At 39.1% G+C, this 115,343-nt stretch carries 96 protein-coding genes and 1 pseudogene; 82 read left to right on the top strand and 15 right to left on the bottom strand.

What is annotated here, in order from left to right; genetic code table 11:
* Positions 1–431 precede the first annotated feature (431 nt).
* Entirely contained in the window at positions 432–1,148 is a 717-nt protein-coding gene (locus HNP81_RS15475) for an RsfA family transcriptional regulator (protein WP_182503206.1), read from the bottom strand.
* Positions 1,149–1,778: 630 nt separating this feature from the next.
* On the opposite strand from HNP81_RS15475, the gene HNP81_RS15470 reads away from it, so the two are divergent.
* A complete protein-coding gene (locus tag HNP81_RS15470) occupies positions 1,779–3,083 on the top strand; it encodes an HD domain-containing protein (RefSeq protein ID WP_182503205.1) in 1,305 nt (434 codons plus the stop codon).
* A gap of 260 nt (positions 3,084–3,343) precedes the next feature.
* Positions 3,344–3,853, top strand: a complete 510-nt coding sequence (locus tag HNP81_RS15465; RefSeq protein WP_028393397.1) for a YwgA family protein — start codon at positions 3,344–3,346, stop codon at positions 3,851–3,853.
* A gap of 255 nt (positions 3,854–4,108) precedes the next feature.
* Here the strand turns inward: HNP81_RS15465 and thmT are convergent, their stop codons facing one another.
* Positions 4,109–4,294 carry a 2-hydroxymuconate tautomerase gene (thmT, locus tag HNP81_RS15460; RefSeq protein ID WP_028393398.1) on the bottom strand — a complete coding sequence of 62 codons (186 nt, stop codon included), beginning with the start codon at positions 4,292–4,294 and terminating at the stop codon, positions 4,109–4,111.
* 183 nt (positions 4,295–4,477) lie between these two features.
* Here thmT and HNP81_RS15455 point away from each other — a divergent pair, with 183 nt between their 5' ends.
* Both HNP81_RS15455 and HNP81_RS15450 read left to right on the top strand, forming a co-directional pair.
* The gene (locus HNP81_RS15455) at positions 4,478–5,134 is read left to right on the top strand and encodes a site-2 protease family protein (RefSeq protein ID WP_028393399.1); all 657 of its coding nucleotides are present in this window, start codon (positions 4,478–4,480) and stop codon (positions 5,132–5,134) included.
* A gap of 34 nt (positions 5,135–5,168) precedes the next feature.
* Positions 5,169–5,687, top strand: coding sequence for a YwhD family protein (locus tag HNP81_RS15450; RefSeq protein WP_182503204.1), 519 nt, complete (start codon positions 5,169–5,171; stop codon positions 5,685–5,687).
* A 255-nt stretch (positions 5,688–5,942) separates the two neighbouring features.
* Here HNP81_RS15450 and HNP81_RS15445 read toward each other — a convergent pair whose 3' ends face one another.
* The gene (locus HNP81_RS15445; protein ID WP_182503203.1) at positions 5,943–8,012 is read right to left on the bottom strand and encodes a transglycosylase domain-containing protein; all 2,070 of its coding nucleotides are present in this window, start codon (positions 8,010–8,012) and stop codon (positions 5,943–5,945) included.
* Positions 8,013–8,083: 71 nt separating this feature from the next.
* The gene (locus HNP81_RS24355; RefSeq protein WP_281384513.1) at positions 8,084–8,209 is read right to left on the bottom strand and encodes a hypothetical protein; all 126 of its coding nucleotides are present in this window, start codon (positions 8,207–8,209) and stop codon (positions 8,084–8,086) included.
* Between the two features lie 556 nt (positions 8,210–8,765).
* Here HNP81_RS24355 and speE point away from each other — a divergent pair.
* The 4 genes from speE (at position 8,766) to argS (ending at position 13,188) form a co-directional block, all read left to right on the top strand.
* The gene (speE, locus tag HNP81_RS15440; protein WP_028393402.1) at positions 8,766–9,593 is read left to right on the top strand and encodes a spermidine synthase; all 828 of its coding nucleotides are present in this window, start codon (positions 8,766–8,768) and stop codon (positions 9,591–9,593) included.
* Positions 9,594–9,779: 186 nt separating this feature from the next.
* Positions 9,780–10,652, top strand: coding sequence for an agmatinase (gene speB, locus HNP81_RS15435; RefSeq protein WP_182503202.1), 873 nt, complete (start codon positions 9,780–9,782; stop codon positions 10,650–10,652).
* A 421-nt stretch (positions 10,653–11,073) separates the two neighbouring features.
* A complete protein-coding gene (locus HNP81_RS15430) occupies positions 11,074–11,514 on the top strand; it encodes a YwiB family protein (RefSeq protein ID WP_182503201.1) in 441 nt (146 codons plus the stop codon).
* A gap of 3 nt (positions 11,515–11,517) precedes the next feature.
* Entirely contained in the window at positions 11,518–13,188 is a 1,671-nt protein-coding gene (argS, locus tag HNP81_RS15425; RefSeq protein ID WP_028393405.1) for an arginine--tRNA ligase, read from the top strand.
* A gap of 298 nt (positions 13,189–13,486) precedes the next feature.
* Here the strand turns inward: argS and uvsE are convergent, their stop codons facing one another.
* On the bottom strand, positions 13,487–14,443 hold the full coding sequence (gene uvsE / locus HNP81_RS15420; RefSeq protein WP_182503200.1) for a UV DNA damage repair endonuclease UvsE: 957 nt from the start codon (positions 14,441–14,443) through the stop codon (positions 13,487–13,489).
* A 26-nt stretch (positions 14,444–14,469) separates the two neighbouring features.
* On the bottom strand, positions 14,470–15,672 hold the full coding sequence (cls, locus tag HNP81_RS15415; RefSeq protein ID WP_028393407.1) for a cardiolipin synthase: 1,203 nt from the start codon (positions 15,670–15,672) through the stop codon (positions 14,470–14,472).
* 271 nt (positions 15,673–15,943) lie between these two features.
* Here cls and HNP81_RS15410 point away from each other — a divergent pair, with 271 nt between their 5' ends.
* From HNP81_RS15410 to pyrG, 9 genes are all read left to right on the top strand, one after another.
* A complete protein-coding gene (locus HNP81_RS15410) occupies positions 15,944–18,073 on the top strand; it encodes a heterodisulfide reductase-related iron-sulfur binding cluster (RefSeq protein ID WP_182503233.1) in 2,130 nt (709 codons plus the stop codon).
* A gap of 325 nt (positions 18,074–18,398) precedes the next feature.
* The gene (mmgA, locus tag HNP81_RS15405; RefSeq protein WP_182503199.1) at positions 18,399–19,583 is read left to right on the top strand and encodes an acetyl-CoA C-acetyltransferase; all 1,185 of its coding nucleotides are present in this window, start codon (positions 18,399–18,401) and stop codon (positions 19,581–19,583) included.
* A gap of 39 nt (positions 19,584–19,622) precedes the next feature.
* Positions 19,623–20,474 (top strand): 3-hydroxybutyryl-CoA dehydrogenase, encoded by an 852-nt coding sequence (locus HNP81_RS15400; protein WP_182503198.1) that lies wholly within the window; start codon positions 19,623–19,625, stop codon positions 20,472–20,474.
* A 32-nt stretch (positions 20,475–20,506) separates the two neighbouring features.
* Positions 20,507–21,637 (top strand): acyl-CoA dehydrogenase, encoded by a 1,131-nt coding sequence (locus HNP81_RS15395; protein WP_028393411.1) that lies wholly within the window; start codon positions 20,507–20,509, stop codon positions 21,635–21,637.
* Positions 21,638–21,648: 11 nt separating this feature from the next.
* Positions 21,649–22,788 carry an acyl-CoA dehydrogenase gene (locus HNP81_RS15390; protein WP_028393412.1) on the top strand — a complete coding sequence of 380 codons (1,140 nt, stop codon included), beginning with the start codon at positions 21,649–21,651 and terminating at the stop codon, positions 22,786–22,788.
* Between the two features lie 113 nt (positions 22,789–22,901).
* Positions 22,902–23,552: a TetR/AcrR family transcriptional regulator gene (locus HNP81_RS15385; RefSeq protein ID WP_182503197.1), complete on the top strand. Its 651-nt coding sequence runs from the start codon at positions 22,902–22,904 to the stop codon at positions 23,550–23,552.
* Between the two features lie 133 nt (positions 23,553–23,685).
* Positions 23,686–26,952 carry a fused isobutyryl-CoA mutase/GTPase IcmF gene (gene icmF, locus HNP81_RS15380; RefSeq protein WP_182503196.1) on the top strand — a complete coding sequence of 1,089 codons (3,267 nt, stop codon included), beginning with the start codon at positions 23,686–23,688 and terminating at the stop codon, positions 26,950–26,952.
* Between the two features lie 229 nt (positions 26,953–27,181).
* Entirely contained in the window at positions 27,182–27,760 is a 579-nt protein-coding gene (rpoE, locus tag HNP81_RS15375) for a DNA-directed RNA polymerase subunit delta (RefSeq protein WP_312859691.1), read from the top strand.
* Between the two features lie 400 nt (positions 27,761–28,160).
* Positions 28,161–29,762 (top strand): CTP synthase, encoded by a 1,602-nt coding sequence (gene pyrG / locus HNP81_RS15370; protein ID WP_028393416.1) that lies wholly within the window; start codon positions 28,161–28,163, stop codon positions 29,760–29,762.
* 478 nt (positions 29,763–30,240) lie between these two features.
* Here the strand turns inward: pyrG and HNP81_RS15365 are convergent, their stop codons facing one another.
* Complete coding sequence (locus HNP81_RS15365) at positions 30,241–30,768, bottom strand: DUF2529 domain-containing protein (RefSeq protein WP_182503194.1); 528 nt, start codon at positions 30,766–30,768, stop codon at positions 30,241–30,243.
* 559 nt (positions 30,769–31,327) lie between these two features.
* Here HNP81_RS15365 and HNP81_RS15360 point away from each other — a divergent pair.
* The 35 genes from HNP81_RS15360 to spoIID all read left to right on the top strand — a co-directional run bounded on the left by HNP81_RS15360 (position 31,328) and on the right by spoIID (position 67,821).
* Positions 31,328–31,699, top strand: a complete 372-nt coding sequence (locus HNP81_RS15360; RefSeq protein ID WP_028393418.1) for a response regulator — start codon at positions 31,328–31,330, stop codon at positions 31,697–31,699.
* 277 nt (positions 31,700–31,976) lie between these two features.
* Entirely contained in the window at positions 31,977–32,834 is an 858-nt protein-coding gene (locus HNP81_RS15355) for a class II fructose-bisphosphate aldolase (RefSeq protein ID WP_028393419.1), read from the top strand.
* Positions 32,835–33,341: 507 nt separating this feature from the next.
* Positions 33,342–34,628 (top strand): UDP-N-acetylglucosamine 1-carboxyvinyltransferase, encoded by a 1,287-nt coding sequence (gene murA / locus HNP81_RS15350; RefSeq protein WP_182503193.1) that lies wholly within the window; start codon positions 33,342–33,344, stop codon positions 34,626–34,628.
* 95 nt (positions 34,629–34,723) lie between these two features.
* Entirely contained in the window at positions 34,724–35,686 is a 963-nt protein-coding gene (gene glpX, locus HNP81_RS15345; RefSeq protein ID WP_028393421.1) for a class II fructose-bisphosphatase, read from the top strand.
* 333 nt (positions 35,687–36,019) lie between these two features.
* Positions 36,020–37,300, top strand: coding sequence for a transcription termination factor Rho (gene rho, locus HNP81_RS15340; RefSeq protein ID WP_028393422.1), 1,281 nt, complete (start codon positions 36,020–36,022; stop codon positions 37,298–37,300).
* Between the two features lie 362 nt (positions 37,301–37,662).
* Positions 37,663–37,872 (top strand): 50S ribosomal protein L31, encoded by a 210-nt coding sequence (rpmE, locus tag HNP81_RS15335; RefSeq protein WP_028393423.1) that lies wholly within the window; start codon positions 37,663–37,665, stop codon positions 37,870–37,872.
* Positions 37,873–38,091: 219 nt separating this feature from the next.
* Positions 38,092–38,709 carry a thymidine kinase gene (locus HNP81_RS15330; protein WP_028393424.1) on the top strand — a complete coding sequence of 206 codons (618 nt, stop codon included), beginning with the start codon at positions 38,092–38,094 and terminating at the stop codon, positions 38,707–38,709.
* A 195-nt stretch (positions 38,710–38,904) separates the two neighbouring features.
* Positions 38,905–39,327, top strand: coding sequence for a hypothetical protein (locus HNP81_RS15325; RefSeq protein WP_182503192.1), 423 nt, complete (start codon positions 38,905–38,907; stop codon positions 39,325–39,327).
* Positions 39,328–39,507: 180 nt separating this feature from the next.
* Positions 39,508–40,587: a peptide chain release factor 1 gene (prfA, locus tag HNP81_RS15320; RefSeq protein ID WP_182503191.1), complete on the top strand. Its 1,080-nt coding sequence runs from the start codon at positions 39,508–39,510 to the stop codon at positions 40,585–40,587.
* Positions 40,580–41,443 carry a peptide chain release factor N(5)-glutamine methyltransferase gene (gene prmC, locus HNP81_RS15315; RefSeq protein ID WP_182503190.1) on the top strand — a complete coding sequence of 288 codons (864 nt, stop codon included), beginning with the start codon at positions 40,580–40,582 and terminating at the stop codon, positions 41,441–41,443. Before prfA ends, prmC begins: the two co-directional genes overlap by 8 nt.
* A gap of 483 nt (positions 41,444–41,926) precedes the next feature.
* Complete coding sequence (gene spoIIR / locus HNP81_RS15310; RefSeq protein WP_182503189.1) at positions 41,927–42,916, top strand: stage II sporulation protein R; 990 nt, start codon at positions 41,927–41,929, stop codon at positions 42,914–42,916.
* A 459-nt stretch (positions 42,917–43,375) separates the two neighbouring features.
* A complete protein-coding gene (locus tag HNP81_RS15305; protein ID WP_028393429.1) occupies positions 43,376–43,810 on the top strand; it encodes a GNAT family N-acetyltransferase in 435 nt (144 codons plus the stop codon).
* A 185-nt stretch (positions 43,811–43,995) separates the two neighbouring features.
* Entirely contained in the window at positions 43,996–45,042 is a 1,047-nt protein-coding gene (locus HNP81_RS15300) for an L-threonylcarbamoyladenylate synthase (protein ID WP_182503232.1), read from the top strand.
* Positions 45,043–45,435: 393 nt separating this feature from the next.
* On the top strand, positions 45,436–45,990 hold the full coding sequence (locus HNP81_RS15295; RefSeq protein WP_028393431.1) for a manganese efflux pump MntP: 555 nt from the start codon (positions 45,436–45,438) through the stop codon (positions 45,988–45,990).
* A 271-nt stretch (positions 45,991–46,261) separates the two neighbouring features.
* Positions 46,262–46,705 (top strand): low molecular weight protein arginine phosphatase, encoded by a 444-nt coding sequence (locus HNP81_RS15290; protein WP_028393432.1) that lies wholly within the window; start codon positions 46,262–46,264, stop codon positions 46,703–46,705.
* 25 nt (positions 46,706–46,730) lie between these two features.
* A complete protein-coding gene (locus HNP81_RS15285; protein ID WP_182503188.1) occupies positions 46,731–48,029 on the top strand; it encodes a methyl-accepting chemotaxis protein in 1,299 nt (432 codons plus the stop codon).
* Between the two features lie 79 nt (positions 48,030–48,108).
* Complete coding sequence (rpiB, locus tag HNP81_RS15280; RefSeq protein ID WP_182503187.1) at positions 48,109–48,555, top strand: ribose 5-phosphate isomerase B; 447 nt, start codon at positions 48,109–48,111, stop codon at positions 48,553–48,555.
* Positions 48,556–48,576: 21 nt separating this feature from the next.
* Positions 48,577–49,155, top strand: coding sequence for a TIGR01440 family protein (locus HNP81_RS15275; RefSeq protein ID WP_182503186.1), 579 nt, complete (start codon positions 48,577–48,579; stop codon positions 49,153–49,155).
* 332 nt (positions 49,156–49,487) lie between these two features.
* Positions 49,488–50,729 carry a serine hydroxymethyltransferase gene (gene glyA / locus HNP81_RS15270; protein WP_182503185.1) on the top strand — a complete coding sequence of 414 codons (1,242 nt, stop codon included), beginning with the start codon at positions 49,488–49,490 and terminating at the stop codon, positions 50,727–50,729.
* A gap of 435 nt (positions 50,730–51,164) precedes the next feature.
* A complete protein-coding gene (gene upp, locus HNP81_RS15265; protein WP_028393437.1) occupies positions 51,165–51,794 on the top strand; it encodes a uracil phosphoribosyltransferase in 630 nt (209 codons plus the stop codon).
* Positions 51,795–51,814: 20 nt separating this feature from the next.
* Positions 51,815–52,969, top strand: a complete 1,155-nt coding sequence (wecB, locus tag HNP81_RS15260) for a non-hydrolyzing UDP-N-acetylglucosamine 2-epimerase (protein WP_028393438.1) — start codon at positions 51,815–51,817, stop codon at positions 52,967–52,969.
* Positions 52,970–53,150: 181 nt separating this feature from the next.
* On the top strand, positions 53,151–55,370 hold the full coding sequence (locus HNP81_RS15255) for a S8 family serine peptidase (RefSeq protein ID WP_281384512.1): 2,220 nt from the start codon (positions 53,151–53,153) through the stop codon (positions 55,368–55,370).
* Between the two features lie 468 nt (positions 55,371–55,838).
* On the top strand, positions 55,839–56,207 hold the full coding sequence (locus HNP81_RS15250) for an ATP synthase subunit I (protein WP_028393440.1): 369 nt from the start codon (positions 55,839–55,841) through the stop codon (positions 56,205–56,207).
* Between the two features lie 22 nt (positions 56,208–56,229).
* The gene (gene atpB, locus HNP81_RS15245; protein ID WP_028393441.1) at positions 56,230–56,925 is read left to right on the top strand and encodes a F0F1 ATP synthase subunit A; all 696 of its coding nucleotides are present in this window, start codon (positions 56,230–56,232) and stop codon (positions 56,923–56,925) included.
* Positions 56,926–56,983: 58 nt separating this feature from the next.
* Positions 56,984–57,208, top strand: coding sequence for a F0F1 ATP synthase subunit C (gene atpE / locus HNP81_RS15240; protein WP_028393442.1), 225 nt, complete (start codon positions 56,984–56,986; stop codon positions 57,206–57,208).
* 197 nt (positions 57,209–57,405) lie between these two features.
* A complete protein-coding gene (gene atpF, locus HNP81_RS15235; protein ID WP_028393443.1) occupies positions 57,406–57,927 on the top strand; it encodes a F0F1 ATP synthase subunit B in 522 nt (173 codons plus the stop codon).
* Positions 57,924–58,460: a F0F1 ATP synthase subunit delta gene (locus tag HNP81_RS15230; protein WP_182503184.1), complete on the top strand. Its 537-nt coding sequence runs from the start codon at positions 57,924–57,926 to the stop codon at positions 58,458–58,460. Before atpF ends, HNP81_RS15230 begins: the two co-directional genes overlap by 4 nt.
* Positions 58,461–58,484: 24 nt before the next feature.
* Positions 58,485–59,993: a F0F1 ATP synthase subunit alpha gene (gene atpA / locus HNP81_RS15225; protein ID WP_028393445.1), complete on the top strand. Its 1,509-nt coding sequence runs from the start codon at positions 58,485–58,487 to the stop codon at positions 59,991–59,993.
* Positions 59,994–60,030: 37 nt separating this feature from the next.
* Positions 60,031–60,888 carry a F0F1 ATP synthase subunit gamma gene (locus HNP81_RS15220; RefSeq protein WP_028393446.1) on the top strand — a complete coding sequence of 286 codons (858 nt, stop codon included), beginning with the start codon at positions 60,031–60,033 and terminating at the stop codon, positions 60,886–60,888.
* Positions 60,889–61,061: 173 nt separating this feature from the next.
* A complete protein-coding gene (gene atpD, locus HNP81_RS15215; protein ID WP_028393447.1) occupies positions 61,062–62,459 on the top strand; it encodes a F0F1 ATP synthase subunit beta in 1,398 nt (465 codons plus the stop codon).
* 24 nt (positions 62,460–62,483) lie between these two features.
* Positions 62,484–62,885: a F0F1 ATP synthase subunit epsilon gene (locus HNP81_RS15210; RefSeq protein ID WP_028393448.1), complete on the top strand. Its 402-nt coding sequence runs from the start codon at positions 62,484–62,486 to the stop codon at positions 62,883–62,885.
* Between the two features lie 725 nt (positions 62,886–63,610).
* Positions 63,611–63,850: a DUF1146 family protein gene (locus HNP81_RS15205; RefSeq protein ID WP_028393449.1), complete on the top strand. Its 240-nt coding sequence runs from the start codon at positions 63,611–63,613 to the stop codon at positions 63,848–63,850.
* A 97-nt stretch (positions 63,851–63,947) separates the two neighbouring features.
* Positions 63,948–64,685, top strand: coding sequence for a YwmB family TATA-box binding protein (locus tag HNP81_RS15200; protein ID WP_182503183.1), 738 nt, complete (start codon positions 63,948–63,950; stop codon positions 64,683–64,685).
* 32 nt (positions 64,686–64,717) lie between these two features.
* Complete coding sequence (gene murA / locus HNP81_RS15195; RefSeq protein ID WP_028393451.1) at positions 64,718–66,022, top strand: UDP-N-acetylglucosamine 1-carboxyvinyltransferase; 1,305 nt, start codon at positions 64,718–64,720, stop codon at positions 66,020–66,022.
* Positions 66,023–66,798: 776 nt separating this feature from the next.
* The gene (gene spoIID / locus HNP81_RS15190) at positions 66,799–67,821 is read left to right on the top strand and encodes a stage II sporulation protein D (RefSeq protein WP_220478593.1); all 1,023 of its coding nucleotides are present in this window, start codon (positions 66,799–66,801) and stop codon (positions 67,819–67,821) included.
* Positions 67,822–67,921: 100 nt separating this feature from the next.
* On the opposite strand, the gene HNP81_RS15185 is transcribed toward spoIID, so the two are convergent.
* Complete coding sequence (locus HNP81_RS15185) at positions 67,922–68,359, bottom strand: VanZ family protein (protein ID WP_028393453.1); 438 nt, start codon at positions 68,357–68,359, stop codon at positions 67,922–67,924.
* A gap of 392 nt (positions 68,360–68,751) precedes the next feature.
* On the opposite strand from HNP81_RS15185, the gene spoIIQ reads away from it, so the two are divergent.
* The 9 genes from spoIIQ to HNP81_RS15140 all read left to right on the top strand — a co-directional run bounded on the left by spoIIQ (position 68,752) and on the right by HNP81_RS15140 (position 76,379).
* Positions 68,752–69,606 (top strand): stage II sporulation protein SpoIIQ, encoded by an 855-nt coding sequence (gene spoIIQ / locus HNP81_RS15180; protein ID WP_034302324.1) that lies wholly within the window; start codon positions 68,752–68,754, stop codon positions 69,604–69,606.
* A gap of 744 nt (positions 69,607–70,350) precedes the next feature.
* Positions 70,351–70,626, top strand: a complete 276-nt coding sequence (gene spoIIID / locus HNP81_RS15175; protein ID WP_028393454.1) for a sporulation transcriptional regulator SpoIIID — start codon at positions 70,351–70,353, stop codon at positions 70,624–70,626.
* A 342-nt stretch (positions 70,627–70,968) separates the two neighbouring features.
* Complete coding sequence (locus HNP81_RS15170) at positions 70,969–71,970, top strand: rod shape-determining protein (RefSeq protein WP_028393455.1); 1,002 nt, start codon at positions 70,969–70,971, stop codon at positions 71,968–71,970.
* Positions 71,971–72,335: 365 nt separating this feature from the next.
* A complete protein-coding gene (locus tag HNP81_RS15165) occupies positions 72,336–73,169 on the top strand; it encodes a flagellar hook-basal body protein (RefSeq protein ID WP_182503182.1) in 834 nt (277 codons plus the stop codon).
* Between the two features lie 28 nt (positions 73,170–73,197).
* Positions 73,198–74,037: a flagellar hook-basal body protein gene (locus tag HNP81_RS15160; RefSeq protein WP_220478596.1), complete on the top strand. Its 840-nt coding sequence runs from the start codon at positions 73,198–73,200 to the stop codon at positions 74,035–74,037.
* 366 nt (positions 74,038–74,403) lie between these two features.
* On the top strand, positions 74,404–74,697 hold the full coding sequence (locus HNP81_RS15155; RefSeq protein WP_235179212.1) for a DNA-directed RNA polymerase subunit beta: 294 nt from the start codon (positions 74,404–74,406) through the stop codon (positions 74,695–74,697).
* An 88-nt stretch (positions 74,698–74,785) separates the two neighbouring features.
* Positions 74,786–75,217, top strand: coding sequence for a 3-hydroxyacyl-ACP dehydratase FabZ (gene fabZ / locus HNP81_RS15150; RefSeq protein ID WP_028393459.1), 432 nt, complete (start codon positions 74,786–74,788; stop codon positions 75,215–75,217).
* Positions 75,218–75,384: 167 nt separating this feature from the next.
* Positions 75,385–75,684 carry a hypothetical protein gene (locus tag HNP81_RS15145; protein ID WP_051405090.1) on the top strand — a complete coding sequence of 100 codons (300 nt, stop codon included), beginning with the start codon at positions 75,385–75,387 and terminating at the stop codon, positions 75,682–75,684.
* 251 nt (positions 75,685–75,935) lie between these two features.
* Positions 75,936–76,379, top strand: coding sequence for a hypothetical protein (locus tag HNP81_RS15140; RefSeq protein WP_235179215.1), 444 nt, complete (start codon positions 75,936–75,938; stop codon positions 76,377–76,379).
* Between the two features lie 155 nt (positions 76,380–76,534).
* Here the strand turns inward: HNP81_RS15140 and HNP81_RS15135 are convergent, their stop codons facing one another.
* Positions 76,535–76,975: a YwpF family protein gene (locus tag HNP81_RS15135; RefSeq protein ID WP_028393461.1), complete on the bottom strand. Its 441-nt coding sequence runs from the start codon at positions 76,973–76,975 to the stop codon at positions 76,535–76,537.
* Between the two features lie 277 nt (positions 76,976–77,252).
* Between HNP81_RS15135 and ssb the strand changes: the two genes are divergently transcribed.
* The 7 genes from ssb (at position 77,253) to nikC (ending at position 83,977) form a co-directional block, all read left to right on the top strand.
* Entirely contained in the window at positions 77,253–77,615 is a 363-nt protein-coding gene (gene ssb, locus HNP81_RS15130; protein ID WP_028393462.1) for a single-stranded DNA-binding protein, read from the top strand.
* An 18-nt stretch (positions 77,616–77,633) separates the two neighbouring features.
* Positions 77,634–77,924, top strand: coding sequence for a hypothetical protein (locus HNP81_RS15125; RefSeq protein WP_182503181.1), 291 nt, complete (start codon positions 77,634–77,636; stop codon positions 77,922–77,924).
* A gap of 308 nt (positions 77,925–78,232) precedes the next feature.
* Positions 78,233–79,243, top strand: coding sequence for an ABC transporter ATP-binding protein (locus HNP81_RS15120; protein ID WP_182503180.1), 1,011 nt, complete (start codon positions 78,233–78,235; stop codon positions 79,241–79,243).
* Positions 79,218–80,186: an ABC transporter ATP-binding protein gene (locus HNP81_RS15115; RefSeq protein ID WP_182503179.1), complete on the top strand. Its 969-nt coding sequence runs from the start codon at positions 79,218–79,220 to the stop codon at positions 80,184–80,186. The genes HNP81_RS15120 and HNP81_RS15115 overlap by 26 nt, the downstream gene beginning before the upstream one ends.
* A 48-nt stretch (positions 80,187–80,234) precedes the next feature.
* Positions 80,235–81,842 (top strand): ABC transporter substrate-binding protein, encoded by a 1,608-nt coding sequence (locus HNP81_RS15110; RefSeq protein WP_182503178.1) that lies wholly within the window; start codon positions 80,235–80,237, stop codon positions 81,840–81,842.
* A gap of 218 nt (positions 81,843–82,060) precedes the next feature.
* Positions 82,061–83,065 (top strand): ABC transporter permease, encoded by a 1,005-nt coding sequence (locus HNP81_RS15105; RefSeq protein ID WP_028393467.1) that lies wholly within the window; start codon positions 82,061–82,063, stop codon positions 83,063–83,065.
* 12 nt (positions 83,066–83,077) lie between these two features.
* The gene (gene nikC / locus HNP81_RS15100) at positions 83,078–83,977 is read left to right on the top strand and encodes a nickel transporter permease (RefSeq protein ID WP_028393468.1); all 900 of its coding nucleotides are present in this window, start codon (positions 83,078–83,080) and stop codon (positions 83,975–83,977) included.
* A 655-nt stretch (positions 83,978–84,632) separates the two neighbouring features.
* Here the strand turns inward: nikC and HNP81_RS23920 are convergent.
* Positions 84,633–87,617, bottom strand: a complete 2,985-nt coding sequence (locus tag HNP81_RS23920; RefSeq protein WP_246399378.1) for a DEAD/DEAH box helicase — start codon at positions 87,615–87,617, stop codon at positions 84,633–84,635.
* Complete coding sequence (locus tag HNP81_RS15090; RefSeq protein WP_182503177.1) at positions 87,610–89,220, bottom strand: SWIM zinc finger family protein; 1,611 nt, start codon at positions 89,218–89,220, stop codon at positions 87,610–87,612. The genes HNP81_RS23920 and HNP81_RS15090 overlap by 8 nt, the downstream gene beginning before the upstream one ends.
* Positions 89,221–89,375: 155 nt before the next feature.
* On the opposite strand from HNP81_RS15090, the gene HNP81_RS15085 reads away from it, so the two are divergent.
* The gene (locus tag HNP81_RS15085; RefSeq protein WP_281384511.1) at positions 89,376–89,951 is read left to right on the top strand and encodes a transposase; all 576 of its coding nucleotides are present in this window, start codon (positions 89,376–89,378) and stop codon (positions 89,949–89,951) included.
* A 188-nt stretch (positions 89,952–90,139) separates the two neighbouring features.
* Here the strand turns inward: HNP81_RS15085 and HNP81_RS15080 are convergent, their stop codons facing one another.
* Positions 90,140–91,021, bottom strand: coding sequence for a helix-turn-helix domain-containing protein (locus HNP81_RS15080; RefSeq protein ID WP_028393472.1), 882 nt, complete (start codon positions 91,019–91,021; stop codon positions 90,140–90,142).
* A 197-nt stretch (positions 91,022–91,218) separates the two neighbouring features.
* Here HNP81_RS15080 and HNP81_RS24350 point away from each other — a divergent pair, with 197 nt between their 5' ends.
* The 8 genes from HNP81_RS24350 (at position 91,219) to HNP81_RS15045 (ending at position 104,520) form a co-directional block, all read left to right on the top strand.
* Positions 91,219–91,341, top strand: a complete 123-nt coding sequence (locus HNP81_RS24350; RefSeq protein ID WP_281384510.1) for a hypothetical protein — start codon at positions 91,219–91,221, stop codon at positions 91,339–91,341.
* A gap of 658 nt (positions 91,342–91,999) precedes the next feature.
* Complete coding sequence (locus tag HNP81_RS15075) at positions 92,000–93,439, top strand: magnesium transporter CorA family protein (RefSeq protein WP_182503175.1); 1,440 nt, start codon at positions 92,000–92,002, stop codon at positions 93,437–93,439.
* A gap of 143 nt (positions 93,440–93,582) precedes the next feature.
* Positions 93,583–95,592, top strand: a complete 2,010-nt coding sequence (locus HNP81_RS15070) for a penicillin-binding transpeptidase domain-containing protein (RefSeq protein WP_182503174.1) — start codon at positions 93,583–93,585, stop codon at positions 95,590–95,592.
* Between the two features lie 233 nt (positions 95,593–95,825).
* Entirely contained in the window at positions 95,826–97,073 is a 1,248-nt protein-coding gene (locus HNP81_RS15065; protein WP_182503173.1) for a C40 family peptidase, read from the top strand.
* Positions 97,074–97,604: 531 nt separating this feature from the next.
* Positions 97,605–99,029, top strand: coding sequence for an N-acetylmuramoyl-L-alanine amidase (locus HNP81_RS15060; RefSeq protein WP_182503172.1), 1,425 nt, complete (start codon positions 97,605–97,607; stop codon positions 99,027–99,029).
* A 53-nt stretch (positions 99,030–99,082) separates the two neighbouring features.
* Entirely contained in the window at positions 99,083–101,014 is a 1,932-nt protein-coding gene (locus HNP81_RS15055; protein ID WP_182503171.1) for a S8 family peptidase, read from the top strand.
* Positions 101,015–101,239: 225 nt separating this feature from the next.
* The gene (locus HNP81_RS15050; protein ID WP_182503170.1) at positions 101,240–102,238 is read left to right on the top strand and encodes a C40 family peptidase; all 999 of its coding nucleotides are present in this window, start codon (positions 101,240–101,242) and stop codon (positions 102,236–102,238) included.
* A gap of 257 nt (positions 102,239–102,495) precedes the next feature.
* Entirely contained in the window at positions 102,496–104,520 is a 2,025-nt protein-coding gene (locus HNP81_RS15045; RefSeq protein ID WP_182503169.1) for an S-layer homology domain-containing protein, read from the top strand.
* Between the two features lie 317 nt (positions 104,521–104,837).
* Here the strand turns inward: HNP81_RS15045 and murJ are convergent, their stop codons facing one another.
* The 3 genes from murJ to csaB form a co-directional block, all read right to left on the bottom strand.
* A complete protein-coding gene (gene murJ / locus HNP81_RS15040; protein WP_182503168.1) occupies positions 104,838–106,361 on the bottom strand; it encodes a murein biosynthesis integral membrane protein MurJ in 1,524 nt (507 codons plus the stop codon).
* A gap of 201 nt (positions 106,362–106,562) precedes the next feature.
* A complete protein-coding gene (locus HNP81_RS15035) occupies positions 106,563–107,732 on the bottom strand; it encodes a glycosyltransferase family 4 protein (protein WP_028393481.1) in 1,170 nt (389 codons plus the stop codon).
* An 18-nt stretch (positions 107,733–107,750) separates the two neighbouring features.
* A complete protein-coding gene (gene csaB / locus HNP81_RS15030) occupies positions 107,751–108,857 on the bottom strand; it encodes a polysaccharide pyruvyl transferase CsaB (protein ID WP_182503167.1) in 1,107 nt (368 codons plus the stop codon).
* A 393-nt stretch (positions 108,858–109,250) separates the two neighbouring features.
* On the opposite strand from csaB, the gene HNP81_RS15025 reads away from it, so the two are divergent.
* The 5 genes and pseudogenes from HNP81_RS15025 to HNP81_RS15005 all read left to right on the top strand — a co-directional run.
* Positions 109,251–110,546 (top strand): nucleotide sugar dehydrogenase, encoded by a 1,296-nt coding sequence (locus HNP81_RS15025; RefSeq protein ID WP_028393483.1) that lies wholly within the window; start codon positions 109,251–109,253, stop codon positions 110,544–110,546.
* A 14-nt stretch (positions 110,547–110,560) separates the two neighbouring features.
* Positions 110,561–111,274, top strand: a complete 714-nt coding sequence (locus tag HNP81_RS15020) for a WecB/TagA/CpsF family glycosyltransferase (protein WP_028393484.1) — start codon at positions 110,561–110,563, stop codon at positions 111,272–111,274.
* 99 nt (positions 111,275–111,373) lie between these two features.
* Positions 111,374–112,495, top strand: a complete 1,122-nt coding sequence (locus tag HNP81_RS15015) for a glycosyltransferase (protein WP_182503166.1) — start codon at positions 111,374–111,376, stop codon at positions 112,493–112,495.
* A 200-nt stretch (positions 112,496–112,695) separates the two neighbouring features.
* Positions 112,696–114,084, top strand: coding sequence for an O-antigen ligase family protein (locus HNP81_RS15010; protein ID WP_182503165.1), 1,389 nt, complete (start codon positions 112,696–112,698; stop codon positions 114,082–114,084).
* A gap of 214 nt (positions 114,085–114,298) precedes the next feature.
* Positions 114,299–115,253, top strand: a pseudogene (locus HNP81_RS15005) (IS3 family transposase); the annotation flags it as partial.
* Positions 115,254–115,343 lie beyond the last annotated feature (90 nt).

Raw genomic sequence — 115,343 nt, 5'->3', positions numbered from 1 at the left:
ACTCCAATAGCGTAAAAACGCCACATTTACCACATGTAGTACGCTACATTCACCTAATTACAATGGTGGCGGTGCGGAGCTGGAATTTAAAGTACCTTCTCAATAAAAGAAGTATACCTGCTAAGTAAATAGGTTATATGAGTAAGTCGCTAAGCCCCGCCCCATGTCATTCAGGATGCAAAAGGGCATACCCCACTCTCAATACTCAGTGAATTGTGATAAAAACTTCACCTAAAATAAGAGAGTTAACAATCTGGTCTGTCCTTTTTTGTAGCATCCTCTTTTTTATAAAATTGAAACTTCAATCAGTCTCAAAGCTTTGAGAGAGTTACTGTCCGCTAATGCGAGATAAATGATTAAGATATTACACATGAAATATAAACGTGTGTTGCCTACCGTCTCCGCAAATACATATCTATTTAAATGGTCAATTATTCAGCTACTTTTTCCAGATTTCCGTTGCGATCCATTTTGAATTTAGTAGCAGGGCGCTCGTCTTCTTCCAAAAGCACCAGTTTTCTAGCACGGTTCATGATTTTCATTAAAGTTTCGTAGTCTTCCTGCATGAGCCCGCTATTTTGCTCAAGTGAATTCAATTGATTTTCTAAGACATCATTACGTTGTCTCAAGTCTTTCAATTCAATCTTTAATCTTTCATTTTCTGCTCGAAGCAGTTCTACATGAAGCGTTGAATCATCCATAGATTGTAAAAATGAGATTACCATATCTAGAGTCAAAATTGAACTGGATTTTGATAGTTCTCTAGTACGAATAGGGGGCGCTACTTCTTCTGATAGTTCTACAGATATTTCTGGAGCTATCTCCTCCACTGGTTCAGCAGATAAACCGATTGCTTCTGCTGTAGGAGTGGGTGGTGTATAAAGCAGACGCTTTTTTCCACCTTGTTCTTTACCTAACATCCGATTACGCTGTTTCCGTTGTTTTTTTGCCAATTGCAGAGCTTTGTCATATGTATGACGAACGACTGCATTCCAACGAAACCCACAAGCAGCTGATGTACGATTTAACTTATCACCGACTTCTTCAAAAGCATTCAATTGGGTGCTGCCTTCACGGACATGCCGTAGCACTGTCTCAGCTAGTAATAAATCATCTTCTTCTGTCCAAGCATCTTGACGAACTTTCATCCTAATCTACTTCCTTTCTGGTAACATGTAAAATTGGTAACATATTAATACACTACATCGAAGTTTGATTACTCTAACCTGTTATACGATTCATTATTACCAATGGTTAGGACATTTATTCATCAAACTTAAAAGGATACTAGTTTTTCCTGAAGTGTTAAGAAGATTGATGTCTGAATCTAAGTGAAACTCAAATTCTGGATGAATTGTCACTGAATGTACGCTTTTAGAATTGGGGATCGACATGTTAAAATACCTACTATATGAATGGCAGCTTGAATGAATTTAGCTATTATCTGTGATTAATTCGAATGAAAATAAAATCTACGCCCATAAAACTTGAGGAATAGACCAATAATATCGATTTAAACCATTCTTATCCGCAGTCGCAATTAAATAGAATTTCACTCAAAATCTAGTGCATATTTCTAGTAAGGGAATAAAGCATGGACCTCTTTTTTACCCCAAAAAATTTTAAAGGAAAAGACCAGGATAAGGACTTCGAGTTATTCAATCGCCGAAAAATAGGACATATAGGATTTTTTTTAAAAGACAAGCTATAATAATAGAATCAAAAAGAAAAAGCGCCTGCGCTAGACACTAAAATTCATGTTAAAAAGAGGGTTGTCCATGAAATATTCCCGTGAAAAGCTTAGTGAAGAGAAAGTATTTAAAGATCCCGTTCACCGCTATATACACGTGCGGGACAGGGCGATTTGGGATTTAATCAGTACAAAGGAGTTTCAAAGATTACGCAGAGTGAAACAGTTAGGCACAACCTATTTAACCTTTCATGGTGCAGAGCATAGTCGTCTCAATCACTCACTTGGTGTATATGAAATCGTGCGCCGAATTGTCGATGATGTATTTGAAGGAAGACCTGAATGGAACCAAGAGGAGAGGCTTCTTTCCTTATGTGCTGCCTTGCTTCATGATTTAGGTCATGGTCCATTTTCTCATTCATTTGAAAAAGTATTCGATCTGGATCATGAGCAATTTACGAGAGAGATTATTCTTGGGCGTACAGAAGTGAATGGGGTACTTCGTAGAATTGACCCTGATTTTCCAAAGAAGGTTTCGGATGTTATTGCCAAGACATATGAAGACAAGCTGGTCGTAAGTCTGATTTCAAGCCAAATAGATGCAGACCGGATGGATTATTTGCAACGGGATGCTTATTTTACTGGTGTTAGCTACGGGCATTTTGATATGGAGCGGATTTTGCGCGTGATGCGCCCACGTGAAGATCAAGTAGTGATTAAACAAAGTGGGATGCATGCAGTGGAAGACTATATTATGAGTCGCTATCAAATGTACTGGCAAGTTTACTTTCACCCCGTATCGCGAAGTGCAGAAGTCATTTTGACGAAAATTCTACATAGAGCGAAGCATTTATATAATACGGGTTATACGTTTAAACAGGAACCGGTTCATTTCCGTTCATTGTTTGATGGGAATGTAACAGTAGAGGATTATTTGAAACTAGACGAGGCGGTCATCCTTTATTATTTCCAGGTTTGGGAAGTGGAAGAAGATGGCATATTGCGTGACTTGTGTCTTCGCTTTATGAATCGTAAACTGTTTAAATATGTTGAATTCCATCCATCCAATGAGCAAATGAATAAACTGATGGAGCTGAACCGTTTATTTAAAAAAGCTGGCATCGATCCAGAGTATTATCTCGTTGTCGATTCCTCTTCTGATTTGCCCTATGATTTTTACCGCCCAGGTGAAGAGGAAGAACGTTTGCCGATTCATTTGTTGAAAAATAACGGGGAGATCAGAGAGTTATCCCGTGAATCAGAAATAGTTGATGCAATTTCCGGTAAAAGAAGAACGGACCATAAGTTATATTTCCCTGCCGATTTATTGCGTGATGAATCAACAAAGAAGAACGTGAAGCGGCAAATCCGTGAGCTACTTGAATTGTCATAACTTTATAGTGCGTTTTTAAAAAGGTGGATAAAAAGAGCCGAGAAGTTCGAGGAGCGATTGTCTCGAGGACCGGAACGTATACGTAATACGTGAGGACCGGACTTGCACAGGATGTGCTGGCTTCTGTGTTGCGCACAGGGCGTGCGCGATTTTAACAGAAGGTCATAATGAGCGACGAAGAAATTCGACAGCTATTTTTACCGGACTTTTTGAACAACCTCTTATAGCAAAGGAACATTTAGAATGAGGAGTGATGAGCCTTGTTTAAGGATCATGCTAAGATTATTCATGCCATTTCTTCTGCAGGAGAAATAAATGGAAGAAAAAAACTACAAAAAATGATTTATATTGCTAAGAAGCTTTCCTTTCCGTTTCAGGAAAAATATCAATTTCACTTTTACGGCCCTTATTCAGAAGAGCTAACGTTACGAGTTGAGGAATTATGTGAAATGGGATATTTGAATGAAGTGAGGGAAAAGAAGGCAGGCTACTATCAATATTGTTACTCAATTACAGAGTCGGGTAGGAATTTCCTTGGGATGCATGAGATGGATATGCCTACATTAGAACCATGTCTCTGTGACATGAATGAGCAACATGCTCGTTTTTTGGAGCTTGTTTCGACTGTGCTTTATTTTGATACTCTTGAAAAAGATGAAGTATCAGAGAAAGTATTTACTTTGAAAAGCAAGCAAAAGTACACGCATGAAGAAATTGACGAAGCATATGAATATATTAAGAAATTAAAGGAAAAAGCTAAGCTGGATTAAGGCTTAGCTTTTTTTGTGATAAGAAAAGTTTACTATAGGTTTGCATGAAGGACATAGGGACGGGGCTTCGCAATTTACTAGTAAAATCGAGAAAGCATCCAAAATTCCGGATCCGGACCGCCACCATTGAAATTAGGCAAGTGTAGTGTGCTCCATAATATATCCTTCATAGTAAAGGGTGGCGTTTTAACGCCATATAAGTTTTGTATGTAGCATTAGCATCAAGATATAAGTTAATCGGTGATCCCGATTTTCTTATTGATCACTAAGGCGGATACCATTTTGCGCGTAATGATTTTTCGGCATTTCTTCGATGAAAATCGTTACTTTCTCAGGTGACGCTCCAGTTGTTTCTGAAACAGCAATCGTCACTTTTTCCACGAGTGCTTTCTTTTGTTCCTCAGTACGTCCTTCAAGCATTTTTACCGTTACATATGGCATAGTATACCCCTCCATTCTTTATGCTTTTAGTGTTCCATATTGGTGTGATAATTGCAAGAAAATTTGGAAACAACAGTCCCGTTAAGCCGAAATGAGTTTAAAACATATTCCATCATCTAACTCTTTTTCATATTTGAGAATTTGCTGTATACTAATGGATATTAAACGATGGAGGAAAATAGTTTGGAACGATTTTTAGCATATCCACTTGAAGAGATACCTTATGTTGTTGTCTCTCTATTGATAGCGTTTACGGTGCACGAATTTGCTCACGCTTTTGTAGCTTATAAATTTGGAGATTCGACTGCCCAGAAAGAGGGGAGGCTGACATTAAACCCAGTTGCCCATATCGACCCATTGGGGACATTACTCATCCTCATAGTTGGCTTCGGTTGGGCGCGTCCGGTTCCTGTGAATCGATTTTATTTTAAAAAACCACGTCTAGCGGGGGTTCTTGTTTCCTTTGCAGGCCCATTTAGCAATTTTTTAATTGCGGCGGTTGGCTATTTCATTCTATATGGGTTGTACGCTGCGGGACTTGAACCGAATATACCATTTTTCGTTGTGGACTTTTTGGAAATGTTGATTCATTTAAATATTGTTCTGTTTGTATTCAACTTACTTCCATTGCCACCACTTGACGGATATCGGATTATTCAGGATCTTGTTTCATCAGATATGAGGGCAAAAATGTCACAATATGAAAATTACGGGGCTTTGATCTTTTTAATCTTGGTGATTACACCGCTTGGCGATTATACGATAAGACCCGTTCTTACAACTCTCATCCCGTTTGTGTTACAGAGCATGAGCGAATTCTTTTCATTATTATTTTTTTAACGAGATACTGTATATATAAGGAGGTATAAAGTAGATGTCAGAACAACCGAAGAAGAAAATAGGATTTAATATTATTAAAAATGACCCGACAGAAGGACATGGCGGATTTGGCGCTGGTGTTATGACTCTTGATAATATCGCACCTGTCATCATTGACGTAGAAGAAGGAACAGCGGAAGTGGATATTGGGGCTATGCATGCGAGAAGTATGGTAGAGCGAGGAATTAAATTCTTGAAAACAAAAGAAGAAGTTCCAAATGGCAAACCGTACTGGCTCGTCTGGGTGACAATTGAAGCGACTCAAGAAGGTCCTCAGTATGTTGGTGTTACGGCATGCGAAATGACAGTAGACCGCTCTATTCGCCGAGGATATAAGTCTCTTCCGCAGCATGTCAACTATATGGATAAATCGCTGAAACGACATATTATTGTCGAGCATATGGATGAAAAATCAAAAAGAATATTAGCGGGGTTTTTGAAAAGTCATAATGCTCAAATGTGGGAACATTCGTCTGCACAATTAAAGCAAGGGCTTCTCGAGGAAGATATTTAGGCGATCTTTTATTAAAATAGCACTCAGGCTCTTGTCGAAATTGAAAAAAATATGTAAACTAAAGCTGGGTAAAACCACTATAGCTAGGACACGAAAAACCTCGTTGCCGTTTTTGGCTTCGAGGTTTTTTGGTTTAAGGATATGGGGCCGGGGCTTCGCACCCTTCTGATAGAGCTAATCTACTTAGCTGGCGTATTTATTTTATCGAGAAAGCATTCAAAATTCCGGCTTCGCACCGCCACCATTGTGATTTTCTTATTCCCCCAATTTAAAGATCCGTTTATACCAAGGCTTTTTCTTTTCCAATGGTACAATTTCTTCTACTATCGGTTCACCATCCTTGCCGTGACTCGAGCAGAATTCTTTCGGTTCTGTACCTGTAACGAAGTATGTTAACCGGGCACCAAGGCAATCTGGAGTGGCAAGTTTTCCACTTTCCGGGTCAATGTAGACGCCGGTGACATTATTGGTTTCTTTGAATTCTTGTACAGGCTGATTGCTTACGCTGTTCTCCATGAAATCAGCCCAAATTTTTTTTGCGTAGCCTTTCTCCACAGGCTTCTCAAGCTTATTTCCTTTATCGTAACCAATCCAGACCCCTGACACGAGCTTTGGTGTATAGCCAATCATCCAGCTGTCTGTGCTCGTACTGCCTGACTTTCCAGCGTAGGTGCGCGTCAGCTTGGAACGAATGGAGTTGCCGGTCACTTTCGCATAACCGTTCAATTTCTCATCGAATACACCCGTCAACATTTGGGTCATGACAAAGGCCTGATCAGCATCAAGCACTTGTTCATCAACATCCTGTTGTTCAAAAATAACTTCTCCCTGGGCATTTTCCACCTTTTTAATAAAAATGGGTGTTACCCTTTTTCCGCCATTTGCCAAAATACTGTAGGAGTTTACCATTTCAATTGCCTTTATTCCGGATGTACCGAGAGCGAGTGAAGGAACGCTTTTCATCTCAGTCGTGATACCGAAGCGATGGATTGTATGAATAAAGGAATCCAAACCAAGATAAAAGAGTGTCTTCACAGCATAGATATTATCGGAAAGAGCAATTGCTTGTGCAAGGGTAATCTCGTCATTGGCATATTGGTGATTATAGTTGCTAGGTGTGTAAGTTGATTGGTCATGATTATAGTTAAACGTTGTTTTTTCACTTTTTAACATAGTTGATGGTGTATAGCCATTTTCTAAGGCTGCATAATAAAGTAAAGGCTTAATCGTTGAGCCTGGTTGTCGTACTGCTTGGGTTGCTCTATTAAAAGGGGAAGTTTGATAATCCCTGCCCCCGACAAGCGCCTGCACTGCCCCCGTTTCCGGATTCATCGCGACAAGTGCCCCTTGAATGGTAGAATCAGCACTGATTATGGTAGCAAATGATTTTTCCGCTATTTGCTGTTGACGCTCATTTAAGGTCGTATACACGCGCAGCCCACCAAGCTCAATGGTCCGTTCATCAAGCTGGAGCTGTGATTTTAAAGCTTGTTTTACAGCGTCCTGAAAATAGGGGGCCGTATGATTTTGCACAATTAGATGTTTTCCTTTGAACAGGAGAGAGTTGCTACTTGCTTCATTGGCTTGTTTATTCGTGATAAATTTCTTCTTAATCATGGATGTTAGGACAATCTGTTGTCGGTTTTTAGCTCGATCGAAATTTTCTAATGGTGAATAAAGAGTAGGTCCTTTTGGAATACCTGCAAGCATACTTGCCTCTGCTAGAGATAAATCCTTTGCATTTTTACCAAAATAATATTGGCTTGCAGCTTGGACACCATATGCACCATGACCATAGTAGATTGTGTTCAAATAGCCTTCAAGAATTTCTTCTTTTGAATAATTCAGTTCAAGACGGATTGTATAAAATGCTTCGTTTAATTTACGACTCCACGTTTTGTCATTCTCAAGGAATAAACTTCGTGCATATTGCTGTGTGATGGTACTTGCTCCTTGGACTTTGGACATAGCACGAATATCAGCTACGATCGCTCCAGCAATCCGCTTAAGATCGAAGCCATGGTGGGTAAAGAACTGTCGATCCTCGACAGCAATTGTTGCATTGATTAAATGAGGAGAGATGACCTCAAGCTTTTCCCAATAGCGTTTCTGTCCATGGCTGCTTTCGCCGATTACCCGATTATTATCACTGTAATAAATGGTAGACTGGGGAACTGCAATCGGCGGTGGCCCAAGGATTTTGGCATAGATCAGTATGGAAAAAAGAAATAAAAATAGCAAAAGAAAAGCCATTGCAGAGATCATAATAATCGCCCGAATATATTTTCGCGTTTGTTTAAAACGTTGTCCTGTAATAAGTTCCAAAAGTTACACCTCCTCAATTTTTAATGGCTGAAATTTCCTCTATGTAACAGTATGAAAAAAAAGGCCATATTTTAAACATGCTTATAGGCCAAAATAGAAATTCCGCTTGCAATTCTGCTAGATTGGTCTATACTTTTTTCTAGCAAATAAGAAAAACCGTCACAGTCCTTGGCTGCCAAAACTAGTGACTCTAACATAAACTTATGATCCTGCGTGGCAGAGGTAAGGTTAGACACAATTGTGAAAACGAATATTTTAAGAAAAAGCATATCCCGTAATGCTAGCACATGTTCAATAAGGAGGATAAAAAGAGCCGAGAAGTTCGAGGAGCGATCGCCTCTAAACCTGCGCGTATACAGTAATATGTGAGGACCGGACTTGCACAGGACGTGCGCGATTTTAACAGAAGGTCATTAATGAGCAGTGAAGAGATTCGACAGCTATTTTTACCGGCCATTTTGAACAACCTCTACTAGTAATGTTCACAGGGTTGCTTATTTTTTGATGAGTAGCTTCAGATGGACACGGGTATGATGAAAGAAATGAAAGGACGTTTTAACGTCTATCTCTAATGTGAAGGCCAAAGAATATTGCGCGTTACACGCACCTCATCAAAGGTTGAGGTGCGGAGCCATCTTCTAGTACACTTCTTTTAGTCTTAGAAGTATGATTCTAGTTAGATCGGCTCTGTTTTTAAGTCGCAAAAGCCTCTTTATCCTTTATACAAAAAAGCATAGAAGGGAAGCGAATTACATGAGCATTTGGTTTACTGAGAAACAAACGGAGAATTTTGGAATTACGATGAAAGTGAATCGTACACTACATACAGAACAAACAGAGTTTCAAAAGCTTGATATGATTGAAACGGAAGAATGGGGCAACATGCTTTTACTTGACGATATGGTCATGACATCAGAACGTGACGAGTTTGTTTATCATGAAATGGTGGCTCATATTCCGTTGTTTACGCATCCTAACCCAGAGAACGTATTAGTAGTAGGTGGAGGAGACGGCGGCGTTATCCGTGAAATATTGAAACACCCAAGCGTAAAGAAAGCGACACTCGTTGATATCGATGGAAAAGTTATTGAGTACTCTAAAAAGTTCTTGCCTAGTATTGCTGGAATGCTTGATGATCCACGTGTGGATGTTCAAGTAGGAGACGGCTTCATGCATATCGCTCAAAGTGAGAACGAATATGATGTCATTATGGTGGATTCTACAGAACCTGTAGGACCGGCTGTAAACTTATTTACGAAAGGATTTTATGCAGGTATTTCAAAAGCTTTAAAGGAAGACGGAATCTTCGTTGCTCAATCGGACAACCCTTGGTTTAAGGCAGATTTAATTCGCGACGTTCAACGTGATGTGAAAGAAATATTCCCAATTACGAATTTGTACGTAGCCAATATTCCAACTTATCCGAGTGGCCTATGGGCATTCACAATCGGCTCTAAAAAGTACAATCCACTTGAAGTGTCAGAAGATCGTTTCCATGAAATTGAGACAAAATACTACACAAAAGAACTTCACAAAGCAGCGTTTGTTCTGCCTAAATTTGTTCAAGACTTAATTAAGTAAGAAGACTGCTCTAAAACTTAATAATGAAAAAGGTTAAGTTCTAAGGCGGCGGTTTCAAACTGATTTATAGAAGCCCCGCCCCTTTTTATAGCGCCTGTTTCGGAGAGGATTTCCCCAAAACATTTGCTAGGACTTAAAGCGTCTTGCAAACAGTGCTTGTAAAAAACAGAATGTGGAGGCATAGCTATGCGTTTTGATGAAGCTTATTCAGGAAATGTTTTTATTAAAAGTCACCCAAATTATGAAGAATCGAAAGCTGTGCTATACGGTATGCCGATGGATTGGACTGTAAGTTTCCGCCCAGGATCGCGATTCGGCCCTGCGCGTATACGTGAAGTGTCTATTGGACTGGAAGAGTATAGCTTATATTTAGATCGCGAATTAGAAGAAGTGAAATTTTTTGATGCTGGTGATATTCCTTTGCCTTTTGGTAATCCAGAACGCAGTGTTGCGATGATTGAAGAGTTTGTTGATAAAGTGCTCGCAGATGGCAAGATTCCGATCGGAATGGGTGGGGAGCATCTTGTAACATGGCCAGTTATTAAGGCGATGCACAAGAAATATCCCGATATGGCGATAATTCATATGGATGCGCATACTGATCTACGCGAGGACTATGAAGGAGAGCCACTTTCACATGCAACAATTATTCGTAAATCGGCTGAATTGATTGGACCAAGTAATGTGTACTCGTTCGGCATTCGCTCCGGTTTAAAAGAGGAATTTCAATGGGCAAAAGAAAATGGCATGAAAATTGCTCCATTCGAGGTATTAGAGCCATTAAAGAAGGTGTTGCCTGAACTTGCGGGTCGTCCTGTTTATGTCACAATTGACATTGATGTTCTTGATCCTGCGCACGCACCAGGAACTGGTACAGTAGATTGTGGAGGGATAACAGCTAAAGAGTTGCTGGCATCGATTCATGAAATTGCCCATTCAGAGTTACAAGTGATAGGTTGCGATTTAGTAGAAGTAGCACCTATTTATGATCCATCTGAGCAAACAGTGAACACAGCTAGTAAGCTTATTCGTGAAATGATTCTTGGTTGGATAAAATAATCATAGAGGATGACAATGTTGTCATCCTCTTTTTGTATGAAGGACATGGGGCGGGGCTTCGCAAAATCAGCTCCGCAACACCACTTTCATCAGGTGATTCAGTTTATAGAACCTGACCTTTTTCATCGTTGGGCCTTAGAGCAGGTGCTTATGGATGTCTTTTAGTGTAAAATTGAAAAAAATAAGACTTGTAGATTGAACTAAAATAAAAAGTGTTCTGTTAAAAAGGAATAGACAAGGATTGGTTAATTTACCTTGAGATCTACAGATTAAAGTGTAAAGTAATTCAGATGTGAATAAAGCCATCCTCTAAACAGTTCTTGGCTTTTTAAAGCGATATTGTTTCTTATGCAGGTTGAATCTTTTCGAAAGAGTATTTATACTTATAAAGTTATAGAGGTATTGAAGGATGTGTAGAAAATTGGCACTTCATGATCTGGAACAGCAATCTGTAAAAGTGACACTTAAAACGAAAATTACTGTTGGCTCTGAATCTGAGGCGTATGAGTTAATAACTTTTGGGACAAAATTTCAAAAAAATTCCTCATTTTATTTACAATATACTGAGGAAAGTGAAGCGGGGAAAATTCAGACAACAGTTAAATATAAAGACAATGAGATATTGCTTCTACGAAATGGAGCGACTAAGATGCGTCAGCTCTTCCGTGAAGGTGAAGCGACAAATGGTCATTACGAAAGCTTGTATGGCATGTTGACACTGCTTACTGAAACAAAGTCAGCAAAGCATCAATGGAATGAAAAGACAAAGGAAGGCCGTTTTGAAATTTCCTATCAAATGCAGATGCAAGGGGCAGAGCCCGGTCAATATGAAATGACGTTAATATATAAGGAGGAAGCATAATCAATGAATATCGTCCAGCAAGTTCAAGAAAAGTTAAAACAAGAAATAAAAGATGCAGTAATAAAAGCAGGACTAGCTACTGAAGAGGAAATCCCCAATGTGGTATTAGAGCTTCCGAAAGATAAAACACATGGTGATTATTCAACAAATATGGCGATGCAACTTGCTCGCGTAGCGAAAAAGGCTCCTCGTGCAATTGCGGAAAGTTTAATTGAAAACTTTGACCGTAATAAAGCTTCGATTGAAAAAATTGAAATTGCAGGTCCTGGTTTTATCAATTTTTACATGAATAATCAATATTTGACTGAGTTAATTCCAGTCATTTTAAAGGCCGGAGATTCTTATGGTGAAAGTGAATTTGGTCAAAAACAAAAAGTTCAGGTAGAGTTTGTTTCTGCTAATCCGACGGGTGACCTACATTTAGGGCATGCACGTGGAGCTGCAGTAGGAGATACTTTATGTAACGTCCTAGCTAAAGCAGGCTATGATGTGTCACGTGAGTATTATATTAATGATGCCGGCAACCAAATCAATAATCTTGCTAAATCTGTAGAGGCTCGTTATTTCCAGGCTTTAGGTCTTGAAAAAGAAATGCCACAAGATGGTTATCATGGCGCAGATATTATTGGAATCGGCAAAAAGCTTGCTGAGGAATTCGGTGATCAATACGTAACAGTGGATGAAGGCACGCGCTTTGATTTTTTCCGTGACTACGGCTTGAAATATGAAATGGAAAAGTTAAAAACGGACTTAGAAAATTTCCGTGTTCGCTTTGATGTATGGTATTCCGAAACGTCATTATATAAAAATGGGAAAATTGATGAAGGTCTGGCTGCGTTGAAAGAAAGAGGCCATATCTATGAAGAAGATGGAGCTACATGGTTCCGTTCAACAGAATTAGGTGATGATAAAGATCGCGTTCTTATTAAGCAGGATGGTTCTTACACATACTTAACACCAGATATTGCGTACCACCGTGACAAGTTAGAACGTGGCTTTGAGCAACTGATTAATATTTGGGGAGCTGACCATCACGGATATATCCCTCGTATGAAAGCAGCGATTGAAGCTTTAGGCTACCGTCGTGACCAACTAGAAGTAGAAATTATTCAGCTCGTTCATTTATATAAAGATGGCGAGAAAATGAAAATGAGTAAGCGGACTGGAAAAGCGGTAACGATGCGAGACCTGATTGACGAAGTAGGTCTTGATGCAACACGTTATTTCTTTGCGATGAGAAGCGCGGATACCCATATGGACTTTGACTTAGATTTAGCCGTTTCACAATCCAATGAGAATCCTGTTTATTACTCACAATATGCACATGCACGTATATCAAGCATTTTACGTCAAGGAGAAGAGCAAGGAATTAACTTAGATCAATCAGCAGATTTCTCGCTACTTGCTACAGAGAAAGAGATTGAACTTTTGAAAAAGCTTGGTGAATTCCCTCAAGCCATTGCTGAAGCAGCTGATAAACGGATGCCGCATCGGATGACGAATTACATCTTTGATCTAGCTTCAGTATTCCACAGCTTCTACAATGCTGACAAAGTTTTGGATGTTGAGTATACTGACCGTAGTAAAGCACGTCTCGCACTTGCTAAATCTGTGCAGATTACACTGAAAAACGCACTTGCCTTGATTGGCGTATCTGCACCAGAGAAAATGTAAAGAAAATAGAAAGAGGATGGCTCAGGTGCCATCCTCTTTTGTATAAAAGTGGGGCTTCGCAGCTTACTAAAATAGCCAGTCTACTTTGCAGATTTACTTCCTTTATGAAGGAAGTAGTTCATAATCCTGCTCCGTACCGCCACCATTGTGATTAGGCGAGTGTAGCGTGCTTAATGATATTTCCCTCATGGTAACTGGAGGCGTTTTAATGCCAAATTTGTTTTTGTATGTGGGACTAGCTAGTAAACGTTCAATAAAGTGAAACATCAATCAGTGTGGGATAAGTTCTTTATCATTTCTATTTCCACTCCACTGAACCGCCGCTGATTCGTTTTACGCCACGGATTTTTGCTATATCGTTTATCAATTGTAACATGGCTTGGTCTTTCATTTTCGCTTCAATCATGAAGTCGACATCCTGTTGATATTTTTTAAGTGCTTGAAGAAGTGGCATGATAAAGTCAAGGTTGACAAAATCGGAATGGGAACGGAATTCTTTCTCTGATTTAGGCGAGGAAATATGGATTTTTGGTGCTAATTGTGTATGCTCCCAGGTTGAAAAAATGGCGGGAAGTAAATCCTGAAATGCCTTTTCTCCAACGTTAGCCATATGGTGATGATAATCAAATACCATTGGGATTTTTTCTTTCTGACAAATAGCTAACGTCTCATCAGTTGTATAGGTTTTGTCATCATTTTCTAGTGTCATTTGACGTTTCACAATCTCAGGAAGAGATCGTAAATTCTCGTGAAAGCGGAAGGTTGCACTCTCTTTATCGCCATATGCTCCACCAACGTGAATATTAATAACCGCTTGTTTTTCCACACCCATAGCTTCAAGCATTTTAAAATGGAATTCCATATCCCTTACAGCGTTCTGTGTAATTTTTGGTTTTGGACTAGTGAAAAGCGTGAACTGATTAGGGTGGAAGCTGATTCTTAATTTATTCGTTTTAACCCAGTCACCTAGCTCTTTCCACTCGTCTTTAAAGGGTGTAACAAAATCCCAATTAACATCAGGATGGGTTGCTAGTGGAACGATAGAGCTGGACATCCGGTATATTTCAATCTGATGGGCCGAATTGTAATAGAGAATGCGTTTTGTATTAGCGATATTCTGTTTTGTGACTTCTTGCAGTTTTTGCATGCCTTTCTCTTTTCCTAGCTGGTCGAACCTTTTGAACGTCACTGTTTTTGCGGGTGAAGCGTCCCATAGTCGCGTCGCATTGGAAACAAAACCAAATCGTATTTTCATAAGAAATCCTTTCATTATTCAAAAACTTATAAAAAAGGTGATATCGTATAGGCGATCCGTTCTTTGATCGATTGAATCAAAGTGGGACGAGATAGCATACACTCTGATAGCGTTGTTGACTTCGAGATGTCATCCTGTATTTTCTTTGCCACTTCAGCTAAAAATGATGGATCATAGATTAGACAATTGACTTCATGATTTAAAAACAAACTGCGTTTATCAAAATTTGCCGTGCCAATATCACAAAGATTGTTATCAATAAATAAGACTTTTGAATGATAAAATCCATTTTGGAACTGTAATACGTGAGCACCTTCTTTTATTAAGATTCGAAAATAACGATAGGCGGCTTCTTTCACGAATGGATGGTCAGAAACAAAAGGAACAATGATGGTTAGTTTAATACCTTTTTTCAGCAATTTCCTCAGTTCTTCAAGTAATGCTTCGCTCGGAATGAAGTAAGGAGTGCCAATGATAATTTCATTTTTCGCCTTGTGAAAGAATTGTGTAAATATTTCTTCCAAACCGAATCCTTCGGTTGGAACAATCATATGTTGCATAGAGCCAGGTTGCTGTTTGGGGAAATAAGAATCACTATTCCGGTAATCCTCCTTTGTAGCCGTATACCAGTCGGTTAGAAACTCATATTGTAAATCTTGGATGGATTCACCAGTCATTTTAAGATGATAGTCTCTCCAAGGACACAACCTAGGGTCTTGATTGATATATTCTTTTCCGATATTTAATCCACCTAAATAACCAATCTCTCCATCAATGACAGTAATTTTCCGATGATTGCGTTTTTGTGAGGTATAGAAAAGGTAGGGCAGTTTTGGTGTAAAACTATAAGAAAAGTGAACACCGTTCTTTTTTAATTCTTTTATTATTCGCTTTGATATATTTCTACTTCCCATCCAGTCAATCAAAATCCTTACTTCAACTCCGCTTCTGGCTTTGCGCATCAATAAGTCCAAGAAATGTTGGCTAAACTGATCATTTCTAATAATATAAAAAAGAACATGAACATGTTTAGTAGCTTGATCAATATCCTTGAATAATTCTGCAAATAAATCATTTCCATCTGTATAAAGCTTTAAGTCTCCTCGGCGTTTTGGATACACTCGATTGTGATTGTTTTGAGTATGGTGTTTTTGTCCTCGTCTAAAATCAATTCTTAGCCAATAGAGGACAAAAAACAGTAGCAGTAAAAGAACGATAGCAATTTTCAAAGCATTCTCTCTCCTCAAATGTGGCAAGTCTCGTCTCATTAGTTTACGCATCATTTCCATTTATACTCATTAAATAAGCCTATTGAAGTGAATAGAATTTTTTACAATCACAAATGTTGGCTTAATAGTTTAAAAATTCGGAATATAAAAATAAATTTATTGACTGAATGCTCATTCATTATATAATGGAGTTAATCTAGTACAGGATAGTGGCAATGATTTTGCCAAATCAAATCGGCCATTCACCAGAAGGGGGTTAATTTCTGTGGAAATGAATCGTTTACTTTGGATAAACTTAGTCGCAACAATCGTTGTGATCGCTTACTCCGCGAGCCTTTTTACTTATTTACTTAGAACAAGAACAGCTTATATAAAGCTTGGAAAAAAAGTAGAATTTGATAACCGTGTTAAAGAGCGACTGTTGAATATTTGGATATATGTATTTAAACAGAAGAAATTATTGAAAGATAAAAAAAGCGGTATGATTCACGTCATGCTATTTTATGGGTTTATTTTAGTGCAATTCGGTGCAATCGATTTTATTATCAAAGGTCTGAAACCGGGGTGGCATTTACCTTTTGGTCCAGTCTATCCTGTTTTTACTTTCTTTCAGGAAATGGTCACATTAACTGTACTTGTCGCGATCATATGGGCATTTTACCGACGATATATTGAGAAACTTGTCCGTCTAAAACGTGATTTCAAAGCAATGCTTGTCGTACTTTTTATTGGTGGCATTATGGCTACTGTGTTATTAGGCAATGGAATGGCTTTGATCTGGAATGAGCATGAAGCTACTTGGTCAGAGCCCGTCGCCTCAGGAGTTGCATTCCTATTCAATTGGATAGGACCAACAGCAGCAACGATAGGCTTTTACATGGCATGGTGGCTGCATTTGCTTATTATATTAACCTTCCTTGTTTATATCCCACAATCCAAACACGCTCATTTAATTGCAGGACCTATCAATGTTTTCTTCATGCGCTTAACGAACCCTGGGAAGCTTGCATCCATTAATTTTGAAGAAGAACCAGAGGATGATGAAGCAGAGGCCTATTACGGTGCTCAAAAGATTGAAGATTTTACGCAGTACCAGCTTACTGACTTATATGCTTGTGTGGAGTGCGGACGTTGTACGAATATGTGTCCGGCATCTGGAACAGGCAAAATGCTTTCGCCGATGGATCTCATCGTAAAAATGCGTAATCACTTAACCAATACTGGCGCTGCTGTTACAGGCAAGCAGCCGTGGGTGCCGGCATTTGTGTTTGGTAAAACAGAAGGTAATCAAATCGCGATGCTGTCAAGAACAGCAGGAGCGCAACAAACAGCGGCAACAACCGAACCTTACAGTAAGAACTTGATTGGCGAAGTGATTACGGAAGAAGAACTGTGGGCTTGTACAACTTGTCGGAACTGTGAGGACCAATGTCCGGTATTAAATGAGCATGTAGATAAAATTATCGATATGAGACGTTATCTTGTCTTAACAGAAGGGAAAATGGACCCAGACGCCAAACGTGCGATGACAAACATTGAACGCCAAGGAAATCCTTGGGGTTTAAACAGAAAAGAAAGAGAAGATTGGAGAGAGCTACGCGATGATGTTCACATCCCAACTGTGAAGGAAATGAAGAAGGCAGACGAAGAATTTGAATACTTATTCTGGGTAGGTTCTATGGGATCTTATGATAATCGTAGTCAAAAGATTGCCTTATCATTTGCCAAGTTAATGAATGAAGCTGGTGTGAAAGTTGCGATTCTTGGAAACAAAGAGAAGAACTCAGGAGATACGCCGCGCCGTTTAGGAAATGAATTCGTTTTTCAAGAACTCGCAACGAAAAATATAGAAGAGTTTGAGAAAAACAATGTGAAGAAAATCGTCACCATCGATCCGCATGCCTATAATATTTTCAAAAATGAATATCCTGACTTCGGATTGGATGCAGAAGTGTATCATCATACTGAACTGCTTGCTAAGCTTGTAAAAGAAGGAAAACTTGTGCCGAAGCATCCAGTTCATGAGAAGATAACCTTCCATGATTCTTGTTACTTAGGCCGCTACAATGAAGTGTACGACCCACCTCGAGAGATTTTGAAATCAATCCCTGGCGTTACCCTTGTTGAAATGGAAAGGAACCGAGAAAATGGCATGTGTTGTGGAGCAGGCGGCGGCTTGATGTGGATGGAAGAAAAAACCGGACATCGTATTAACATTGCCCGAACAGAACAAGCACTTGCTGTAAGACCATCCGTAATTAGCTCAGGCTGTCCATACTGCTTAACGATGCTTACGGATGGAACGAAGGCGAAAGAAGTAGAAGAAGATGTAAAAACATATGATGTAGCGGAATTGCTGGAGCGATCAGTCATAGGGAATCAACAAATTGTAGTTTCATAACAGAAACCTACTGCTTAGAGACTAAAATTTATCCCGCATTAACGGGCAGCTAGGACCCCCACCTTCAGGGGTTTGGGGGAATCGAAGAAGCGAAGAAGCGTAGGTGGGGGATGAAAGAACCCCCACTGACTGATGGAAGTTTCACTTAATCGAAACTGATATATGTAAAGAAGTTTTATTCAATGTTTCTAACAGGTTTAAATAAACTATAAATTAAATAATAAAAGCGCTTACAACGGGTGGTCGAAAAGGCGTTTGTGCTTTTCTTATGAGCGAACGTTCAATCAGTTTTGAAAATAATCATAGGGAGTTAGGTGGATTTTTAATGAAAAAAACAGTGATTGTGAGTGGTGCCCGTACACCTTTTGGTAAATTGGGCGGAGGTCTTAGCAGTTTAACAGCTTCAGAGCTTGGTGGAATTGCAATCAAAGAGGCTCTTAACCGAGCAAGAATGGATGCAAGCCAAGTCGATGAAGTGATTATGGGGAATGTACTTCAAGCTGGACAAGGACAAATTCCTTCGCGGCAGGCTGCGCATCATGCAGGTTTGCCTTGGCAAGTAAAAACTGAAACGATTAATAAAGTTTGTGCATCTGGGTTACGCAGTGTGACACTTGCTGATCAAATTATACGGCTTGGGGATGAAGAAGTCATTGTTGCTGGTGGAATGGAGTCTATGAGTAATGCGCCATACATTTTGCCAAATGCAAGATGGGGATTGCGAATGGGTGATTCACAATTGAAGGATGTACTGATTCATGACGGTTTAAGCTGCAGCTTCACTGGTGTGCATATGGGCACATACGGGAACAGCACCGCAAAAGAGCTAGAGCTATCACGAGAGGATCAGGATCATTGGGCATTTCAAAGTCACCAAAAAGCAATAGCAGCGATTGCGAATGGAACACTTGCTGAAGAAATTGTACCAGTTCAAGTATCTGGTAGAAAAGGAGAGCTTTTAACGATCGTGAACGATGAAGCACCAAGAAAAGATACAACGATTGAGAAGCTAGCAACGCTCAGACCTGCCTTTAACAATGAAGGAACGATTACAGCAGGAAACGCTCCTGGTATTAATGATGGAGCAGGGGCACTTGTATTAATGAGTGAAGAACGTGCAGAGAAAGAGGGTATTGCTCCATTTGCTTATATTCTGGGTCATGCAGAAGTAGCGGTAGTAGCGAAAGATTTTCCGAAAACCCCAGGTATCGTAATCAATGAATTATTGAGAAAGACTGGGAAATCGCTTGATGAAATTGCATTATTTGAAATTAATGAAGCATTTGCAGCGGTGGCGCTTGCTAGTAAGGAAATCGCCAAGGTGGATCCAACCAAAGTGAATGTAAATGGAGGGGCGATAGCACTTGGTCATCCTATAGGGGCAAGTGGTGCACGCATCGTCATTACACTTATGCATGAACTGAAACGACGCGGTGGTGGTCTAGGAATTGCTGCAATCTGCAGCGGTGGCGGTCAAGGAGATGCCATTTTAATAGAAGTGCCAAGATAAACGTGATGGAGTTTTCAATCGAGAAGAGGAGGAATAGCTGTGGACATTAACAAGGTAATGATCATTGGAGCTGGACAAATGGGCTCAGGAATTGCTCAAGTATGTGCGATGAACGGATATGAAGTGATCCTACATGATCTAAAACAGGACTTTGTGAATCGTGGAATTAAGGCGATCACGCAGAACTTGATTAAACAGGTGAAGAAAGAAAGGCTTACCGAGCAGGAAAAAACAGATACGCTTAAAAGACTAACCCCCTCCATTGATTTACAAAGCGCGGCTTCGGTTGATTTAGTCATAGAAGCAGCTGTTGAAAACATGGCAATTAAAGCATCGTTATTTGCTGAGCTTGATCAGATTGCACCTGTTCATACAATTCTAGCTAGCAACACATCCTCACTCCCCATTACCGAAATTGCAGCAGCGACCAGACGTCCTGAAAAAGTGATTGGCATGCATTTTATGAACCCTGTTCCAGTTATGAAACTTGTTGAAATCATCCGCGGCATAGCTACAGATGATGAAGTATATAGAACGATTGAAAAACTGGCTGTATCGCTAAAAAAGGTCCCAGTTGAAGTGAATGATTTTCCTGGGTTCGTATCTAATCGAATTTTGATGCCGATGATCAATGAAGCCATTTATACATTATTTGAAGGAGTGGCCTCTAAGGAAGCGATTGATGATGTTATGAAATTAGGTATGAACCATCCGATGGGACCACTTACTCTCGCTGATTTTATCGGTTTAGATACATGTTTATCTATCATGGAGACGCTCCATAGTGGCTTCGGTGATGACAAATACCGCCCATGCCCCCTGCTTCGTAAGTATGTAAAAGCAGGATGGCTTGGTAAAAAGTCAGGACGTGGCTTTTATGAATATAGCTAACAAGTATTTAGTGATAGCTAGGAGGTGTGCGGATGAATTTTCTTTTTAATGAAGAGCAAGAAATGATGCGTAAAATGGTTCGTGATTTTACGGTAGCAGAGATTGCTCCCATTGTAGAAAGGATGGAGAGTGGTGAATTTCCCAGACAAGTGCTTCAAAAAATGGGGGAGCTTGGATTAATGGGGATTCCGATACCTGAACAATATGGCGGCGCTGAAATGGATTTTATTTCTTATATTATCGCCATTCATGAAATTTCCAAAGTAAGCCCAGCCTTAGGTGTTATTCTCTCTGTTCATACATCTGTTGGAACAAATCCAATCGTCTATTTTGGGAGCGAAGAGCAAAAGCAAAAATACGTTCCTATGCTTGCAACTGGAAAATATTTAGGCGCTTTTTGCTTATCAGAATCTAGTGCTGGATCTGATGCCGCCAACTTGAAATCAAAGGCAATAAGAGATGGTGATTTTTATAGATTGAATGGGTCGAAAGCATTTATCACAAATGGCGGAGAAGCAGATGTGTATATTGTTTTTGCTTCCACTAACCTAAAAGAGAGGAGTAAAGGGATTTCTGCTTTCATTGTGGAGAAAGACACACCAGGTTTAGTCATTGGCAAAGATGAACATAAAATGGGTCTCATGGGTTCACGAACCGTACAGCTTACATTTGAGGATATGAAGGTACCTGTTGCAAACCTATTAGGTAAGGAAGGGGATGGATTCAAAATTGCCCTGGCCAATTTAGAAGTAGGTCGAATTGGTATTGCAGCACAAGCACTAGGAATTGCTGAAGGGGCATTCGGTCATGCTTATGAATACGCCAAGGAACGTGTTCAATTCGGAAAATCAATTGCTGTACATCAAGGAGTCGGTTTCAAGCTTGCTGAAATGGGGACAGCAATTGAAGCGGCCAAATTATTAGTCTATCAAGCAGCCTATCTTCGTTCACACCGTTTATCTTGTGGCAAAGAAGCATCGATGGCTAAGCTATTCGCTTCAAAAACAGCAGTAGATGTGACGACAGAAGCCATTCAAGTGTTCGGTGGCTACGGCTATACGAAAGACTATCCGGTTGAGCGCTATTTTCGCGATGCAAAAGTGACAGAAATTTACGAAGGTACGAGTGAAATTCAAAAAATCGTCATTCACAAACATTTGTAGGGGGGAGTGGCATGCAGTTTAAATTAACTGATGAACATGAAATGATTAGAAAAATGGTTCGTGATTTTGCAAAAAAAGAAGTAGAACCGACTGCTGCAGAACGTGATGAAGAAGAAAGATTCGATCGAGAGTTGTTTGATAAAATGGCTGAATTAGGTTTGACCGGTATTCCATGGCCCGAAGAATATGGTGGAATCGGTAGCGATTATTTAGCCTATTGTATCGCAATTGAAGAACTTTCAAGAGTTTGTGCATCTACAGGTGTTACGTTATCCGCCCATACATCTCTTGCAGGATGGCCCATCTATTCATTCGGTACGGAAGAGCAAAAGCAGAAATATCTTCGTCCAATGGCAGAAGGAAAGAAAATTGGCGCATATGGTCTGACGGAACCTGGTGCTGGTTCGGATGCTGGAGGAATGCGCACGCAGGCTAGATTAGATGGGGATTATTATGTGTTAAATGGGTCCAAAATCTTCATCACAAATGGTGGGATTGCGGATACGTATATTGTCTTTGCTTTAACGGATCCTAAATCCAAACAAAAAGGTACGAGTGCGTTCATTATTGAAAAAGACTTTTCTGGTTTTAGCATAGGAAAAAAAGAGAGAAAATTAGGGATTCGTTCGTCACCAACTACTGAAATAATTTTTGAAGACTGCAAGGTTCCAAAAGATAACTTGCTAGGAAAAGAAGGGGAAGGGTTCAAAATTGCGATGATGACGCTAGATGGTGGTAGAAATGGAATAGCGGCACAAGCTGTCGGGATTGCTCAAGGAGCGCTCGATGCAGCTGTTGAATATGCAAAAGGGCGTGTCCAATTCGGAAAACCGATTGCAGCCCAACAAGGAGTTGGCTTTAAGCTTGCGGAAATGGCCACTAGTGTTGAGGCTGCTCGTCTCCTTACGTACCAGGCGGCTTGGCTTGAATCTGAAGGGTTTCCGTATGGAAAAGAATCTGCCATGTCGAAATTATTTGCAGGGGATACTGCAATGAAAGTTACAACCGAAGCAGTGCAAGTATTTGGTGGTTACGGCTATATGAAAGACTATCCTGTTGAACGCTATATGAGAGATGCGAAAATTACCCAGATTTATGAAGGTACTCAAGAAATTCAAAAACTTGTAATCTCAAGAATGCTCACAAAATAGAAGAAATACAAGGAGAATTCGGTTGAACACCGGACTTTTGGCATGAATTCAGAATCTGTTCTTAAGTTAACTTTTAACAAAGGCCGGTGATGGTTTTTTTAATGAGGTGAATTATGAAGAAAAGAGAAGTTCATGCATCTGTTAAAGATGAACAACTAATTATTATGAGGCGCAATCAAATTATTAAAGGAGCTGCCATACTTTTTAAAGAAAAGGGTTTTCACCGAACCACAACAAGAGAAATTGCTAAAGCTGCGGGGTTCAGCATTGGGACTCTTTATGAATATATTCGAACAAAAGAAGATGTGTTATATCTTGTTTGCGATTTCATCTATGATGAAGTGAAAGCTCGTCTACAAAAAGAGGTCAAACTAAATAATGGAACGATTGAAAGCTTGAAACTAAACATTGCTTATTTTTTTCAAGTAATGAATGATATGCAGGATGAAGTTCTTGTGATGTATCAAGAAGCGAAATCCTTATCAAAAGATGCTCTTGCCTATGTATTAAATAAAGAAATTGAAATGGTAAGGATGATTGAACTTGTCATTGAGCGTTGTGTGGAAAATGGTGAATTCAACTTACCAAAAGCACAAATCACTCTTTGTGCCCACAATATTTTTGTCCAAGGGCAAATGTGGGGTTTCAGAAGATGGGCATTACAACGATTATTTACATTGGAAGAATATATTGAATATCAGACAACGCTGGTTACTCAAGGATTCGCACAAAAAACGTCCATGAGTGTTTGCTCTAAAACCTAACGATGAAAAGGTTCAGGTTTTCAAACTGTATCACCTTATGAAGGTGGTGGTGCGGAGCTGATTTTGCGAAGCCCCGCCCCTTTTCAGCAAAATAAAGATGGATTACAACCTATTGCGATGAGGGGGAAGGCAAATGGGTACAATTGAGATTTATAGAGCAAAACATCCGATTCGTTTAGTGACAGCTTCAAGTTTGTTTGATGGACACGATGCAACGATTAATATCATGAGAAGAATTATGCAATCAAGCGGTGCGGAGGTTATTCATCTCGGTCATAATCGTTCGGTCGAGGAAGTAGTCAATGCAGCGATACAGGAGGATGTTCAGGGGATTGCTGTTACATCCTATCAAGGTGGTCATTTAGAATACTTTAAATACATGTATGATTTGTTGAAGGAAAAGGGGGCACCACATATTCGAATTTACGGTGGTGGAGGCGGAGTCATTATTCCCCGAGAAATCAAAGAACTTCATGATTATGGAATTTGTCATATATTTTCACCTGAAGACGGGAGAAGCCAAGGGCTTCAAGGAATGATTAATAAAATACTTAAAGAATGTGATTTTTCAACGATTCATTCTTCTTTGCCAGATCAATTTGACGAATTACTATCAGGGAATCCAGTAGCTGTTGCCAAGTACATTACACTTGCTGAGAACAGGATTGCAATGGATGATGAAGCAGCGGCATCGACAGACCGTGTTTTTGAACAAATTAAGACATCTAATAAACAGACGCCGGTTATTGGAATGACAGGAACAGGGGGAGCGGGGAAAAGCTCCTTAACCGATGAATTAATTCGTCGGTTCCTTAATGAAATACCTGAAAAGAGAGTAGCTGTTCTTTCTATTGACCCAACTAAACAGAAAACAGGTGGGGCCTTACTTGGTGATCGTATACGGATGAATGCAATATTCTCTAATCGCGTGTATATGCGAAGCCTTGCAACACGCCACTCCAAGACAGAGCTTTCTTTAGCCATCCGTGATGCTATTTCTGTAGTCAAGGCGGCTGGTTTTGATCTAGTCATCGTGGAAACGAGCGGAATTGGGCAAGGTGATGCAGAAATCGCTGAGGTTAGTGATGTTTCCCTTTATGTAATGACAAGTGAATTTGGAGCACCATCACAATTGGAGAAAATCGATATGATCGATTACGCTGATTTGGTCGTTATTAATAAATTTGAACGTAAAGGTTCAGAAGATGCCAAAAATCAGGTGCAAAAGCAATATCAACGAAGCCGGCTTCTTTTTGACCGCGACACGGAAGAGATGCCTGTTTATGGAACCATTGCTTCTCAATTTAATGACGTTGGGACAAATGCCTTATTTGCCGAATTAGTAGAAAAGGTAAATGAAAAAACAGGAACCTCATGGTCTACTACTTTCGGAAAACAGGCTAACGTGAAAAAGCAAAATATGATTATTCCAAACAATCGCCGTTATTATTTACGTGAAATCACAGATACAGTCCGGAATTACCACCGTCATACGGAAAAACAGGTGAAAGTAGCCCGTCGTTTATTTCAACTCGAGGGAGCTATGGATGCAGTGAGTCAAAAAGGGACAGACCAAACTGCTTGGAACATTCTTGAGGCATTGCGTGTGGAAACACAAGCTAAATTAACGGCAGAATCTAGAAAAATACTTGCAGAATGGGATGATTTAAAAGAACAGTATTCAAGAGAAAAGCTGACTACAAAAATACGTGATAAGGAAATTGTCACTGAACTACGCTCAAGAAGTTTATCAGGTTTATCGATTCCGAAAGTCTCATTACCTAAGTTTGTTGACTATGGAGAAATCCTTCGTTGGGTTTATTTAGAGAATATTCCTGGTAAGTTCCCCTATACTGCCGGAGTTTTCCCATTCAAACGACAGGGAGAGGATCCGAAACGTCAATTTGCCGGAGAAGGATCGCCTGATCGAACGAATCGCCGTTTTCACTATTTATCTAAAGATGATGACGCTAAAAGACTTAGCACAGCTTTTGATTCCGTTACTTTATATGGTGAAGACCCTGATCACCGCCCAGATATTTATGGGAAAGTAGGGGAGAGTGGGGTTAGCATTTGTACGTTAGATGATATGGTAAAGCTTTATCAAGGCTTTGATTTATGCCATCCATCTACATCGGTATCAATGACCATCAATGGTCCGGCTCCGATTATTTTAGCGATGTATTTAAACACAGCTATTGAACAACAAATTGCTTTAAAAGAAATCCAACTAAAAAGAATAGTAACGCAAGAAGAAATGGAACAGATCAAAGCATATACACTGCAAACGGTACGTGGAACAGTTCAAGCTGATATTTTAAAAGAAGATCAAGGTCAAAACACATGCATTTTCTCTACAGAATTTGCTTTAAGAATGATGGGAGATATCCAGGAATACTTTATTCGTCACAAAGTGAGAAATTATTATTCTGTCTCGATTTCCGGTTACCATATTGCAGAAGCTGGCGCTAATCCCATTTCACAATTAGCTTTTACATTGGCGAATGGCTTTACGTATGTAGAATACTATTTAAGCAGAGGCATGAAAATCGATGATTTTGCTCCGAATTTATCCTTTTTCTTCTCAAATGGATTGGATCCGGAATATACAGTAATCGGCAGGGTAGCAAGAAGAATTTGGGCGACGGTTATGCGTGATAAGTATGGGGCGAATGAGCGAAGTCAGAAATTGAAATACCATGTCCAAACATCCGGTCGCTCTCTGCATGCACAGGAAATTGATTTTAATGATATTCGCACGACTTTACAAGCACTGATGGCTCTCCAGGATAATTGCAATTCTTTACACACAAATGCCTATGATGAAGCGATTACAACACCTACCGAGGAATCGGTCCGCCGGGCTATGGCGATTCAAATGATTATTACTAAAGAATTTGGGCTGTCAAAAAGTGAAAATCCCCTTCAGGGCTCGTACATTATTGAAGAACTTACAGATTTAGTGGAAGAGGCTGTTCTTTTGGAATTCGACCGAATCGATGATCGCGGTGGTGTTCTTGGTGCGATGGAAACCCAATATCAACGTGGAAAAATTCAAGATGAATCGATGTATTATGAAATGAAGAAACATTCAGGGGAACTGCCGATTATTGGAGTGAATACCTATTTGAATCCTAATCCAAAAAGTGCAGAAGATCTTGATACAATGGAGCTAGCACGAGCTACTAAAGAAGAAAAAGAAGGGCAAATTGAGAATCTTCGAACTTTCCAAAAGCGCAACATCGATCGATATGCTGAGTCAATACAACGATTGAAAGATTCGGCAATGAATGGAGATAACATATTTGCTGAGCTGATGGAATGTGTGAAATATGCAAGTCTTGGACAAATAACCCGTGCTTTGTACGAGGTGGGTGGCCAATATCGAAGGAATATGTAAATCCTTCTTCAACTGAATTTAGTAGTTGCGGGGTCTGTCTCTTCGTTTTGGGACGTCCTCTTTTTTTTACAGACTTAAACATAGAATCTAAGATTCACTAGCATAAACCTCCTGATATTGTTTATAATGGATAGTATGTTTAGCAGGAATAGCAATGAAGGATGCAGAATCCTGTATGGATGTGTTTTGTTTGAAAAGACACTTACGGAGTGTTTGATATAGAAAGGAAGTGCCGAACTTGAGTTTACAATCATACTCAAAAGAAGAATTATTAGAAATGTCTTTGCTTGAACTCGCATATGAATTGCTTGTAGAAAAGAACGCACCTTTGTTATTTGATGATTTAGTAAATGAAATAGCTGCTTTGCAAGGCGTATCGAAAGAAGAAATTAGAAGTAAAATTCCACAATTTTATACAGATTTAAATGTTAACGGTCGTTTTACTTGTCTAGGTGAAAATCGCTGGGGGTTAAAAACTTGGTATCCAGTTGATCAAATCGAAGATGAGGTTGTCCATGTCGTTAAGCCGAAAAAGAAAAAAGCTAAGAAAGCGTCAATCGTCGAGGATGATTTTGATGAGCTGGATGAGGAAGATTTGGACTTTGAAGATGATATAGAAGATCTAGATGAAGACGAGGATGATCTCCTTGATGATCCACTTGATGAGGATATTGATGATGACCTAGTCGAAGACGAGGATGAAGATGAGGACGACCTTAAAGACGCATTAATAGACGATGATGAATTTGAGTTGGATGAAGAAGAAGAAGAAGAAGAAGACTTTGACGATGAAGTAGAAAAAGAATAGGGATTCTCTTGACTTTTTCTAGCAGAATTTGTAGAATCATTTTGGGCTCCTTAAAAAAGGACAGGATGATAAAATATATCGCTCCCTTACATTCGTAAGCGGAGCGTTTTGTATTTATATTAGGAAAACGGAAGAGCTTTGTTAAAATTCAGGCTTAATTTGCTTGGAGGATTTAGGCTGCTTGCGTTCGACACAATGACAGGTTGAAAAATATAAAATTACTACCTGTGAAAAACAATGCTGCGTAAAATGATGGATTGCTGAATGAATCATTCAAATAAACATCATTTTTTTATTTTTTCATGGATTCATATAAATGGTCCTGTAATTAAAAGGAAATCTAAAAGAATGAGTTTTAGGATTTAAAAGAAAAATGGAAGAACTTGAAGGAGGATACAACATGACAAAGTATATTTTCGTAACAGGCGGTGTCGTTTCTTCGCTGGGTAAAGGGATTACGGCAGCTTCATTGGGACGATTATTGAAAAACAGAGGACTAAGTGTAACGATTCAAAAATTCGATCCGTATATCAATGTGGATCCAGGAACAATGAGCCCGTACCAACACGGTGAAGTATATGTAACGGATGATGGTGCGGAGGCTGATCTTGACTTAGGGCATTATGAGCGTTTTATTGATATAAATGTTGGTAAACACAGTAATGTGACAACAGGTAAAGTATATTCGACTGTTATTAGAAAAGAGCGTCGTGGCGATTATGAGGGTGGTACCGTACAAGTAATACCCCATATTACGAATGAAATCAAAGAACGTGCATTTTTAGCAGGAAAAGAATCAAATGCAGATGTAGTCATAACAGAAATCGGCGGAACTGTGGGCGATATCGAATCGCTGCCATTCCTTGAAGCTATTCGTCAAATCAAAAGTGACATCGGTCGTGATAATGTGATGTATATTCACTGCACGCTTGTTCCGTTTATTAAAGCAGCAGGAGAATTAAAAACAAAGCCAACTCAACATAGCGTAAAAGAATTACGTAGCCTTGGCATTCAACCAAACCTCATTGTGTGTCGTACGGAAATGCCGATTTCTCAAGATATGAAAGATAAGATTGCCTTATTTTGTGATATTGATAAAAAAGCAGTTATTGAATGTCAAGATGCGGACACTCTTTACTCCATTCCTTTATCGCTTCAAGCACAAAACATGGACCAAATTGTTTGTGACCACTTGAAATTAGATTGCAAAGAAGCTGACATGACCGAGTGGAAAGAGCTTGTTAAAAAAGTTACGTCACTATCAAAAACTACGAAGATCGCTCTTGTTGGGAAATACGTCGAGCTTCAAGATGCATATCTTTCAGTTGTTGAAGCATTAAAACATGCAGGATATGCGCATGATGCAGATGTTGAAATTGATTGGGTTAATGCTGAACATGTTACAAGAGAAAATGTAAAAGAACTATTAGGACATGCTGATGGGATACTTGTTCCTGGCGGGTTTGGTGATCGTGGTATTGAAGGGAAAATTGCGGCTACTGAATTTGCTCGTAATCAGAAAAAACCTTTCCTTGGTATTTGTTTAGGTATGCAGCTAGCTTCTGTTGAATTTGCTCGTAATGTGCTTGGTCTAAAAGGAGCACACTCAGCAGAAATTAATCAGGATACAGAGTATCCGATCATCGACCTATTGCCTGAACAAAAAGATGTGGAAGATTTAGGTGGTACATTACGTCTAGGGCTGTATCCATGTAAATTAGTAGAAGGTACAAAAGCCTTTGAAGCATATGGACAACAAGTGGTTTATGAACGTCACCGTCATCGTTATGAATTCAATAACCATTATCGCCAAGCTATGGAAGAGGCAGGTTTTGTCTTCTCAGGAACTAGCCCAGATGGTCGTCTTGTTGAAATCATTGAATTGAAAGATCACCCATGGTTTGTGGCTTCTCAATTCCATCCAGAATTCATTTCTCGTCCAAATCGTCCACAACCACTATTCCGTGATTTTGTGGAAATGTCATTAAAGCCTAATAAATAATACAAATAAACGAGGGTACCCATAATGTAAGGTTAGCAACGCCTCATACAGTTCAAATTAAACGTAAGAACCTTTGAACTGTGTGCGCGTGGACAGACCTTTTTGGGGTACCCTCGTTTTACTTATTGACTATGTTAAACCTCGTTGTTGATGTTGGCACTATGTTGGGAGCGGAAGGCGGCGTGAGGCTCCTGTTTAGAAAAGCGAATCACAGGGAAGATCTCACAGGCACACAGCACCGAGGAGGCTTCCGTCCGCAGGTTGAAAGAGAACGCCTTACGTTCCAATCAACAGGCAAGTTTAACAGAGCCTACTTATTAAGAACCAACTTGCCGCAGCACGGCGCGTACTTAGACTGTGATTCATTGAACCTTAGTTCGTAGAGTCGATTGATCTATTCTGCACGGAGGTATTATCGACTCTAGAACGGCTAACAATCAGTGGGGGATGAAGAAACCTCACTGATTGAAGTTTCACTTTATTCTTCGCTGTACTCCAAAAGAATTTCTTCCAGTGTTGTTTTAATTCCATAATAGGCAAATAAAGCGATCATTAAATGTGGAAAACCGACACGGTTTCCTGTTTCATCTGGGATTAACCCTCTTAGCAAACGTAAATTAATATGCACATCAGAATATTGTTCGATGGATTCTTCATCACAAACCAGAGAAGAAGCAATCGTTACAAAAGGAATCTGTTGGTCACGCAGCTTTTTAGCAAGCTGTAAAGCTGATTGGTCTGTGGTGTAACGCGTAAATAAGATCACGCGATCCGCCACGTTTAATGATGCATTATCAACAAAGGGCTTGGCGCTTGGGAAAGGCTCTGCTCCGTGAAAAGCTTCTGAAAGAATGCCCTCCATCTCTTTGAAACCTTTGAGATAAATCGCACCATCACTAATAGCTGCTTGAGCGAGAAGTCTTCCTCCATCTTCAAAATTGAAGCTCTCTTCATCCATCATCTTTTTATATAATCCAGTTAACTGGGTGGAGAATATTTTTAACATGGATATTACTCCTTTCATTCACTATCTATACCTACTGAATGCATTTAATTATAAGGGAAAGCATTTTGATTGGAAAGGAAGCCGCTTTAGTAAATGGCGCTTTTCATTTAAGATATCCATGAGGGCCCGTTTTAAAGCCAAACGAAGAATAGTTCTGGTTCTATAAACTGTATCACCTTATGAAGGTGGTGGTACAGAGCTGATTGTGCGAAACCCCGCCCCTTTTCCACAGAAATGTGGTATCAAGTACTTTAGGAGGATTGAATTATTCACTTTTTTAATTTACCATTTTTTTAAAATATAGTATTTTAATTTTGATGAATAGTTTACAATTGTAAAGTAAGAACCATATTTAGCATTAACTAACTTTAAACGAATCCTTCGAAGCTTTTGAATAGTGAAAAGGTAGCGATTGTAAATACTAAGATATAACTAGTTGAATCTACAGTAACAATAAAATGAAACTTCTATCATTGGAGTTCTTCAGACGATGGCTACTTTACATGTTGTGCGTTAGTCAAATAAGCATAAAAAATTTGTTTGAGAAAGAAGTGAGAGAATGGCAGGAAAGGTTCTTATTGTCGATGATCAATTTGGTATTAGGATATTATTGAATGAAGTGTTACATAAGGAAGGGTATGATACATTTCAGGCGGCGAATGGTTTACAAGCACTTGATATCGTTACGAATCATTCACCTGATTTGGTTCTTTTGGATATGAAAATCCCCGGGATGGACGGAATCGAAATACTAAAGCGCATGAAGCAAATAGATGCTGACATCCGTGTCATTATCATGACCGCTTATGGGGAGCTTGATATGATACAGGAGGCAAAGGACTTAGGGGCAATTACTCATTTTGCAAAACCATTTGATATAGACGATATTCGTAAAGCGGTACGTGAAAATATAATCATTCAATCTAATTAAAAAAATTCTTGGTTAATCATATGTTATTGCAGATTTTAAGTAAAAAAGCGATAAAATTGTAGTGATTTAACATCTAATAATTTGTGGAACCGCTTAATTTTTTGTAATAAAACTGAATATTCTACCGCGCGCGGAATTTGTTGCTGTTTTTTGATTGTCTTGATATGCTTATAAAGGAAAAAGAGACATTCACATTCTTGAATATCTAGAAAAGTTTGTGGAAACCTCTAAGGAGTATTAGTAGTTAGAAGAACATTTACTGTAGGAGGAAATGATTATGCCTTTAGTTTCGATGAAAGAAATGCTTAACAAAGCTCTTGAAGGTAAATATGCAGTTGGGCAGTTTAATATTAATAACTTAGAATGGACTCAAGCTATTTTAGGTGCTGCTGAACAAGAAAAATCACCTGTTATTCTTGGAGTATCAGAAGGTGCTGCTCGTCACATGGGCGGATTTAAAACAGTCGTTATGATGGTTCAGGGCCTATTAGAAGATATGAAAATTACAGTACCAGTTGCAATCCATTTAGACCATGGTTCAAGTTTTGATAAATGTAAAGAAGCAATTGATGCTGGCTTTACATCTGTAATGATTGACGCTTCACACCACCCAATTGAAGAAAATATTGAAACAACGAAGAAAGTTGTTGAATATGCTCATTCTAAAAATGCTTCTGTTGAAGCAGAAGTTGGAACAGTTGGCGGTCAAGAAGATGACGTGATTGCAGAAGGTGTTATTTATGCTGATCCTAAAGAATGTGAAGATCTAGTTAAACAAACAGGTGTTGACTGCTTTGCTCCAGCTTTAGGTTCTGTACACGGTGAATACAAAGGTGAGCCAAACCTAGGATTCAAAGAAATGGGAGAAGTACGTGACTTAACACAAATTCCTTTAGTTCTTCATGGTGGAACTGGAATCCCAACAAAAGATATCCAACAAGCGATCTCTCTAGGAACATCTAAAATCAATGTAAATACAGAAAACCAAATTGCTTTTACAAAAGCTGTTCGTGAAGTATTGAACAACGATTCAAAAGTATATGATCCACGTAAATACATTGTACCTGGACGTGACGCAATTAAAGAAGTAGTTATTGGAAAAATTCGCGAATTCGGTTCTGCTGGACAAGCGTAAGTTATACTTTGAAGTAAACAAGGGTTTCTCTTCTATTTTACATTTTATGTGAAGTGGAAGAGAAACTCTTATTTTATTATTGGTGCTAAAAAAGTATGGATTGGTATTTAATGTTATTATTCCTGAATTTTAATAGGACTTTTTAGACGATCTCTTTTTAAAGAGTTGGAATTTTTTCCACTATCATATAAACTAGAGTGACAATGAAATTACACTTTAGGAGGGTTATTTCAGGAACGTAAAATATTGAAGTGCTAGGAACGATTCTTATATAAAAGGAGATCCGAAGCAAAATATCGGAATGAAAAGCAAAGGTGTAAACGCTTTCTAATAATGAAGCATTTTCGTTCTGGACTAGATCTATCCTTACAAAAAATTAATAAAATTTTGTACATGACTTTTGAATTTTTGTGCAAACTAGTAAAGTGAAAAATATATGTCTATAATGGTAAAATAACCCATTGTTCCTTTGGGTGAGATCTTCACCAGTTTAGAAGGGAGTTCGTTATGGAAAAACTTAAGATTGCGGGTGGGTACCCTTTACAAGGGAGCATTCGAGTAAGCGGAGCTAAGAATAGTGCCGTAGCCCTCATTCCTGCAACAATATTAGCTGATTCTACTGTTACCATTGAAGGGTTACCAGATATATCGGATGTACAAATGTTGAAAGCGCTCCTCGAGGAAATAGGAGGAGAGATTGATTTTCGCGATGGAGAGATGACTGTGGACCCATCAAGAATGGTTTCAATGCCATTGCCAAATGGTAGAGTAAAGAAATTACGTGCTTCTTATTATTTGATGGGGGCCATGCTTGGTAAATTCAAGAAGGCTGTTATCGGTTTGCCAGGTGGGTGTCATCTAGGGCCTCGTCCAATAGACCAGCATATTAAAGGATTTGAAGCACTCGGTGCCCAAGTTACAAATGAGCAAGGGGCGATTTATTTACGAGCGGATGAACTTCGTGGCGCAAAAATTTACTTGGATGTTGTGAGTGTAGGGGCAACGATTAATATTATGCTTGCAGCAGTGCTTGCGAAAGGTCGCACAACCATTGAAAATGCAGCTAAAGAGCCGGAAATCATTGATGTAGCGACATTATTGACAAATATGGGTGCGAAGATTAAAGGGGCAGGTACAGACGTTATTCGAATTGATGGCGTTGAAAAGCTAAACGGGTGCAGACATACCATTATTCCTGATCGAATTGAAGCAGGCACGTTTATGATAATGGCTGCAGCGGTTGGAAAAGGTATAATAATTGATAATGTCATAGCACAACATGTAGAATCTTTGATTGCTAAATTACGGGAAATGGGTGTAAATATAGAAACAGGAGATGATCAAATCTTCGTGTCCCCTGGATCATTTCCATTAAAGTCTGTCGATATTAAAACGCTCGTCTATCCTGGATTCCCCACAGACCTTCAACAGCCTTTTACTTCATTATTAACGAAAACAACTGGCTCAAGTATGGTTACAGACACGATTTACGGTGCGCGCTTTAAACATATTGATGAACTCCGCAGAATGAATGCAACCATTAAAGTTGAGGGACGTGCGGCCATTATAAATGGACCTGTTCAACTTCAAGGTGCGAAAGTAAAGGCGAGTGATTTGCGCGCTGGGGCAGCTCTTGTTATTGCTGGTCTTATGGCAGAAGGTATCACGGAAATAACAGGTCTTGAACATATCGACCGAGGCTACAGCCACCTTGTTGAGAAATTATCAGGACTTGGTGCAACGATTTGGCGCGAGGAAATGACTGTAGAAGAAATTGAACAGTTTAAAGATTAACTACTTCCTTAATTTTCAATGTGTTACATCACTTGAATAATGTGTTATACTATTTTAAATAAATAACATGTTAGTAACACTAAGGGGGAAACGCAATGGAAAGAAGCTTATCAATGGAACTCGTTCGCGTGACAGAAGGAGCGGCATTGGAATCAGCCCGCTGGATGGGTAGAGGCTTGAAAATGGAAGCGGATGATGCAGCCACAACTGCGATGCGAGATGTATTTGATACCGTTCCGATGAAAGGGACAGTTGTCATCGGTGAAGGAGAGATGGATGAAGCTCCTATGCTATACATCGGGGAGAAGCTTGGGACAGGCTATGGACCTCGAGTAGATGTAGCGGTAGACCCTTTAGAAGGAACGAATATTGTTGCATCTGGTGGCTGGAATGCTCTTGCCGTTTTAGCAGTCGCAGATCATGGTAATTTACTACACGCGCCTGATATGTATATGGAAAAAATCGCTGTTGGTCCAGAAGCGGTTGGATTAATTGATATCAATGCCTCGGTTCTTGATAACTTAAAGGCTGTCGCAAAAGCGAAGAATAAAAACATTGAAGATGTTGTAGCAACGGTGTTAAACCGAGAGCGACATAGAAGAATTATTCAAGAATTACGTGATGCGGGAGCGAGAATTAAGTTAATTAATGATGGCGATGTAGCTGGAGCTATCAATACAGCATTTGATCATACTGGCGTTGATATTTTATTTGGAAGCGGTGGAGCACCTGAAGGCGTCATTTCAGCTGTTGCCTTAAAATGCCTTGGTGGAGAAATTCAAGGGAAACTGCTTCCGCAAAATGATGAAGAAGCTGAACGCTGTATGAAAATGGGGATTGATGTCAAAGCTGTGTTAAGAATGGAAGACCTTGTTCGTGGTGACGATGCAATATTTGCTGCAACAGGCGTCACGGATGGAGAATTATTAAAAGGTGTCCAATTCAAAGGAAATTATGGCGAAACTCATTCAGTTGTCATGCGAGCAAAATCTGGCACAGTCCGCTTTGTTGAAGGGCGTCATAGCTTGAAAAAGAAACCAAACTTAGTCATGCGTTAACCCATTCTACCTCGTGGATTTTAGAAATTCTTCAATAAAAGCGGGCGGTATTCACTGCTCGCTTTCTCTGTAAAAAAATTTAAGTTGATTAATTAAAATAAAGAAAGTACAATAAGGGTTGTTTTTATAAATAAAAATATTTTAGATTAAATCAACTGCTTTTTTAATACTCCAAATTTATGAGCCTTCTATATTATTCTTCTTTACAAGTAAAGATGTCATTCATTATCTTCTAGCAAAAAGGATACTCTCCCTATTGCCATTTATTAACCATTCATGTTATCTATGTATGATATGGATGTAACCGTTAATTATATAAAGTGTGGTGCCAAAATGAATTTAACTATTTCGAATTTAGAAAACATGAAATTAAAAGATTTGTACGAGCATGCTCGCGAGTACAAAGTATCGTATTACAGCAAGCTTTCCAAAAAAGAACTAATCTTTGCGATATTAAAAGCACAGGCTGAGCAAGATGGATTATTATTCATGGAAGGTGTGCTTGAAATTATCCCATCTGAGGGATTTGGCTTCTTACGTCCGATTAACTACTCACCAAGTTCTGAAGATATTTACATTTCCGCTTCACAAATTCGTCGGTTTGATCTAAGAAATGGTGATAAAGTATCAGGTAAAGTACGACCTCCAAAAGAAAATGAGCGTTATTATGGTTTGCTTCATGTTGAAGCAGTCAACGGTGACAACCCAGAATCGGCAAAAGAACGTGTGCATTTCCCTGGCTTGACTCCGTTATATCCAGATCGCCAAGTCAAACTGGAAACGGTTCCGAAATACTTATCTACTCGAATTATGGATGTGCTTGCTCCTGTGGGGTTTGGTCAACGTGGTTTGATAGTTGCTCCGCCAAAAGCGGGTAAAACGATGCTAATTAAAGAAATTGCAAATTCAATTACAACGAATCACCCAGAAGCAGAATTAATTGTGCTTTTAATTGATGAGCGACCTGAAGAGGTAACTGATATTGAACGTTCAGTTGCTGGTGATGTAGTAAGCTCAACGTTTGATGAAGTACCTGAAAACCACATAAAAGTGGCAGAATTAGTTCTTGAACGCGCAATGCGACTTGTGGAACATAAACGCGATGTAATCATCCTGATGGATAGTATTACCCGTCTTGCCCGAGCTTATAACCTGGTGATTCCACCGAGTGGACGTACTCTTTCAGGTGGAATTGATCCGGCGGCATTCCATCGACCAAAGCGATTCTTTGGTGCAGCGCGTAATATTGAAGAAGGTGGAAGTTTGACCATTCTTGCAACGGCGCTTGTTGATACAGGTTCGCGTATGGATGATGTCATTTATGAAGAATTTAAAGGTACAGGAAATATGGAGCTTCATCTGGATCGTACTTTAGCTGAGAGAAGAATCTTCCCAGCGATTGATATTAGACGTTCTGGAACACGGAAGGAAGAATTGTTAATTCCGAAAGATCGCCTTGATAAGTTATGGGCAATCCGCAAAACAATGTCAGACTCACCGGATTTCGTAGAGAAATTCCTGCGACGTTTAAAGCAAACGAAGAGCAATGAAGAATTTTTCGGTAAGTTGGAAGAAGAAATGAAAAAAGGTTTGGCGGCATCTAAGCGTTCTTAAAAACTAGGCTATGTTAAAGTGTGTTGTTGATTTTGGCACTATGTTGATTGGAGCGGAAAGCGAACGCTTCTCGTTGCAATCAACAGGCAAGTTTAACAGAGCCAAATATTAAGCAGTGATTCATATCGTCTAGGGGTTGCTAACTAGATGGGATACGTTAACATCAACGTTCCTAGGCAGATGTCTTGTTTTAGATGCAGATTACGTTGCTTTTAGTAAAATGTAACAAGTAGTTGCATATCTCGACTACAGTTGTTATAATAAGTGCATGTGTTTTTACAATTTATGTGAGGGTTACTTCTCTTCGCATTGAAGTTATAACTCTGTTTCAGAATGATTCAGGGCAGAAGGAGCTGAAAAGAATGAAAGCTGGAATCCATCCAAATTATAAACTTGCAAAAGTTATTTGCTCTTGCGGGAATACATTTGAAACTGGTTCAATCAAAGAAGAAATTAAAGTTGAGACTTGTTCAGAATGTCATCCATTCTACACTGGTCGTCAAAAATTCGCTGAAGCTGGCGGACGTGTTGACCGTTTCAACAAAAAATACGGTCTTAAATCACAACAATAGTAATAATGAAAACTTCCGAAACAGGCAAGTGCATGTCCTTGCCTGTTTTTTTTATCGTAAATTAATGGTATTTTTACTAAGATTGCCTGAAATAAGGCGTTATTATAAGAGTTGTTCAAGAAAGTAAATTAGGTTTTTAGACCAAGGATCAGGACGAATTGATAATGAGAAATTGGTCGGAAGAAAGGGTAATAGCTGGAAAGGGGAGTGACTGTTTCAATGTATGAAATGAAACAATCTGGCTGGATTGAGATGATTTGCGGTAGTATGTTTTCAGGGAAATCGGAGGAATTAATTAAAAGAGTCAGCCGAGCTCAATTTGCGAAACAGAGCATTGCTGTTTTCAAACCTGTTATTGATAATCGCTATGCGGAAGAAGCTGTTGTGTCTCATAATGGATCGTCTGTTATGGCAAAACCGATTTCGCATTCTACTGAGATTTTTAATTATCTCAATAAAAAAATAGATATTATTGCGATTGATGAGGTACAATTTTTTGATGAAGAAATTGTAGAAGTTGCCCAGCATCTTGCGGATAGCGGTTATCGGGTCATTTTAGCTGGATTGGATCAGGACTTTCGTGGCGAGCCATTCGGGTCTGTACCGGTTTTAATGGCATTAGCAGAGTCAGTCACGAAGCTTCAAGCTGTTTGCGCGGTTTGCGGATCAGCAGCAAGTAGAACTCAAAGGCTTGTCAATGGACTTCCAGCTGCCTATGATCAGCCGATCATACTCGTTGGAGCATCGGAAGCATATGAGCCTAGATGTAGACATCATCATATGGTGCCTGGAAAGTCAGAGAAGATGAAACGAATCGTCAAGAATTATGCAGAATAATGAAGAAATAGTCCGGAGGGTCTGACCTTACACTCTATAGATCGTTTAAGTGCCATCTTCACGCCATAAACGATCTATAGTAGTTGTTTTTAGTCTGGCCCTTTTTCGTCATTTATTTTCGCCTATGTTTTGCGTTTAATATGGGAAGCCTATTATTAAGCCTTATAAAGGGCGTGATTAAAAGGAGGGTTCCATATGAAAACAGTTTGGTCTTTCGTAATTATTGCGTTATTAACAGGTTGTAATGGTTTGACGAACAACGCAGGTGACAAAAATAATGTGAACGAAGATGCTTCAAGTAATCTGAAAAAGGTAACGAGTGATAGGGGGCACTATAGTAATCAGCCTGCTGATCAGTTGTTGAATACCCCATACAGTGTATCGAATACAGCCACTTCTGATGGCGCTGACATTGAGCACGCTCGTAAAACCGTTGAGGTAGAGACAGGTTATGATGCAACGGGTGTCCAGGTAAATGGACTTTCAATGGTTGTGACCATTGAAGATCATGGGAAAATAAAAACAGAATCGGAATGGAAGAAGGAGAAGAAACGTATTTATCGTCTATTGAGTCAAGCTTTGCCGCGTTATCATATCGATGTAAAGCGAGAACATTAATGTAAGATGTCCGATTCAAGCATCCTTCATCCGATTGTCTTTGACGTTGATTATTATCCTATACTATAATTAACATGAAATGGATAGGCTGAAAGTTAAAGAGATAAATCAATGGATAGTGTGCTCCGTAGCGAAAGGGTCAAATCCTTTTGTGGAACATCCTTCTTATGAAATTATGAGGTGAACAGAGTGTTTGATCGACTACAGGCAGTTGAGGATAGATATGAACGATTAAATGAATTATTAAGTGATCCTGCAGTGATCAATGATTCCAATAAGCTTAGAGAATACTCGAAGGAACAATCGGATATTCAAGATACCGCTATTACGTATAAGGAATATAAAGTAATTCGGGAACAATATCAAGAAGCGAAAGCGATGCTTGAGGAAAAGCTTGATGCAGATATGAAAGAAATGGTTAAAGAAGAGTTGAACGAACTTGAATCCAATATCGAGGAGTTGGAAGCTCGATTAAAAATTCTTCTTATTCCTAAAGATCCAAACGACAATAAGAACGTAATCATGGAAATTCGCGGTGCAGCTGGTGGGGATGAAGCAGCGTTATTTGCTGGAAGTCTATATCGGATGTATAGCCGTTATGCTGAGATGCAAGGTTGGAAAACGGAAGTTATTGAAGCGAATGCAACGGGGTTAGGCGGTTATAAGGAAATCATCTTTATGATTAACGGGAACGGTGCATATTCTAAATTGAAATTTGAAAATGGTGCACACCGTGTTCAACGAGTTCCTGAAACAGAGTCAGGTGGTCGAATTCATACGTCAACAGCTACGGTAGCTGTATTGCCTGAAACTGAAGAAGTTGAAATTGAAATCCATGAAAAAGATATACGGGTTGACACTTTTGCTTCTAGTGGACCTGGTGGACAAAGTGTAAATACAACGATGTCTGCTGTTCGATTAACGCATCTTCCTACCAATACGGTTGTTTCGTGTCAGGACGAAAAATCACAGATTAAAAATAAAGAAAAAGCTATGAAGGTTTTGCGTGCTCGTGTGTATGATAAAATTAATCGGGAAATTCAAGCTGAATACGATCAAAACCGTAAGTTGGCAGTTGGAACGGGCGACCGATCAGAGCGAATTCGAACATATAACTTCCCGCAAAATCGTGTGACAGATCATCGAATTGGTTTGACAATTCAGAAGCTTGATCAAATAGTAGAAGGTAAGCTTGATGATATAATTGATGCATTAATTGTAGAGGATCAATCCTCCAAGCTGCAAAATGCGGATGATTAAGTCGTTCAAAGTATATGAAGCCCTGAATTGGGCTTCTTCTTTTCTGATGGAGCATAATCGGGATAGGAATGCAGGGGAGATTTTACTGCAACATTACCTTGGAGTAAATCGATCACAGCTGCTTGCGAGATTACATGACGAACTTCCTGAACAAATAAGCTCGACATTCATACAATCTGTGGAAAAACATGTGAAGGGAACACCGGTTCAATATATGACTGGGTCTGAGGAGTTTTACGGCAGAACGTTTACGGTGAATGAAGAAGTTCTGATCCCTAGACCGGAAACAGAAGAATTAATTGAACATGCACTTTTGAAAATTAAAAAACTCTTTCCTGTAGAGCGGCCGCTTGAGCTTGTAGATATTGGAACAGGAAGCGGTGCAATTGCTATTACGATGAAGCTTGAATGTCCCAAATTGCTTGTGACGGCTACAGATATCGCAAATCCATCATTGGAAGTTGCTAAGGCGAATGGAAAAGCTTTAGCGGCAGAGGTTGAGTGGGTCCAAGGAGATTTATTAAAGCCGTTTATTGCAAAGGGACAAACGTTTGATATTCTACTTTCCAACCCACCCTATATTCCAATTGCCGACAAAGCCACGATGTCAGTCGTTGTAACCGAGCATGAACCACATCGTGCCTTATTTGCGGGGGAGGATGGTTTAGAATTTTATCGTCGGTTTATGGAGGAGCTACCTCTTGTTATGAAAAAACCAGGACTGATCGGCTTTGAATTTGGTGCAGGACAAGGAAGTGCTGTTGCTGAAATTTTGCAGAAAGCTTTCCCTGAAGCGGTGGTCAGTGTTGAATACGATATTAATGGCAAGGATCGTATGGTTTTTGCTGAACTTTAAGAAAAACAAAAGTAATGACTTTAAGTAGGAGGGCTCTAAAAGCGAGGATTCGAAGCGTCAGCCCCTTATCTATTCCTACCAATTTAAGACCAGCTTAGCGCCGTTTGGGTGTGAACTGGTCTTTTTTTTGTATGAAGGACATGGGGGCGGGGCTTCGCGACTTACTAATATAGCCAATCTATTTATCCCGCATTAACGGGCAGTAACCCCCAACCTCAAGGCTGGGAGGAATCCGAGGAGCATGGGGGGGGGGATGAAGAAAGCTCCGCTGATTTTATTGAGAAAGCATCCAATATTCCGGTTCTACACCGCCACCATTGAGATTAGGCGAGTGTAGCGTGCTACAGGATGTAACGTTATGTATGGACTATGATTCTAGTATACTTCTAAAATATTTAATAAAGGAATGCTTATTTTTTTAGATATATAGTTTAAGACAGCCCCTTTCTGGCGACACTATTTTTGTGAGGGGAGAGGAAGAAGATGAGAAAAAATTTAGCAATTATCTATCTATTAATTTTAACAATTGGAACAATCGTTAGTTTATATATGCCTAAAGTGGCGGCAACAGTTGAGGAAACTGAAATGATACCTGATGAAGCGATTCGATTAAGGATTCTTGCTAACAGTGATTTAGAGGCAGATCAAGCAGTTAAGCGACTCATTCGTGATGAAGTAAATAAGGAAATAACGTTATGGGTTGAAGATTTAACATCCTTGGACGAAGCAAGAGCAATCATTTCGTCTAACATTCCAAAAATCGAGGAAATTGCAGAAAGAATAATAGCTGAAAAAGGTTTGGATCAAGCAGTTTCGGTGAAATTCGGTAAAGCTGAATTCCCAACAAAGTTGTATGGCCAATATTTATATCCGGCTGGCGAATACGAGGCAATTGTCGTTACACTTGGAGCGGGTGAAGGAGCTAATTGGTGGTGTGTATTATTTCCTCCCTTATGCTTTCTTGATTTTTCAAATGGAACAGCGGTAAGTCAGACGCCTTTTGAAGAGGGGATAGAAGAACCAAATGGTCCTGTTGAAAAAGAAATAGAGAGTTCAGTTAAGGAGAAAGAAGTAATAAAGGTTCCTGTTGAAGAGAAGGAAGAAACTGAGATTTCTTTTGAAGAGAAAAAAGAAACAGAGAGTTCAGTCGAGGAGAAAGAAGTAATAGAGAATCCTGTTGAAGAGAAAAAGGAAGCAGAGAGTTCAGTTGAGGAGAAAGAAGTAATAGAGAATCCTGTTGAAGAGAAAAAGGAAGCAGAGAGTTCGGTTGAGAAGAAAGAAGAAACCCAAACTCCGATCGATGTTCAAGTGGGATCACAGAGTCCTCTGGATGATAGAGAAGAATTAGAGGAGCAGTCTGTTTTAAATCAAGATCAAGTAGCTGTACAGCAGGAATCCGTCTACAATGGGCAAGAAGAAGAGCCGATTATCGTAAAATCTTTTTTTGCAGAGCTATTCTCTCAGTTGTTTTGATAAATGAAGGACATGGGGACGGGGCTTCGCGACTTAATAATATAGCCAATCTACTTAGCGGGATATTACTGATTTTATCGAGAAAACATCCAAAATTCCGGCTCCGCCCCGCTACCATTGAAATTGGGCGAGTGTAGCGTGCTTCATGATAGATCCTTCATGGTAAATGGTGGCGTTTTGTATGAAAGGATAGAGATGGTGCTTCTATAGCGTAAACAGTGTTGGTAATGAAACTACGCTAAACTCTTCTGTTATGGAAGTAGGTTTTGTTACATATGAAATATCTATCTCGCATTAATGCTTATCTCTCCACTGATGGAAGTTTCATTTAATGTGGATAACTTGATTTTCTGACTGTATTTTGCGCAAATGGCCAAGTCGTTTTTGATATTGTTCTTAATCGAAGTTCTAGTTTAGGTTTTCTATCATATACCTAGTAAAAACTAGAGGAGCGATTATATGGTAGCATTCTATCAAGTAAGTGAAATGGATATTCCAGAATTGGCACGGTTTTTATCGGAAGCTGATGTAGGAGAAGTAGATTTACAAATGTACTATCAGTATTTTATAGTCGCTAGACACGAAGAAGGTGAGATTGTAGGAACGATTGGATTAATCCCTATTAAGAATTCTGGCTTGCTAAGATCTTTTGTGGTTACACCTGATTTTCCTGCAGAAAAAATATCCGAGCTCATCCAATATATGTTGCTTGCGGCTAAAAGTCGCGAATTAGCGTCGATCTATCTTGTGACAGAGAAACAAAGTTCGCTCGCGTTTTTTGAAGCGTTTGGTTTTGAAAGAAAAGTGGACATCGAAGAAGAAATAAAAAGTTCTCCACATGTGGAAAAGTTAATCCAACAGAAAAATCGTTGGTTAATGCAGAAAATTCTTTGAATTCATCAACATATTCACAAAGTTATTCACAAATAAGCAAGCGTTATCCACAAATTGTGGATAACGCTTGTTTTATTTACAGTCATCTTTTATACTTTCAAAGTAACTTTTTAATAAAAGGTGAAATAATAAGAGTTTTTTTAAGAAAAATAGAACATAATGTAAAAAAGGCGAAGGTGTTAATGATGGAAACTAATTTGTGGGTAGTGGATAAAGATGTGGATAAGAAAAAGGGTTATCCACAGTTAGCAGAAGCAGCCCGTTTACTGGCAAATAATGAGGTTGTGGCTTTCCCAACTGAGACTGTTTATGGTTTAGGAGGAAATGCTAAAAGTGATGAAGCGGTGAAGAGAATATTTGAAGCGAAAGGCCGCCCTAATGATAACCCGTTAATCGTTCATGTCGCATCAATGGAACAGTTAAATGAAATCACGACAGAGATTTCTGAATTAGCAAAGACTTTAATTAAGAAATTCTGGCCAGGTCCTCTCACACTCATTCTTGAAAAAAAAGAAGGAGCTTTACCAAATAGTGTGACAGCGGGTTTGCGAACTGTAGGGGTCAGAATGCCAGATCATCCCGTTGCACTTGAAGTAATCCGTATGAGTGGTGTGCCGATTGCGGCTCCAAGTGCTAATACATCAGGAAAACCGAGCCCAACAACGGCGAAACACGTTTCGGATGACTTAAATGGGAGGATTGCTGGAATAGTCGATGGCGGCTCTACGGGTGTAGGAGTTGAATCGACTGTACTTGATTGTACAGTACCGGTACCTGTCATTCTTAGACCTGGTGGTGTAACAAAAGAAGAACTAGAAGCTGTTATTGGACCTATTAAGGAAGATGCATCGCTTAAAAATCAAGCAGTTACACCGAAGTCACCTGGAATGAAGTATACTCATTATGCGCCGGATGCACCGCTTATTTTAATCGATGGTAAACAGGGATTTTTCCAACAGATAATCGAGCAGTACCAAGCAGTAGGCAAGAAGGTTGCTGTGATGGTGCCAGAAGAGCACAAGCATGATTATCAAGCGGATTATCTTGTTTGTTCAGGTTCTCTGGCTAATTTACATTCAATTGCAGCGAAATTATATGATACATTACGGACATTCAACGATCTAGATGTAGATATTATTTTAGCTGAAGTGTATCCAGAGGCAGGTATAGGCCATGCTATTATGAACCGCTTGCTTAAAGCAGCAGGGCATCAACTAATCAAGGAAGAATAAAGTGAAACTTCAATTAGTGGGGCTTTATCCCCACTGATTGTTAGTCTCGTTCTACTGTTACTAAGATCAAATGAATCACAGACTAAGTGTGCCGCGTCTATGTGTGTAAACTTTACGTCTGCTCGTGCATCGGTAAGTTCCACTGTATCTCACCAATCGCGCTTTTACGGGCGGTTGTCCCCTACCTACACTTCTTCGATTCTTCTAAGCCTCTCTTGACTTTCCGTTAATCCGGGATAATGGATTTGTACAGAAAGTGGTAACTACTTTGTTGTCTTATAAGATGTATAGTAGCTGTTCATTCTCTTTTCAACCCGCTTTCAGCTTTTGTGCTTCTAAGTTCTCTTGGACATGCATAACATGAAGTAGGCACGTCCGGGGGGGTAGGGGAAAGTGAGTATTGTTACGGGAGAGCTGGTCACTTTAATGCTAATGGCATTTGCATTGGGAATGGATGCCTTTTCTGTCGGGCTTGGCATGGGAATGTTTAAGTTAAGGCTTAAACAAATCTTATTCATTGGTTTGACAGTAGGTTTTTTTCATATATGGATGCCTCTGGCAGGTATGACAGCCGGTCGGTTTATTTCAGGACATTTTGGTGTGTTTGCTGTTTACGCTGGCGGAATATTACTTATCGTCCTCGGAATTCAGATGTGTATATCGGGAATACGAGGAGGAGATACCCCACTTCTTGCTCCAGTAGGGAAAGGGTTATTCATCTTTGCGATTAGTGTGAGCTTGGATAGCTTTTCTGTCGGTCTAACTTTGGGAATTTATGGAGCGAAAACACTACTGACGATTCTATGCTTTGGTATTGCGGCTACCTTGCTTACTTGGCTGGGGTTGTTAACAGGAAGGAAAATTCAAGGATTGCTCGGAGTTTACAGTGAAGTGCTGGGCGGAAGCATATTATGTGCTTTCGGTATAAAGCTTCTGCTTTCTTTTTAATCATGAATGATTGTACCGAAGTCAGAAAGAGTTGTTGAAATCTGGCTTTTTTTTTGTTACCTCTTCTTTAAAGAGACGTCTTTTTGTGTAAGACTGTTCGCAATAGATATTAAATATCCCTTTGTCATCTCGAATAAAATGTCAAAATATTGTTCGAATTATCATGGACGTTGATAAGGAAGAAATGGTACTTTTATCATAGAGAATGCAGGAACAAGGTTTTAGAATTAAGAGTGGATCTCTATAATGAAATTGGAGGAGGCGGAATTTAATGATTCGAATATTATTTGTTTGTACCGGGAATACATGCAGAAGCCCTATTGCGGAAGCGATACTAAAAGCCAAGCGACTGTCTGGGGTTGAAGTGAAATCGGCTGGAATATATGCTTCGGTAGGCCATCCAGCCTCATACCATGTACAAAATGTTTTATCTGATCAAAATATTCAACAAAATCATTCATCTACTCTATTAACGAAAACTGAATTGGATTGGGCTACATATATTTTTACGATGACAGAAGGACATAAAGCTATGATAGCATCTTCCTATCCACAATCTTCGGAAAAGACTTTTACATTGAAAGAATTTGTACTTGATGACCCGAATAACATGGATGTTTACGATCCATACGGGGGTTCGAGAGAAATGTACGAGGAAACTTTCATAGAGCTTCAAAGATTAATTGAAGGATTGATTGAGAGAATTGGTAGATAACCGAGGAGGAAGAGGGGACAGGAAATTGGTTGAAAAAAGGAAATATAAGTTTGGCTTGCGAAAGAAAATTGTTATATTCATTACGATTTTAGCGCTTATTACCTATTCTACTAGCGGCGTTTTTCTTTATGGTCTGTACCCGCTCTTTTTTGATGAACAGTTCAACCGAACAACCTTTACGATTTTAACTCTGGCTGGCGGGATTTTTTGGTCGGCTCTACTCGGCTTTTTTGCAGCTGGGTTTATAACGAAATCTCTGCAAAAACTTGAACAAGTTGCTTTAAAAGCGGCACACGGTGATATTTGTGAAGATGTTGAAATATCAAAAACGGATGATGAGATTCGTTCACTAGGCATTGCGTTTAACTATATGCTCTACAATTTAAGAGATATGGTAAAGAAAATTGATGAAAATTTTAAAGAAACGAATGCTAAAGTAGTTTCCATCTCAGCTGAATCATCGAAAGCTGCAGAACAGGCAGAAGCAATTGTAAGAACAATAGAAGAAATTTCACAAGGGGCGGAAAGTTCTGCCGTATCTATTCAGAATACAGCTGAAGCTATGGAAGACATTACTTTAATCGCTGAAGAAGTTCAAAATAAAGCAAACTCTTCTTCAGAAATAGCGCATATTATGGTAGCTGAGCTGACGAAAAGTAAAGAAGTGATTCATTCGCTGGTGACAGGTATACAACAGCTTGCCGAAGAAAACCAAGAATCACTCATAGGAGTAAAACGATTAGAGGAACATGCAAAAAAGGTGGAAAAAATCATTCAGCTTGTTGGGGATATAGCTGCCCAAACGAATTTACTTGCATTAAATGCTTCTATTGAGGCAGCTCGTGCTGGAGAGCATGGATTAGGCTTTGCGGTAGTAGCTGAGGAAGTTCGTCTATTGGCTGATCAAAGTGCTGAAGCTGTTCAAGGGATATCTGTTTTAATTCAGAATATCCAACTTGAGGTGCAGAGTGTTGTAAAACAAATAGACGTGCAAGTTATCTCTGCTAATAGAGGAGCGCAAAAAGGAACAGAATCGAACGAGGCAATTGAAGAAATGACTAGAACAATTCATAATGTCGTAGAAGCTGTTCAAGATATTACAATACTCGTAAGCCGTCAAATGGAAGGTATCCAAGACACATCACACCAATCTCAAGAAGTAGCGGCCATTGCTGAAGAAACATCTGCTGGTGCAGAGGAGGTAACAGCCGCTACCCAAGATCAAACGAAAGTAATCGAAAATGTGGACCGGCTAGCGATTGAATTAAAAGAACAAGCAGAACAACTCAAACAGACGATCACTCGCTTTCGCGTAAGGGTCTGACCCCTCCGTTTCTTAAAGATTCTTTATCTTTTCATTCATTTGTGACACAATAAAATAAAAAATCCTGGGGAGGGTTACAATGAAAATAGCAATCACATCAGACCACGGTGGAATAGTAATCCGCGAAGAAATAAAAAAGTTAATGGACGAGCTTGGCATTCCTTATGATGATTTTGGCTGTACGTGTCAATCGTCTGTAGATTACCCGGATTACGCACTCCCTGTAGCAGAAAAGGTAGCAAATGGAGAATATGATAAAGGTATTTTGATTTGCGGAACTGGAATTGGTATGAGTATCGCTGCAAACAAGGTAAAGGGGATTCGTTGTGCGCTTGTGCATGACGTATATAGCGCGAAGTTGACTCGTCAGCACAATGATAGCAATATGCTTGCGATGGGAGAACGTGTCATTGGCCCAGGTCTTGCCCGTTCTATTGCTCAAGCATGGTTGACTGAAGAATTCGAAGGTGGTCGTCATGCGAATCGAATCGGAAAAATTTCTGAGTATGAGAACAAAAACGTATAATTCTGAAAGGAAGCGTATTTCATGGCATATGAAGAATTAGAGTTGATCAGAAGTCAATTCAGAACTTTGCTTGCAGAATTTCAACAAGTGGTAGGATTGTCAGAAAAGCAGATGCTTGTCATAGGTTGTAGCACAAGCGAAGTTATCGGCAAAAAGATTGGAACAGAAGGTACGCTAGATGTAGCAAATATGCTCTTCGCTGAATTACAATTATTTCAGAAAAAAACGGGAGTTCAACTTGCTTTTCAATGCTGTGAGCATCTAAATAGAGCACTCGTTTTAGATAAAGAGTATGCAGATTCACGAAGATATGAGGAAGTAGCAGTAGTTCCAATTAGAAAAGCTGGTGGAGCAATGGCTACAACTGCATATCAGAAACTAGCAAATCCTGTGGTTGTTGAATATATTCAGGCAGATGCTGGCATTGATATCGGAGATACTTTTATCGGAATGCATCTTAAACATGTAGTAGTCCCGATTCGCTCCTCGGTAAAGGAAATTGGAAATGCGCATGTCACACTCGCTACAACTCGACCAAAACTAATTGGCGGCGAACGTGCTGTTTATACTAATACTTCAGAAAACCAAAGCTGTTTATAAAGTGAAACTTCCATCAGTGGGGTTTTTTTCATCACCCACTGATGGTTAGTTAAACCAATCGGGGATTTACAGTCTGTTAAACCGGGATAAAACGAGTAAAGCTTCTCTTAAATGAGAAGTATTTTTTGTTAGAAATACGAATTACACGAACGATTCCCTAAAAAAAAAACTTAATGTTCGATAAATCTAAATAGTTACACTTCCGCTTACTTATTGAACATGGTAAAATGAAAGAGATATTTTTCGAATTAGTAGTTAAGTAGATTAGATGTTGGTATCAACCATTAATCTGCGATACATACTGAAAATCACGTATTAAGAGGAGGATTACGATGAACCGTTTAGCGAATCAAGATGAGCAGGTTTTTAAAGCTATTCAAGAAGAATTAGGTCGCCAAAGAAGCAAGATTGAACTGATTGCTTCAGAGAACTTTGTCAGTGAAGCTGTTATGGAAGCCCAAGGCTCTGTACTCACGAATAAATATGCAGAAGGGTACCCGGGTAAACGCTACTATGGTGGATGTGAACATGTGGATGTTGTCGAAGATTTAGCTCGTGATCGCGCGAAAGAAATCTTTGGTGCCGAACATGTAAACGTTCAGCCGCATTCTGGTGCGCAAGCGAACATGGCTGTTTATTTCACGATTCTTGAGCCTGGAGACACGGTGCTTGGTATGAATCTTTCTCACGGTGGCCATTTAACGCACGGAAGCCCCGTGAACTTTAGTGGTGTTCAATACAATTTTGTTGAGTATGGTGTAGATCAAGAAAGCCATTTGATTAATTATGAAGATGTGCGTGAGAAGGCTCGTCAACACAAGCCGAAATTAATCGTCGCTGGAGCGAGCGCCTATCCGCGTGCTATTGATTTCAAACGCTTTAAAGAAATTGCTGATGAAGTTGGTGCGTATTTGATGGTCGACATGGCTCATATTGCTGGGCTAGTTGCAGCTGGGTTACATGAAAGTCCGGTCCCTTACGCTGATTTTGTTACAACAACGACTCATAAAACATTACGTGGACCTCGCGGTGGGATGATTCTTTGTAAAGAAGAATTTGCGAAAAAGATTGATAAATCAATCTTCCCAGGAATTCAAGGTGGGCCGTTAATGCATGTGATTGCGGCGAAAGCTGTTGCTTTTGGAGAAGCACTGCAAGCCGAATTTAAGGAATACGGAAAGCGAATTATTGAAAATGCACAACGCCTCGGTGACGCTTTGAAAAAAGAAGGAATCCAGCTTGTGTCAGATGGAACGGATAACCATTTACTATTGATTGATGTCCGTTCAGTTGGATTGACTGGTAAAGTGGCTGAAAAAGCGTTGGATGATATTGGAATCACAGTAAATAAAAATACTATTCCGTTCGATCCTGAAAGCCCATTTGTAACAAGCGGAGTTCGAATTGGGACTGCGGCAGTGACTTCCCGTGGATTTAGCTTAGAAGACATGGATGAAATTGCTTCAATTATTGGATTGGTTCTAAAAAATGTAGATAACGAAGCAAAATTGGAAGAAGCGAAACAACGAGTGGAAGCTCTTTCTGGAAAATATACTTTATATCCATCTTTATAATCAATAAAGAGGCAGTCTAAAAGGGTCTGCCCTCACATGCTATACATCGTTTATCGTGTTCTCACGTCTACTAAACGATGTATAGCAGATGTGGGGGGAGGCCCTTCGTTATGACAGCTTCTTTTTTTTGCTTTGAACCATTTGCTAAAATCAGCTTGTGTGTATAAAGGATAAAGATCGCTTCACGGTACATGTTAAGAAATATGTCGACTTTAAAAATATGAACATGTGATTTCTTGATTCATAATTGCAGTTAGATATATTTTTCTGTAAAATGGTTAGAAGTGTGTTTTTTGTCGGAAAGACTTGCCGGCAAAAAGAAAAAAACGTCACTAGTCCTTAGTGCAGTGATCTATTAATTAAATGCAACATGATTACACTTCTATACTTTCAAAGTATAGAAAAATCCAGGAATAGAAATGGAGAGAACCTTTAATGGCAAAGGTATATGTATTCGATCATCCACTTATTCAACACAAGTTGGCTTTTATACGAGATGTTCAAACAGGAACGAAGGAATTTCGTGAGCTAGTAGATGAGGTAGCAACTTTAATGGCATTCGAAATTACTCGCGATATGCCGTTAAAAGAAGTAGAAATTGAAACGCCAGTAAGCAAGGCGAAAGTAAAAGTATTATCAGGTAAAAAACTTGGTATTATTCCTATTCTACGTGCAGGCATTGGTATGGTAGATGGAATCTTGAATTTGATTCCAGCTGCTAAAGTAGGACATGTTGGTCTATACCGTGATCCGGAAACATTGAAACCTGTAGAATATTATGTGAAACTCCCAAGCGATTTAGCGGAAAGAGAGTGCATAGTTGTTGATCCGATGTTGGCAACAGGCGGATCTGCAATTGAAGCGATTACGTCTATTAAGAAGCGAGGAGCAGTTAATATTAAATTTATGTGTTTAATTGCAGCTCCTGAAGGCGTTGAATTATTGAAGGAAGCACATCCGGATGTAGATATATACATTGCTGGACTTGATGAAAAGCTAAATGACCATGGTTATATCGTTCCTGGACTTGGAGATGCAGGAGATCGATTGTTCGGAACAAAATAAGATAAAACGAGGTGGTAATCATGTCAAAACCGATTAAGGTTATGACGATTTTTGGTACAAGGCCTGAAGCGATCAAGATGGCTCCATTAGTTCTTGAATTACAAAAACAACCGGAACATTTTGAATCGATTGTTACGGTTACAGCACAGCATCGACAAATGCTTGACCAAGTACTGGAAATTTTCTCGATTCAACCAGATCACGATTTGAATATTATGAAGGATCGCCAAACGCTCATCGATGTAACGACAAGGGGACTCGAGGGTCTTGATGGAGTGATGAGGGAAGTGAAACCAGATATCGTTTTAGTCCACGGTGACACGACAACAACATTTGTGGCGAGCTTAGCTGCGTTTTATAATCAAATACCGGTTGGTCATGTGGAAGCAGGACTGCGGACATGGAACAAGTATTCACCTTTTCCTGAAGAAGCAAATCGTCAGCTAACAGGAGTGATTGCTGACTTGCATTTTTCTCCAACTGCAAAAGCAGCTGAGAATTTAACTAATGAAGGAAAAAGTGATGAATTCATATTCATTACAGGAAATACAGCCATTGATGCGCTAAAAACAACAGTGAGTGAGACGTATTCTCATCCAGTATTAGATAAAATTGGAGATAGTCGTCTCATCTTATTAACGGCTCATCGTCGTGAAAATCTAGGTGAACCGATGCGGAATATGTTCCGTGCAATTAAAAGGCTTATAGATGAACATGATGATGTACAGGTAATCTACCCTGTACACCTCAATCCAGTTGTCAGAGAGTTAGCAGCTGAAGTTCTTGGAAACGATCCACGCATTCATTTAATTGAACCATTAGATGTATTTGATTTTCACAACTTTGCTGCGAAATCATATTTAATCATGACCGATTCAGGTGGGGTACAAGAAGAAGCCCCTTCACTCGGTGTTCCAGTTCTAGTTTTACGAGATACAACAGAACGCCCTGAAGGAATTGAAGCAGGCACTCTTAAACTTGCTGGAACAGATGAAGATACGATCTATCATCTAGCAACTGAATTGTTAACGAATGAAGAAGCCTATCAACAAATGGCGAAGGCTCACAATCCTTATGGTGATGGACATACATCAGCAAGGATCGCGGAAGCCATTCGTTTTTACTTCAAGCGAACTAATAAAGCTCCGGAAACATTTATTCCTGGAGGAAATTAGAACCTCAGAAAGATCTGATCTTGAACTCTATATACAGTATGAAATATTCACTGTGTATAGTAGTTGCGGGAACAGATCTTTTTTGATTCTACTATCTTAAACCCACTGCTAATAAAAAGGATTTCCCTCATATGTATAGACTTGAGCTTAAGTGAAACCATATGTGAAAGGGGTGTCGCTTTTGCTGAAAAAATACTTTTCTTTACTAATCATACTTATCCTTTTGTGTACAAGTGTAACGTCAGTAGCGGCAACAGAGCTACCGCCATTGCCAAAACAAACTGAATCCAAAAATATGACAGCAATTGTACTGTTGGAAAAACCTGTTTCTACTATTGATATTCAGACAATTTTAGCAAAATATTCATCGCTACAACTAAGGAAAATATATAAACACGCTATCGTCGGTTTTTCCGTCAAAGGTAAAAGAGAGGAGATTATGCAACTGAAAAAAGAGTATGCAATTTCTGCGATATCAGAAGTGTCGGTTTATCGTGTTCAAGCCGATTCAAGCATACCTTTTATTGGGGCTGATCAAGCGAGGTCTTTTTTTGACGGCAAAAAACAAAGAATTACTGGAAAAGGGATCATGGTTGGAATTATTGATACTGGTATTGACTACACACATCCTGATTTACAAAAAGCGTATAAAGGAGGTCGTGATTTAGTTGATGGAGATCGAGATCCGATGGAAACAAAAGGACAAGGTGACCAATCGACCATACATGGTACCCATGTAGCAGGAATTATCGCAGCTAATGGAAAAATGAAAGGTGTAGCTCCAGAAGCTGATGTGATCGCATACCGTGCGCTTGGTCCAGGAGGGACTGGTAATACTGAACAAGTATTAGGAGCAATCGAAGCTGCGATTGAAGATAAAGTGGATGTGCTTAATTTGTCATTAGGGAATGATGTAAATGGACCAGATTTGCCCATCTCAATAGCTTTGAATAAAGCGGTGGAGAGTGGAATCGTTGCGGTTACTTCAAATGGAAACTCAGGTCCAGCGGTCTGGACGGTTGGATCACCCGGTACAGCAGATAGAGCCATTTCTGTTGGAGCGTCGACACCTCCAATGATTATCCCATATATGAAAGTAGGGCTAGGGGCGAGGAAGAAAATGATTCAATTAATGCCTATGCAAGGTGCGAAACCTTGGGATCTTCACTTTACAGAAGAATTAATAGATGGAGGAATAGGTAGGATACATGATCTAAAACAAGTGAAAGGGAAAATAGCTCTGATTGAGAGAGGGAGTATATCATTTACTGAGAAAGTCATAAATGCCAAGAAATCAGGAGCGGTTGCCGTTATTATTTTTAACAATACTGAAGGGAACTTTAGCGGTAGCGTGACAAAAGGCTTGGGTATACCAGTCGTCTCTATATCGAAAAAGTCGGGAGAGTTGGTAAAAAGGCAGATTCGGTCTAAGCAGCGAAATGTGCAATTCATATATAAGAAGGAACAAGATCAGTTAGCTGATTTTAGTTCTAGAGGACCAGTTACAGTAAGTTGGAGTATTAAACCAGATCTATTAGCTCCAGGGGTGGCGATCAATAGTACAATCCCTTCAGGCTATTTAGAAATGCAAGGGACAAGTATGGCTTCTCCACATGTAGCTGGAGCAAGTGCACTCATCCTACAAGCTCATCCGGAATGGACACCGGAACAAGTGAAATCTGCCTTAATGAGTACATCTAAACCATTGCTAGATAAAGACGGGAAACTATATCGTACATTCGAACAAGGAGCGGGTCGCTTACGGATTGATCAGGCGTTAAAGGCAGATACGCTTCTCTACCCAAGTTCTCTTTCGTTTGGGATGTTCTCAAAGAAAGAAGGCATTCATGAACATGAAGAGAAGCTTGTCATTGAAAACACTAGCAAGGAGAAGAAGAATTACTCATTTCAGATTCCGATGAAAGAGAAGGGAATCACATGGGATTTACCAGCTTCCTTTTCGATTAATCCAGGAGAAAAGAAACAAGTCCACTTAGGATTACAAATAAACCCGGCACTTATGGAAACGGGAATTTATGATGGTTATTTAACACTGGTTGAAGGGGTAAAAGAAATTAGTCTGCCGTTTCTCTATGTGAAAGAGGAACCAAATTATCCAAGGGTAATGGGATTTGAATTTAGCGCTGGGGACCAAGAAGGAATGTATCGGTATGAAATGTATTTACCTCGTGGTGCTGATGAAGTCGGGATTGCTCTTTATGATCCAGACAATTTTCGTTTTATTGGATTTTTGGATTGGGCGAAACACGCTCCGCCGGGTTTACTAAAAAAGGAGTTAGCTAAAGATGAACTTCCTGTGCCAGGAATTTATACAGCAATTATCTTTGCAAGAAAATTTGGGAAGGAAGATCAAATAGAAACGACCATCATTATTGATTGAAAAAGGTGTTTTTTTAAAAGTCAACAAAAAGGTAAAATACAAATGTGAACAATTCGTTAACTATTACCGTTCTGTGACAAAATTCACGAACCACACATTGACATAACATGTTAGGCTATTGTATGCTAACTAAGGATGTAATTGGTAGGGGTTTCAATGTCTCAAGACGGTTTTTTTGTCTTGTTCTATCGGAGTATTAATCACATCCTCCACAAATTTCGACCGCAAGGATGCACAATATGCGTCAAAAATCGTAGCCGTATACGGCAGTGGCATAATTGTCAGCGATTCTTTCACAATTTGTCGGTTCATTGTATATTAGCATTTTTAATAAGAAGATGCCAAACCGAACGCCTGACACCAAGCCGTATTTTTTTCACAATCGGTTCTTCTCACTGGACATGCAATACATACGTTTGCGATGCTCCAAAAAAGCAAGGAAAATTTTCTCAGGAGATTAACGAAAAGATGCCAGAAATAAACATAGTTTTTAAAAGGCAGAGTAAATACATGGTCTATCTCTTGGCGGCTTTTGTATTAGGCTGGGGATTTACAAATTATCAAACTGTGTTTGGGGGGCTTTTGTTAGGAACTAGCCTAAGTTTGTACAATTTATGGCTAGTAAATCAAAAGATGAAAAAATTTGATCAAGCAATAACGGAAGGAAGAAAGGTTAAATCTCTCGGAACAATGACCAGATTTGCTTCAGCTGGTTTGGCCGTTATTATTGCACTTGAATACCCAGAACATTTTCATTTGATTAGTGTAGTATTGGGATTGATGACAGCTTATCTTGTCATTATTATAGATTTTATTATCCACATAAAACGTCGGTAGCAGGGAAGAGAGGTGAATATAGTTGAATCATGGGTCACCAACGGCTGATTTATTTGGCTTAACCTTTAACTTAAGTAATGTATTAATGATAACTGTAGCAAGTGTTATTGTTTTCATTATCGCTACACTTGGCTCTCGTAAACTTGCAATGAAGCCAACTGGTATGCAAAATTTTATGGAGTGGGTCATGGACTTTATAAAGAACATGATTAATAGTTCAATGGACTGGAAAACGGGCGGCCGTTTCCAACTGCTTGGAATGACATTGATTATGTATTTATTCGTATCGAATATGCTTGGTCTTCCATTTGCGATCACATATGATCATGAACTTTGGTGGAAATCACCGACAGCCGATCCTGTTGTAACTTTGACTTTAGCAGTCTTAGTTCTAAGTTTAGCGCACTATTATGGTATACAAATGAAAGGCTTCAAAGGATACTTGAAGGCATACAAAAACCCAATGACATTAATCGAAGAGTTCTCAAATACTCTGACACTCGGTTTACGTTTGTATGGTAATATATTTGCTGGTGAAGTATTGCTTGGTTTATTAGCAGGAACACTTGCTATGAGTAGTATTTGGGGTGCTCTTGGAGCCATCATTCCAACATTGGTATGGCAAGGATATAGTATTTTTGTAGGTGCAATTCAATCGTTTATTTTCGTTACGTTAACAATGGTTTATCTGTCTCATAAAGTCAGTTCAGACCATTAATTATAAGTTCATTAAGAACTAATTTGAAAAAACATATATCTCGAGGAGGAAATTAATAATGGTAGGTTCAGTAGGTCTTCTTGCAGCAGCAATCGCAATTGGTTTAGCAGCACTAGGTGCAGGTATTGGTAACGGTCTCATTGTTTCAAGAACAGTAGAAGGTATCGCTCGTCAACCAGAAGCTCGTGGAATGCTACAAACTACAATGTTTATCGGTGTAGGTCTAGTAGAAGCGATGCCAATTATTGCCGTAGTTATCGCGTTCATGGTATTAGGCCAATAATAGAATCATTAAAAAGTTCAAAAGTGGCGAAGTTCGTTTCATGTGAACCTTCGCCTTTCCTTTATGCCCATATTCAGTATGTATCATACAGCTAAAAGAAACTTTGTAAAAGTAAACATGGCTGTCTTAATTTAGGGTCTAACTCTTTTAAAGACAACTTTATTATAAGTGAAACTCGTGAAGGGAGTGAACCAAGCGTGTTAACAAGCGGTTTAGTATTGGGATTATCTATAAGCAAGTTTAACGGTGGAGATGCATTGTTCCAATTGATCATGTTTGTCATCTTGTTATTTTTGCTTAAAAAATATGCATTTGGTCCTCTAATGGGCATAATGACTCAACGTGAAGAGCATGTTGCATCTGAAATCAATGCTGCAGAAGCAAGCAGGTTAGAAGCAAGCAAATATTTAGAAGAGCAACGTGAATTATTAAAGCAATCGCGCGTAGAAGCTTCAAAGCTTATTGAAAACGCGAAACAACAAGGTGAGGCTCAGCGTGAGGATATTATTATCCAAGCACGTACAGAAGCTGAACGCCTAAAAGAATCAGCAAAACGAGAAATCGTCCAAGAAAGGGAGAAGGCTATCGTTGCATTGCGCGAACAAGTCGCATCCTTATCTGTTTTAATTGCTTCTAAAGTTATTGAAAAAGAACTATCAGAAGCAGATCAAGAGAAACTAATTAATCATTATATTCAAGAGGCAGGAGAAGAGCGATGAGTGATGTTGCGGTAGCAAAGCGTTATTCTAGAGCTCTTTTCCAAATTGCACAAGAGCAAAACCTTCTTGATCAATTAGAAGAAGAGCTCACAGCAGTTAGAGAGGTCTTCAATTCTGATAAAGAACTTTTAGCCTTTCTAACACAGCCAAAAATTCCAGTTAAATCAAAGAAAGACGTAATTACACAATCTTTTTCTAGTGTTTCTCGTCATGTTCAGAATACATTGCTCATTATGGTTGAACGTCATCGTACCGATTCAATCGCACAAATGGCGCTTGAATTTATCGAACTGGCTAATGAAGCGAAATCAGTAGCAGAAGCGACTGTATACACAGTTCGCCCACTGTCTGATCATGAGAGTGAAGCTGTGTCATCCGTATTCGCAGCCAAAGTGGGAAAACGGACACTGAAAATTACTAATATTGCGGACAAAAGCATTCTTGGCGGCATCAAACTCCGTATTGGCAACCGTATTTTTGACGGAAGTGTTAATGGGAAGCTTGAGCGCCTTAGTAGACAACTATTAAGCTAATATTCACAGTTAGGGGTGAAATTCATGAGCATTAAAGCTGAAGAAATCAGTGCGCTGATAAAGGCGCAAATTGAAAACTATCAGTCTGAAATTAAAGTAAGCGACGTTGGTACTGTTATCTCTGTTGGGGACGGGATTGCACGCGTTCACGGTTTAGATAACGTTATGGCAGGAGAGCTCGTTGAATTCGCAAACGGTTCAATGGGACTATCTCAAAACCTTGAAGAGAACAACGTTGGTGTCGTTATTCTTGGACCATTTAAAGATATTCAAGAAGGCAGTGAAGTTCGTCGTACAGGACGAATTATGGAAGTACCAGTAGGTGAAGAATTAATTGGTCGTGTCGTGAATCCTTTAGGACAACCAGTCGATGGATTAGGTCCGATCAATACGACGCAAACTCGTCCAATTGAAAGCCCAGCTACAGGTGTAATGGATCGTAAATCTGTTCATGAACCGTTACAAACAGGTATTAAAGCGATTGATGCACTTGTACCGATTGGTCGTGGACAACGTGAGTTAATTATCGGAGATCGCCAAACAGGTAAAACAACTGTTGCAATTGATACGATTTTGAACCAAGCTGACCAAGATATGATTTGTATCTATGTAGCAATCGGCCAAAAAGAATCAACGGTACGTAATACAGTTGAAACATTCCGTAAGCATGGTGCGTTAGATTATACAATCGTTGTAACAGCATCTGCTTCACAGCCGGCTCCGTTATTATACTTGGCTCCTTATGCAGGTGTATCAATGGGTGAACATTTCATGTTCCAAGGCAAGCATGTGTTAATTGTATATGATGATCTTTCAAAACAAGCATCAGCTTACCGTGAACTGTCCTTGCTACTTCGCCGTCCACCAGGTCGTGAAGCATTCCCAGGAGACGTATTCTATTTGCACTCACGTTTACTTGAGCGTGCGGCGAAATTAAACGATACGTTAGGTGCTGGTTCTATTACTGCACTTCCATTTGTTGAAACTCAAGCAGGTGATATTTCTGCTTACATCCCAACAAACGTAATCTCTATTACGGATGGACAAATTTTCTTGCAGTCTGATTTATTCTTCTCTGGTGTGCGCCCGGCGATTAACGCAGGTCTTTCTGTTTCTCGTGTTGGTGGATCCGCTCAAATTAAAGCGATGAAAAAGGTTGCTGGAACATTGCGTCTTGACCTTGCTTCTTACCGTGAGTTGGAAGCATTCACTCAATTCGGTTCTGACCTTGATAAATCAACGCAAGCTAAACTAAATCGTGGTGTACGTACAGTAGAGGTACTTAAACAAGATCTTAACAAGCCAATCAAAGTTGAAAAGCAAGTTATGATTCTGTTTGCTCTAACTCGTGGACACTTAGATGATATTCCTGTAAAAGATATTCTTCGTTTCGAAGAGGAGTACTATTTATTCTTAGATCGTTCTCACTCTGATTTATTAGATCACATCCGTACGACAGGTAATCTTCCTGAAGAGGATGCAATCGCAGCTGCTATCAAAGAATTCAAAAAGAATTTCGTAGCATCTGAATAATCGGTCTAATTAAATTTTACAAGGGTGGTGAGAATAAATGGCCTCTTTACGCGATATAAAGTCTCGTATTAACTCGACTAAAAAGACTAGCCAAATTACGAAAGCGATGCAAATGGTTTCTGCATCAAAATGGAACCGTGCTGAATCCAATGCGAAGAAGTATGTTCCATATATGGAGAAGATCCAGGAAGTCGTCATGAGTATTGCTAGCGGAAGCACTGACGCATCACATCCGATGCTTATGTCTAGACCAATTAAGAAAACTGGTTATATTGTCATTACCGCGGACAAAGGTTTGGCGGGTGCATACAACAGTAGTGTGCTTCGTCATGTCCTTAAAACGATTCAACAGCGCCACAAATCATCCGACGAATATGTCATCATTGCCATCGGGAAAGTTGGCCGTGATTTCTTTATCAATCGGAAAATGCATGTGGAGCTTGAAGTAACTGGCGTGCCTGACCAACCATCGTTTTCAGACATTAGTGATATAGCGAAATCAGCAGTGAATTTATTTCAAAATGAATTGTGTGACGAGTTATACATGTACTACAATCACTATGTTAGTGCCATCTCTCAAGAGGTAACTGAAAAGAAAATTCTGCCGCTTACAGATATTGAGACTTCAGGGACGTTGACTTCATATGAGTATGAACCAGACCCTGAAGCAATTCTTGAGGTTTTGCTACCTCAGTATGCAGAAAGTCTAATTTACGGTGCCTTACTAGATGGAAAAGCGAGTGAGCACTCAGCACGTATGACTGCAATGAAAAATGCTACAGATAATGCGAAAGAGATTATCGATTCTTTATCTTTGCAGTACAATCGTGCACGTCAAGCAGCGATCACGCAAGAAATTACCGAAATTGTCGGCGGAGCCGCTGCATTAGAATAACAAAAAAGTGTAAGGCGCCTATATATCAGCTTATAACTTCTTAGCTGATGGCGCCTGAAGCTAGACTTCAAGAATGTTTAAAATAATAGACTTCGGGACCAGGTAAGCTAGACGATTGCTTCCTGTTCTATAATCATAGATAGTCGTCAAAAGTAATGACAGGAGGGAAAACGATGAATATTGGACGCGTTATTCAAGTTATGGGTCCGGTAGTTGACGTGAAGTTTGAAAACGGTCAATTGCCTAAGATCTATAATGCGTTAAGAATTGAAAACACATCATCTGGTACTGGTCTGACTCTTGAAGTTGCCTTACATTTAGGTGATGATTCAGTTCGTACCATTGCGATGTCTTCCACAGATGGATTGACACGTGGAGCAGAAGCTGTTGATACTGGAGCTCCGATTTCCGTACCTGTAGGAGATGCGACTTTGGGACGTGTTTTCAACGTATTAGGAGAGAACATTGATCTTGATGCACCAATATCTGCAGAGGTACGAAGAGATCCAATCCATAGACAAGCACCTACATTTGACCAACTTTCTACAGAGGTAGAAATTTTGGAAACGGGTATTAAAGTAGTAGATCTTCTTGCGCCTTATGTTAAGGGTGGAAAAATTGGTCTATTCGGTGGTGCTGGTGTAGGTAAAACCGTATTAATTCAAGAATTGATTAACAACATTGCCCAAGAGCATGGCGGTATTTCTGTATTCGCCGGCGTTGGTGAGCGTACTCGTGAAGGAAATGACCTTTTCCATGAAATGAGCGACTCTGGCGTTATTAAGAAAACAGCGATGGTATTCGGACAAATGAATGAGCCTCCTGGTGCACGTATGCGTGTTGCTTTATCTGGTTTAACTATGGCTGAATACTTCCGTGATGAACAAGGACAAGACGTATTGTTATTCATCGATAACATTTTCCGTTTTACTCAAGCAGGTTCTGAGGTTTCCGCCCTTCTTGGCCGTATGCCTTCAGCGGTTGGTTACCAGCCGACACTTGCAACGGAAATGGGTCAATTACAAGAACGTATTACATCAACAAACGTAGGATCAGTTACATCGATTCAAGCGATCTATGTACCTGCGGATGACTATACCGATCCAGCCCCAGCTACAACATTTGCTCACTTAGATTCAACAACGAATCTTGAGCGTAAATTGTCTGAAATGGGAATTTATCCTGCGGTTGATCCATTGGCATCTTCTTCTCGTGCTCTTAGCCCTGACATTGTAGGTGCTGAGCATTATGGTATAGCACGCCAAGTTCAAACTACATTGCAAAAATATAAAGAATTACAAGATATCATCGCCATCTTGGGGATGGATGAGCTGAACGAGGATGAGAAATTAGTTGTTGCTCGTGCTCGTAGAATTCAAAACTTCTTATCTCAGAACTTCCACGTGGCAGAACAATTCACTGGACAAAAGGGATCTTATGTACCGGTTAAAGAAACGGTTAAAGGCTTCAAGGAGATCCTTGAAGGGAAGTATGATGATCTTCCAGAAGATGCATTCCGTTTAGTAGGAAGAATTGAAGAAGTAGTTGAAAAAGCAAAACAAATGGCGTAATAAAGGGACCGAGGAGGGAATGAAATGAAGACGATAAAAGTCAGTGTTGTTACTCCCGATGGCCCAGTATATGATGCAGAGGTAGAAATGGTAAGCGCAAAGGCAAAAAGCGGGGAACTAGGAATCATGGCCGGCCATGTTCCTATGGTAGCTCCTCTTGATATAGCAGCTGTTCGTCTGAAAAACGAAGGTCGTACAGACTATATTGCCATTAATGGAGGCTTCTTGGAAGTTCGTCCAGACGTGGTTACGATTCTTGCTCAATCTGCAGAAAGAGCTGAAACTATCGATCTTGTCCGGGCACAATCAGCTAAAGAGCGTGCAGAAAAAAGATTGCGGGAAAACCCTGATTCAATCGATATCAAACGAGCTGAATTAGCTTTAAAGCGTGCAATCAACCGGATTAATATTGCAGAAACGAAATAAGACTGAATTAGAGGTTGTCTCAAGGATAGGGTCTGACTTCACACACGCTATACACCGTTTATTGTGTCCTGTACACGCCCTTTAAACGTTGTATAGGAAATGTGGGGTTTTGACCCTTTCGTCTTGGGACGGCTCTTTATTTTTAGAGCCTCAACATTATTATTTTTTTCTCTAGTACAATTTGGAGCTTATCTTTCTGAATTACCCATTCTTTAATAGGTAAAGAAGTGTAAGCGTTTTTTGACGAGCTTTGATTTAGAGAAATGGGTCTGCATTATCACCGTTTTGAAGGTATTGAGGTACGCATAACGACGAACAGGAACTAATTAATGACTCTAATAGGAATTTGTACTCCATAAATGGTAGGAAAGTAACTTTTTTTTAGGAGTACGAGAGTCTACGATTATATCAGTCATATTTTGTAAAAATCAAGATTTCTATCAAGGAGTTAATAGTGTACTATTTAAATTGATCTCCACATGAAGGAAAACCAGTTTTCTAGGTACAATCATAAACTGTTTTTGATGTCCTTAACTCGAAAAATAGAACTTGTTTTTTGTAGCCATCGTTCTTAATAGAGCAAACCTTTCTTCTAAAAATAGAATGCTAGCTCCCACTTTTCTTTGAAGAATTAGAATTTTTTTGAGAATATTCCCTTTTAAATTCCAAGTTCCGAGCAGTTATGTGATATAATATGGATTGGGTGTTTTTAAGGAGGATTATGAATGTTTTCAGCATTTAGCCAACAGGCGTTGATTGGGATTGTTTCACACCTGTTTTTTATTGCCGTTACGTGGTGGGCTCTCCAAGCCTTAAATTTCGAGAAGATGTTAAAAGCAAATTCTGTACTAAAGGCAAGAGTTCTATATACACTTTTAACGGTTGCAATTGGATCAGCTGTAAGCAATTTCTTCTTAGATTACCTCTTTTATTCGCAACAACTCCCATATATGTTCAATCAGTAACACAACTGAATTAAGATATTGTCAATAACTGACGATACATTATAAGTATGTTCAACCTCCCAACCGGAAATGATGAAACTTAAGGGAGGGTTTCAATGTGAAAAAGACGATAACATACATAATGTTTGTTGGTTTGATACTGATTGTACTTGGGAATAGTACAAGTGTAGCTAAGAACAAGCAAGATATAGAAAAAATAATCGAGCTGCTAGAAGCGAACATAAATATAGAAATTAGTGATTGGTCTGTATATGTAAGGGAAAAAACGTTGATGATTGACACTAGGAAAGATTTCAATAAAGAAGTGAAGAAACTTCAAAAAATATTTCCCGACTTTACTTGGACAATCACCACAGAAGATAAGAAATGGACAGCCACTGCGACATATGTGGATCCAAAAACTAATTTAACAGAATCGCTTCATTTAATGTCTTCACAAGAACAGTCTCATATTGTAAGCTATATGATTTATGAGGCTAAAGGGCATAGTTGGAATGCAAATTATTCCTCTTTTATTGAAGGAGATTTTCAAGGCAGGAAAAAAGTCATATTTCGCGGGAAACCGTCAACTTTCACTTGTATTAAAGGGACATTCAATGATAATATTGATACGGTTTTATCCTCGAAATCTATAAGGCTACTAGATTTATTTCAGGCAGAGGAAATAGAAAGTGTAAAAGAGCCTCATTTTATTTCTATGTCTGCAAGATCTAACATGTTTACCGAAACATTGACACACGAATCTTTGAACTTGCAATTTGCTTTAAGAACAGATGGATTGGGCAAAAAAACAACCTTTGTAGTTGGCACACCCATCATTACGTTTGAATATTAATATAGAGAAATTGGACGCGGAGGGGAATACTCTTGGAAAAAATCATCGTCCGCGGCGGTAGAAAGCTTAGCGGGATTGTAAAAGTAGAGGGAGCAAAAAATGCCGTTTTGCCGGTTATCGCCGCAACACTATTGGCTAGTGATGGAAAAAGTATCATTAAGGACGTTCCAACGCTCTCCGATGTATATACAATTAATGAAGTATTGCGCAACTTGAATGCAGAGGTTGCCTTTGGTAATAATGAAGTTACTGTAGATGCATCTAGAGCACTATTAGATGAAGCACCTTTCGAATATGTTCGAAAAATGCGTGCTTCTGTATTGGTTATGGGTTCTTTACTAGCAAGAAATGGGCGTGCTCGTGTAGCGTTACCTGGTGGATGTGCAATCGGTTCGCGTCCTATCGACCAGCACCTAAAAGGCTTTGAAGCAATGGGTGCGAAAGTGAAAGTTGGAAATGGCTTTATAGAAGCAGAAGTGAATGGCCGACTCAAGGGGGCAAGAGTGTATCTTGATTTCCCAAGCGTAGGCGCAACTGAAAACATTATGATGGCTGCAACACTTGCAAAAGGTACAACTGTGCTTGAAAACGTTGCTAAAGAACCAGAAATTGTGGACCTTGCTAACTTCCTTAATAAAATGGGAGCAAAAGTTAAAGGGGCAGGAACAGGTACATTGAAAATTGAAGGTGTAGATAAGTTATACGGTGCTGAACATTCAATCATTCCAGACCGCGTTGAAGCAGGTACATTCATGGTAGCTGCTGCAATTACGGGTGGTAATGTCCTTGTCAAAGGAGCGGTTCCTGAACATCTCACCTCTTTGATTGCCAAGATGGAAGAAATGGGTGTTGAAATTTACGAAGAAAATGAAGGACTACGTGTAATTGGTCCCGATACTTTAAAGGCTGTTGATGTAAAAACAATGCCTCATCCAGGATTCCCGACTGACATGCAATCGCAAATGATGGCATTATTGTTGCGTGCAAAAGGAACAAGTATGATTACGGAAACGGTATTTGAAAATCGTTTCATGCATGTTGAAGAATTCCGCCGCATGAATGCTAATATCAAAATAGAAGGCAGATCGGTAATCATGAATGGACCATCTGATCTTCAAGGAGCAGAAGTAGCGGCAACAGATTTACGTGCTGCAGCAGCTCTTATTTTGACAGGCTTAGTTGCTGAAGGTGTAACACGTGTAACCGAACTGAAGCATCTTGATCGAGGCTATGTGGACTTCCACGGGAAATTAGCAGCTCTAGGAGCAGATGTAGAACGTGTAAACGACGAACATACAATTATAATTAATAATATTGCAGCAGATTTGAATGCATAATATATTATAGTGACTGGACTTTTAATATGAAGTCCAGTTTCTTTTTTGTTTTAGGCTCTTTTCGTAAAGATTGTTGTTTTTAGCAAGAAACCAATTCGAACAGATGTTGATCTTCGTTACAGGTGCGAGACTCCTGCGGGAAAAGCGTGTTGAGGGAGACCCCGCAAGTGCAAAGCACTGAGGAGGCTTCTGAGACCGCCCGCGGAAAGCGAGGACCTGCAACGGAAATCAACCCGGGTTATTAGTGTAAAAATGATTGAAAAGCAACAAAGTATGTGAAAATAGCCTTGTTTTAAGACTTGTGTTAAATATTGATCTACAGATGTATGATTCTCCCTACTTCTCTTGGGTTTCATCTACCTCATCCACCTAGTTGGTTTATTAGCTAAGTTACAAGATCAACTCCCCAATTTGATCAAAAAATCGATAGAAATTGAATAAAATGAAATTTCTATGTGAGGTCTTACTGTCGGTTTAGCGAGGAATAAAAGGACAAATTGTTTTTCCGTGTAAGAAGAAAAACAGTAAATAACTACGTGGTATCAGCAATTAACTAACTCCTGATAGTTTCAAATAAAGGTCATAATTGCTTGTCCAAACCCATATATTTGTCTTGAGAGAAGGGGAGGTGTGGGAACGGAGGAATCTCCCATTCGAAAGTTCTATCAGTGGGATCTAAGTTCCCGCTAATGGTTAGTTGAACCGGGATAAAGTGATTGAAGACTCGTTTCTACTCAATTCCCCTTTAAGAGCAGACAAAGGGAGGCCCAGAAATATTGAGAGCATGCAAACCGATTATCGCCCTATTTTTAACTGTAGCATTTGTTACACTTATGATTCCTGCATTACTTGTGCTTCCATTTTCCAAAGAAGACAAGGATGGTAAATTATCTGAGACCGTAGAGGAACCTATAGAAAATGTTAATACAACAGAGGTGCCAAGTGTGGATGTCGCTGTGTATCGATCTGTCGAACAAAAGATCCAAACGATTCCGTTAGAATCATACGTTGTCGGTGTGGTGGCTACAGAAATGTATGCAGATTTTGAATTAGAAGCATTGAAAGCTCAGTCACTGGCAGCGAGGACGTATATTGTGGATTTGTTGCTTGCTGATAATGTTGTGGGGGTACCGAAAGGAGCAGATGTTACAGATACGGAATTGCATCAGGTGTATTTAAATGATGCTGAGTTGAAAAAATCGTGGGGGTCAGATTATTCATGGAAAATTAAGAAGATAAAAGAAGCGGTAAATGCTACAAAAGGACAAATTTTAACGTATGGTGGAAAGCCAATCACTGCGACTTTCTTTTCAACTAGCAACGGATATACCGAGAATTCTGAGGATTATTGGAAAAGTTCTTACCCTTATTTAAAAAGTGTAGCAAGCCCTTGGGATAAGTCATCACCGAAGTTTTATAATAATGAAATGATATCAGTCGCTGATTTTCAAAAAAAATTAGGTGTAAAACTGCCTGCGGGAAATGAGATAGCCACGGTAAAGGCCCGGACAAAGGGGAACCGTATAAGCAAGGTGGTCATTGCAGGAAAAGAGCTAACTGGTAAGGAAGTTCGTGAAAGTTTAGGCCTCAAATCATCAGACTTTACCTTGAAGCGACAAGGTAAGAACATCATCGTTACAACGAAGGGTTCCGGTCATGGAGTAGGAATGAGCCAGTACGGTGCGAATGGTATGGCGATGGAAGGGAAAAAATATGATGAAATTGTAAAATACTATTATCAGGGTGTTCAGATTCAGACTTCAAACACGATATTGAATACGATCACAGCAAAAAAATGATGCTGTATTAATGCGGTTTTCCATGAAACAAGAGATGAGTTGAGCCAAAAATTAACATTGTCCATCATTACTATAAAAGAAGGTTGTCTCAAAGGTGAAGTCACCTTGATGAGACAGCCTTTCTTGTCATGTTTTCAATGATGGTCAGAAAACCTCGATGATGCTTGAAATAGTGATAGCGTACATGGAAATAAGCAGCTAACACGCCGATTACATCTTTAATTACATCAATAAGGCTTGCTGAGCGGGCAGGTATGAAGGATTGGTGTATTTCATCACAAATGCCATACAAACTCGCTAAAATGGCAGCAAGGATGCTCCAGGTGCTAGTTAATTTACCGTGGGCAGCAAGAGCAGCAGCAAACAACATATAAAGAATTGCAAATTCCACTAAATGAAGAGCTTCCTTGATGAAGTGATCGACAGAAGAGGATGGAAGATCGAGAATTAAATCATCAGGCTGACTAGACATATACCAAATAGCTCCCATATAAATAAACGGCAGAACCGTTAACAATACTTTCAAAGATTTTCGCATGTATTCAACTTCCTTTAGTATGTGCTTGTTGCCATTGTATCAAGAATTATCTTATTGGGAAAGAACAAAGCGCGAGCAACTTTAAAAATGCTGAATTGTGAGATTGCTACGCCCTTAATTTTACAAAACGGCACCACGCACCATGAAGGATCAATTCTAATTACAATAGTGGCGGTACGGGGCAGGATTTTGGAGTACTTTCTATAATATAATAAGTATAGTTGCTTATTAGACTTGCTCTATTAGAAAGTGTCAAAGCCCCGGATTTTATAACTTAAAAATTCCCATGCATAAAATAATCAAGTTAAACAAAAAATAAATCTAAAAAATAATTTGTAGCAGATGTATATAATTTCAGCAATCTGTTCAGAATGATTGCTGAGGTGATTAATATGAGAGAGGAAGAAAACAAACCAACTTCCAAAAAGTCCATTATCCGACGTATTCTGAATAAACGTTGGGCATTACCAGCAATTTATATCGCAAGTGCTGCATTGATTTTGGCGGGAGCCATCTGGGCACAGAACAGTTTTAATGATTCAGCTGACAAAACACCAGATAAAGAAGAGGCAGCTGGAATAGGCAATAACATGGAAGAGCCAGCCGTTGAAGTAAACAGCCATCTTGAAATCATCAACATGCCAGTCACGGATTCCCAACTCGCAGTCATTAAAAAAGAATTCTATGACAAAGACGCTGACAAAGAAAAACGTGCTGCTGCATTAGTCTTTTATAATAATCGTGTAATGCAAAACAAAGGACTGGATATCGCAGCTAAAGACGGTGGAGCATTTGATGTTGTAGCATCTTTAAGCGGGAAAGTAAGTAAAGTGAAAGAAGATTCATTGCTTGGTAATGAAGTAGAAATTGAACATGAAAATGGTGTAATTACTCGTTACCAATCCATTACAGACATTACAGTTGAGGTTGGAGACAAAGTGAAACAAGGTGCTGTAATTGCTAAAGCAGGTAGAAGTCTCTTGAATGAAGAGGCTGGAACACATGTTCACTTTGAAATTCGCCAAAATGATGTTGCTTTAAATCCAAACGCTGTTTTCGGAAGTCAGTTGACATCCCTTGAAACAAAGGATGAAGCAGCTGATAAAAATCCAAGTAGTGTAAGTGAAGAAGAAGATGCATCGAATTCAGATTCTGAAGCAATTGAAAATCCAGCTGATTCAAAATCAAGTGACGATGATCATACTAAAGAAGATCCATCTGATTCTGAAAACACTGAAGAAGGCTGATAAAGTGAATGTTTTCATTGATTTTTAGTATGATTACTTATAAATGACTGAAGAAAATAATCAAAACAAAATGATACGCCCGTAAACAACTGAAAATTTGGTAAGAGAGATTGTCCTATAAAAAAGGGTTAGCTCCACTTCTACTATATATTGTGTAAATAATAAACGATGTATAGAGATTGTGAAGTCAAGACTCAATTGGGCCAATCTCTTTTTGTATGTAGGACATGGGACGGGGCTTCGCGACTTACTAATATAGACAATCTAATTTGCAGATATACTTCCCCTTATTAAGAAAATACTTCAAAATCCCGCTAAGCACCGCCACTCTTAAGATTAGATGGGTGTAGCGTGCTTCATAATATATCCTTCAAGGTAATGGTGACGTTTTACGCATTGCAGGATTTGTATGAACATCAACCTCGAAAAGTCACCTTTGATTTACAAAATCCCTTTGTTTTTGACAAATTTCTCGGGAAATAATTTTAGTAACAAGAATTAAATGTTAGAAAATTTAGATAAATATTTCCGGAAGCTGTTGAAATTGTGCATATATCCATTTCAATGCTAATAAACTGATACAAACCATACAAAGAGAGTGTTTGAGGTGAGTAGTCGTTTAAATCCAATGATAAATCCAGTTGAAGATATATGTATTGATAATTTCCGGGGCAACGGTTTTTTTAAACCAAAAGCGAATCTCATTTCACACTTCTCACATCCAATTTAGGGAGGTCGAGTGGTGTGCACGATTACATCAAAGAAAGAACTATCAAGATAGGAAAGTATATCGTGGAAACAAGAAAGACTGTTCGTGTCATTGCGAAGGAGTTTGGAGTATCCAAAAGTACAGTTCATAAAGATTTAACCGAGCGATTGCCTGAAATTAATCCTGAATTGGCCAATGAGGTGAAGGATATTTTGGATTATCATAAATCAATCCGTCATCTTCGAGGTGGAGAAGCAACAAAGTTGAAATATAAGCGGTCAGAGCGTGAAGAGGAAATATTGAAAAGATAGTTGTAAAAATAAAGTGAAACTTCAATCAGTGGGGGCTTCATCCCCCCTCCCTACATCTCTTTGATTTTTCTAAACCTCGAGGTGAGGGTACTGAGTTAATGCGAGATAAACCGGTATTTGTTAAATGATTCAGTTTCGGTGGTTTAAAAGGGAAATGCTGAGTAAAAAGTGTTACCTTTTAAGAACCATAGGAAGTGGAGATGATAACAAATACCGGTTTTTTGTTTTGTAAAAAAAATTCCCATTTCAAGGATATAGACCTACCTTCCACCTTGTCAATATGTTAAAATAAACAATTAGGAGTAAGTAGGCTTTTATGAGGATTCAAGGAGGATTTAAATCATGTTTGCTAGGGATATTGGAATAGATCTTGGAACAGCTAATGTGCTGATTCATGTCAAAGGTAAAGGAATTGTGTTAAATGAGCCATCGGTACTGGCAATCGATAAAAATACAAACCGTGTTTTGGCAGTCGGTGAAGAAGCTAGAAAGATGGTTGGTCGTACACCAGGAAACATCGTTGCGATTCGTCCATTAAAGGATGGAGTTATTGCTGATTTTGATGTAACAGAGTCGATGCTTAAGCATTTTATAAATAAGTTAAATGTTAAAGGGTTTTTATCGAAACCAAGAATTTTGATTTGCTGTCCAACAAATATCACGAGTGTTGAGCAAAAGGCGATTAAAGAGGCAGCTGAAAAAAGCGGTGGTAAGAAAATTTACCTAGAAGAAGAGCCAAAGGTGGCGGCAATTGGAGCTGGTATGGACATTTTTCAGCCGAGTGGAAATATGGTCGTTGATATTGGTGGGGGTACAACGGACATAGCAGTCCTGTCTATGGGAGATATTGTAACCTCCTCGTCCATCAAAATGGCTGGCGACAAATTTGATAATGAAATTTTAAATTACATAAAACGTAAATATAAGCTGCTAATTGGTGAAAGAACATCAGAAGACATCAAGATCCAAGTTGCAACTGTTTTTCCTGGATCTCGGAAGGAAGAAATTGATATCCGTGGACGTGATATGGTTTCTGGATTACCTAGAACCATTACTGTTTATTCTGAAGAAATTGAAGAGGCTTTACATGAACAAGTTTCTGTAATTGTCCAAGCTGCTAAGAGCGTTTTAGAACGTACACCACCTGAATTATCAGCAGATATCATTGACCGCGGTGTTATTCTTACAGGTGGCGGGGCCCTTCTGCATGGAATTGACTTATTACTTGCCGAAGAATTGAAAGTTCCAGTATTGGTCGCAGAGAATCCTATGGACTGTGTAGCAATTGGGACAGGAATTATGCTGGATAATATGGATAAATTACCACGCCATAAATTTGGTTAAACATAGAAGCGCACAAAAATGCGTCTCTGCACTTTGACAGGACTGAGATTTCTCGGTTCCTGTTTCTTATTCGAAATCCAGTTATAAAGCTACGAAGATTTTTTAACCAATTCCTTTACAATTGACGATTCTAAAGCCTCAAACAGTCCTACTATTAAGATACCTAGAAACTTTCCGATATATGAAATAGACATAAGAAGGACCAACTATTTAGAAATTTATTTAGAGGGGATGTCCCAAGTAAAGAGTCAGACCCGCAACAACTAAATCCAGTATGAGATACGTGTATGAAATACTGCATACTGCCTTAGAGTGCGAGGTTAGACCCTTATGAGACACCCCCTTTCGTAATAGAGGTGATCAAGGTGTTCAGAGGATTTTACACAGCGGCTTCTGGAATGCTTACTCAACAAAGACGTGCAGAAATGTTGACGAATAATTTATCCAATGCGAACACGCCTGGTTTTAAAACAGACCAAGCAAGCGTTAGGTCGTTCCCTGAAATGCTCATGCAAAGAATGGGCCAACAGGCGACAACGCCAAACGGAAATATCAGTTTACCGATTCATTCACAGTTAGGCACTCTTAGTACAGGTGTGTATATGCAAGAGGCAACGCCCCTGTATAAGCAAGGTGATATCCAAGAAACCGAACTATCGACTGATTTGGCTATTGTGAACGGGAACCTACCATTGAACCAGGAGAGTGGCAAGCCAGGCTCGCTTCTTTTTATTATCGAAAATAGTGAGGGAGAAGCGCGCTATACGAGAAATGGGAACTTTACATTGGATGGCGCGGGATACTTAACGACTGCAAATGGAAATTATGTGCTAGATGATAATAGTAGCAGGATTCGCTTGAATAGCGAAAACTTCTCCATAAATGAAGATGGCATGATCGTAGAAAACAACCAGACAGTGGCTCGCGTTGGCATTGCATTTGCTAGGGATCCATTCGGGCTGATTAAAGAGGGAGACGGATTATTCCGAACAGAAGGAGCAATGCTTGCTAGTGCTTATAATACTGCGGGTGTATCTTTTAATTTGAAACAGGGCTATTTGGAAGGGTCTAACGTCGACCAGGCGCAAACAATGACAGACATGCTTACTGCATATCGTACGTTTGAAGCGAATCAGAAAATTTTACAGGCATACGATAAAAGTATGGACAAGGCTGTCAATGAAATTGGTAGGCTCTAAAGAATAAGGGGGAAATCTAGTGAATCGCATGATGATTACATCAACTAACACACTCTCTCAGCTTCAGCTAAAATTGGATACGATTAGCAGTAATATTGCAAATGTGGATACTACAGGATATAAACGGAAAGAAGCGAATTTTACGGATTTACTTGTACAGCAATTCAATAATCAACCAGACGTATCTCGGGAAATCGGCCGATTGACACCAAACGGAATCCGCCAAGGAACGGGAGCTAAGCTAGGTCAAACTCAGCTTAGCTTAACACAAGGTTCATTAAAAACGACGAATCGCAGCCTTGATGTCGCCCTTACAAAGCCGGATTTGTTTTTTAGTGTACGTGTTTCAGATCAAAGTGGAGAAAACATTCGTTACACACGTGATGGAGCCTTTTTTATGACACCTGTAAATGGAAATGATCAGCAAGTTATGCTTGTTACAGGTGCAGGAAATCCTGTTCTTGATGAGTTCAACCGTCCAATAGTGGTAAACGGGAATGTTACAGATGTTAGTATTTCTGAAAATGGACAGATTAAGGTAGAAACGAGCAATCGGGGAACACAATTTTTTGAGATGGGGATTGTGTCTGTTAAGAAACCGCAATTTATGGAACAGCTAGGCGGTAATTTATTAGCACTCCCTGCAAACTTTAACGAACTGAATGTGAATGTAGAAGATATTTTGACATCATTAACAGGTGGTTTACGTAACGAAATTTCTGTAACACAAGGAGCGTTGGAAAGCTCCAATGTAAATCTTTCTAAAGAAATGTCCAACCTAATAATGGTCCAGCGACAATATCAATTCCAATCTAGAGCGATTACAATGGCTGATCAAATGCAAGGATTAGTGAACAGTATTAGATAGAGAACAACCAACAATGAAAAAACCAACCTGCTGATAAATGAAACGACGATCATCATGACGTAAAGTGAAACTTCAATCAGTGGGAGGGCTACACCCACACTGATTGTTAGTCCGGTTCTAGTGTCGCTATCGCCAATACCTCCGCGCAGCGTAGGTAAGGCGACACTACGAACCCGATTCAACGAACTCAGACTAAAGTACGCCGCTTCCTGCAGAAACGTCTGAGTGACCCACATCCTGTGGGCCTCAACTAAACCTCTGCTCACGCATCGGTAAGTTTCACTGTATCTCACCAATCAGGCTTTAACGGGCATTATCCCCCACCTAAGCTTCTTCGATACCTCTTAGCCTTGAGGTGGGGATCTATTGCCCGATAAAGCGGGAAAAAAGGAGCTATTGTACACAAGCATGGAAGAAAAAACTTTAACCAGAGAAGATTTTAAACAGGAACAAGAAAATAAGGAACAGGCGAAACCGAAAATTCGTATTAGACTGTTACCACTTTGGTTCAGGGTATTACTTGTTACATTCTTGATTGTTGTATCAGTAGTCTCCGGAACCATTGTCGGTTACAGTATAATGGGTGGTGGAGAAATGGTTGATGTATTTAGCAAATCAACCTGGACTCACATTTTTGATTTAGTATACAGCGAAAAGTAGGAGGTTGATTTAGATCAACCATAAGGCACCACTGGCATGTAAAAATCGCCGTAAACCCTTAAGCTTTTCTTATAAGGAGGAACAAAGAATGCTTGATGTTAATCAAATCAAAGAAATTATTGCGCACCGCTATCCGTTTTTATTAGTGGATCGTATTATTGAAGTGGAAGATGGAAAACGTGCAGTAGGCTTAAAAAACGTTTCAGCGAATGAATCATTCTTTAATGGTCATTTTCCTGAGTACCCTGTTATGCCTGGTGTATTAATAGTAGAAGCACTTGCGCAAGTAGGAGCAGTGGCGATGCTTAAGCAGGAAGAGTATAGAGGAAGACTCGCCTTTTTTGCAGGAATTGATAATTGCCGTTTTAAGAGACAGGTCGTTCCAGGAGATCAATTAAAACTTGAAGTTGAAATCACTAGAATGCGTGGCTCCGTAGGCAAAGGAAGAGCAGTAGCTACTGTAGATGGCGAAATTGCCTGTGAAACAGATATCATGTTTGCTTTTGGGGATAAATCATAATTCTCGGGTAAAAAAGAGTACGGATAAACATTCCGTGCTCTTTTTTTATCCGCGAGAGGGTAACTTGGAAAACTTTACCGTTTTAACGAACGAGAGAAATTCCCTTTTTCGGGTATTCTAAATAAGGACCATTAGAATATGGCTCACATCATAAGGAGGAATACAATATGATAAAAAAACGAATATTAGCATTACTAGGGTGCTCATTTTTATCAATAATGATGTTAGCAGGTTGTGCGACGAACGACAATAACAAACCTGCTCCTGAAAATGATAATACTCCTACGGATAACAATGTAAATAAACCCGGGAATAATGGTACTCCAGATTTGAACAAAGATGTAAACCCAAACGACAATAATCTTAAGAACGATGTGAAAGACGGAGTAGATCAAAATGACTTAAATGGAACAGATACGAATATCAATGGTAATACAGATATGAATAAGCATAAAGATAACAAATAGTCTTTATCCCGGTTTAACAGGCTGTAATACCCCCACCTCTATTATTGTGAGGGAATTAAGTAATAATAGGTGAGGGTAAATAGCCTGAAAATCTGATTGGTTCAACTAACCATCAGTGGGGTAAAAAGAAACCTACTAATAGAAGTTTCACTTTATTAAAACAGGCAGAAATTTCTGCCTGTTTTGTTTCGATTCTGTAATGAAAATAATTTAATTGTTATAAATCATTCCTTTTACCGGTGATATTTGATATGATTTTAGAAAGAGCAGAGGAGCTAAATGTAGGAGGTCCATTTTATAAAATGTTAAAAGATCTTTCACCAGGAGTAAAAATAAGTATAACTCGCTCTATTTCAATTGCTTTTGAGCAATATATGAACAAAATCAACTGGAATGAAAATCACTTTGATTATGAAGTTTTCATGGGTGAATGGAAAGAATACTTAAATAAATCAGCTACTTGGTATGATAAGGTAAGTGACGAAGTAAAAGCGAATTCGGAGTTTCATGAGGAATTAGCGGTGAAAATTACTGAGACGATTAATAAAATCCTTTCCGAAAAACCGAAGAAGGAACAAATGGAAGAGATAGAACGACTTCAAAAACTTACGAAAAACGAATATGATTATTCTTGCCGCGCGGAAGCTCGTTTTGTTATCGAGAAACTCTCAAAGGAATTGAAAAATTCCAAATAAGAAGTCATATTAACGCATCTTAATATCCTTTCGTAAATTCCCTCTGCCAACTTGAACGAGCCATAATGATACTTTGTATATGAAAAAAAGCAAAAGCAAAGAACTCTTCGCTTTTGCTTTTTTTCATTGACTTTTTTATAAGGGAAGTTTCATTTTTATGATTTCTTTGTAGTGATAAATGGGGGCTGAGAAATGATTTTTTCTTTGAATTGTTCAAGTAATTCCTCGCCGGAAATGCCTTTATCGATTAAATTTTCAAGTAATAGCTCGGCGTACTTACTGCGGGTTCTTTGCAGATGTCCTTCAAATACGATACTGACATGTCCTTCAACCTCTTTGATTGAACGGAGCACTGTGTCAAAAGCAGCAGGACCATTCTCTTTTTTTGTAATGACCGCTTGAACATTCACTTCTCCATTCAATAAAGGTAGTACATGCTGAATTTTATCGAAGTATGTTTTAGATAAAAAGGCTTCGAGGATCCACGTATTTAAATCATCTTCTTTATTAATAATCAATCCGTCTGTAAGTTCCACATTAAACAGTTCATTTCTTTCAGTTACAATTTGTAGTGAAATTAATTTGAATGATTTCATGTCATTCCTCCTTCTTGTGCGAAACTTTCCTTATTTTTGCTAATTATAACATACCTGAAAATGAGGAACGAATCATATCCTAAATTGAATTGCTTATAAAAAAATAAATAAATGTTGAAAAAATAAAGAAATTGCTGTGGAAGTACGTCGAAAATTGAATTATTGAAGGAGATATCAATAAGGATCAACAAAAAAGTATATCAAAATGCAATTTTCGTAATTTTTCTTTTACAATAATTTTACGTATGATGGTATCAAATAGAAAGGAGATGAGAAAGTGATTAATCAAGTAACTTTAGTCGGCCGATTAACCCGAGATCCTGATCTCCGCTATACAGCGGAAGGGAAGGCAGTCTCTACTATTGTATTAGCGGTAAACCGAAATTATCGTAATCAAGCCGGGGATTTCGATGCCGACTTTGTTCAATGTACGCTGTGGCAAAAGACGGCCGAGAATACAGCGAATTATTGCCAAAAGGGTTCAGTTATCGGTATTACAGGAAGAATTCAAACAAGAAAATATGATAACCAAGAAGGAAAGAAAGTTTATGTAACAGAGGTAGTCGCAGAATCAGTAAGATTCCTTGGTCCAAAACCAGCAGCGAAACAGCAACCTGAATTTGAACATATTAAAGCATAATGGGTATTGAGGTGAAATATGACAATAAATAGCTTGCCATTTAGTGAGTTTTTAAAGGAAGACGATCAGACGATTTATCCATTTACAACTGCAACCCCGCACAACAACCATCAGCAAATAGAACGCATCGAACAGATTATGGGCGATTTAATTCGCTACATAGCAAAAACTCAAGCTAAAACTTCAAAAAATGAAAGTCATCTCACAGAAATAGAATCGCGCTTAAATCATTTTACCATGCAATATATCTATTTATCGGAACAATATGCAGTTCTACACCAACGGCTTGCTATGCTCGAGAATAAATAAACAATCCATGCTTAATTATATAGAAAAACCTTTTTTCATATATGTAAAAGGGCTACCAGTTTAGTAATCCCCGTAAGACAAACCCCTACTCTCCTCAAGAAATATGATAGATTCCTCTATTGAGCCTCGAAGATGGACTGCGATTTGCAGTCTTTTTTGTATTTTAGATCAGATTATTAAATTTTAAGTCGAAAAATACAAATAATTAAAAATATTCTAAAATAAAGATTGTTATTTTTCAGAAAAAGTGCAATAATTCAATTAATTGACTGGAAAAAATGTAATTTATTTATAAAGGAGGTAAATTAGTGGAATCTCCAATAATTGAAGTAAACAGTTTGCAGACAAGTTTTCAGACGGATGATGGGGAAGTTCCTGTCGTAAACTCCATCAGTTTTCACATCAATCGAGGAGAAGTATTGGGGATTGTCGGCGAGTCAGGATGTGGAAAAAGCGTAACTTCCTTATCGATCATGGGACTTGTTCCCGCTAATACTAGTAAAGTCCAGGGGCAGATTCGATTTAAAGGAGAAAATCTTGCGACTGCATCTGAAGCGCGAATGAGGAAGATTCGTGGGAATGAAATCGCCATGATTTTTCAAGAGCCAATGACCAGTTTAAATCCATTATTTACGATAGGTGAACAATTAACTGAGTCGTTAAGAATACATAGGAAATGGAACAAAAAACAAGCAAGAGCGAGAGCCATAGAAATGATGAAACTGGTTGGTCTAGGAAGGGCAGAATCGTTGATGGATGAATATCCGCATCAACTCTCTGGAGGAATGAGACAAAGGGTCATGATTGCTATGGCGATGATTTGTGAGCCAGAACTTTTGATTGCGGATGAACCAACTACTGCACTTGATGTTACGATTCAGGCCCAGATTCTAGAATTAATGAAGAAATTGAATCAAGAAACGAAAACGGCAATTATGATGATTACTCATGATTTGGGTGTCGTTGCAGAAATGTGTCAACGAATGGTTGTCATGTACGCTGGGAAGATCGTCGAAGAAGGTGATGTTTCTGCTATTTTCCAAAATCCGAAGCATCCTTATACGGTTGGATTGATACAATCTGTTCCTGACATGCGTGAAAAAAAGGAAAGACTGTATTCAATACCAGGGCAGGTGCCTAAGCCAGGCAGCCAAAAGCTAGGTTGTCCATTTGCTCCGCGATGTTCGCATGTAATGGATCGTTGTCTAAGCGAAGCTCCTCCACTACAGCTATTCAATAATGGTCAAAAAGTGCGTTGTTGGCTATATGAAGACGGGAAAGGGGCAGACATCTATGACGCAGCCATTAGTTCAAGTTGAAAATCTGAAAATGCATTTTCCGATCAAAGGTGGAATTTTAGGAAAAACAATAGGCTCTGTGAAAGCTGTTGACGGCATTTCTTTTTCAATTAAAAAAGGGGAGACACTTGGACTCGTTGGTGAAAGCGGTTGCGGAAAATCGACGACGGGTCGGATGATTCTCAGACTCCTTGAGCCTAGTGAAGGAAGTATTTATTTTGAAGGAAAAGATCTTACAAAGCTTTCTACGAATGAAATGAGGAAAACGCGCAGTGAAATACAAATGGTTTTTCAAGATCCATTTGCTTCGTTAAATCCTCGTCATACCATTGGCAAAATATTAGAAGAACCGCTGATTGTTCATGGTGTGAAGAGTAAGCAAGAAAGAAAACAACGGGTGCAAAAATTGTTAGAGGTCGTTGGTCTTAGTAGTTATCATGCCTCACGATATCCTCACCAATTTAGCGGTGGGCAGCGTCAGCGGATTGGAATAGCCAGGGCTCTTGCTATCAATCCCAAGCTGATTATCGCAGATGAGCCAGTATCTGCTTTAGATGTATCCATTCAGTCACAAGTGTTGAATTTACTCCAAGACTTACAAAAGGAATATGGATTAACGTACCTATTCATTGCCCATGACCTTGGTGTTGTTCGACATATTAGTGATCGTGTAGGTGTCATGTACTTAGGGCAGTTAGTGGAAATATCAGAAAGTGAAGATCTATACCAAAATCCGCTCCACCCGTATACACAGGCGCTATTATCGGCGGTGCCTATTCCAGATGTAACGTACAAACAAGAGCGGGTCATTTTACAAGGCGAAGTTCCGAGTCCTGTAAATCCGCCTAAAGGCTGCCCATTCCATACAAGATGTCCAAAAGCAATGGAGCAGTGTTCACATAAAAGGCCTGAATTAAAGGAACAAAAACAAGGTCATCACGTAGCTTGTCATCTTTATGACTAAGTTTACGTAGACATAAAATGAGTAACAAAAATTAATGGGGGGAAAGTCATGAAAAAGACAAGCTGGATTGTATTCATTTGTATTCTTGCTCTTTCAACTGTGCTAGCTGGTTGTGGTAGCTCGAAAGAAAGCAGCTCAGGAAAAGGGAAGGAAGAAAGCGGAGGTACGCTTATTTATGGTCGAGGCGCAGACTCTACAGCGCTTGACCCTGCGATAACGACAGAAGGAGAGTCGTTTATCGTTACAGAACAAATTTTTGAAACACTTGTCAAATACAAAGAAGATAGTACAGAAATTGAAGCAGGACTTGCTGAAACATGGGATGTTTCTGAAGATGGATTGACGTATACCTTCCATCTCCGTGACGGAATTAAGTTTCATGATGATACTGATTTTAATGCAGAAGCCGTTGTAAAGAACTTTCAACGCTGGGCGCAGAGTAAAGATGAGGCAAAATTTGCTTATTATGCATCGATGTTTGGCGGTTTTGAAGGGGACGAAGGGCATGTAATTAAAGAAGTGAAAGCGCAAGATGATGATCATATCGTTGTGTTTACACTAAACCGTCCGCAGGCTCCTTTCTTGAAAAACTTAGCCATGGGTATGTTTGCGATTGCAAGTCCCGAAGCTCTGGAGAAACATGGCGATGATTTTACGAAAAATCCTGTAGGCACTGGACCATTCGCCTTTAAATCATGGAAACCAGGCGATATGATTGAAGTTGTAAAAAATGATGATTACTGGCAAGATGGCCTTCCGAAATTAGATGGCGTTAAATTTAAAGTCATTAAAGATAACTCCGCTCGACTCAATGCATTAATTAAAGGGGAAATTGACTTAATGGACGGGCTTAACCCTAGTGATCTTGGCCAGGTAGAGGGAGACAGCAAGTTGCAGTTGTTCGAAAGACCATCTATGAACGTCGGTTACCTTGGTTTTAATGTGGAAAAAGCACCATTTGATAAAAAAGAAGTTCGTCAAGCTATCAGTCATTTAATTAATAAAGAAGAATTAATTAAGAGTTTCTATGAGGGTACTGCAGAGCCTGCAAAAAATCCATTGCCACCATCTGTTAGTGGCTATAACGATGACATTGTCGATTATGAATATAATGTGGACAAGGCAAAGGAATTATTAAAAGCTGCAGGGCTTGAAAATGGATTTGAAATGGATCTATGGGCAATGCCAGTTGCAAGACCGTACATGCCTGATGGGCAAAAAGTAGCGGTAGCGATTCAAGCTGCTTTGAAAGAAGTTAATATTACAGCAAATATCGTTACATTTGACTGGGGAACGTATATTGAAAAAGTACAAGCCGGCGAGGCTCCTGTCTACATGCTTGGATGGAATGGAGATAACGGTGACGCGGATAACTTTATTTATACGCTTTTAGATAAAGATAACATCGGATCAAACAACTATTCACGGTACAGCAACGATGAATTGCATGAAATTTTAATCAAGGCCCAATCTAATCCTAATGAAGATGAGCGTATTGTGCTTTATAAACAAGCACAAGAAATTATTCATGAAGATGCACCTTGGGTTCCACTTGCACACTCTAAGCCACAGTTGGCAGGTATCAAAGAAGTGAAAGGATTTATTCCGCATCCAACCGGAACACAATCATTTATCAATGTATCTCTAGGAGAATAATAAGAGTTTAAAAGAATATGAGAAGTACGTTAAACAAGTGGGTGTCTCATAAGAGTCTAACCTCGCACTCTAAATCAGTATAGTGTTTCATACACGTATCTTATACTGGTATTTATTTGTTGCGGGGCCTGACCCTTGCTTTGGGGACGCCTCCTTGTTTGTTGAAAGAAATATGAACGAGACGAATAGTCAGATGCCCAAAAGTTGAGGTGGTCATTTTGTTTTCTTTTACAGTTCGGCGTCTAGGTGCGTTAATTCCAGTCCTATTAGGTATGGCGTTTATTGTTTTCATGATGGTCCGTGCGATCCCGGGGAATCCAGCCCAGCTAATCTTAGGTCAACAGGCTTCGAAGGAAGCTGTTGCTGCTTTGACAAAGGAACTTGGATTGGATCAACCGTGGTACATACAATTTTTTGATTATTTAGGTGGCTTATTGAGCGGTGATTTAGGTGTTTCTTTAAAGACAAATACACCAATCGCAGAGGAAGTCTGGCCATATCTAGCTGCAACCATTGAACTTGCTGTCATTGCTATGATCATAGCAGTCGTTATCGGTGTGAATGCTGGAATCATATCAGCGTGGTTTCAAAATTCTTGGTTTGATTATATTGCAATGATTATCGCACTTATTGGGGTCTCTATGCCAATCTTTTGGTTAGGGTTAATGGAGCAATATATCGTGGCGATTAAATGGGATCTCTTACCTACTACAGGTCGAGATAATATCCGAGATCCGGTTGAAGCAATCACGAACTTATATTTACTTGACACCCTCCTACAAGGAAGATTCGATCAATTCTTTGAAGTGGTTCGCCATTTAATACTTCCAAGTATCGCGTTAGCAACCATTCCAATGGCCATTATAGCGAGGATGACACGTTCATCCATGCTAGAAGTGATGCGTTCAGACTTTATTCGAACAGCTCGAGCAAAAGGAATGAGAATGTTCTGGGTCGTGTATAAGCATTCTTTTAAAAATGCATTAATCCCGGTTGTGACGGTTATTGGTTTGCAGACAGGCTTGCTTCTTGGTGGGGCAATTTTGACAGAAACAATCTTCGGCTGGCCTGGTATTGGCACCTATATTTACGATGCTATTAACTATCGGGATTATCCAGTCGTTCAATCTGGGATTCTAGTGATTGCCTTTATCTTTGTGATCATAAATTTATGTGTCGATTTATTATATGCAGCAATCGATCCGAGAATTAAGTATAAGTAGGAGGGACGTGACATGGCAGAACTAATAAACAACAAAACTCCGCTCACGAGGCCACCGGTAGAAGATTCAGCCATTTCTCCATGGAAAGAAGGGTGGAGAAGCTTTAAAAAGAATAAGGTTGCTGTTATAGGATTGTTTATCGTAGTTTTTTTCATCTTGATGGCTCTGTTTGCAGATTTACTTGCACCTTATTCATATGAGACACAGAAACTAGCAGATAAGCATTTAGCCCCTTCCGCTGAGCATTGGTTTGGCACAGATGAATATGGGCGAGACATTCTCAGCCGAATTATTTTTGGAGCACGTCTATCGCTTTGGGTCGGTTTTATCTCTGTCGCCGGCTCCGTGATTGTAGGTCTCGTACTAGGTCTTCTTGCCGGCTATTATGGAAAATGGGTAGATATGATAATCTCGCGAATTTTTGATATTCTACTAGCATTTCCTAGTATCTTGTTGGCAATCGCTATTGTTGCCGCGCTTGGGCCATCTCTTAGAAACGCTCTAATAGCCATTGCCATTATTAATGTGCCAACGTTCGGTAGGCTCGTTCGCTCAAGGGTGCTTTCGGTAAAAGAAGAAGAATACATCTCAGCAGCCAAGGCAATCGGTATGAAAGATGGTCGGATAATCTTTCAACATGTTCTGCCAAATTGTCTGGCGCCGATTATTGTACAAGGCACACTAGCGATTGCATCAGCGATCATCGAATGTGCAGCACTCGGATTTTTAGGATTAGGAGCCCAACCTCCAACTCCAGAATGGGGCCAAATGTTGGCGGAATCTCGAGCATATATTCTTCAAGCACCTTGGACCGTCCTGTTTCCAGGATTGGCCATCATGCTAACCGTGCTAGGCTTCAATTTAATGGGAGATGGATTACGAGACGCACTTGATCCACGAATGAAGAACTAAGTAGAAAGGTCAGCTAAATACGGCTGACTTTTTCTTTTCTCCATGTCGACTGGAACTCGAACTGAAACTTATTTTTGCACGTAATTTTCACCCTGGCGCACGAGTGAAGAATCCGGCATGAAAAGAGTGTGTTTTGGCACGCAAATCACGAATCCGGCACGAAAAGAGTGTGTTTTGGCACGCAAATCACGAATCCGGCACGAAAAGAGTGTGTTTTGGCACGCAAATCACGAATCCGGCATGAAAAGAGTGTGTTCCGGCACGCAAATCTCGAATCCGGCATGAAAAGGGTGTGTTTTGGCACGGAAATCACGAATCCGGCATGAAAAAAGTGTGTTTTGGCACGGAAATCACGAATCCGGCATGAAAAGAGTGTGTTCTGGCACGCAAAGTGCACATATTGCGCGTAAATCTTAAGTTCCCGATCGTAATCAGGAAATGCAGTACCGGATGTTCTTTCTTTTTCTGGAGAATAGGGAAGATTTCTCTGACTTTAGTCAAAATGTTACATGAAAAAGAAGTGATTTAATCAGTAAAAGCAGCCTCAGAGTTTAAAAAGAGGCTGCTTTTTTAATAATAGGGTTAGAACCAGCAATTCGTAAATGCGTGCACTACGATATCCTGGTGAAATATGGAGTTCGTACATATCAACACTTTAATGCAAGGAAACAAGATCTCGGATTTCATCTGTTGATAATTCGGTGATCCAATTGTCACTATTGATGATTTCATCGTTCAAAGCTTGCTTTTTATCAATCATCATATCAATCTTCTCTTCAAGAGTTCCAGTGCAAATGAGCTTATGCACATGGACGAAACGTTTTTGACCAATCCGGTATGCGCGATCGGTTGCCTGGTTCTCAACGGCAGGATTCCACCAGCGATCATAGTGAATCACATGATTAGCTGTGGTCAAGTTCAATCCAGTTCCACCCGCTTTAAGCGATAGGATGAATATCGGAAATTCACCTGCTTGGAATCTGGCAATCATCGTGTCTCGCTGCGCTTTACTGGCACTGCCATTTAGGAAAGGTACTTCGATGTTATATCGCTTTTCTAGCAATTCTTTCATCATATTTCCCATCCCAATATATTGTGTGAAGATAAGACAGCTTTCTTGGTTTTCTTGAACTGCATCAACCAGCTCGGTTAGTTTTTCGAGTTTACCTGATCGTTTGCTTTTGGCCATGATTTCTGATGTAGCATCCTCTTTTAAGTACAAAGCAGGGTGGTTGCATAATTGCTTCAATTTGTTCAGCATCTTAAGAATAATACCCTTTTTCTCAAACGCTGATAACTTCTCAATGTCTGTAAAGGTATCTTTAATGAGTTGCTCATAGAGTGAAGCTTGTTCTGTTGTTAAAGGAACATATTCCTTTTGTTCCTGTTTATCAGGGAGATTGAGGGCAACATCTTTATCCTTTTTCGTTCTTCTTAATAGGAATGGTGAAATCAGGCGTTGCAACTCCTTCACTTTGTCTTTTTGATCTTCTCGTTCAATTGTCGCTACATATTTATCCGAGAATTGTTTGAGTGACCCGAGATACCCTTTGTTGATAAAATCAAAAATCGCCCATAATTCGCTCAAACGATTTTCCATTGGAGTACCGGTAAGAGCAATATGGTGGTTACCTTTAAACTTCCGAACAGAACGAGATTGCTTTGTTTGGGCATTTTTAATATTTTGCGCTTCATCAAGAATAATTGTATTCCAATAAATGGCTGCGAGTGCATCAAAGTCATGATGAGTAATGCCGTATGAAGTTAACACGATATCGTATTTTGCGATTGTTTGAGCAAAGGTCTCGCCTTTCACACGATTTGCCCCATAATGCAGATACACCTTTAAATTTGGCGCGAACCGTTCAAGTTCCCGCTGCCAGTTTCCAAGCACGGATGTTGGACAAATAATGAGAGAGGCTTGAACAGGAATCGTTTCTTTTAAGGAATCCTGAATATCTTCAGTGGTGCTTCCTTCAACATCTTCATCATTTTCTTGTGTTTCAACAATAGCTTGAGGGACTGCAGCTACTTCTTGATCCGCCACTTCAATTGCAGAGTTGCTCTCCTTGTGTTGCTGTTCTTTTACATGCTGTAAGTAGGTGATCATTTGTACGGTTTTCCCAAGGCCCATATCATCTGCTAGACAGGCGCCAAAACCATGCTCCCTTAAGAATAGCAGCCAGCTCATACCTAGAGATTGATACGGTCTGAGCTCACCATGAAAGGTCTTAGGAGCAGGTAGAATCGGAATATTCTTCGTTTCACGTAAACGGCCGACCATTTTACGTAGCTCTTGATTTAGTTCAAATTGAATTTGCAACATTTGGTTGGTATCATCATCTTCCAATTCATCTTGTTCACTCATGAATTCCTGCTGTAGTAAGTCAGATAACTGTATGCCTTTGTCGTTGGCTGTTTCCATGAGTTCTTGAATTTGTTTGATGAAATGCGGATCTAGCTTGACCCATTGGCCACGGATAAAGACTAGGCGGCGTTTTTCATTTACGAGATTTTGGAATTCCGCTTCTGAAAGGTCTTCTCCATTCAGGGAAAACCTCCAGTCAAAGTCCATTAACGCTTGCAATCCGACGTATGAAGGCCCGCGGTTTGCAGAACTTTTTACTCTTGCTTTAACTTTTAGGGACGATTCTTTTAGGGCCATCCACCATGAAGGAAGCAGGATTTCTGCTCCTAGAAATAACAGCTTCTCACTAGCGTCCGTTAAAAAATCCCAAGCTTCAGGTTCGCTTAACTCTTCTTTGAAACCATTCTTTGTATCGCTAAGCCATGGAATGACGGAAGCCCAGCGTTGAACAGTCTGTTTGATTTCACTTGCATATTTACTCCACCCACGTGGTAATCGTTTAGCGGGATAATCGATCACCACGTCTTCTTCTTTTTTTGAACGTAAAAAAGTAGTCAAATGCCAAGGACCGACTCCGTCTAGTGGTTCTGTTAATTTCAACCCAATTTCGAACGGTTTAGCATCTTCTTTCAACCCTAACCAAGCACTCCAGCTTTCCTCATCAAAAAAGGTTTGTAACTCGTTAGCTGAAAGTCGAGTGTCCTTTAACGCAGTAAGTGCCTCATCCCATTTGTTTTTTAGGGTAGAATAGCTGGAAAGGTAAGCGTTCGCTGCATCGTTATACCACGCCTCAATAAATGCTTTCTTCGTTTCTTCATTTTCAGCGTGAATATCGGTGTAGACCTTTTCCTCCCAAAAAGCAGGTACGAATTCCTCCAATACTTCCTCTGGTAATGTCCAACCCACCTGTTCGTTCTTCAAACTGGTAAAGTCAGGAACGGGTACACCCATTTCAATGGCTTCATGAAGGACAGGTGCTGCAGATAGACAGAGAGAAGAGAGTTCTGACCATTCCCAATCGATAAATGAGTTAAAGCCCTCTTTGGCAAATAAATTCAATAGGACCCATGCATTGACGATAAATACTGGAATCGTATCAATTGTATCAACAGTTAGTCTAGTGCCGTAGAAGCTTGCTTCGTCCCAAGAGAATAAGAGCCTGCGTACAGTTTCAGGGTTTACGTATATATTTTCTGGGGTGACGATGGCAATGGAGTATTTCCCACTTCCGATTGCTGCAATTTTTACTTTTAATGTTTTCCGGTTATCCATCGATTAGCTTACTCCTTTGCAGTTCTTCTTGAAAAGCCCGCAATCGTTTTGTGGAAAGAGAGATATAGTCCAAGTAATCCTCGAACACATTTTCCTGTTTCATCTTTTTATAAATCGTTCGCATTTTTTTCAAATACCGAATGGCTTGCTTGTAGGCAGCCCGATTTTTTAAAGAAACGGTTTGTTGTACGGCATGGTGATAGAGCGGCAGTATAATCTTAGGATCGCTCGCCACAACCGTTTTAATCATGTCTTGGCCGATTGCATCAATTGTTACGCCTGAATAAATGATTAAATCCGTCCACTTTTTATAGGATTGTTGCTCAAAAAGAAACATCGAGTATTCCCAATAGCTGTATGGGAGCGCTTCTCGGTAAAATTTTTCAAGTAAATCCAAACGTTTCAGTTGTGTGCAAGAAGCGTAAATAGGTTTCGCTAAGATGCGAACATGATCGTTACAAGCATAGTAATCCTTTATTTCACTTAAATAATCATGTAGATTACGGATAATAAATTCGATATAAGGTAGATTACGTTGATGTGTATCTTGGTCGGCAAATTGTTTCATCCAATCATATAGATAAGGACAATCGTTGGATGTAAGGTTTTTCAGCAATGGAATCGCTCTGTCATCTTGGTTATCTAGTATATAGAGGTGAATAGCAGCAATAAAGTGAGTGGAGCGCTCTATTTCACTCAATATAGATGTCGAAAGCGCCTGTTCGATTCGTTCCGATTCTACTTTTCGAGATGCTTTTTTCGAGAATAAATGGGTCCACAGTTCCCGATACAAATCGATTTTCTCAAATTGTAAGCCTTCATTCCCTCGTAATAGATCGATTGTATCTTCAGATAGATTACTTATAAATGAATCAAAAGCGAATGGTCGTGATCGGTTTGCTAAGCGATAGATCATTGAATGTAAAGAATCAAATAAATCCTCAGTTAGCTGGTAAAAGGCCCGAATAGTATACGGCTGATTTCGACGCTCATCCAACAGTTTGAATGTATGCAGTAAAGTGATCATGGACGTAATGAACTGATAAAGCAGCTTCCAATTCGAATCCATAGGAGCCTTGGACATAAGCGTTGATAAGTAATGCTGGATATGTCTTTCCATGACAAAGGAGTTCTCTGTAAATTGATCTTCGATTAATTCTGTGAAAGAATTTGTGGTGAATTTCTTCCAGTTATCATAACTTTGTTCGAACGGTGCTGATTCTTTAAGTAGGGTACTGGCAGGTTTAATCGGAAGTTTTGTTTGGGAGTTCGCCTCTTTTTCTCTTTGGGTCCAACCTATGACCCAATCGGCTGGACTAGCAATACTCGCGTATAAGTGAAAAAACACCGCAATCTTGTGTTTGCAGATCGATGAATTGTCACATGTACATTCGGATGCAACCCAAAATAGCATATCGAATTCAACCTCTTTTGGGGTTACATCTTGCACAATAGCATAAACCGAACTCTCTTCCTTCGAAGTCACCTTTACTAATCCCTGACGATAAAGAGCAAGCCCCTCACGAATCGTCAACTGATCCTCATCCACCGAAGGACGAAGCAGCCTAGCAAGCTCTTCCGCCAAAAACAACAAATCTTCCATACAGCACCTCCAAGGGGGTCAGACCCCATTTCCCAAAATAATAATTGTATAAAAAACGTTGATATCATAGTATTGAATCAAGGGTACTCAGGGGTCAGACCCCATTTCCCAAACTAGAAAGGATTGATATTGAATATGCCAAGAAAGAACAGGGTATGGTTTCCTGGCGCGATGTATCATATTACGTGTCGCGGAGGCCCGCAGGATGCGGGTCAGGACGGCGAAGACATAAGGACGTGGCGAACTTAGCCGTTCTTCCTTTTTTTTATGATGATATTGATCGTTTACGTTATTTGCATTATTTAGAAGAGACAAGAGTACAGTCCTTTTTTTACTTGCATTCGTATTGTTTAATGACGAACCATCTCCATTTATTGTTGGAAACAAAAGAACATCCTACTGGAAATATTATGAGAAAGTTAAACTCACGCTATGCCATATCTTTTAATAAACGCCACAACCTCGACGGTCACGTATTTCAAGGACGTTATCATGCCGTAATGATCGAATCTCCCGAACACTTTACGAGCACTAGTCGCTATATTCATCTAAACCCCGTTAAAGCCAATATCGTCCAAAATCCTGAACATTATAAGTGGAGCAGCTATTCTGCCTATGCCAATGGAACCCCAAACCGACACATTACCACAACTGAAATCCTCCGTTACTTTCAAACCCCAGCTAACTATACCACCTACGTGCAGGGGTCAGACCCTATTTCCCAGAATTAATCTACAGCAATAACCCTAGTTGTAATAAGGGGTTGTTCATCATATATGAGGGGTCAGACCCCATTTCCCGAGTTCATCTTATCATTATACTTCATTTTGGAGTGAATTTTTAGGGGGGAGTTTTTAGTTTCGGTGTATTTGAATTATGTGAAAACCAGACCGCTTAGTTCTCGGTCTGGCGGAAGAGATTAGAGGGTTTTCCAGTTATCTATTTTTTGCGAGATAAAAGAGATGAAGCGTGTGTCATTCTGGAGGTCGAAGATTAATTTTGCCTTTTCCATATATTTTTCAGCAAGAATAAGATCACCTAAGAGCTCGTAATTATAACCTGTATGGTAGTGAAGCTCACCTAATAAATAAAGATTACTTTTCTGAATGCACCATTGAATACCTTCTAGGCAGAAATTATTGGACTTTTCATAATCCTGCAGTCGAGTCAACGTTCGAGCAGTATTATAGTACAAACGTATTTTCACTGTATTATCAACTAAATAAGGAATAGTGTTAATGAAAGTATAAGCATCCTTATAGGTAGAAAGTGCTTGCTTGAATTGACCTTCTTCGAAGTAAATAACGCCGATACTTAACAATATTTCAATTTCCCGCTCAGAATGTACTTTATTCGAAGATTGGCTCAAAAGAATCGCATCTTTTAAAATATTAATAGACTTAACAGGATCGCGATATAATTCATAATGATAGATTCCCTTATGCCATAACAATAGTTGATAATTACGTTTATGTTGTTTGAATAACGGGTTGTTCTCCTCTGCACAAACGATGTCCCTGATCTCTTGATAATTCATCGTCCTTCTAGCATTTCTTAATTGATTCGTTACTTCTTTTACATAATCGAGGCGCGGTGTCATCCCCATATCGAAAAAATAGTTCACATCAACACCAAGCTTTTGGGAAATCAAGTATAGTGTCGAAGCATAGGGGAAAACATCCCCTTTTTCAAGTTTACTTATCTGTGCCTGTGTACAAATCCCTTCAGCAAGCTCTTCCTGTGAAAGTTTCATTTGTTTTCTAAGTTCTTTAATTTTATGTCCGATTTCTAAAAAATTCATACTAACCCCCTATGTAAATATGCCTAGAGTTATATTTTCATACAAATACGGAAGAAATCATGATGGTTTACATGGTTTCTCTAAATTAAAGCAGTGACAAGGCTAAATCCCAATTTTTAAGTATATGGTTAAATATAAATATAGAATTTATTTCTATATAAATCCAATAATTATTAAGAAAAAGGGAGGAAGTACCTATGAAAAAGAAGGTAGTTGGGATGATGTTTGCATTATTCATAGTAGCAGGCTTAGGCTTTATCGGTTCAACTGGAACTTCGGGAGGATCTGTAGGAACTTTCGAATTACCATCTGAATACTAATAATAAATGATAGATTAAAAGTTTGCTGGGGGTTGTCTCATACACTTAAATTTACTGTGTTTAGTTATGTGATGCGGGATCAGACCTTTTGTTTGGGACACTCCTTTTTTTCAGCTAAATGAAATGCCAATTTTGCATGTTTCTCTCAGGATTAAGTCATTTTTGATAGAAATTATTCCTATGGTTATATTTTGTACGAAAAAGGGATATAGAACTACTTAAATCACTAAAATTCGCCCAAAATGGCAAAATACGTCCGAAATTACAGTTTTATCTCTAATGAGAAAAATGTTTAAATAAAGTTGAGTGTTCGTTATGTTGCAAAAAACAACCATAATGAACAATTGTTCAGATTTTGTATTTAATTTGGAATTGTAATAGTATGATTCCTGAATTTCTGGAAACCCTCAGTTTCTAGTACCTAAGTATGAAGCGTCTTTCGGAAAAAGGACGTTTCCGTTGCCTGCAAACGGTTGCCTGTTTGCAGGGTTTTTTTATTTCTTAGGACAATTCATTTGAAGAAACCCAACTGTTCTTTGTAGCTACTCCCCCAAAACATCCTTAAGCACTGGAGCCCCAGCTTTCTTCCAACTGGTTTTGACCATCATACCCCTGGGTACAGTAGATCATATAAGATGAATACTGGAGGGCAATCATTGTGGAAAAAAAAGAAGCGGACTTTCCTAAAGTGAATAAAGCAAAATTTCAATTTATCTTTCCATTCATGATAAAAGAAAATCAAATCGAGGAATTTGCCAATAAATTAATGGAAATGGAATTCTACTTCTTTGATTTAAATAATACAAAACAGCAACATGCCTATTATGGAGGAAGCAGTGTATCACATCGTTCACTTGAACGTTTTTTTCTGCCCAATCTAGAACCCATTTTATTTCCTCAAACATATAAAAGGAGAGAAAGCTTTCGCCGGTTTTCAAAACGTACCAATCTTGCATGCAAATTTTCCTCCAAGCATCTCGCAACAGATTTCATCATAGATTCCATCGATGTTTTCATCTGTCCATTCCATATTGGGTTGATCAATATTCGTGTCACAATGCCTGAAGGTCTTTCCTATTCAGATGTTCTGCACTTTGGAGATACATTTCGAGTGCTAGAGCAAATTTTGAATGATGAAGAAAGTGCGAAAATAGGATGTAAAGAAAAGACCTATCGAGAGGTGGAGGATTTCATATTTAATGAAATGCTTCAAGGTATGAGACACTATATCGACGAAAACAAAATTCAAGCTACTTACTTTGGTAGCCTGCCTTTTTTTGTTGATGAGCGGATGTACGTGATTGGGCAACTTTCCTTGACAGAAGATAGTGAGATTTCGAAAAAGAGTCTATATAGAGCAGGGGAACTGAACGGATACGATTCTAGTGGGAACTCTTATCTTGGTGCTTTGAATCTGGACTATATCGAACGGTATTATAAGTTACATGTTTATGACCGTTGGGGGGAAGAGACCTATTATATAATTAGTGAGAATCATTTCGTTTGTTTAACAAAGGCATCTGGCAGCATTCAGAAGGAATTAATTAGTCAAATGTATGGTCAGTTGTTTTACTCGATGCTTCTCTGTTATTACTATAAAATTGTCCTATTAAAGCTATCTCATCAGCATTCCGTGATTGATATTGAGAAAGATCAATCTAGTACGGCATTACTGATCGTCATGATTGCGAATTTTTCTGCTAAATTTTATTTCCCTGAAGTGAATAGTACCACGACAGGAAAAGAAATCTTCCAGATGACAAAGGATATATTCCAAATTGAACGACTTTACCAAGATGTAAAGGAAACATTGTATGATTTGTATCAAAGTCAGGATAAACTTTCTGGAAAACGTCAAAATGCCTTGTTGCAAATCCTGACGATTTATACAGTGATATCGGGGATTTTTGGAATGAATCTAGTCATTGAAGACGGAAAAGGGAATTTTTCGTGGAATAAATTTATGTCCTATACGCCATCTGAGTTTTTTGTCTTTTTCGTGACAATGTCCGGCTTGGTCATCTCGCTAATTCTAGGTGTGTTTTTTCTCCAAAGTTGGATCAAGGAACATAAAAGACGGAATAATAAAATTTTCTAATAGAAGGGTGTCCCAAAGGTTTGACCTTTTCGTTATGGGGCAGTCTTTTCTTTTGTCACCACTCTTTCTAGCGGACCTAAGAAAAATATTTTATAATGAAAATAATGATAATTTAGACACACGATACATTCAAGGAGGAAAGAATGAAAAAAATTCTTTTTATTTCCATTTTATTTGTAATTCTATCGGGATGTTCTGATAAAGGTCCCGTGCCAGAAGATCGGTTCGCTGCATATGTGAAGCTATGGAATGAACAAAATTATGAAGAAATGTATAAGTATTTATCCTCAGAAGCTAAGAAAACGATAAATGAAAAGGATTTCACAGAACGGTATGAAAAAATATATCGGGATATTAAAGCTTCCAATTTAAAAATTGCATACAAAAAACCGAAAGAAACTACCAACGATAAGGAGCTGAAAGAGACTAAGTTACCTTTTTCTGTCAGCATGAATACAATGGCTGGTTCAGTAAAGTTTGACCATCAAGCAACACTTGTTAAAGAAGGGAAAGACGATAAAGAGAATTGGTATATAGATTGGAATACTACTTATATCTTTCCTGAGCTAGAAGAAGGAGACAAAGTGTCGATTACAACATATCCCGCTATTCGTGGAGAAATTGTCGATCGTAATGAGCAATACTTGGCGATGAACGGTTCTGTCGTGGAAGTGGGGATTGTTCCAGAAGAAATGGCGGATCCGAACGCAATTATTACCCAAACTTCTAAACTATTACATATGTCAAAAGCTGAAGTAGAAAAAAAGCTAAATCAATCCTGGGTAAAGCCTAACTACTTTGTGCCACTTAAAAAAGTGGCCGTTGAAGATCCCGCATTAAAGGAAGCTCTTGCAAACATTCCATCGATTCATTTGAATGAAGTGGCAGGGCGTGTATACCCGTACAAAGAAGTAACCGCTCATCTGATTGGCTATATCGGTGAAATTACCGCTGAAGAGCTGAAAACATGGGAAAAGAAAGGTTACAGAGCAAACGATGTTATCGGCAAAAGAGGGCTTGAGCAAATCCTAGAAGAACGATTGAAAGGAAAACCAGGCGCTAAAATATCAGTTAACACGGAAAGAGGTCAGGAAAAGATCATTGCTGAAAAGAAAGCAGAAGAAGGAGAAACGATTGTTCTAACGATCGATGTTGGGTTACAACAGCAAATTTTCGCCCAATACAAAGGGGAATCAGGCTCTGCAGTAGCGCTAAATCCGTTAACAGGAGAAACACTGGCACTTGTAAGCAGCCCATCGTTTGATCCGAACCAATACGTGCTTGGAATGACAGCGGCCCAGCAGGAAGCGTTGGAAAGTGATCCGAATAAGCCGCTGATTAATCGTTTTAGTGCAACCTTTTCCCCAGGCTCAACAATCAAAGGGCTCACCGCTTCGATTGCCATGAAAAATGGGATCAATCCAAACGAAGCGATTGAAATTAAAGGAAAGACGTGGAAGAAGTCTAATTGGAAAGATCACAGTATAACGAGGGTATCCACACCAGGTAAACCAATTAATATGACGGACGCATTAGTATATTCCGATAATATATACTTTGCCCAAAAAGCATTGCAACTTGGAACAGATAAATTTTCAAAAGGGTTGAAGGATTTTGGCTTTGATGAAAACATCCCGTTTGAATATGCGATTAAAGCTTCACAAATTGGGAAAATCGATTCAGAAGGCAGACTTGCTGACAGTGGCTACGGTCAGGGGCAAGTACTGATGAGTCCTTTGCATGTTGCGCTATCTTATACGACGTTTGTGAACGAAGGAAACATGATTGCGCCCAAGCTGTTTCTAGATGGCAATGATAAGCCAGCTTATTGGAAAGAAAATGTCATCTCGAAAGATCAAGCTACACAAATGACTAAAATGCTAACTCAAGTCGTGTCAAACCGTGCCGGATCTGCCCATTCACTTAGTGAGACAGGCATTCCACTTGCCGGGAAAACAGGAACGGCCGAAATAAAGCAAAGCAAAGAATCGACAGGTACTGAAAATGGTTGGTTCGTAGGCTACAACACAGATAATCCGAGGCTTCTGATGACTTGGATGATGGAAAACGTCAAAGGTAGAGGCGGCAGCCATCTTGTCGTTGATAAAATGAAGCCGGTCTGGGTCGACTATCTAAATGAGGTCCATGAATGAATCGGTGAAAAAATAAAAATGGAGAACCTTTATTCGTCTTTTCGTGCGAATAAAGGTTCTTTTTATTAGCGAAGAAAACATTATTCAGTTGTAGAAGTTTAGCAAGAATTGTATTGTAAATGATTTGTTCTACAAAATAAATCATTATTCACCCATTTGTAACAGAAATGTAATGATGTTTCCGACACAAAATTTGTTAAAATTAAGATTAATTACAAATTAAAGGATGGGGAATGATGAAGAAAACCCTTTACACGATGTCGACAGTCGCAGTGATATCCTCTATGATCGCACCAGCTGCTTTTGCTGATTCATATACAGTGAAACAAGGAGATAATTTACATAAAATTGCCCAAGCCAATAAAACGACCGTAGCAAAAATAAAAGAACTCAATAAGCTAGATTCGGATGTTATTTATGTGAATCAAGTCTTATTATTGGATCAGGCATCTACATCAAAAACAGTAAAAGCTGCATCGCAACCAGCAGTTAATACAACGATACATACTGTCGTTTCTGGAGATAATTTAACGAAGATAGCGAATAAATATGGAATCACTCTCGGTGAATTGAAGAATTTAAATAATCTTAGTTCTACCGTTATATATCCAGGAGATAGGCTGATTGTCTCTGATACAAAAGGTTCACCTGTAGTGGAAATGCCAATAACAGCCTCGAGCAAAGTTTCAAAAGGCCAATCATATACAGTGAAGAGCGGAGATAGTCTTTGGAAAATCGCTAATAGCACGAATACTACAGTCGCAAACTTGAAAACAATCAATAATCTTAAATCAGATACTCTATTACCAGGACAAGTCCTTCAAGTTGGAAAATCTATCGAAATGAATAGTAGCACGACGCCAACTGTAGACACTGCTGAACAAAGTGTTGCAAAACCAACTGAACCAAAGAACGGAAAATATACGGTAAAAGCTGGTGACACTTTAGCTAAAATCGCTTCCAAATACAGCATGACGTTTAATCAATTGAAAACGATGAATCAGTTAACTACTGATACGATTTATGTAGGACAAACCTTAATTATTGATAGTAGTTTAACAGTTTCGGAAACCCAAAATTCAGCCAAGCCAGATCAGGTTGCTAACAATGCGCAATCATCATCGGAATTAATCAGTATAGCAAAGGAACTAACCGGTACCCCTTACTCATGGGCAGGATCATCACCTAATGGTTTTGATTGCAGCGGTTTTATCTATTATGTATTAAAGAAAGCTGGCTACCAAGTTCCTCGCGTTTCAGCTGCGACGTATTTTGATATGGGAAAAAGTGTGAAGACACCTCAGCCTGGAGACTTAATTTTCTTCGATACAGCAACTAATAGCAAAGCGGTTATTTCACATATGGGAATCTATTTAGGAAATGATGAATTTATCCATGCAAGTTCAAGCCAGGGTGTAACGGTGACATCCATTCATAATTCATACTTTAAAAATAGAATTATGGGCTATAAGAGTTTGTAATGCATGAATACTAGATTTTCATTTAAGCCTTTTAGCTGAAGAAAATAATAGTACTCGATTTAAATAGGCCAAGCTTATTCTATTTAATGAATGCGCTTGGTCATTTTTATGGAATTTTGCTAGACCTGTGCGATGTAGCAAAGTTGGGGAGAATGACCTATCCAATAAATTGCATGCGGAGATTTTCTGTGCAATTATGAGTGGTGTTGATTCCATTTTTCAACATTTTCATCGGATTAATTTCCCAATCTATATAAAAAAAAGTGGAGAATAGCCGATATGAATAGATAGGTATATAAAAACATTTTCAGCCTTATTAAAACTTAATAATCTCATGTTATTCAAGAATCCGCTTTTTTAGTCAAAGGTTGTGTTCAATAATCAATAATCAAATTTAACAGAACCTATTAAAAAAACGACAAAAAAATATTACTTTCGAATTATTTCGATAAGTATTCATTTTTTATAACTTGAAATATTGAGATGTATGTTAAAATGACTGGGAAAATAAAAGGAGGAAGACACAGTAGGATGAAGAAAACTAAATTGCTTCTCAGTATTGTTTTGATGCTTGGTCTTTGGTTGCCTTTAGGGAGTGCTAATGTACATGCTGCCACTACCTTTAAGGATATTTCTGTGAATCATCGTGGATACAATGAAATTATGTATCTAGCAACGGGGTCGATTGTTAGTGGATCATTAGATGGAAGGTTTCTTCCAAGTAATGTTGTGACGAGAGCTCAAGCAGCAGCGATGATTGGTAGGGCGCTAGAGCTAAATGGCGAACAGCGAAAAACAGAATTTAAAGATGTCGGATCTGGTAACTTTGCCTCTGGATATATACAATCTGCAGTAGACAAGAAAATTCTCTCAGGTTATGGCGCAGGGATTTTTAGACCAGATGCCGTTGTTAACCGTGGAGAAATGGCTGTTATGATAAGTAAAGCCTTTGGTTATGAATTTGGAGGCTCGTTATCAGGTGCTGCAAATGCATTGATGAGCAGAGGAATTGCTCAAGGAATGTCAAATGGGTCATTTGGAGCGGATTATCAATTGACTCGATTGGATTTCTCGATATTTTTAGCTAGAGCAATTAATTACAAATTGCGTGTTAATCCTTCTGTCTTATTCCAAAATGAATTATTCGTAACAGCGAACTCATTAAATGTACGTTCTGGACCTTCTGCGCAATACTCCAATATTGCAACGTTGGTAAAAGGCGAAAGTGTACAAACAGCATATAAAGTTGGTAACTGGATATACATAAAATCGGGGTCAAAAGAAGGCTTTGTTCATAGTTCTTATGTTAGTACCTCTGTGAACACACCTTCGCCGACACCTCCTTCACAAGAATCACCATTGGCAAGTAAAACAATTGTCATCGATCCAGGTCATGGTGGAAAAGACTCAGGTGCTGTCGGTTTTGGGCTCTATGAAAAAACCGCTGTACTTGATACGGCTCTAAAAGTTCGTGATTTGTTAAAGCAAACACCATTTGATGTACAGCTTACAAGAGACAAAGATGTATTCATCGAATTACCTGACAGAGTAGCTTTTGCCAATAAATTAAATGCGGATATTTTTGTCAGTATCCATGCGAATGCTGCCACTAGCAGTGCAACTGGAACAGAAACGTATTATTACAGTGCTGCTGCAACGAACACGAGAACTACAGAAAGTAAGAAATTAGCTAGTGCTATACAAGCAAGATTAGTAGAAGCCTGGAATCTAAGAGATCGTGGAGTAAAGAATGCTGGATATATCGTCATCAAGCAGACGGAAATGCCTGCAGTACTTGCAGAATTAGGCTTTATTACTAACGCTGATGATAATGCTAAATTGAAATCACCAGCATGGCGTCAAAAAGCAGCAGACGCTATTTACTTAGGAATATTGGATTATTATAAAGGGAATGGCTATGATGTTACGAAACTTTATAATATAGTAAATAAATAATGGAGGAGTCTTATAGGCTCCTTTTTTCTGTTTAATAAAGGAGGGAAGATGCGATGAAAAAGAATGTATGGTTAAGTACCTTGTTCTTTTTACTTTTTGTTTTGCTCCCTGTCACTACTTTTGCAGAGCAAGAGTCAACAGGGGTTAGTCGGCAAAATGTAATGTTTAAAAATGAAATAGATTATGACTTATTACAAGAATTAGATTCGTCTATTATTTACGAGTATAAATCTATTGATGCGGTGACAATTAATCTATCAAATGACAAAATCATTCAATTAAAAAATTCTCCATCTGTGAAATCAGTATACGATGATAGGAGTGTTCAAGTCAGTTCTCAGAAAACCCCTTGGTCACATCAAAACCTGAATATCCCTAATAAAGTGCCAAGTGACTTAACGGGAGATGGAATCAAGATTGCTATTATCGATTCAGGGATTGACTCTACTCATCCTGATTTAAGTATAGCGGGTGGGGTATGTGTTTTAGATATTTCAGAAAAACCAGACGCATGTAAAAACTCTTATCGAGATGAATTCGGCCACGGAACTCATGTTGCCGGAATTATCGGTGCACAGGATAACAATATAGGATATGTAGGTATTGCGCCAAAAGCAAAACTATACGCTGTAAAAGCTTTAAATGAAGAAGGAGAGGGCAGTAGTTCATCCCTCCTTGCTGGAATTGAGTGGTCTATTCAACATGGAATAGATATTATTAACTTAAGTTTAAATACCCCAGAGGAAGATCCGACAATGAAAGCTTTGCTAGACAAAGCCTATGAAAAGGGAATTCTTATCGTTGCAGCGGCTGGAAATGAGGGCAATATTACAGGAAAAGAACAAAATGTGCTATATCCCGCGAAGTTCTCAAGTGTAATCGCCGTTTCGGCAACGAATAAAAATAATAGAATTATTTCATATTCTTCAGTTGGGAAGGAAGTAGAATTATCTGCACCAGGCGATGCAATTGCTAGTACTTATCCAATTAGTATTAACAAAACAGGCTATGAAACACTGACAGGGACTTCAATGGCAGCACCTCATGTTACAGCACTAGCTGCACTTTATATGGAAAAGTATCCGAATTATACAAACAAACAAATACGTCAAAAACTTCAGGACAACGCGAAGGATCTCGGAGCCGTTGGGCGTGATGCACTGTATGGTTACGGCTTAGCTCAAGTAGATCGATCGTCTTTAAATGGTTTGGAAACGAAAGTCATAACAGAACAAAGCGTTGATGGTCAAATTACACTAACTATAACTTCTCTACCACTAGAAGCAGAAAGTTATAATCTATACCGTTTTGGCAGATTAATATTGGAAAATGAAACGTCTAATCTGATTGAGGATTATGGAAAAGAAGGGGAGATTCTCTATCAATTAGTTCCAGTATCAAGAGGGGGAGAGATGCTTGACCAAACATATACGTTTACAGTGAAGCCTCAAACTCCAATTATCCCAGACTTAAACAATGAAGCATGGTATTCACGTAATGTGATGTACTTACATAAAAGTAAAATTATTCAGGGGAATCTAAATGGTCTAATTATGCCAAATAAGCTAGTAACAAGAGCTGAAGCAGTCAGTATGCTTGGCAGAGCCCTTGGCTATTCTCAGAATAAGTCAGAGACCGTGTTTAAAGATGTATCTGCTCAAAGCTTTGCATCCGGCTATATTCAACAAGCATATGAGAAAGGAATTCTACAAGGTTTCCCAGATAGAACTTTCAGGCCGGACCAAAATGTTACTAGAGCAGAAATGGCTATTCTTTTGTCAAAAGCGTATAAGTTATCAACAAGCTCTGCATTAACCTTTAAAGACGTTTCATCTAATGTAACAGGGAATCAAGCTATTAATCTTATAGCTACTGCTGGAATTACACAAGGGTATGAAGATGGCACCTTCCGTCCTTATGCCTTGATGAGTCGTTCGAATTATGCTGTATTTTTATCAAAAGCAAACAATTCTAAATTGAAATAGATGAACCTGAGGCTAGTTTCATAAGGTGCTAACGCACTTATGAGATCACCTCAGGTTTTTTGTGATATTCCCCTTCTATTCCCTAAATTACGACAACTATGCCAGTAAAATTATTTTGTAACACAAATGTAAAATAAATAGACAACAAAAATTGCTAAGATATGACTATAAGGGTTAAATTTCGCTAAAATACATAAAAATTATAATGATAGAAGAGGAGAGACAATGAAACGGATTTTTAGTAGTTTATTCATAATAGGATTATTATTCTCTCTGCTTCCAACTTTTAAAGTAGAGGCAGCTACTGAGAAAGATTTACTTAATATAGCTAAATCGCATATCGGTGTTCCATATTTAACGGGTGGAACGACACCAAAAGGATTCGACTGTTCCGGTTTTTTAGTTTATGTTTTTAATAAGATTGGAGTTTCGGTACCAAGAACTGCAGCTGAACAAGCCACTGTTGGAAAAAGTGTAGACAAATCCGCATTACAACCAGGAGACCTAGTCTTTTTCAAAAATACAGTTTCAGGTAAATCTGGCGTGACGCATTCTGGAATTTATACAGGCGACAATTCATTTATTAGTGCAACGAGCAGCAAAGGAATTGCGATTGTATCATTAGATAATACATATTGGGCTCCCAAATATGCAGGAGCAAAGCGAATTTCATATTCAGCAAGTAATAGCACTACATTCAGTGACATAGACAAGGATTTCTTTGCAAAAGAAGCGATTCAGCAATTAAATGTGCAACAGGTGATTCAAGGCTTTGAAGACGGTACATTTCGCCCAAATGAATCCGTTACAAGAGAACAGGCAGCAGCGATTATTAACAGAGTATTAAAGAGAAAATCTGCTAGCCTATATTCATATAAAGATGTTGCGACTTCATCAAGATTCGCATCTGATATAGCTGCTATTAAAGAGTTAGGAGTTATTAATGGCTTTGAAGATGGTACATTCCGTCCTAAGGAAACAATGACTCGTGCACAGATGGCTATCATTGTTCAAAATGCCTTTAAGCTTGATAAAAAAATAACATATTCAGCTTCTAGTATTATGTATAGTGATGTACCGCCTAGCTACAGAGCATATAACGCTATCATGATTATGAAGAAAATCGATACAACATCAGGTTTCCAAACTAAAGTATACCGAACAGGAGATGACGCTACTCGCGCGTTCTTCTCAGCAGCGATTTATAATGCGATCAATTCATAATGATTTTATTCATAAAAGAGGATGACTTTTAAAGGTTTGACTTCGTACTCATTTACAGTATTAATGTGCCTTAACTTAAACTGTATTTAGTAGATGCGGGTCTGCCTTTTTTTTAGGTTGTTATACTAGCAAAAATTCATTTGTTAAAACTTGATAACTATGAAAATATAATTATATTATCAATATTGGTTTAATTTTGGTAAAATTACTATATTAATGTAAGTTGCGAAAAAATAATGTAAGAAAGGAAGTTTAGTATGAAGAAAGTAATGGGGATCCTTCTAAGTCTTTTGCTAGTCGTTTCATTCCTACCGATCAACCAAGCAAAAGCAGCAGACGATCTAACCAATCACTCATTAGAATTCGAAATGCGAGAAATGATTAAACAAGGTGTTCTTTATGGTTACAAGAATGGAAAATATGCACCAAATGAAGATGTTTCGAGAGCGCAGTTTGCAGCTTTCATCTCTCGTGCACTTAAGCTCACTGGAGGAACGACCCAGTTTTCAGATGTTCCTGCGAATGCCCCTTTGGCAAGTGAGATCAATGCTGCAGTAGAAGCTGGTATTATCACAGGCTATCAAAACGGGAAATTTGGCCCAAATGACACAATCACAAGAGAACAAGCAGCCAATATGATTGATAAGTCGCTTTCATTTCTAAAGGTTCCACGTGAAAAAGGATCGCTGAATTTTACTGATGCAGATCTAATTACAAGCTCTATCTCACGAGCAGCCATTGCGAGTATGGTTTCACAAAATATTATTTTAGGAATTCCTAACTATACAAACGGCAAGCCAAACGGCAGTTTCCGCTTTGATCCAAAAGGGACAACAACCCGTGCCCAAGCCGCTGCATTTATTTACAGAATGTTAACAGCTGCTGAAAACTATGAAAACGAGACTGATCCGGAACCATCACCTGATCAAGACTCTTTCAAAATTGCTACCATTGATGCAAAAGGATCCATTACAGAAGGAACGAAGAATTATAGTACGCTAGATGAAGCGGATCGTGCCATTACGAATAATGCTAACCAGGTTATCACGTATAATGGCAAAATTGTAAAAATGACGAATGGAATCGTGGTTGCCAGTCCTTCTGTTGAACAAAACACGACAATCATTTACGAGTCCAACCTAAAAACAATTATTATGCCTGTAGATGCAGGAGCTAACGGATCGCCTCCAACTGAGTTGGAATACGTGACTTCAGATGAAAGCAAAATCACAGTCAAAGTAGCGGGAAGAACAGGATATGTAAAACATAATAATGCTTACCTTTTACCAAGTCAAATGGTGGGGGATAACCGCTCCTACTATTCTGTAAACGCAAATCGTGAACTAGTACACTACATTTATGATAATAATAAGAAATCATATGTGTCTTACGCAACAGGTGTTGCTCCATCTTTCTTAAAAGCAGGTGTGAAATATATTAGTTGGGATGGTAATACATTCAAAACAACATCTGGTACAGTAGTTGGAACAGCTTATCAATATTTTAATATGCTTTCTGTAAGAGCTGAGACCAAATATACGGCAACAGAGCTTGATGCCTTTATCACACAAAGATTAGCAGAGCTTGAAGCTTTATATGTTAGTGATCCCAAAAAATATGTTAACTTCAAAGATGCAACTAAAATTAGCAAGCTGATCGGAATCGGTTCGCAATTGAAGGAAATTGAAAAAACGTATCATATAAATGCACTTCTCATATTGGGCATGGCAATACATGAAAGTAACTATGGTTTAAGTCCTCATGCGCAAAATTTAAATAATTTATTCGGAATTAGAGTATTTGATAGTAATCCATTGGACGGGGAAAAATACGCATCGGTGTACGACAGCATGTTAAGTCTCGTGACTAATTACTTAAACAAAAACTATGTACCAATTCCTGAAAACGGAAATATCTTATATCATAACGGTGCTTCACCAGGTAACAAATTCCGTGGAATTAACGTCAGATACGCATCTGACCCATATTGGGGCCAAAAAGTAGCTGGACATATGTACCGCATAGATCAAGCGCTTGGGGGAAAAGACTTTATCAACAACCCAACTCCATACACAATCGGCCTAACTACACAATGGGTAAACGTTCGTGAAGGTGCTGGAACTTCATTTGCAATGCAATTCAAATATCCGAGTGAAGGCTATCCATTGATTATCGTTGGAACAGTGAATACGAACTGGTACAAAGTTTTATCAGATAGCAATAATACAGAGTTTAGCTATTTACACACAGACTATGTGAATAAAGTAAATATCGCGAAGTAAAAGAAAGAGGCCGACACGGATGTTGTCGACCTCTTTTTGGGTTGTAGAAATGACAGGAATCTGGTTTCTTGCAATAGTTCAGGTTTGGATTAATTATTTAATATATGGATTAATTCTCTGAATTTCGGATTAATTATTGACAAGTTTGGATCAATTAAACTAGATTTCCGATAAATTATTTACAAATTGACTCATCAACATCGAATCCATCTCCATTATACATGCCTATTACCACGTATAAAGACCCCAAACCCACTCTTATCCACCAAAAAAAGCTCAACTCGCAATCTAATACACGAGTTGAACACGAATTTAAATTAAACGCCAGCCTTTTTCCTCTTCAATAAGTTCAATAACCTGTTAAAGCCTTGGCGGTAGAATACAAACAGTGAACAAGTATATAGGATTACACCAATTGGAACGAGTAATGTAAGCTGGAATAAGGAGTACCAGTTATGAATCGGTGTGTACTCTTTTAGTAGCCAAATTGGAGCCACCATGATAACCGTTGGTGGAATAATTCGTAATGTTAGTCCAACGAGTCGTCGCAATTCTGATTTCGGAAAATCTTTATAGACGACAATGGATGAAACAACTAGATAATAAATAGAAACGAGTGAGCTTGTGATCGCGAGTCCAACATAGCCATAACGGTCTACAATTAATAAGTTTAATACGAAATTGATAACAATTGTTGTGACACTAATTCGGAAGATGATAGCTGTTTTCCCTTGGGCATACATGGATTTTGATGTGATGAATTGAAGCCCTTGGGTGACGATCATCGGCAAGTAACAGACGAGAGCTAAATACGTTTTTTGCGTGTCATCGGCTGTGAATTTTCCGCCTTCATAGATGAAGGAAATAGCCGCATCACCGACAACGAGTAATCCTGCAGCAATTGGCATTAATGTGACAAGTGAAATCTCCATCCCCATGAAAACGGTTTGTTGAAATTTTTTAATATTGTCAACTTGTTCGGACAACAGTGTGAAAATGATTGCTGCAATCGTTGTTGCATAAATCGCATTCGGAATGCTGACTAAGAGTGACGAGTAGTTTAGATAGGTAACGGACCCATCACCTGTACCGAATGCAAATGATCTATTGACCTGTAAATTGATTTGACCAACAACAGAATTCAACAATGAAGGGATAATTAAGATTAGGAATGCTTTTCGGAATTCAACATCCACTTTTAAAGTGGGAGACCATGAAAATCCACTTTTAACTAAATAATAAAATTGAACGAAAATCCCAAGGATAATTCCGACGATAAAACCATATGCCAAACTGTAAATTCCCCATTGTTCTGAGAAGAAGATGGCGAAAACAGCCCCTGTTAAAGTGGCTAGGATTTTTGAAATTTGTGCTGGTACAAAGATTCGACGTCCTTGCAAATAGGATTCAAGTATTCCGTTTAAAGCAATGAAACTGATGAAAATAAAGAACAGTTGCGAAAGTTTAATCGTCATAATTTCAGCATCTGGATTCATGTTTGGGAAAATCAGAGGAATAAAATAAGGAGCCAACCAGAACGCAAATGCTGAAATCAATAGGAAAATTAGGACGGTCGTGTTCATGATGCCGTTGGCTGCTTTTTCCGCCAATTGTGATTCTGTCTTTTTATGCTTCACATAGAGTGGCAGGAAGACATTATTAAATCCGCCTGAAATCATCGCCAAAACAAGCGTGATGAATCCAAATGCGGCAAAATAAGCATCCGTATCAACGGATGCACCGAACTGTCGGGAAATAATACTTTCCCGCAGAAATCCGGATAGCTTCAAGAAAATTGCAAGTAAAGTGAGCCACACAGCTGTTTTTTTGAGTGTAGACATTATGAAACCCCTTTTTATAGCAAGAATGATAAGAAAAAGTAAGGCAGTACTAGCCGCCTTACTTCAGTATCTCACTTTTAACGGAATGAATCATATCTTGATTACTAAATTTTGCAATAAAGATGGGAAACACCCCGCAAAAGCCTATTTTGTGCACCAAGCGATTAGTGATAAATATTGCTAACTAATCGCTGTCGGATTTTATTTCAATGCACTTTCATAGATTTCTAAATATTTTTTAGCCGCGGCAATATGTGAGTAGTCCTGTTCAATCTTTGCGCGGGCTTTATCTGCCATCTCTTGCCCCTTTTCAGGATTTTGCAATAGATAAGCAGTTGCTTCAGCAAGCTCTTCCACATTTTTTTCTTCTACTAATATACCGTCTTCGCCGTTAATGACGATTTCCTTCAAGCCACCGACAGCACAAGCTACAAGTGGAGAACCAGAGCCCATTGCTTCCAACGCGGAAATAGAAGTGGCTTCCTCCACACCTGCTGAATGGACACTTGGTACGAGCACGACATCAGACAAAGCATAATAATCTTTCACTGTATCGTGGGACACTGCCCCAAGCAACGTTACATGTTCTTCAAGCTTATGCTCAGCGACAATTTCTTTAATATTGGCTAACGCCTCTCCACTGCCTGCATAAATAAGTTGAGCATTTGGCACACTCTTTAATATTTGTGGTAGTGCAAGTGCTGGATAGATGACGCCGTTTTTCTTCGTCAATCTTCTCGGGACAAAAATTACCGGAGCCTCAACATCGACATTATAAGTCTTACGCAATTCAGCCTTCTTTGTTTTGTTCGGCTCGAAGCCATGGATATCAATAAAATTACTGACTGCTGTACCTTGAACACCTGACAAGTCCTTCACATAATCACGAAGACGTTGATCAACCGTAATAATTTTTCTTGTACCTTGATACGCTTGGACCTCGATATCCTGCATAATTTTTGCTTCGGTACTGCCTTCGTCCATAGAGCCTTTACTAACAGATTCAAATGTCATATAACCATGTACCGTTGAAACGGTTGGAATGCCGCTTTCCAAGGCTGCGAGTGTGGTGAAAGGATCTTGGGCATTAATAATGTCATACTGCTTGTCTTTATTTTTTTCAATCAATGCTTTTAGGAATCTTTGACGCATCTTATGGCTCCAGATAATGCCTTTTCCTCTTTTTAATTTATTTAAAAGAAAGCTTGGACCTTGAGCTAATAACTTTCTTGATATGGGTGATACATCAGAAAACGACAATACATCCACTTCGTGGCCAAGTGCCTCAAGACCTGCTTGGAGGGTTGCAACATGTGTAGATAGTCCTCCTGCATGAGGGTAATCATAGGCGGTAGCAATTAAAATTTTCATGAATAGACTCCTCTAACGTTAGACTTGGAATTTTTCTTTCAGTAATTCAATATTGCGTAATGCTTCTGAGCGCATAGCTTGAGCATTAGTTGTAACAACCTCGCTGTAGTGAGCACGCTCATCTAATAGCTTCAAGGCGTTCGCTGTTAATTGCGGAACATCAATTTCATGTAAATCAGCGGAGTAGTCCCACATCCCGCTTCGCTTTAATAAGCTTTCTACCTTTTTATCATAGCTGAAGCCGATATGTGGAATACCCATCAAAGTGGAGAAAATCAAGGCATGAAGTCTCATCCCGATAGTCATGTCACACTCTCCGATAAAATTTAAATACTGATTAGGCGTGAAGTCTGTTCCGAGCATTAAGGTTCGATCTGCCGACTTCATATGAGCCATTACTTGCTCGCTCGCCTTTTTATCATGATGACCTTCCATCGGAACGAAAACAGGAGTCACTCCTCGCTCTTCAATTAATGTATCAAGAATGGTAGCCATCTGCTCGAATTGTTTCACATGCTCGAACCAAGGGCGAACAGAAACAGCTACTAATTTCTCATTACCTTTTAAAGGAAGAGACTGTATGCAGCGATTGTCTTCTTTCTTTTTAAATGCAAACACAATATCTGAAGTTACAACGGTTTCTGGTTTCTTAATCCCTAAATTCTCTAAGTAATCCTTAGAGTACTGGTCACGAACAGTAATGAAGTCAGCAAGATTGGACAGTTTCATTAATATCTTGCCCCAGCGGGAAGTAACGGGACCAATTCCTTGGGAAAAAAACATGACTTTCGTCCCGCATAGTTTTGCTAGCAAAACTATTAGTAAATAATAAGGAAGCGGACCAAAAAGGAATTTAGTCGGATAAGCATCTTGAAGCAAACCGCCACCGCCTGAAATTAATAAATCAGCGTCCTTAAGCGCTCTCACTTTTTCTTTAAATTGATGGCGCCAGCCTCGATATACGCTCTTCACCTGGAAAGTATTAGCCGTTTGCTCGGGTGAAAGTGAAAAAACGGTAAGTTCTGGATGGTCCAAGCCTTCACGTAAGTTATCTATAATCGATTCAAGAATGGCTTCGTCACCAGTGTTGCCGAGACCATAGAAGCCTGAAATAACAATCTTCAAAAAGTTTTCCTCCTCTGTAGAGAATTACAGTAGTATGTAAAGAAGCTGGTTAATAGGAAACATCTTTCCAGTTAATCACCCATGTATTTTACCATTCATGCGCACACCTATCAATCTTATTAATGCAACTGCTCTGCACTTCTGATATACTATTTTAGAAATTAAAAGAAGTTTAACTTTATTCAGCAGAAGTTCCCTACTTCTATAGTTAAGGGATGAATGCAAAAAGAGTAAACCATTCAGTGGGTGTACAAACCCCGGCTGAATAAAGCCGCAGGCCTATGCCACAATTTTTCAGAGGAAATTTTTCGAGCAAGCTCGAAAAAAATCGGGCGCAAATACGCCAAGGCGCATTTGATCATGAATTACTAAAATAAGTGAGGTCCTTGTCACATGGAAAAAATTTGTGTTATCGGATTAGGATATATTGGTTTACCAACTGCATCCGTATTTGCCAAGGCAGGATATGAAGTAGTTGGAATTGATGTAAATGAAAAAGTTGTAGATTCTTTAAATAAAGGGAAAATACACATAGAAGAAGTTGGGCTTCCAGAATTAGTGGAAGAAGTAGTGTCGAAAGGAAAGCTTAGGGCTTCTGTGACAGCAGAGAAAGCTGATGTTTTCATCATCGCGGTGCCAACACCGATTCACGATGACTATTCTGCGAATGTCGACTATGTGATTGATGCAACAAAGGGAATCGTGCCGTTTTTGGAGAAGGGGAGCGTCGTAATCGTCGAATCCACAATTCCGCCGCGGACGATTGATGATGTAGTGGCACCTATTATAAAAGAAGCCGGATTTGATCCGTTTAACGATGTATATCTTGCGCATTGTCCAGAACGTGTCCTTCCTGGAAGAATATTAATTGAATTAATCGAGAACACTCGTATTGTCGGAGGTCTTACACCAAAAGCAGCGAAGAAAGCAGCGGATGTATACCGTGCTGTCGTTACAGGAGATGTAATCGAAACAGAAGCTGTTACAGCAGAAATGTCTAAGCTAATGGAGAATACTTTCCGTGATGTAAACATCGCATTAGCCAATGAGCTTGCGAAGATTTCTGCACGCCTTGGGGTTAATGCACATCACGTAATTGAACTTGCAAATCGCCATCCACGCGTAAACATTCACTTGCCAGGACCTGGTGTTGGTGGTCACTGTTTAGCAGTTGACCCTTATTTCATTATTGAAAAGGCAAAAGAAGAGTCACCGCTAATTACAGAAAGCAGACGTATCAATAACTCAATGCCAGACTTTGTAGTGGAACAAATCGACAGAATGACTGCTGAATTGGACAAGCCTGCCCTTGCTATATGCGGCTTAACTTATAAAGGCAACATCGATGATATTCGTGAAAGTCCAGCTCTTGAAATTGCTGAAAAATTACGGAGAGATTCAAGATATGATGTACGAATTCATGATCCGCACGTGAGAGATGAACAAGTGTCATTCCCACTCGCTTCTTTTAAAGAAGCAACAAAAGATGCTCATTTACTTGTCATTCTCGTGGACCATAATGAATTTAAATCAGTGGATGAAAAGCTATTACTAGACAATATGAAAACACCAGTGATTTTCGATACGAGAAATTGCTTGAAAACTGCAGATGACACAAACTTAACAGTTTACCGTATTGGTGACTTAACGAAATTATCAGCGATTCAGGAAGAGCCTGTATCTGAATAATAAGGAAGATGAACATGAAAAAAGAAACATACTTCGGTGTTGATGTTTCACCATTAAACTACGAAGAAATTATTGTTGATCTACAAAAGAGAATGGAGCGGAATGAAAAGTCGACGATCATAGCCGTAAATCCAGAAAAAGTGATCAAAGCAGAGGAGAATGAAGAACTAAAACAGTTGATTAATTCATCTACGTACCAAATTCCGGATGGAATAGGTATCCTGCTTGCCTCTAAATTAAAAGGAGGTAGCATCTCTTCTCGGGTGACAGGTGTTGATATGATGGATCGACTCCTTCAGTTTGCAGCACAATCCGGATACAAGGTGTTCTTGTACGGAGCAAAAGAAGAAGTTGTCGTTAAGGCGAAGCAGAATATTGAAGCTAAATATCCGAATATTAACATATCCGGCTATGAAAATGGCTATGTCCAAGACGTAAACCTCGTCCTTGATAAAATCAATCAGGCGCAAGCGGATTTATTATTCGTCGCCATGGGAAGCCCAAAGCAGGAGCTCTGGATTAAAGAAAATATGAATAAGACAAATGTTCGAGTCTTTCAAGGTGTCGGAGGCAGTTTTGACGTGTTTGCTGGCCAAGTGAAACGTGCTCCGTTATTTTTTAGGAAATTTGGTATCGAATGGCTTTACCGATTGCTAAAGGAACCGAAGCGTCTAAAACGCCAGCTCGCCTTGCCGAAGTTCTTGATGAGAGTGTTGTTCTCTAAATAAGCACAAATGACCCTTTGGTGCAAAACGTACCAGAGGGGTTTTCTTGGGTTATGAACCGTTTCTTGCTAATAGAATGGAAGCCGTATCGGAGGTTTTTAAATGAAAGTTTTGCATGTAATCAGCGGTGGAGAAACTGGTGGTTCCCGTAAGCACGTCAATACATTGCTTAAGAAATTTCCAACAGAGCAAGTCTGTCTGCTTGTTTTTCAGGAAGGGATCTTAGCAGAAGAAGCGAGACAAGCGGGCATCCGTGTTGAATTAATGAAACAGAGCTCACGCTATGACCTCTCTGTATTAAAGAAGTTGACAGGCTTCATTAACGAGGAAGAATTTGATATCGTCCATTCACACGGCCCAAGAGCTAACCTGTTTCTTTCACTCATCAAAAAGAACATGAAAGCAGCATGGGTGACAACGATACATAGTGATCCAAAGCTTGATTTCATGAAGGGTGGCGTCAAAGGTTTTCTTTTTACAAAGTTGAACTTGTCTACGCTTAAAAAGATTGATTATTTTTTCGCAGTTTCCGATCGTTTTAAAGCAAACTTAATGGCGCTCGGAATTAGTGGCGATAAGATTCAATCGATCTACAATGGGATAGATTTCATCGAGCCACTAAAGAGAGATACAGAAATGCGGCATAGCTTTAACTTGAAAAATGATGATTTAGTTCTCACAATGGTTGCCCGCCTTCATCCGATTAAAGGGCATGATCTGGTATTACATGCACTGAATAAGCTAAATAACCTGAAGATCCACCTTTTATTAGTGGGAGATGGTCCAATTAAAACGGAGATTGAACGTATGGTTCATGACCTAGGTTTGGACAAGCAAGTTCACTTCCTAGGCTTCAGGAAAGATGTAGACGAAATTTATAGTATATCGGACGTTGCGTTGCTTGCATCGCATAGTGAAAGTTTTCCACTCGCCTTATTAGAAGCGGCTAATCAAAAAACTCCAGTCCTTACAACTGATGTTGGTGGGGTAAGGCAGCTTGTGACAGATGAGCGATACGGTTGGGTGACGGATGTAAATGATGTAGAAGCGTATTGTGGAGCGATGCAGGAAGCTTATCAGCTACATATAGATAACAAACTACAAGAACGTGGTTTGAATCTATATGAGCATGCGAAAGCAAATTTTTCACTCGACCTATTATATGAATTAACGTGTAAAACCTATGAAAGTATATTGGATAAACAAATGTTCACGATAAAGTAAAATGCAAGAAATATGCTTGGAAATTGAATGATTTCTATTGTTATTTACACCATCATCATGTAATGTTTAATAGGATATTTTGTTCCATATTTAATTGAAAAAAGGTTACTCAGCGTTGGGGATCACTTAATGTTAGTAAATTGGTGGAGTTAAGCATTTGCCTAAAGTGGCCCATTGCGAGTAAATGAGGGGAGACGAAGATGAATCAGAAGAACAGCCTGACGTATATTCTTGTGTTATTACACTTATTTCTAGTACCGCTCGTATATTTTAAAACAGATGTTGGGCCTTTGCCTTTATCCATAGAGATTATCTTAATTCCGTTATTGGTCATCATAGCGTTCTGGGAATATATGAAAGGAACCATTAAACTAAATAATGTTCCAGTTAAACCATTTGTTATTACCTTTGCCTTGTTTTTACTAGCATCACTTATATCATTAGTAAAGGCACAATCGCTCACACCGGCGATTATGGAAATTGCACGATTTATATCATATGTGTTCTTATTCTTAATTGTCGTGAAGGTTGATTTCTCAAAGAAGCAATACATCAACTTCGCAAAAGTGTTTGCCTTAGCAGCACTTATTGTTGGTGTCTACGGGATTTTAACGTATGTATTTAACTTCAAGCTAAACGTAGCTGGGTTATATGCCTTAAAAGAGGCGAAGGGACGGGTCTATTCAACGATCACCAATCCGAACTATTACTCAGCTTTCCTTAATTTCGTTATACCATCTTTATTGCTATTTGCAGTGGTCTATTTTAAGAATAAAAAAATACAGTTATTCTTCTTTGCATTCTATGGCATATACGTTGTCAACCTAATTTTAACGTACACAAGAGCTGCTTGGGTAACAATGGCGTGTGCACTCGTGTTGGTTATTATCATTATGCCGAAGAAATTCATTAAGAATATTTTTAAGCCGCATCTTTTAATAGCATCGATTGTTCTCTTTGCCGTTGTCATGTTCTTGCCAGATTTCCAATCAAGAACAAACTCAGCGATCTATGCGATCCAAACACTTGTATTCCCATCATCGCCAAACGTGTTACCTGGCGGCGATGATATTGATATAGCAGGCGATGAGCCATCTGATGAAGTGGATCTAGTAAAGAAAGAAGAAGAAGCAACAACAAACCGCGCAGTCGTTTCACGAACGACGCTTTGGAAAACCGGTTGGGTTATGTTTAAAGACAATCCAATCATCGGTGTCGGTACAGGGAACTACTTAGTCCGGTATAAGGAATACGTCACAAAATATCCAGATTTGAATATTGGACATGATGAATATTCCGTTCATAATTCATATTTGAAGGTCATGGCTGAATCAGGAACGATCGGTATCCTAGCCTTCCTGAGCATATACGTGACATACTTCTTATACCTTGCTCGTTTGTATTTTAAACAAAATTTACTTGGACAGGTTGTGGCACTCGGCATATTCGCGGGAAGTGCGACATTCATGGTACAGAACCTTTCCAACAACCTAATCTTTATTCCGCAGCTTAATATTATTTTCTGGATAATTGCAGGACTTACACTTGCATTCTTATATAAGAACAGTGAAAAGAGCAGCGATTATTGATGATAGAAAGTGACTCCAGAGTGAACTGCACCCCAATTGTTAGACACAACAACTAACAATTGGGGTGTATTTTTATGGGGAAATTTTCATTTGAAGATAAACTAAAGGTTTTAGAAATTATCTAAACGGGTAAGAATCCTATAGCGACATAGGTAAACGAATAGGCATAGACCATAAATCTATCGGGACGTACTTAATTAAATGAATGAAGTAGGGGCGTCCATTGGTGAAAAAAGTACGTAAGGAGAAACAAGCAGTAGAAGGTTTACAAGAAGCACTTCTAGAGGAAATTGAACGTTTAAAAATGGAGAATGCCTATTTAAAAAAGTGGAATGCTTTAGTTCAAAACAAGGAAAAATCACCAAACAAGACGAAGCACAAGTAGTCTATGAACTAAGGCGTGAATTTTCGGTGAAAGAAGTAGTGAAGCTAGCAGGAATTCCGGGAAGTACATATTATTATTGGGTGAAGCAGTATGGAAAGCCTGATCCAGATACGGAACTAAAAAAACTAATTCAATCCATCTATAACGAACATGAAGGTCGTTATGGCAATCGCCGTATTCGTGATGAATTAGAAAATAGTGGACAAAAAGTCAATCACAAAAAAGTTCAACGAATCATGAAAGAACTAGGATTAAAATCTCTTGTTCGTACGAAGAAATATCGTTTGAATAAAGGAAAGACTGGCAAGATTGCGCCAAACATTTTAGATCGTTAATTTAAAGCAGAAAAGCCAAATCAGAAGTGAGTAACAGACATTACAGAGATTAAATTATTCAGGGGGAAACGCTATTTAACGCCTGTTTTAGATTTATTAAACGGTGAAATCATTACCTATACAATCGGATCTAGACCCCACCTATTCCCTTGTTACAGAGATGTTAGAAAAAGCGTTTGAATGCTTATCTGAAGAGGACGAGCTTCTAATGCATTCCGAACAGGGCTGGCACTATCAAATGAAACAGTATCTTAAAAGAGCGAGGTATTACACAAAGCATGTCTCCTAAGGGCAACTGTTACAATAATTCCGTTATGGAGATTTTCTTTGGCATTATGAAATCAGAGTTTCTAAATTTCGAAGAGTTTGAAGGTTTGGAACATTTCAAACTAGAACTGGAGAAATACATAAAGTATTATAACAATCAACGAATTAAGGCAAAATTAAAACATACTAAGCTTAGTAGTACAAACCAAGACAATGGTTTGTACTACTATTTTTTTATAGTAGAAGTGAAGAAAAGGTCGATCATGCCTTGG

This window comes from Peribacillus huizhouensis, assembly GCF_014138605.1.
Lineage (GTDB): Bacteria > Bacillota > Bacilli > Bacillales > DSM-1321 > Peribacillus > Peribacillus huizhouensis.
Note: the sequence above shows the minus strand (reverse complement) of the source record. Positions and strands in the feature narration are given on the sequence as shown.

Excerpts from the sequence above, each read along its gene's own strand:
- HNP81_RS15050 (WP_182503170.1), top strand. The coding sequence starts at position 101,240 with ATGAAACGGATTTTTAGTAGTTTATTCATAATAGGATTATTATTCTCT.
- HNP81_RS15365 (WP_182503194.1), bottom strand. The coding sequence starts at position 30,768 with ATGTTAAAAATATTCTCCACCCAGTTAACTGGATTATATAAAAAGATG.
- HNP81_RS15230 (WP_182503184.1), top strand. The coding sequence starts at position 57,924 with ATGAGTGATGTTGCGGTAGCAAAGCGTTATTCTAGAGCTCTTTTCCAA.
- HNP81_RS15115 (WP_182503179.1), top strand. The coding sequence starts at position 79,218 with ATGACGCAGCCATTAGTTCAAGTTGAAAATCTGAAAATGCATTTTCCG.
- wecB (WP_028393438.1), top strand. The coding sequence starts at position 51,815 with ATGTCAAAACCGATTAAGGTTATGACGATTTTTGGTACAAGGCCTGAA.
- icmF (WP_182503196.1), top strand. The coding sequence starts at position 23,686 with ATGGGTACAATTGAGATTTATAGAGCAAAACATCCGATTCGTTTAGTG.
- HNP81_RS15450 (WP_182503204.1), top strand. The coding sequence starts at position 5,169 with ATGTCAGAACAACCGAAGAAGAAAATAGGATTTAATATTATTAAAAAT.
- HNP81_RS15140 (WP_235179215.1), top strand. The coding sequence starts at position 75,936 with ATGATTTTAGAAAGAGCAGAGGAGCTAAATGTAGGAGGTCCATTTTAT.
- HNP81_RS15305 (WP_028393429.1), top strand. The coding sequence starts at position 43,376 with ATGGTAGCATTCTATCAAGTAAGTGAAATGGATATTCCAGAATTGGCA.
- HNP81_RS15275 (WP_182503186.1), top strand. The coding sequence starts at position 48,577 with ATGGCATATGAAGAATTAGAGTTGATCAGAAGTCAATTCAGAACTTTG.
- atpD (WP_028393447.1), top strand. The coding sequence starts at position 61,062 with ATGAATATTGGACGCGTTATTCAAGTTATGGGTCCGGTAGTTGACGTG.
- murA (WP_182503193.1), top strand. The coding sequence starts at position 33,342 with ATGGAAAAACTTAAGATTGCGGGTGGGTACCCTTTACAAGGGAGCATT.
- rho (WP_028393422.1), top strand. The coding sequence starts at position 36,020 with ATGAATTTAACTATTTCGAATTTAGAAAACATGAAATTAAAAGATTTG.
- HNP81_RS15470 (WP_182503205.1), top strand. The coding sequence starts at position 1,779 with ATGAAATATTCCCGTGAAAAGCTTAGTGAAGAGAAAGTATTTAAAGAT.
- HNP81_RS15025 (WP_028393483.1), top strand. The coding sequence starts at position 109,251 with ATGGAAAAAATTTGTGTTATCGGATTAGGATATATTGGTTTACCAACT.
- glpX (WP_028393421.1), top strand. The coding sequence starts at position 34,724 with ATGGAAAGAAGCTTATCAATGGAACTCGTTCGCGTGACAGAAGGAGCG.
- HNP81_RS15085 (WP_281384511.1), top strand. The coding sequence starts at position 89,376 with ATGGTTTCCTGGCGCGATGTATCATATTACGTGTCGCGGAGGCCCGCA.
- speE (WP_028393402.1), top strand. The coding sequence starts at position 8,766 with ATGAGCATTTGGTTTACTGAGAAACAAACGGAGAATTTTGGAATTACG.
- upp (WP_028393437.1), top strand. The coding sequence starts at position 51,165 with ATGGCAAAGGTATATGTATTCGATCATCCACTTATTCAACACAAGTTG.
- HNP81_RS15325 (WP_182503192.1), top strand. The coding sequence starts at position 38,905 with ATGAAAACAGTTTGGTCTTTCGTAATTATTGCGTTATTAACAGGTTGT.
- HNP81_RS15055 (WP_182503171.1), top strand. The coding sequence starts at position 99,083 with ATGAAAAAGAATGTATGGTTAAGTACCTTGTTCTTTTTACTTTTTGTT.
- mmgA (WP_182503199.1), top strand. The coding sequence starts at position 18,399 with ATGAAAAAAACAGTGATTGTGAGTGGTGCCCGTACACCTTTTGGTAAA.
- HNP81_RS15035 (WP_028393481.1), bottom strand. The coding sequence starts at position 107,732 with ATGAAAATTTTAATTGCTACCGCCTATGATTACCCTCATGCAGGAGGA.
- fabZ (WP_028393459.1), top strand. The coding sequence starts at position 74,786 with ATGCTTGATGTTAATCAAATCAAAGAAATTATTGCGCACCGCTATCCG.
- HNP81_RS15390 (WP_028393412.1), top strand. The coding sequence starts at position 21,649 with ATGCAGTTTAAATTAACTGATGAACATGAAATGATTAGAAAAATGGTT.
- HNP81_RS15355 (WP_028393419.1), top strand. The coding sequence starts at position 31,977 with ATGCCTTTAGTTTCGATGAAAGAAATGCTTAACAAAGCTCTTGAAGGT.
- atpA (WP_028393445.1), top strand. The coding sequence starts at position 58,485 with ATGAGCATTAAAGCTGAAGAAATCAGTGCGCTGATAAAGGCGCAAATT.
- HNP81_RS15330 (WP_028393424.1), top strand. The coding sequence starts at position 38,092 with ATGTATGAAATGAAACAATCTGGCTGGATTGAGATGATTTGCGGTAGT.
- HNP81_RS15070 (WP_182503174.1), top strand. The coding sequence starts at position 93,583 with ATGAAAAAAATTCTTTTTATTTCCATTTTATTTGTAATTCTATCGGGA.
- HNP81_RS15160 (WP_220478596.1), top strand. The coding sequence starts at position 73,198 with ATGATGATTACATCAACTAACACACTCTCTCAGCTTCAGCTAAAATTG.
- HNP81_RS24355 (WP_281384513.1), bottom strand. The coding sequence starts at position 8,209 with ATGTTAGAGTCACTAGTTTTGGCAGCCAAGGACTGTGACGGTTTTTCT.
- HNP81_RS15010 (WP_182503165.1), top strand. The coding sequence starts at position 112,696 with ATGAATCAGAAGAACAGCCTGACGTATATTCTTGTGTTATTACACTTA.
- HNP81_RS15410 (WP_182503233.1), top strand. The coding sequence starts at position 15,944 with ATGAATCGTTTACTTTGGATAAACTTAGTCGCAACAATCGTTGTGATC.
- nikC (WP_028393468.1), top strand. The coding sequence starts at position 83,078 with ATGGCAGAACTAATAAACAACAAAACTCCGCTCACGAGGCCACCGGTA.
- HNP81_RS15250 (WP_028393440.1), top strand. The coding sequence starts at position 55,839 with ATGCCAGAAATAAACATAGTTTTTAAAAGGCAGAGTAAATACATGGTC.
- HNP81_RS15170 (WP_028393455.1), top strand. The coding sequence starts at position 70,969 with ATGTTTGCTAGGGATATTGGAATAGATCTTGGAACAGCTAATGTGCTG.
- spoIIQ (WP_034302324.1), top strand. The coding sequence starts at position 68,752 with ATGAGAGAGGAAGAAAACAAACCAACTTCCAAAAAGTCCATTATCCGA.
- HNP81_RS15125 (WP_182503181.1), top strand. The coding sequence starts at position 77,634 with ATGACAATAAATAGCTTGCCATTTAGTGAGTTTTTAAAGGAAGACGAT.
- HNP81_RS15145 (WP_051405090.1), top strand. The coding sequence starts at position 75,385 with ATGATAAAAAAACGAATATTAGCATTACTAGGGTGCTCATTTTTATCA.
- rpiB (WP_182503187.1), top strand. The coding sequence starts at position 48,109 with ATGAAAATAGCAATCACATCAGACCACGGTGGAATAGTAATCCGCGAA.
- HNP81_RS15060 (WP_182503172.1), top strand. The coding sequence starts at position 97,605 with ATGAAGAAAACTAAATTGCTTCTCAGTATTGTTTTGATGCTTGGTCTT.
- atpE (WP_028393442.1), top strand. The coding sequence starts at position 56,984 with ATGGTAGGTTCAGTAGGTCTTCTTGCAGCAGCAATCGCAATTGGTTTA.
- HNP81_RS15020 (WP_028393484.1), top strand. The coding sequence starts at position 110,561 with ATGAAAAAAGAAACATACTTCGGTGTTGATGTTTCACCATTAAACTAC.
- HNP81_RS15290 (WP_028393432.1), top strand. The coding sequence starts at position 46,262 with ATGATTCGAATATTATTTGTTTGTACCGGGAATACATGCAGAAGCCCT.
- pyrG (WP_028393416.1), top strand. The coding sequence starts at position 28,161 with ATGACAAAGTATATTTTCGTAACAGGCGGTGTCGTTTCTTCGCTGGGT.
- murJ (WP_182503168.1), bottom strand. The coding sequence starts at position 106,361 with ATGTCTACACTCAAAAAAACAGCTGTGTGGCTCACTTTACTTGCAATT.
- HNP81_RS15185 (WP_028393453.1), bottom strand. The coding sequence starts at position 68,359 with ATGCGAAAATCTTTGAAAGTATTGTTAACGGTTCTGCCGTTTATTTAT.
- thmT (WP_028393398.1), bottom strand. The coding sequence starts at position 4,294 with ATGCCATATGTAACGGTAAAAATGCTTGAAGGACGTACTGAGGAACAA.
- glyA (WP_182503185.1), top strand. The coding sequence starts at position 49,488 with ATGAACCGTTTAGCGAATCAAGATGAGCAGGTTTTTAAAGCTATTCAA.
- HNP81_RS15090 (WP_182503177.1), bottom strand. The coding sequence starts at position 89,220 with ATGGAAGATTTGTTGTTTTTGGCGGAAGAGCTTGCTAGGCTGCTTCGT.
- HNP81_RS15220 (WP_028393446.1), top strand. The coding sequence starts at position 60,031 with ATGGCCTCTTTACGCGATATAAAGTCTCGTATTAACTCGACTAAAAAG.
- HNP81_RS24350 (WP_281384510.1), top strand. The coding sequence starts at position 91,219 with ATGAAAAAGAAGGTAGTTGGGATGATGTTTGCATTATTCATAGTAGCA.
- spoIIR (WP_182503189.1), top strand. The coding sequence starts at position 41,927 with ATGAGAAAAAATTTAGCAATTATCTATCTATTAATTTTAACAATTGGA.
- uvsE (WP_182503200.1), bottom strand. The coding sequence starts at position 14,443 with ATGAAAATACGATTTGGTTTTGTTTCCAATGCGACGCGACTATGGGAC.
- HNP81_RS15045 (WP_182503169.1), top strand. The coding sequence starts at position 102,496 with ATGAAGAAAGTAATGGGGATCCTTCTAAGTCTTTTGCTAGTCGTTTCA.
- prmC (WP_182503190.1), top strand. The coding sequence starts at position 40,580 with ATGATTAAGTCGTTCAAAGTATATGAAGCCCTGAATTGGGCTTCTTCT.
- HNP81_RS15395 (WP_028393411.1), top strand. The coding sequence starts at position 20,507 with ATGAATTTTCTTTTTAATGAAGAGCAAGAAATGATGCGTAAAATGGTT.
- HNP81_RS15300 (WP_182503232.1), top strand. The coding sequence starts at position 43,996 with ATGGAAACTAATTTGTGGGTAGTGGATAAAGATGTGGATAAGAAAAAG.
- argS (WP_028393405.1), top strand. The coding sequence starts at position 11,518 with ATGAATATCGTCCAGCAAGTTCAAGAAAAGTTAAAACAAGAAATAAAA.
- HNP81_RS15065 (WP_182503173.1), top strand. The coding sequence starts at position 95,826 with ATGATGAAGAAAACCCTTTACACGATGTCGACAGTCGCAGTGATATCC.
- HNP81_RS15080 (WP_028393472.1), bottom strand. The coding sequence starts at position 91,021 with ATGAATTTTTTAGAAATCGGACATAAAATTAAAGAACTTAGAAAACAA.
- HNP81_RS15015 (WP_182503166.1), top strand. The coding sequence starts at position 111,374 with ATGAAAGTTTTGCATGTAATCAGCGGTGGAGAAACTGGTGGTTCCCGT.
- HNP81_RS15205 (WP_028393449.1), top strand. The coding sequence starts at position 63,611 with ATGTTTTCAGCATTTAGCCAACAGGCGTTGATTGGGATTGTTTCACAC.
- HNP81_RS15475 (WP_182503206.1), bottom strand. The coding sequence starts at position 1,148 with ATGAAAGTTCGTCAAGATGCTTGGACAGAAGAAGATGATTTATTACTA.
- HNP81_RS23920 (WP_246399378.1), bottom strand. The coding sequence starts at position 87,617 with ATGGATAACCGGAAAACATTAAAAGTAAAAATTGCAGCAATCGGAAGT.
- HNP81_RS15210 (WP_028393448.1), top strand. The coding sequence starts at position 62,484 with ATGAAGACGATAAAAGTCAGTGTTGTTACTCCCGATGGCCCAGTATAT.
- HNP81_RS15385 (WP_182503197.1), top strand. The coding sequence starts at position 22,902 with ATGAAGAAAAGAGAAGTTCATGCATCTGTTAAAGATGAACAACTAATT.
- rpmE (WP_028393423.1), top strand. The coding sequence starts at position 37,663 with ATGAAAGCTGGAATCCATCCAAATTATAAACTTGCAAAAGTTATTTGC.
- HNP81_RS15110 (WP_182503178.1), top strand. The coding sequence starts at position 80,235 with ATGAAAAAGACAAGCTGGATTGTATTCATTTGTATTCTTGCTCTTTCA.
- speB (WP_182503202.1), top strand. The coding sequence starts at position 9,780 with ATGCGTTTTGATGAAGCTTATTCAGGAAATGTTTTTATTAAAAGTCAC.
- HNP81_RS15360 (WP_028393418.1), top strand. The coding sequence starts at position 31,328 with ATGGCAGGAAAGGTTCTTATTGTCGATGATCAATTTGGTATTAGGATA.
- HNP81_RS15135 (WP_028393461.1), bottom strand. The coding sequence starts at position 76,975 with ATGAAATCATTCAAATTAATTTCACTACAAATTGTAACTGAAAGAAAT.